Below are 104,312 nucleotides of genomic sequence, written 5' to 3' on the forward strand. Positions count from 1 at the left end.
GGCCAGCGTAGTTAATATGTTCTTTTTAATTTCTGACACAGTATTGATGCTTGGTTGATTAAAAACGGACCTGATCTGCATTATTTATAGTATTAAGTCTTAAGTTCTGAGTCTTGAGTTCTGAATTTTATCTCGCCGTTGTTGTAGGCTTGTAACTTAGGACTTTCTACTAAGAACTATCTACCATTTTATAGGCGGCACAACATTAGTATGACGTAAGTGCTAAACTGTTGGTTGCCACTTCATCTAAATATTCCGGGCTTTTATTTTTGACGATTTCTTCAGGCTTCACTTCGCCGCCGGAAAACAACAGCAAGGCAAAAAACAAGCTGTAAAACATAACACCCTTATCGGCATCCAGCACATTTTCTGAAAGCGAAACAATGGCAATCAGTAGCATAAAGCTGATAAATACCACGTCCTTTTTTAGGATAGCGGTTTTAAAACCGTATGCCAGCGTTATCAAATAAACAAGCAGCCCCCAAATGCCCGATTTTACCAGGAAGCTGAGGTATTGGTTGTGCGAATTCAAGTTGGCTAAAAATGAGTCGTACATTTTAGCCTTAAAAAATTCATCGTGTAACAATTTCTGCTCAGAACCGGAGCCATGACCAATTAAAGGCTTCTGCTTAATAAGTTGGGCTACCACGTGCCAGCGGGCCAGGCGCGAGTCGGTACTCTCGCCGGGTTTAAATGCCGAAAAATCATCTGTCAAACTGGTTAAGTAACGTTCTTTGAATGAGGACACATTTAAAATTGTTGCAAAAGCCAACGCCGATATTGCTGCGCCGGCCATTATAAACTTCAGCCTGCTTTTACCCTTAAGCAGGCAATACGGGAGTACCAGGTTAATAATTATAAATAAAATCGCCAGAATTGATTTTGAACTTAGCTGGATAAGTCCGCATAACAATATGAAGCTGCAAATACCGCAAATTAATTTTACAGGCAATGTTAGCGGTTTAAACAATAGCGTTAACAGGTATACCAATGCTACCACCAACTGTAATGAAAAAAAAGTGGCATGTATATCAAGCGGCTCCGAGAAATTATGATTGGTAAATGCCGGCGAAAAAATGGTTTTAAGCGGCAGATGATAATATTTAATGGTGATAAGGGCATCAATATATAGGTAGATGATGGTTGCCGTACACACAATGGCAAAAGCAAATAAAAAATTAGCCCGATATTTTTTTAAGTCGAGGCCGTTTAATAAAAATACTGGCGGCAAAATCAGAATGGGTAAGCGCAATACCCATTCGTTAAACGCTTCGGAACGGTAAAGGGAGTAAATCGTGGCAACAAGCGTAACAAAAAAAACAGATTGCAGTACTACAGTTTTTAATGTGAGCATAATCCTTAGCTTTTCCTTTTGCAAATGGATAAACGTATGCACAATAAAACTAATGAGTATAATATGGCTGTAAAACCTGTCAAACGGCAGGCTTGCCATAAGTAACATGATGTGGTAATAACTTACCTTATTAGCGTTATTATCATTTATCAGCAATAATTGCTTCATGGTTTTTGTGTTTATAGCTTTCGATAATAAACTCCTCGTATTGGTCAATTACCCGCTCCCAATTAAACTGGTACTGAATTTTATGCAGGTTATTCATTACCATATTTTTTTCGGGCGCTTTACGCTGCACATTCTCTACCAGGTGGGTTACTTCGGTCGCATTTGAAAAATAAAAAGCATCCGTATTTAATACCGACTTATTAAAGGGGTTATTATGCGCCGCTATCAGGGCCTCGCTGGCCATCGCTTCTAACAAGGATGGATTGGTGCCTCCAACGCTATGCCCATGAAAATACAGGTAAGAGTTATTTTGCAACGAACGTACCTTGGGCGTATCAAAAATGGCGCCTTTAAATTGAATGCGTTGGTCGTTGGCAAATTTATTGGTGATGAACTTGCCAAAACGATTGCTGGTATCGCCCAAAACTTTAAACTTTTTGCCCGAATTACTCCTGTTAAAACCTTCCAGGATGGCTTCGATGTTATTTTCGGGTTCCATGCGTGCCATCAGCAAAAAATAATCCTCCTTTAGCGCTTCGCTTACATCATATTGCTCGCGCTCAAAATCGGTAAAAATATCTGCACCATAGGGGATGTATTTACTGTTGATGTTATACTTATCCTTCAGATACGACTTTATCACCCTTGAATCGGCAACATAATAGTCGCTGTGTTTAACTGCCAGCTTTTCGGCATATTTTAAAAACTGCTGTACTGGTTTGGAGTATTTAGTCCGTTTCCACTCCATGCCGTCCATATTGGTAATAATGGTGCTGTGTTTAGGATAAAGCTGTCCCCAAACCGAACTGCTGGTATAGCCCATAAGCATTACCACATCAAAATTTCGTTTACGGGCATCTAACAGGCAGTTCATGTCATAAACAAATTGCCCTGCGGTACCAACCAGGTACTCAGGATCATAACAATGCCTTATTTCGACACCGTTCCAGCTATCCTGCTGATATGGATGATTGTGTGAGTTATAAACCGTTACCGAGTGGCCGCGCTTTACAAGGCCGGCCGATACATATTCCGAAATATGTTCAAACCCACCGTAGTAATTTGGTACACCCCTGGTCCCTAATATGGCTATGCGTAGTTTCATGTTATAATACAGATTGGTATGCTTTTAAAGTTTCAGTAGCAGCCTGTTTCCAGGTATATTTTTGTAAAATCTTATCGCGTAAATCTTCGTTAACGGGGGCCTGGCTGGCTTTTTCAATGGCAGCCAAAATGCTTTTAGGCATTGCCGGATCGCAATAAAATGCATCGTCGGCAAAATATTCCCTTACATCGCCTTTGTCGCTGATAACCAGGCTGCAGCCCATTAAGGCGGCTTCTATCGAACTAAGGCCGGTGGTTTCAAACCAACTTGGTAATACATGTACTTTGGCCTGTGCATAGTACTTTACCAGTTCATATTGCGGTATCTGCTCAATGAAGGTGATGTTATCTGCCGCTGTTTTGCGGCATTCCTGGTAATAAGCTGCCTGGTTGGGAGAATGGGTTCCGATAAGCAGCAAACGGTAAGGCGTGTTATTTAATGCTTTTATCAGGTTCAGCTGGTTTTTAATGCCTTCTATCCTGGCAACACAAAGCACCAGTTTATCATCTTTTGTTACCGAGGCATCGTATTTAAACAAATGCTGATCGGTGCCGTTCGGTACCACCATGTGCCTTACTTCGCCCGGGTAATTGTTTAATACCCGGTGATACTCCGAGCGGGAGTTGGGCAATATCATAGCCGCCCGGCTTAAAATATCCAATATACTTTTGCGCTGTCCCTTCCAGGTATAAGCCAAACTGGCCAGTTTATCGCGGCCAAGCAGGTAACGGGCTATGGTTTTAACATATTCCACACCATCTGCCGGCAAATACTTGAAAATTCTGCCCAAACCTTTACGATGCTGCTGATCATACTCGCTGTAATTACATAGTATGGTTGATATCACGAATGGCTTTTCGGCCTTATGGCTATGGTATAAAATATCGGCAGGACGGCTGAGGTTAAAAAAATGCAGCAGGTCGTAATTGTTGTAATTAATGTGCTCGTTTGCCAGTTTTATATCGGTGGTAATGCCCATAAAAGTAAGATGGCGCGCGGTTTGCACCACCTGCACGGTATCGCCGCCGGGCACGGTATACAAGGTTGACCGGGTGATGAATGCTACTTTCATATCGCAGCACCTCCTGATACTAATTTATGCAGCCAAATAATTACTCGTTCCGGAAGGTAGCTAACAGTATACAGCAGGTAGTTATCTAACCTTAAGGGCGAGATGCTGATAGCCCTGGCCACATGAACGCGGGCCTTTTGTGGCTGAAAGTTATTAAGCAGTAGTTTTTTACCGCAAAGCGCATAATAAGAGCCTTGTTTTATTTTAGCCGAATATTGTTTTTCGCCTATTTCTGCCAGTAAACTGCCTTCCCGTTTACTTATAGCGCGGTTTTTAAGCGTAGCATATTTGATATCCCTGAACTTACGGGGCCTCCATTTTTCATCAATGGTGATTGATTCGGGGTTTAGCCTTACTTTAATTAAGGGTAGGGCAAGGTTGCAGGCCTTTTGATCTTTTAAAATATTAACCCATAAAAAATGATCTTCAAAGCTATAGGCATGCTCATTATACCCCCCCTTGCTAATTACCATATCTTTTTTGTAAAAAACACAGGAGTGAATGAAAGGGCAAACCGAATATTTTAACTGCTGAATCTCGTCGTTATCAAAAGCCGGGGGCTTATGGGTAAACAAAAAGTGCCCCTCCATGTCAATATAGTCAGCAGCAGATCCAATTACGCTGTACTCTGGATTCGCTACCATAAAATCATACTGCAGTTGCAGGCGTTCGGGGTAGCAAATATCATCGGCATCAAAGCGCGCTATATATGGCGCACGGGCATACTTCAGTCCGTTGTTAAGCGCACCGGCAATACCTTTGTTATCCTGGTAAATTACTACAATGCGCTGGTCGTCAAATGAACGGACAACGTCGATCGTATTGTCTGTCGATCCGTCATTTATTATAAGTAATTCAAAATCCGCAAAAGTTTGTTCCAGTACCGATGTTATGGCATCGCCAATATATTTACCGGCGTTGTAGGCAGGCATCAATACCGTTATTTGTGGGATGCTAAAGTTCATGTGCCAACAGTTTAGGGGATTTGGTTTCTTTGATGTTTAGCAACAGCAACAGTTCGAAAAATACGATAACCGAAAGCTGTTCAAACCAGTACTCGATAAAAAATGCTGCCAGCATTAACAGCAAAAGGGGCAGGCCATAAGTTAAAGCTTTATAATGCCTGGCAAAAAAGCCAAGGTAGTAAACGGCAAATACGAGTAAACCAATAATGCCATATTCGGCTAATAACTGGTCATAAACCGAAAACGGACTATTGGTTAACGAATGAAAGCCCGCCCTTTTGCTGAAATAATTGAGGTACAGGTCGAGATGATTTACCATAAAATCATGCCCGATGTAGGTGAATTTATGCGGATAGCCTCCGGCAAACCCCAGGCCGGTAGCCCTAAAAGCCAGCTTCGACGAAAAATTGCCCATACCTGCGCCGGTTATTATTTTATTAATATGGTGACGCAAAAAATTGGTTGTTTGTAAAAAGCCAATCAGCTTGCCGGGCCTATCCAGCCTGGGCACTACAATTTCCTGCCCGGCAACCGGCAACGCCGTCTTGTGTGCATCAATAAACTGCACCAGTTGTTTTTGCTCGGGAGGGGTTTGGGTACTGCTTTGATAAGGCGCCGAATTAATATCGGGCCCCTTAATGGCTATCCGGCCGCCTTCGGTTTCGTAGGGCTTGTCCTGTGGCTTTATAATCTCCGTTCTTTTGGGATGGGCTGCCTTATAAACGCTATCCCTGAAAATGATGGCCTGTTTTTGCCTGTGTTCATCAAAGCTTAATACACTATCCGGTCTCGCTTCTACAGGTACATTTGCCCACACCGGGGGGGTGGGCGGGCTTGGATCTTTATGCAGCAGGATCGAAATTGCGTTAGTTGTATATTGATTATTTTGAGGCGAGATTTTCGCCATAAAAACGCCTAAAAAAACCAGGCAAACTACAATCAGGCTTTTTTGATAACGATCTGTTTTGAAAATAAATAACATTAAAAAAACGAGAACTATAACAATATTGATAAAATTGCTGCCCGTAAACAATAAGGTAGCCATACACACAAAAAGCATGGGGGCGTTTTTGCGCGTTAAAAAGTAGATTACGCCAAAAGCATTTAGCATAGCGTTGGTTGTGGAGGTATCAAAAGTTACACCCCTTATATAATCGCCGGTGTTTAAAAAATACTTTTGCAGCTGACCCTGGTAGGTATAAGGGTTAATGGCATGGGTCTCTAAAAATATGGCAGCCAGGTTGCCGGCCGAGAATAATGCATTGATAATAAAAAAAACCAGAATGGTTTGATGTATTACGACAGGCTGGTTTTGCTCAACAGCCAGCTTTACCTGGTGAATGGCAAGGATGCATAATATCCAAAACCCTATACCAGCCGATAACATAATGTTATAATTAAGTTGCGTATAATTTTTGCCTATAAACCAGTTAATAACCGCTATAGCTATTACTAATGGATAAAACAGGGGCAACCGGGAGTTTTTGAAACTAAAACCGAACTTGAAATTAAATTGAAGGAGTGTGAACAGGATGATAACCGGGATCTTGATGCCGATTTTTACGTTCAAAAATAAAAGCAAAAAGGCCAGTAGCTTCCAATCCACCTTTTGCTTTAATTTATCAATGTAAAAAACTGCTTTGTTAACCAACATTATCCTTGGGCATTTAAAGTCATTACGACCTGAAAACCGTATTGGTTGCCTGCGTAAAGCAGGAAGATGCCTTATTTTACCAGTTTAACAGCCCGATTAGGCCAGCTCTGTCATCCCGCTTTAATTGCATCGTGATCAATAACGAAACACCGTAAAATACAACCGCCATTATCGCGGCCAGCCATAGGTTTGGGAATAGGGCTTTGGCTGCCAATCCGCTAAAAAAGGCACATGCGGTACAAATGGCGAGTGTATAAAAAGAACCCTTAAGCCCCGATTTGTCATTGGCGAGGTAGAAAACACCCTGCACCAGGCAGGCCAATAAAAACGCGAGGGCAGCCCCTTCGTTTTTGTAAAAAGGGATTAATACAAGGTCGCCAACTACATTTACGGCAAAAGTGAGCAAAAACGAATTGAAGATCATTTTTAACCTGTTTTGCGCAAAAAAAATCGTCCACAAAAAATTATTTAAATACAGCAGGGGTAAACAAAGCGAGAGGATAAATATGGTTGTTGTATTAACCGCGCCATACCTGCCATGGGTTATGTTGTCAACCACAGGGTTCCAACACATATTTAAAATCAAAGCAGTAAATGCTGCTATTATAAGTTCTATCCGGATGAGCAATTTAAGATCGGCCCGGCGATGGTTATCAGTTTTAAATAATTTGGTAAAACGGGGAAGAATTAAGGGGGCGATAGCTAATAAGGGGAGGGTAGAGATCTCAAATATCTTGTATGCGAAACTATACTCTGCCAAACTAACTGCCGATACCATAAACCCGATGAACAACCAATCGAACCGGGCCAGGGCCGAAGTAATTAAGACCACTCCAACCTGTGGCAATGATTGGCGCAGTAAGGCAAAGTAAGGTGATTTTCTCCAGGCGGGAAGTACGGGCACCCGTACATAGCGCCTGAAAAGATAAAAGGACGCCGTTAATTCAAGTACATCGCCACCAATAAATACCCATATTATGGTGCCTATGCTTACCTGGTGCAAAACGGCCAAAATGAGCAGGCTGATGCCCCTTACCATATTGGATATGACCAGCATGCATGCCAGTAATTTAAAACGCTCCATGCCGCTAGAAACCTGCTTTAATGGTGTGGAAAAGAAGATCATAAGCTTGCCCAGGCCCAACAGCAGCATCAGGCGGTATACTTCATTGTCATGTATGAAAAACGTGCGGCCCAATAACAGGATGCCATAAAATAGCCCTCCGGCAAACAACACATGGAAAGCATAAAGCGACAAAACTGTTTGAACATCATCGCCATGCGCTACTTTTTTAATAATTACCTGGTCGATACCAAAAGAAAGGATGTTGAATGCAGATAGCAGTACCGCTAAGGCCAGATTAACCTGGCCAAAGCTGTTTTTATCAAGATTTACAGATAATACATAAAAAATAATCACCCCAAACAGCTGGTTGATGACAAGCTGCAATGTATTTGCCGAAAGATCAATTACCAGCTTTTTTTTCATGAACAATGCTGTGGTTTATTCAACACGCGCATGGGTATTAAGTTTATATGCCACGGTAGGTACGTCATGCTGGTAAATCGGCTTATTCTTTAGGCTTTGTGTAGCTTTACTAAGGTAATGATATTTTAGCCATGTATTTTTAAATGCCATCCGCGAAATGATGAAGCCTTCTCTGCCATCTAAAAACCCCAATAAAAACAAGTAGGTCTTCACAAAATGAAATACCGGCGCCAAATACTGCTTTACAAGGCCCGCCTTTTTTCCGGCTTTCAGGTACTTTATGGCGCTTAATTGCGAATAGTGAATTGTTTTCTTCTCATACTCGGCCTGGTTTTCCACAGAATAATGGTGCAGGTTACCGTCCAGTTTTTTTACAACAACGTTTTGCGGCAGTTGCAATGTTTCGTGTACCGGCGTTTCGTTCCATTTAACATGCTGCCTGTTGAACAGGCGGATATGGTGATCGCGACCCCAGTTACCAAAGCGGATGAGCTTTTTGCCAAAATAAGTTTTAAAGGCTATATCGTAAACGGTTTTATCATCGCCCGGAGCCGTTGCCTTTATAGAGTTGATCAGGGCCTGGTCGGGTATCTCATCACCATCAACGCTTAGTATCCAGTTATATCGCGCCAGCTGAATGCCTTTATTTTTGTTGGCGCCGTAGCCAATCCATGCCTTTTGATATACTTTGCAGCCATATGCCGTGGCTATAGTTACGGTTTGATCGGTACTGTTATTGTCAATCACAATAATGTCGTCGCTGATCTGTTTCAGCAGCGGGATACTTTTAACAAGGGTACCGGCCTCGTTTTTGGTAATGATCACAACAGAAATTGGATTCATGTTATATTAATGTTAATCGGTGTCTGTTGCTTTAAGTAATACAAAAAGCAAAGGGCATCTATTAACTATATCGTTATTTTAGGCGGGAGGGTTGCCCGCGCACCAAAAACTTATTTCAAAAAGCGCGTGCGGCCTCATGTTAAAGCATTAATTTTATGCAAATACATTTTACCATATGAAAGCAGGAATAAAAGCCATTGTTACCGGCGCAACCGGAATGGTAGGCGAGGGGCTTATGCACCAATGTTTACAAAACCCGGATGTTGAGCAGGTATTAGTGATTAACCGGAAGCCGTCGGGGGTATCGCATCCCAAATTAAAAGAGATTATTCATGCCGATTTTTTTGATCTCTCGCCAATCAGTGATCAGCTTACCGGTTATAATGCGTGCTTTTTTTGCCTGGGTGTTACTTCGGTAGGTAAAAAGGCCGATGAATATTATAGGCTTACTTATACACTCACCATGCACATGGCTCAAATATTGGCAAAACAGGATCCGGAGATGACCTTTTGCTATGTATCGGGCGCTGGCACCGATAGTAATGAAAAAGGCAACGGGTGGGCCGCGGTAAAAGGTAAAACAGAAAACGACCTGATGAAACTGCCCTTTAAACAAGTTTACGCCTTTAGGCCCGGTTTTATAAAACCAATAAAGGGTTTAAAAAATGCCCATAACTTTTACAAGTATATCAACTGGCTGTTCCCGGTTGGCCGTGCGCTTTACCCGGCGGGTTTTTGCACCCTGGAGGAATTGGCTACCGCCATGATAAAGGTGGTTAACCAACCGTATCCCAAAAAAGTGATAGAAGGAAAGGATATCATAGCATTGGCAAGGTAATACTGCTGCCAGATCGATTAAAAAGGGTATCTTTAACAACATGCCTGCATTTGCCGGATAACATGCTAACTCACCTTTATTGGAAGATTCATTCAATTGCCTTATCGATAGTTACCTTGCCGATAAGGTTGGCATAGCCGATCATTTTTTAAGTGACACGCTTGCTGCCGATCTTAAGCTAAACCTACTGGCACTTGTTCAATCGAGCTTGCTGTTATCTGCCGGAACCGGTAACGATAGAGCCGTGAACCATGACACTAAAGTTAGGGGCGACCACATCTACTGGCTCGACCGCAAGCATGACACCCCTTGCGAAAATGATTTTCTCGACCTGATGGATAGCTTTGTTGCCTATCTTAATAAAACCTGTTATACTGGTATCACCGGCTATGAATTTCATTATACGTTGTATGAAAAGGGCGCTTTCTACAAAAAACATCTTGATCAGTTCAGGAATAACGATAGCCGTAAATATTCAATGATCATGTATTTAAATACCGGGTGGTTAGCTGCCGATGGTGGCGAATTGCGTATACACCATTTAACTCGTGAACAAAACATCGGCCCTGAAAACGGGCGCACGGTATTCTTTAAAAGTAATGAGCTTGTTCACGAGGTTTTATGTACTCAAAAACCAAGAATGAGTATTACTGGCTGGTTAAAGGTAGATCATTAAATAAGTCTGAAGTCGAAAGTACTAAGCCCTAAGTCAAAAAATCGAAATCCATTTTACGACTTAAAGTGCTCTACTTAGTACTTCAGACTTCGGCCTATCATGGCTTAAACCCTGAACCAATGTTCCAGTTTATACCAAGGGCAACGCCGGTTGATTTGAGGTCGACCTTGCCATTGCCAATACCGGTAATCGGTAGTTTCATGTAGGGTTGTAAAACGGCGCTAAACTTTGAATTTATTCTTCGCTGGTAATTAACATTAACGTTCAACACGCCAAACAGGTGTGTATTTTTATTTCGTATTTCCAGGTTATAGGGTTTCCAGCCGCTTTCGGCCGAGTAATCAAACCTGTAATTTTCTTTAAGCATAAAGTACGATGATAACCCCGTACCAACACCAATAGCGTTGCTCCCTTTTGAATACAATTGGTAACTGAGGTTCAAAGGAACATCAAGCACCTTACAATTTGCCTGGATATTGGTAGGCGTTATTGATGGATTGTAAGACGCAGACGAATAACTGGTAGGTGTTGATGAATAAGGCTTAATAGCGTATGCTGCACCCGTGCTTATAGTTAACTTTTTTGTAATCCGTAATGAAAGCTGCAATCCATAATTAGTACCTGTTTGGCTATGCCCAAATGAATTTACCGCATTAGCGTCAGATGCGGCCAACACGCTGATAGAAAACTGTGGCCTGTTTTTTATTGCTGATGCCTTAACAATAGCCATTTGTTTTTTTGCCTCCCGCTCTGCTTTCTTATTCGCTGTCGTATCTGCATTTTGATTTGCTGCCATGTTGTTTTTAACCTGGTTGCCTGCCGGGGCTATTTTACCGTCATTATCAGGTGTATCAATACCGGCTGTTTGGCCATCAGGTGCTTTATTTGCACTTGGTGTTTTATTATCGGCCAGTTGGGCTGCATTGCTGCCTGGTATGGCTTTATTAATTGTTTCCGTTTTTTGCGCGTTATTTTTAGGCCGCACATCGTTGGCAGCCATGTTAGTAGCTTTATCGTTAAGATTATTTCCCGTGCTTACTTTAACTTTTGATGCCCGGTTGTTATTGGCTGAATTGTTTACGGCCATGTTTTCGGCTTTATTGTTAATCGTATCTTTTTTTGCAGATTTAACGCTATTGGATTGCCCGCCCGGCGCGGTTACCGCGAGATCATCAGTTTTATTGTTGAGGCTGTTGCCGGTATCGCGATCAGGTGAACCTGAATGTTTTTGACTGTAGCCTGTTTTATTAACCTTTCCGTGTAATTTAGCTGGATCTGTAGTATCGTTTTTGCTGTAAAAATATAAACCTAAGGCCAGCAGCAATAAAGCTGCAATGCCGGATGCATAATACATAATACGGAAGAAGCCTGCTTTTTTATTGGATTTTTTATCCAGCAGCTGCTCCATAGACTCCCAATCCTCCTCACGAAAAGCAAAGTGGTCTCCAGGGCCGGATAACCCGTCCCTGAATAATTGATCCAGCTTATTTTCGTCTTTCTCTTTCATTTCATTATTAATTCTATCAATACCGACATACTGATGCTTATAGTGCCAATAGCCACAATGGTATGTTGCCCGCTGCCGGAATTACTATCCGGCAGCCTGCCGGAGTTGATTACCATATTTTTCAATTTTTCACGCGCTTTAAACAAATTTGATTTTGATGTACCTGTACTTATATTTAGTTTCGACGCTATCTCCTCGTGCGAAAATCCCTCAATAGCAAAAAGGTTAAACACTGTCCGGTAGGCGTTTGGCAGTTGTTGCACCATGCCAATAAGATCATCGTAATTTAACTTCCGATCGGGGAGTTCATTATGTCCTATGTCCTCGGCGGCGTCAAGGTCATCGGTAAGTGAGAGCTTTAGGTTACTTCTGTAATAATCAACGGAGGTGTTCATCATAATCCTGCCAACCCATGCAATAAAGGGGCGGCTGGTATCATATTTTTGCAAGTTGGTAAACACTTTTAAAAAGCCCTGGTTCATAATCTCAGCAGCTTCGTACCTATTGCCGGCGTATCGCAGGCATATACTCATAGCAAAGCCATAAAATGCTTTGTAAAGCATCTTCTGGTCTTTTCGGCTATGCTGTAAACAGCCTGCAATCAATTGTTGTAGTTCTGCTTCTCCCATATATACGGGCTACCTGTTTAATTAATTCCTGTTTGCAACTAACACGTATTTATAGTTGAAAGGGTTGCCTTTGGTTTTACTTTTTTTTCAGAAAGCTTATTTATGATAAATCCAGTTCGCTTTTAAAAGTAAAAGAACCGTAAAGCAGGTATTATTAATGTGTTTTGCAGATCGCAAATTACCCTGAATAATGATGCATTACTCCGTTACTTCATTCACATCAATCATCGTCCAGTTATCCTGTACTGCCTTGGGGCCTCCGTTGTATTTTAATGTGATCTGAAAATTGGTTTTTACTTTTTCTCCTTTTTTATCAATTGAAGTTACGTATGATTTAATGACAAACACCGAATCTGATTTTTTTGCAAACTGATAGTGATCTTCGGCAAAAGTTAAATTGCCCGATTTGATGGTAGGTGCAATGTACTGCTTGGCTGCCTGGTATGCATCATCGCTGTTTGGGAACATGGTAAACGTAAGCATATCAGATGATCCTCCCGATGTGGCAAACTTTACAACTATCATCATAAAAATAATTCCAAAAATCGCCAGCATCCATGCACCTATCATGGCTGTTTTCTTTTTATGTCGTTTGTCTTTAAGATAAGACTGGTCGGGTCTTGCTTTGTGATAGATTCTCTCCATCGTAATTCAGGATATATAACTTGATAAAGGTATATAAAATTCTTAATAAAAATCATAACAGCGCCTTGCCCCTTCAAATTTATGATAGGTATCCACACGGGAGGGCAAGGTGGTTTCATAACCGATACTTCCTTCGGTTGTGCCGCTGGTATTACTATAATTAAGGCCCGAAATTGGTGCATCATGGCTTACACCCATCCGGAGTTTCTCTCCACTTTCTTTGTTTAAAAACAAGTCGAATATCAACGAGAACGTGATAGCAGATGGCCCGCCCGATCCGGCAGTACGCACCCATAAACCAGCATTAAGGTTATGTCTTTTATACTGTAGCCCTATATTTATTGATTGCGCCGTTGATTGTTTATAAAAAACAACTGATGGAATAAAAAAAGATTTCTCGTCCTCATCAAGATTTTCATCCTTGTTAAGGTCCCATCTATAGCTTATATGTGCCGTGCCGCGCATAGGCAATTTTGCGGGCGTACCGGTAAATGATTCATTGGGGCGGTTAATATGCTGCAATGCACCGCCAATATTAAAATCGCTTAAAGCAAGGTTTATACCCGCGCCTGAATCAAAGTAGAACCGGCTGTCGAATCTTGGCGACTCGGCATTTGTTGGCGATCCGGGGATGTACCCTAAACGCGGGTCAATCTGGTCGCTGAAAATCAGTTTACCATAATCAACCGAGCGGTTGGTTACCCCTGCCTGCACGCCAAACGATAATACAAAATCATCGGAACCAACACTATAGGAATAAATGCCGGCTATATTGTTTTTTGTAAGCCCGGCGGTACCCTCATTGCCCCGGGTAAATATTAAACCAACCCCGCCGCCAAATTGCGGAATATTATAATCTACCGATGCTGTAAGATAGTTAAACCCGCCAGGCACCGATGTAAATTGATTGCGATAAATAAGGTTCATCCGCAAATCGCCCTGGAATTGCCCGTTTAATGCAGGGTTAAGATACACGGGCGAATTAAAAAACTGAGAGTACATATGATCCTGGGCAACCGCCACGCTAACAAACAACAGCATTAACAACCCTAAAACATATCCTTTAAGCAAAACGCGCATTATTTATCTTATTAAATGAACAACACCCGTTCGTTTGGGTAATGAATTATTGTACGACATTCCTTTCCACTCGCTGCCGTTTATAAATGTTGCCGAAGCCTGCCACACGTAAACGCCCTGCTCTACGGGTACTCCTTTAAAAGTACCGTCCCAGCCATCGCCATCAACTGGGGTGCCTTTAGGGGCCGATAGTTTCGTGGTTTCCCAAATCAGCTGGCCAAAGCCATTAAATATTTGCAGGTGCCATTGCTTAATACCCGATCCTTTGGCCGCAAACTTTCTTAGTTCGGTTGTACCGCTGGTAGGCATAAAGGCGTTAGGCAAATACAGTTCGCCGGGAATACCTGTTATACGTACATAGTGTGTTACCGCGCTATCGCAAAAATCTTTGGTGCTGGTTACCAGCGTCACCTTATATTTTCCGGTATCCGCATAAGTATGGGGCGGGTTGCGAAGAACACTTACAGTTCCGTCTCCAAAATCCCACATCCAATTGGCCGGCGTTCCGGTAGTTTGATCAACAAACTGAAACTGGTAATTTGGTATGCTGGTGATAGTATCTGGATTGGCTGTAAAAGCAGTGCCCGGTGGCGACGTAACTTTTATATAATCTTTTTTTACCAAACTGTCTGTACAGCCTGTTAATGGGTTAAGGGCCACAAGTTTAACGGTGTAAGGCGAATTTTTATAATTGTAGGTATGTGGTGGTGGCGTAAATCCGGTGGCTGTAGCCCCATCTCCGTAATACCAGGTATAGGATAGGGCTACCGGCTGTGTGTTAGGATCGGCGTAGGTAGTATTTGTAAACGACGCGGTAACATTTCGGCAACCCGTGGTATCTGATGCTGCAAAGCCGGCTTTGGGTATATCATATACCATAACCCGGTTTGTTGATTTGGATGATTCATTGCCCGACGAACATGTACTTGAAGCGGTGATGGTTACGTAATACAGGCCTGGTTTGGTAAACACATAAGGCAGGTTACCAGTACCGGCTGCTACATTGGTTACTACTGCGTATTTATTATCATAAATGGTGTAATAAAAGGTATCGCCGCCGGATGAATTATTTACAAACGTTAAATTTAAAGGCGCACACCCGCTGTTTTTATTATTCAGAAAAAACATATCCGGCGTAATAGTTGGGGCCGATACCGTGATGGTGCGTTTGAGCGTGGTATCGGTATTGCCACAGTAATTTTGGGCAACCATAAATATGGTGTACTGCTTTGTACGGGTGGTATTTAATGGCGTATCAAACTTAAAATCGCTTTTATCGGTATATACTTTTGATTCCAGCATCAGCGGCCCATCATACAGATAGTAGGTGTACTGTAAGTTTTTACCGGGCGATGAGTTTTTGCCTGTTACAATAAAAGGCGAGCAACCTTCAACTCTATCAGGAATTAGCCTTGCAATTGGTTTTTGTGGGCTTATTCTTACCGAATCGAGGTAAGGAGGGGCTATATTACAATTGCTTACAATGCTTAAACTGATGTGATAAACAGTATCCCGACCGTCTGTTTTTGCCAAAAATGTGTGTTGGGGATTGGTCCCTGTATCTGTTGAGCCGTCGCCAAAATCCCATAAAAAAACACTGTTTATTGGCTTAGATGTATTAGTGAACTGAACCAGCAGATTACCGCAGGCCGTGCTGTTATCCTTGGTAAACGAAGGGGTAGCAATAGCCGGGGGGATAGTTACCGTAAGCACAAATACATCGCTAACACAATCCTGGCTGGTTGATATAATATTATACGTTACAGTTGCATTGCCGTTTAAATCGCTGTTGGTTAAAACATCGTTTATAAAGCTACCGCTGCCACTTACCGTATAACCACCAGCAGTTGCGCTGGTTTTTGATGCATCAACTGCCCACGTAAACGTTGTTGCAGGTTTCGTTGCTGTGATAGTATAACCAAGCGATTTTCCTGCACAGGACGTTACTGTATTTTTACTTGTAATTGAATCGGCTTTATTGATAATGATTGTTGCTGGGTCGGTTATGGTATCGCAGGGTGCGGCCAGGGTTGTTATCCCCTGAAAAAGGAGGGTAACCTTGCCCGCCTTTATTTCGGCGGCTGAAGGCGTATAAACTGTCTGCGCCAAATTTCGGTCGGTAAAGGTGCCGGTACCGCCAGCCCAACGCATTTTTATTGAAGGATTATTTGATGTGCCATTCAAATTAACAGGTGTTCCGGCGCAAACGGCAGGGTAGGTGCCTGCGGTAACTGTTGGCGCAGCAATAAATTGTAAATGCTGGCTGCTGGTGGCCGGGGCTCCGCAAGCGTTGGTATTTGTTACGGTAACGGTATACTTAGCAAAATCGTTAAATTTTATGACCGGATATTGTGAAACGTCGGTAGTATTATTAATAAAAGAAAATGCCCCGCCGGTTACCGTCCATTTGTAGGTTGCACCGGTGTTTTGTGCCGATCCGGAAAATGTTACTTTAGTTGCGCTGTTATTGGTATTATCAAATTTAAGTGTGGTATTTGTTCCGCAAAACACGGTATCTTTTGATAATGTGGCTGTGGGCGCATCATCAACCACAACCGTTTGTGTAGTAGCATCGGTTATCAGTCCGCAACTTATCGTCGAGATTGCCAGTTTAATATTATAAACACCTGTTTTGTTAAATAAAAACTGTGGCGTTTGGCTGTTTGCATCAGTTCCGCTTGCATAAGCTACGGGTGCTGGGCCGGTAACCGTCCACACATATTTATTTGTATTATTACAGTTTGCGTCAATTTTTGATGTGTTTACGGGAGTAACCGTAAGGGGGATGCAACCCGAATTAACAGGCAGCGAAAAGACAGGCACAGGAGCTTCCTGGATACAAATATCCTGCGTAACATCGGCAACAGCGCATGAGCCTGTGTTGTTTTGCAGTTGCAAGGTTACTGTATGTGTACCGGTGGTTGTAAAAGTATAAATGAAAGCATCAGATAGTTTGTAATTAACTTGTTTGGTTACGCCGTCAACAAGCCACGTATACCGGGCTTTGCTGTTTGTACAACTTGCCGACGTACTGTTGGGGTCGTCGCCCGGAAAAGAATTGTTTACAAATTTAACCGCAGTATTTACACAGGCGGCCACCGGCACAACCGGCAGGTTAATTGGCGGCGCTATAACTTTTGCGTAACTGGCAACGGGGGTGCCTACATTGCCGCAAAACGGGCTTACTAATTGCAGTTTTACTTCAAATGAATTGTTTTGGCCTTTAACTATGTTTCCGCATGATGCCTTAACATATTGGTGAGAAACTTTTCCGCCGGCAGCAAGTATCTGGCAATAGGTATAAGATACCGATGGCGTACCATCGCCCCAGGAAACATTATAAAGCAACCCGGGATAGTTGCTTTTTATAACATTAGGGTCGATGTTGTACGTTAAATTAGTAGCCCCACTGCCAAGGCAGGCTGTTGTGCTACCCTCAACACCGAAACTATTGTTAACCAGGTTATTGACCAGGGTATAAGTATAAGTACCTATAATACCTCCTAAAACAGCTTTTACGCTAACTGTATAATTGGCAGTTTTGGCAGCAAAATTACCATTATTGGTAAAATTAACATTGGATGCTTCAGTCACCTGCGAAAGCTCGTTGTAAAAGCTCGCGGTGACTGTGGCACCCGCAGTTGATGTATTTATAAAATTATAAGAAGAATTGCCAGAACCCGAACAAGTGCCAAACACTTCGGGATAATTGGCATCTATCGATTGCGAATTTAACGCCGCAACAGTGCCTGCGCCGGCAACAATTGATATGGCAGCTGATGACCCGCTTGTAACCGATGGTGTGGTTGCAGTCACCCTAATCAAATAACCGGTGCCGGGAGTAGTGCCGGCTGGTATAATGCCATTTACAAAAGTAGCATAGTTGCCCGTGAACTTGCCAATTAGTTTTTGCGACGCGAAACTACCGCTGGCATTTGAAAGGTAAAGATTGTAGGTATTAGCAGGATCGATGCATGCCCCCGTTACCTGGATGGGAACGCTTATTGTCGACCCTGGCGCATAGGGGCCGGCATCTACATTGCCAATAGTTATAGTTTGCGCTAAGGCCGAAAAAGCAACTAAATTAAATAAAGTAAAAAAAAATAAATTTGTAGTAAATATTTTATTCATTCACTTGCTTTTACTGTAGATAATTGCTTAAAATTCAATAGATTGGTCGAAAATAATAATAATTTTCAAATAATAATTGAATTTATTGCAAAAAGTAAAATTTTAGGGCCGAAGATTTTTCGCCAAAAACGAACAAAATAATTGCCGGTAACAGCAATAAAAAAGATTGCTAAATAATGAATGATGGCGGTACTAAGCTTACTTTAAATTTCCAAAAAATAAATAAGAGATGAATATTGCAGCTATGATACCGGCTGCATCGGCAAATAAACCGGCGGGTATGGCGTACCGTGATTTTTTTATCCCCACGGTACCAAAATATAAGGCAACTATATAAAATGTAGTATCGGCCGAACCGTTGAATACACTACCCAGTCGACCTGCAAAACTATCGGGGCCAAAGGTTTTCATTACATCTATCATCATTGCTTTTGAACCAGATCCGCTGAGTGGTTTCATGTAGGCTACGGGCATAGCATCTACAAACCTGGTATCAAGGTTGGCCTTTATACAAACCCAACGCAAACCCTCGTTCATATAATCCAGTGCACCGCAACTACGGAACACGCTAATACCTACTAACATTGCCACCAGGTAAGGGATTATCTTTACCGACGTTTCAAATCCACTTTTTGCTCCTTCTACAAAAACATCAAATACATTTATTTTTTTTATCAATCCGCCTACGATAAATACTACCGGGATAAAAAACAATAAAAAGTTACTAACTACTTTAGATACTACGCTTATTTCTTCGTTAGTTAAGTACTTTGTAAAATACCATACCACTATCGTAATAAAAGCGGTTACCCCGCCCAGCCAGGCAATGATAACCTTATCCCAAAGGTTTATCTTTTGTTTTATAGCTACAATTAATAAACCAACAACCGTTGCTACGTAGGTTGCTATAACGCATGGTAAAAATATATCTGCAGGATCTTTGGCATTTAAAATGGCACGTTGCGCTATGATAGTAACCGGCAACATTTGCAGGCCCGAAGTATGCAGCACCAGGAACATGATCTGCGCGTTTGAAGCCGATTCCTTATCTTTATTTAACTCCTGCAGGCTCCCCATAGCTTTTAAACCCAGCGGGGTGGCCGCATTATCAAGCCCAAGTAAATTGGCCGAGAAGTTCATGAGCATTTGACCAACGGCCGGGTGCTTTTTAGGTACATCAGGAAACAGGCGGCTAAAAAACGGACCTACCAGGCGCGATAGAAAATTTATGGCGCCTGCCTTTTCGCCCACATTTAATATACCCAGCCAAAAAGCCATAGCGCCAATCAATGGTAAAGCAATATCCATTACCGATGATTTTGACGAATTGAAAATACCGTCGACAAGCAATTTAAAAGCCTCTACGTCGCCAAAAAAAATAAGCTTGATGAGTGCTACAACAAAAGCGATCAAAAAAAATGCTATCCAGATATAATTAAGAGCCATACGTGTCTTTAAGGCTTTGAAGTTAATGGTTTTGTATTTCAATATGAAATAATACTTAACTTGGACAGTGGGAAGATAGAGTCAAGAGTCAAGAATTAAGATAGCGCGAATTGGCTAAGAATAGGATCGAAGCTGTTTCTTCATTAAAATTAATCCTAAATTAGCCTTTATAGTTTTTGTCTTGATTCTTGACTCTTGATTCTCTCCCCATGTATTAAAAAAACAACACCATGACCACTACTTCGGCCATTTTAAACACCGCTATAACCGATTTTTTGCAAACCAGGTCACCCGATGATAATTGGGATTTAAAACCCGCACCCGGTAAATGGTCAAAAAAAGAGGTCATTGGCCACCTGATTGACAGTGCCCAGATAAACCTGCAGCGCTTTGTACGCTGCACTTACGAGGAGAACTTTAAACTGGTTTATGAGCAGGATATTTATGTTGCTGTACAACATTACCAGGATGTTGATACTAAAGAACTGCTTGATCTATGGATTTTGCTTAACAGGCAAATAATAAGGGTTTGGGAAAATTACCCGGCAGATAGGCTGACCGCCCGTTGCGATAACAGCAAAGGCGAACCCAACCTTCAAACTGTTGAATGGCTGGCTAATGATTATGTTGAACATTTAATGCATCATTTAAAAACTATTTAATTATATGGCAGGATACTCCGGTACACCGTTGGCAAAAAAGCTGGGCATAAAGGCTTCGGCAACAGTAATGCTGATTAACGCCCCCGATTATTATTTGCAGTTATTTACCGACATGCCGGCCGAAGTTTACTTTGTGGATGATGCCGGTGTTAAAAAAGATCTTATCCATTTTTTCACAAAAAGCCAGGACGAGTTTTTAATTAATTTGCCGCAATTGATGAAGCAAATAAAACCCGATGGCATGATCTGGGTGTCGTGGCCCAAAAAAGCATCAAAAGTGGTTACCGATATTACTGAAGACGTAATCCGCAATTTCGCACTTAAAATAGGGCTGGTTGATATAAAAGTTTGTGCCGTGGACGAGATTTGGTCTGGTTTAAAATTGGTTATTCCGGTAAAGGACAGGAAATCATTGGCTTAAAACTTTTTTGGTAATAACAGCGTAAACAATCATCAGCTATTATTTGCAAACGCCAACAATTACCTAACTTAGCATCATCATAAATTTAATACTATGGCCACAATAGAACTTAAACGTGTGCATGGCGATTTCGGCTTTGAGGCCGTGGATTCCATTGGTCACACAGTAAAAATGGATAGCAGCCCCGAAAGTGGTGGCGAAGATTTTGGGATACGCCCGATGCAAATGCTGTTAATGGGCCTTGCAGGCTGCTCGGCAATTGATGTTATCAGCATTTTAAAAAAACAACGCCAGGAAGTAAAGGACTATAAAATGGTAGTTAACGGCGAACGCGAAGCCGGCAAAGAACCTTCGTTATGGCAGGATATCGAAGTTGAATTTCACTTGTATGGCGATATTGATGAAGATAAAGCAGCCCGCGCGGTTGAATTATCATTAAACAAATATTGCTCTGTAGCTGCTACGCTTGGTAAAGCCGGTGCCGATATTAAATCGAAGGTGTTTGTTCACCCGGCGGTAGAGATATAACGACAACAAAATCTATTAAAGTTCCGGGGAAATTAAAGGGACTTATTTAAAACGTAAAAAGCGATGGCTATAAACCATCGCTTTTTACGTTTTAACCTCAGGCTCTCACTCGCCTTCAAAAAAATCTATTAATCCGCCAAAGTAGCTATGGGTCCAGCCATCGGTTATATCGTCAAAATCCTCATCGGGAATGTTGGTGTGCTCAATTTCGGCAAATGTGACTTGTTTATCGGGGCGTATTTTATGGTAACTACAAAATCATCTGATTTACCTTCAGGATACCATTGCCGTACAATTTTTTCGGGATGATAAATGGTTGGCAGCCGATTAGGTTTAAAACAGTGTTTGCTGCCGGCATTTTTCAATGGTGTACCAGCCCGTACCAGGGTGCGACAGGGTGTTTCATTATCAGGTGGTACACACACTTTATTGGTTATGCATAGTACCTAAAATAAGTAAAAAACAACCCGTTTTTCAATTAGTATCCATTTGGTGAGCCACGTGGTCAGTTTTATTATAGATCCTTGATTGACGGTTATTTAAGTAATCCCAATTAAATTAAACAGCTATTTAATAAAGGCAGTTAGCCGGATAATTTTTTGGATAAAGAAAAATAAAAGCTACCTTTCAACCTGTAGTCTCAAATACTTTAACCAATAAATGCTTAAAATAAAACATGAAAAATTTATTAATAATGGGTAATAGTCCACTTTGCCGTTTCCTTCGGCTACAAGTAATGCTAATGTTATTTGCGTTCCCGGTCTTAAAAGTATCAGCCGGAGAAATCGGGCCATCGAAAGACCCTGATGTGATAGGCAGATGGGATATCACCATCACCAAAGGCGGTAAAAGCCTGCCATCATGGCTGGAGGTGCAAAAATCCGGTACCCATACTTTAATCGGTCGCTTTGTGTATGCCTTTGGAAGCGCGCGCCCGATTTCGGAAGTTAAACCGGATAATGGAAAATACAGCTTTTCTATTCCCCCGCAATGGGAAGAAGGAACCCGGAATATGGATTTTCAATTTGAAGTTAGCGGCGATAAACTGACAGGTACCATGGTTTACACCGACGGTGCTTCTTATGAGTTTACTGGTGTACGTGCCCCATTGCTTGTGAGAACTAAAAGCCCGGTTTGGGGTGCGCCTGTGAAATTGTTTAACGGAAAAAGCGTTAAGGGCTGGCATACAGATGGCAAGAATCAATGGATAGCGGAGGGTGGAATTTTGAGAAGCCCGCATTCGGGAGCTAACCTGATAACTGATAAAACTTTTACCGATTTTAAACTCCATATTGAATTCAGGTATCCGCAGGGAAGCAACAGTGGCGTTTACCTGAGGGGCCGGTATGAATTGCAGGTGATTGATACCAAAAGCGGCGACCCTGAGCCTATTAACAACCAGTTCAGCTCGATCTATGGTTTTCTGCCGCCAAATAAAATGATGGCGAAAAACCCCGGTGACTGGCAATCGTATGACGTTACGCTGGTTGGCAGAATGGTAACTATCGTAGCTAATGGGAAAACGGTAATATGCGACCAGATAATCCCCGGGATAACCGGCGGCGCTATAAATAGCCAGGAAGGCGAACCTGGCCCGATATTGATCCAGGGGGATCACGGACCGATTGATTACAGGAATATTATTATAACTCCTGCCAAATAAAGGATACTAACAAGTAAGAAAGCCTTCCTGAATAATCAGGAGGGCTTTCTTGCAATACGCCGGGAATGTTTTCGGCGTTGGGGCCCCTTTTATATCTATCTTATTTTGTGTTTAATTATGGTAGTTCATCTGTTAAAAGCAACCAATGGTCGGTAGTCTTCAGCTGATCGTCGATTCACCTGCCGCCTTTGCAGAAAGCCCGGTTTGAGTTCTGTATATTTGTTTTCGGGAAGATCATTTCTAATGATTGACTTTGATGCCAGCGTATAAACAAAATTTATTACAGTTTCTTTTAATTCATCGTCATATATGAACAAGTTCCTGTGTAACTCAATTTTTAAAGCCACAAAGTTTAATCTGGCCAAATTAGTTGTTATAAACGTTTTATGTACATTGTTGATTTTTGCGGCAACAGGATGCGCCGCGCAGACTACGCCGGCGCGTTTCCTGCTTGCGCTTTCAAAAACCGATCATATTCTGGCGATCATTGACCCCGTTACACTAAAGATTATCGCCCGTGTACCTGTGGGCTCCGATCCTCATGAGGTTATTGCATCAACTGATGGAAAGGTCGCTTATGTTTCTATTTACGGCGGCGGCAGTTTGCACGAGCTTAGTGTGGTTGACCTGGTAGCACAAAAGCCTTTACCTGCAATTGATACCAGGCCACTAATGGGGCCACACGGACTAACGTTCGCCAACGATAAGGTGTGGTTCACAGCGGAGGGATCAAAGGCAGTTGGTCGATATGATCCGGCGATAACCAAACTCGACTGGGTCATGGGAACAGGCCAGGACCGGACACATATGATTTATGTAACCAGCGACGGAAAAAAGGTTTACACAACAAACGTGTCGGCAGGGACGGTAAGCATTTTGGTAGATAGTCTGCTCAAACCCGTCGCCTCCCCAACAGGATTTGCACCTCCGGCACGCCAGGATTGGGTGCAAACTGTTATTCCTGTTGCGGTAGGGTCTGAAGGTTTTGATGTCTCGCCCGATGGCCGTGAATTGTGGACGGCAGGTGCTAATGATGGTGCCATTTCCATTATCGACATCGCCGCCAAAAAGGTAACCGGCAACATCGACGCAAAGGTTGTCGGCGCCAATCGGCTCAAGTTTACACCAGATGGTAAGCGGGTATTAATTACAAGCCTCAGGACCGGCGATCTGTTTATTTATGATGTGGCATCGCACAAAGAGTTGAAACGCATCAGTACCGGCCATGGAGCAGCCGGCATCCTGGTAGACGATGACGGATCACGGGCATTTATCGGTTGTACGGGCGACAATTACGTGGCGGTGGTCGATCTCACAGCGCTAAAAGTGACAGGTTATATTGATATTCCGGGGGCAGACGGCCTGGCCTGGGCAGTTAGGCCTTAGTATTACGATGGGAGAGGATCAGGGTGATAAAGTAAAAGAAATTCATTGCCAAAGATTTATGGAGATAATTGGTTGCCATTGATCAAGCTGAATTATATAGAATGATAAAAATATCCATAGCAGGCATTTTCACTGTGCATTTTTTTGTTGTAAATGCTTGCTATGGATGTTGTAAATTGGACTAATTAACTAAGCTTTTTCCTCATCATTTTCCAAATGTGGAGGTATTAATTTATACATTACCGGAGTCACTATCCGTGAGAGGATGGTAGAACTAATCAGTCCACCAATCAAAACAATCGCCAACGGGGCTATGAGCGGGTTAGGGTTCAAAGCGATTGGAAGTAAACCACAGATTGCTGTTATCGAAGTCAATACAACGGGCAGAAAGCGCGTTTCGCCGGCCATGTTGATGGCTTCATCTATGCTGTGTCCTTCCAGGCGCAAGTGGTTAGTAAAATCAACCAATAACAATGAGTTTTTAACCTGTATCCCTGATAAACCGATGAATCCGATGATAGACACAAGCGACATCGGGTTGCCTGTCATCAGTAACAGAACCACCCCGCCAAGTATGCCTAATGGTATGATCGAAAGCACGATAATAATTCCTTTAAAGGTTTTGAATTGAAGGAGTAGCACACCAATGAAAAGGAATGTGCTGAGTATGATCACAGACAGAAAGTTACCGCCCAGCGCATCACCTTCAGACTCCGCTTCTCCGGAAAGTTTGTAATAATAACCCGGCGGCATTTTTAGCTTGTTCAGCTGCGGAACGATATCCTTCAGGACGTCGTTCGCCAGGACGTGCTCTTTGGTCAGGGAAGTCACCTTCGCAAAGCGTGATTTATTAAAATGGTTGATGGCCGTGGGCGACATTTCAAACGAAATAGTGGCGATCTGATCAACCAGTACCGGCGTGCCCTGCACATTGTTGACATACAGGTTTTTTAAAGCATCGAGGTTAGAGAACTTGTCTCTTGGAAGCGTGATCACCACGTTGCGCGAATCACCCCGGTCATCGATATAGTCCCCGACAGTTAGTCCCGCCACCGCCATACGGATCACTTTGTCCACATCACTGGTCAGCACGCCTAAGGTACGGGCCTTCTCTTTATCGATCTTTATTTTGACATCTGATTTATAAACATTCAGCTCATTATTGACATAAAATGTACCGGGATGCTTTTTCAGAATTTCTTCGACTTTAAAAGAAAGGGATCGTATGGTATCCTGGTTTTCTCCAAATACCCTTACTACGATATTCGCTTCGATCGGCGTTCCCTGTTCAAAGTCTTTCACTTCGATCCTTGCATAGGGAAAGTCGTTGAACTTCATTCTCAGTTGCTTGATCAGTTCGGTCTTTTCACCGGGGCTGGCCTCTTCATCCAGTTGAACAAATACTTGGACAAAATCAGGCTTTACATCCTGCTGGTGCACGTTGTAGTAAATTTGCGGATTACCTTTGCCCACATTCGATGTATAAAAAACAATCTCTTTGTGTTTCTTAAGTTCACCTTCTACCAGTTTTGTCACCCGGTCGCTTTCCGGGATATCTGCCTGGAGGGGTAATTTAATATTGATCAGGAACATCGGTTTTTCCGAAGTTGGGAAAAGCTTGAACCCGGTAATAGTGAACAGAAAAAAAGCAAGTCCGCTCAGGGCTAACGATATCCCGATAGTAACTTTAGGCCATTTCAAGGCAAGCGGCATCACCCGGGCATAAGAGCGGGTCAAAAACCTTTGCAAATGCTTCAAGAAGAAATTACCTTCGCCATGGGTATGCGTTTTTAACATACGGCTGCCCAAAAAAGGTACAAGTGTTAAAGCTACGATCATAGACGACAGCACACTGGTCATAACAGCCACCGGCAGGCTGCGGATAAATTCACCGGCCGCATCAGGTAAAAAGGCAAGCGGTAAAAATGCGATAACCAGGGTAGCTGTACAACCTACAACTGCCACACCAATCTGTTTTGTCCCTTTCAGGACAGCATCCATGCGGGAGTGCCCTTCCCTGAGCCAGCGCTCAATATTCTCTACTACAACAATACTGTCGTCTACCAGCAGCCCTAATGCTACCACAAGCCCAACAATACTGAGTTGATTTAAAGAATACCCTAAGAAATTCAAGGCGATAAGCCCCAGGCCCAAAGAAAGCGGGATGGAGATCATCACGATCAGCGATGCCCTGAACCCCAATGGCAGCAGAGTGACGACGACCAGAACGATGGCTAACCCAAAGTCAAAACCAAGGTGGCCCAAACGCCTGGATACCATATCGGCCTGATCGAAGTTTTTGACCATGCGAATGTTTTCAGGCAGGCTTTTGTTAAACTCATCCAGAGTCGGTAAAAACTCTTTCTGAACGCTGGCAATATTTACATTGCCTTTCATTGCCGCCGTAACCAGTACACAACGGTGCCCGTTTAAACGGGTAATATGGTCTATCGTGCCGTCCTTATAACCTACGTCGGCCACATCTTTCAGGTAAATGATTTTGCCATTAGCATTATAGATAACCGTATTGGCAACATCATCGACACTCTTGAACTTGCCGCTGGTTTTAACATTAAATACCTTGCTGTCCAGGTTGATACTTCCCCCGGGGATATCCGCGGCTTCGCTTTGCAAACTGCCGATGACCACATTAAGCGGTATTTTCAATTGCGCCAGTTTATTGAGTTGCATATCGATCCGGATCTCCTGTTCGGGCATACCGAAATACTTTACCTCCTTTAAATTGGTGATCTTTTCTAATTGTGTTTTCAGGATGTCTGCTTTATCCCGCAGCAATTTACCGGAAGCGTTATCTGACACGAGCGCAACCTGCAAAATTTTTACGTCTGATGAGGATACTTTTTCTGTTTTGATCAGATAGATATCTTTAGGAAGTTCACTGTTCTTTAGCGCATTGATCTCCGTGGAGATTTCCTGGTATTTGTTGTCCACATCTACGCCATATTTAAACTTGGGCTGGATAACCGCTACACCGTCCTCTACGGTTGTCAGGATCTTTTCAATGTTTTCAAGTCCATAGATCTTGTTTTCGATGGGTTTTACTACCTGCTCTTCCATATCCTTTGGACTGGTTCCAGGGTAAATCACCGTGATGATGTATTGCGGCGGATGGTTTGTCGGATCTTCCGAACGGGGCATGGTAAACAGCGTGAGTAAGCCTACAACTGCCACCAAAAGGAATATGATCAGGGTGAACTGATAGTTCTTAACGGCAAAATTTGTGATCTTCATGGCCTTACTTGATGATTTTAATGAAAGATTGTTCGTTGAGATAAGCGCTGTTGGAGACCACGATCTGGTCTATACCTTCCAGTTTATCCTTCAGATAAACATTTTCGTTGTCAAACTTCAGAATGGTAACCGGTACTCTTTTTACCCTGGTTGCGCCTATGGTGGTAAATACGAAACCTTTATTGCCGTCAGCTTCTACCAGTGATCCGTATGGGATAATCATCACGCTTTTATCCTGGTGGGTGGCTATCTCCGCTTTACCAAACATACCAACCGCGGGTTTTACGCCGTTTAATTGCAGTTTCAGTTCTATCTGGAACGAACCCAGCTCCCGATCGGCCGCCTGCGACTTGCGGAACACGGTAGCATCAAAGGTTTGACCGGCATAGCCGTCGAGCGTTACTTTAGCGGTTTGTCCGGGCCTGATGATGGCCCATTCGCGGTCAGTCACGCCAATTTTAAGTGAATAACTGTTTTGCTGTTCGGTAGAGTTGGTCAGCAGTACCGGTATACCCCCGGCGATAACCTCGCCTTCATTGGCTGTTTTCTTGCTTACAAAACCATCAGATGCGGCATATATTTTAGAGTAGCGCTCGTTGAAGGCTGTTGCTTCCCTGGCTTTTTTTGCAACATCCAAAGCGGTTTTAGTATTCTGCAATTGTTCCAAAGTGTAAACACTGTCTTTGTAAAGATTTAGTGCCCGGCTATAGTCACGCTGCGCTTTTTCTACACCTAAGCTGGACTGGGCTAATCCAGCTGAAATTTCGGTAGAATTGAGCGTGGCCAGCAATTGCCCCTGTTTAAAGAACTGGCCTTCCTGTACCAGGATACGGTTGATTACGCCGCCTATTTTAAAGGCATATTTGGCTTCATCCTCCGTACTGACCAGGCCTGTAGCGGTGATCTGGTCGGGTACGCCTAATGTAGATACTGATGCGGTTTTAACGGGTATGATATCCGGTTCTCCAATTGGATTACCTTCCCTGTGTTTTGCTTTGCAGGAAGCCATTGAGATTAACGCTGCTATGATAATGCTGAATAATTGTAAGTTTTTCATCGTTTTAATTTGTTTTTTAATGGAGATGAATCGATCATGAGCTTATTTATATTGTCTTTTAAGGGTTGCTCATAATGGTTTCATGATCTTATTTTTATTGAATGGTGAAACTGGCATTGGCGCGTTCTATAGCGGCGTCTGCAATCCAGGTGTCGTAAAGGGCAATATTGGCGTGAAGCTGGGCATCGATCCATTGGTTCTGGGCATCCAGCAGTTCGATATAAATGGCTGTTCCCTGTTTGTATAACTTCAGCATATCCCCGTAATAGGTCTGGCTGGTTTTTAATTGGGATTGTGCGGCCTGGTATTGCGCAATGGCGCTTTGCATACCAGCCTGGCGAACTTTAAGTTCGGTAAGCAATTGCTGCTGCACGTAATCGGTCTGTGATGCCAGGGCCTCGCGGTCGGCAAGCGCCTGCTTGACCCGGTAATTGTTTTTGCCGGAAGAGAACAGGTTCCATTCCAGGGAAACCCCGAACAGATAGTAACGGCTGTTACTGTTAAACTTCCAGTCAAAAGCTTGCGAACCCAGATCGATAAAGGTTCCTAACTTGGGGACGATATAGGATCTGGCCAGCCCAGTCAGGTTGCCATTGATATCTTTTGCTATCCTTAGTTTGGATAATTCCTCCCTGCCATCAACATTGTTACCCGGGCTTTGTTCCCTTGCAGGCAGTGTTTTAATATCGTCTGAAAGTATGCTGTCTGTCAGCGGCCGGTTAAGCAGGAAGTTAAAATAGTAGCCGGCTGATTCCGCTGTTTTCTGTGCCTCAATAAGCGAAGCATTGATTCTGGATACTTCATTCTGACTCCTGAGCACAACGGTACGGTTAACCTTACTGTTGTCATACAGCTTCGTATTGATCCTTTGACCTTCTTCAACCAACCGGAGTGAAGATTCATAGATGCCGGTAGCATAAACGGCTTTCTGGTAATTGTAATAGGCTGTTTTGATTTCTTTGACCAGTTCGCGTTTATAGAGCAATATCTCGGCCTTTTGCAGATCTACCTGCTGCCTTTTGATCCGCTTATTATAAATCAGTTCCGCATTCAGAATAGGGAGTGTGGTGCGAAACTTAGCATCATAAAAATTATCCGGATTAAGCTGTATCCGCTGATTTTGCAACTGCGGAAAGGCATTGCTACCGGTCAATTTATTCAGCGTGGAATAAACTCCGTTAAAAAGGTCGCCGGTAGGGAAATCTATCGTACGGCCGCCATCAGCCTTTGTGTAGGTAGTCGAAAAAGTAACATCGGGCAGAAACATGCTTTTCGCTTCCTTAAGCGCGTAAATATTTTTTTCGAGCACGAAGTTCTGCTGCCTGATGCTTTCATTTGAGGCAAGGCCCTGCCGGATATACTCATCCAGCTTGCCCTGCGCTTTTGCAAAGGGTGCAGCCAGTAAGGCTGACGACAAAAGCAAAAGTTGGTAAAATGTTTGACTTTTGAATTTCATTTTAAATCATCGTTTTAATTTTAAACACTGTTCAATAGTATATTAAAAAAAAGGGCTAACTTTTTTCAAGCAACGCCACAAAAGACTCGTACCCGTTTTGCATGAGTTGTTCATTTGTTTTGCCAACAAAGCTTGTATTGCGGTGTTTGCAAAAAAGCGCACAGATGCCGTGTACTACAGAGATGATCAGGAAAGTAAAATATTCTGTGTCCATATTTACGAACTTGCCTTTCTGCTGACATTCCTGTACCATTCCCTGCATATACCTGATCGCTTCTTCGGCGATCTGGAATCCCTCGGACAGGGAATCTTTAACCGGTTCGTCAACAATGAACATCAGGTTATAATAATCTTTATTATCCTGGGCAAATTGAATAAACACGCGCCCGGATGCTTTTAACCGCTCAAAAGGGTCGCCAACTTTGTCCAGCACTTTCAACTGGTTCAACAACAGGCGAAAGCCCTCCTTATGTAATTCGTGGAAGATCTCACTCTTGTCTTTGAAATAGAAATAAAGCGAGCCCTGGCTGTAACTAATCTCAGCGGCGATATTGCGCATGCTGGTTTTTTCATAGCCCTTTTCTAAAAATATCTTACGTGCACCGTTAAGGATGCGTTTGTGCATTTCCTGTTTCTCTTTTAATTTTCTTTCTGCTATGCCCATTTTTAGATAATGATAAGATACAAATATAAGATCGCCGTCCGTGTAGCCAAATTTCGGATGGGTGTTTTTGCTTAATTCTGCATGCCGGGGCTGATCTTGCTCATAATGTTCACCGCAGCAACTCTGGGTAAAAACCTGAAACCGAATAGCATCAAACGATTTTTCCAACCTTGCATCACTCTTGGCTTCTGTCTTTTTTGTAGCGCTTTCACGAGTTCCCTGGCAACATCCTCAACAGAAGACATTACAAACTTTGGGAAATCACTGGTATGCCCACCTGCGTTTGCATGGAAATCGGAGTTTGCGGCGCCAGGATTAAAGCCCGTCACATAAATACCTTTAGGCTTGAATTCGCACCACAATGATTCTGAGAAATTAGCGACAAAACTCTTGGTGCCTGCATACACCGCACCGCCCGGTAGAGAAGAATGGGCCAGCAGCGAACCGATATTGACGAGCGCATCTCCTTTGACAGCTTTCTGTAAAAAGCTATAAGACAAAGTTACCAAAGCTTGCATATTGAGCTGCATCGTGGCCAGCTGGTCTTCCAGCGGGATATCAGTAAATTTTCCGTAAGTACCGTTACCCGCGTTGTTGATGAGCACGTCGTACTTTTCAGCGCTGAGATGTGCCGCCAGCTTTTGCAGGTCTTCTTTGTTGTTCAGATCAGCAACCAGGATGGTATGGCCGCTGCCGCTTAAACCGCTTAATGCCTTTTCGAGGCGGTCCCTGTTACGGGCTACCAGGGTAACCTGGTAATTCTGTTGAGCCAGCTGCCGGGCTGTTTCGAGCCCGATGCCTCCGCTGGCACCTGTGATCAATGCTTTTTTCATAATTGCCTGGATTAATTTAAAACCGGTACAAACTTATTGAACACTGTTCAGTAAAACAAAAAACATTATGCATCATTTTAAAAACTGACATTTAAAACAGAAAAGGGTGGGCGTTGAAGTTCACACGTTGCTGATCGTCACCACAAGAAGGGATGATTTAATCAACTATTATTCCCGTTCCGTCACTTTCTTCTGGTGTTTTTAATCCCCGGTCTTTAAGGGAATAGATAAGGGGCGCCAGGGTATCGGCATATTCACTCAATTGATAGGTAACCTTCACCGGGCAGCCATCGATCACGGTCCCGGTAATCACACGTTGCTGTTCCAGGTCTTTCAGTTCTTTGGCTAAAACTTTTGGGGTGATACGGCGAATGCTTTCTTGTATATCGGTGAACCGGTTGTTTCCAACAAGCGCATCTATCGCGTACTTTAAACGGAAAGCCGTTACTGTTGAACGTATATCAATCGTAAGATCTTGAAACGAGCGCTGCTTATAAATATTCAATAATTACTTTTCCACTATTGAAAAACGAAAAGACTCAACTCTGTGCAGGTTCGTCTCAGGTTTGCTAAAATAAAATTGACCCGTATAGCTAATCTTGTAATTAATACATCGGTCTTTAGGCGCTTCTGATTTGCCTGATTAAGATTTTGAAAAAAAACTCACCTATTATTTCCAAAAAGGGAGGGTAATAATGCAAGCCTAAAAACAACAAAGCCCCGATACCATGGTATCGAGGCTTTGTACCCAGCGCCGGAGTCGAACCGGCACGGTTTCCCACAGGTGTTTGAGACCAGCGCGTCTACCAATTCCGCCAGCTGGGCATGCTCTGTTATATTGATCTGTGATCTTTTACAGGCGGGCTGCAAATGTATCTAAACTCTCTTTAATTCGCAACAGATATTTTTGTCTATAGTAAATATTTGCAATTTTTATGCGGCGTTGTTCCTGCGCGGTATGGTCAAGTTGGGTATAATCGGCTGTTAGCTTATTTAGGCTTTCATTAATATCGGCCTCAAAAGCAAGCACTTCCGCTGTTATGGAAGCTAATTCTGTGGCATTGTCAACTTCCATCAGGCGTTCGTTAATATCCATCATTTCCATTAAAAAATCTGCAGGTAATTGTGGTTTTGCCCCCTCAGATACCAGGTCATGCAGCTTTAAAATGTACTCCATCCTGCGTGCCGGATCATTTAATACCTGGTAAGCTTTGTTATTTAGGGTAGATAGTTCCAGTATTTCCTGCTGTTTTGCCTCATCTTCGCCCGCATAAAAATCGGGGTGATATAGTTTGCTTAGTTCGTAAAACTTCTTTTTAAGCTTTGCCGGTTCAACGTTAAATGATTCGGGTATGCCATAAAATTCAAAATAATCCATATAACCACGAATTTCACCAATTATGTCGAATTTCACGAATGTTAATTGATACTAATTTCACAACAGGACACCGGACAGGTTCAAGATTATAAACAAATGATATATTCCTGCCTGTATATTCGTGCCTATTAGTTTCATTCGTGAAGTTCGCGCTTATCATTATCTTTGCCGTATAACCTACATAATATGTTATTTGAGCAGATGCGGCAGAAGCCGTTTTTTATATTAGGCCCATGTGTAATGGAAAACCAGGAGCTGTTATACACTGTTGCTGAAAAGGTTGCCGAAGTTGGCCAAAAGTATAACGTCCCTGTGATTTTCAAATCATCTTTTGATAAAGCTAACCGGACATCCATTCACTCGTACCGCGGCCCGGGCATAGGGAAGGGGATGGAAATGCTTCAGAATGTTAAAGAAAAATTTGGTTTGCCCGTTATTACCGATATTCACGAACCCTTTCAGGCGGCTGTAGCTGCTGAGGTGGTTGACGTGTTACAAATTCCGGCGTTTTTATGCCGTCAAACCGATCTTTTGGTAGCAGCAGCCGAGACCGGTAAAATAGTAAATGTAAAAAAAGCGCAGTTCCTGTCGGGAGCTGATATGTTTTATCCTGCGCAAAAGGTGTTGGAGGCTGGTAATACCAAAGTCATACTAACTGAGCGTGGTAATATGTATGGTTACAATAACCTTGCTGTTGATTTCAGGAACATATATGACATGAAGGCTTTTGGGCACCCGGTTTGCATGGATTGTACCCATTCGGTACAACGACCAGGGGGAGCAGGTGGCAAAACCGGCGGCGACCGTACTTTTGTGCCTATGATGGCCTTAGCGGCAAAGGCTTTTGGCGCCGATGGCTATTTTATTGAAACCCATCCCGATCCGGATAACGCACTTAGCGATGGCCCTAACATGCTGAAGTTACATGATTTGGATGCGTTGATAGGTTCGCTTGTATAGTGTTGGTGTTTTACGTATTACGTTGTAAGTAGTACGTGAACTACCATTAAAAACGTAAAACGTATAATATTAATGAAGGATATTGCCAAAAGAGTTTTTGACATCGAAATAGAATCGCTGAAGCACGTGGCGGGGTTAATTGATGACGAATTTACTAAAACCGTTGAGGCCGTATTAAATTGTACCGGTAAGGTAGTAGTTATTGGTATCGGTAAATCCGGCCTTATAGGAAAAAAAATTGCTGCCACGCTTGCCAGCACTGGTACACCAAGCTTTTTTTTACATCCGGGCGAGGCTTTTCACGGCGATCTTGGGATGGTTGGCCCCAACGATACTGTTATGCTGATTTCCTATTCGGGTGAAACCGATGAAGTACTACGCATAATCCCTTTCTTAAAATGGAACAATAATCTGGTTATTGGAGTAACGGGTAATGTAAATTCTACTGTTGCTAAAAACAGCCATCATCATTTAAATATAAAAATCGCGCGCGAGGCTTGTCCGCTTGAATTGGCGCCAACATCATCAACTACTGCGGCCTTGGTAATGGGCGATGCGCTTGCCATTGCTTTGATGGAGTCGCGCGGATTTAAGCAGCATGATTTTGCCCGATTCCACCCCGGCGGTAGCCTTGGCCGAAAATTGTTAGTTAAGGTAAAAGATATAATGCGTACCGATAAATTGCCTTTTATACATGAAGGTGCGTCGTTCACAGAGTTATTACTCAACATGTCGGCCGGGCGGCTGGGGATGGTGATAGTTGGCGAGGCGAATAATATTAAAGGTGTTATTACCGATGGTGATTTGCGGCGCGCTTTATTGAAACACCCGGACCCATCGACCCTAAGTGTTTTGGAAATAATGACGGCCAATCCGCTTATTATTGATGGTGAGGAGTTTGCAGGTTATGCCGAGCAATTGATGATCGACAAGAAAATTACCACCTTGCTTGTGGGGTCGGCGGCTAACAGGTCTGTCGCGGGCGTATATCAGATCTACAGTCAATAATATGGTTTATCAACACAAAAAATAATATATATTTGCAAATATCTACCCTCGTTTAAACATGTTTGATCATCTGTCAAATCAAATCCAGCAACAATTTAACGCCCCGGAAACTACCCGCATTGCAATAATAGGACTGGGATATGTGGGATTGCCCCTGGCCGTTGAGTTTGCAAAAAAATTCCCGGTAAAAGGATTTGATATAAAAAAAAGTAGGGTTGATGAGTTAAATAATGCTTTTGACCGTACGCTGGAAACTGATGCCGAAGTATTGGGATCGGTTTTATCAGGCGGCGCTGGCAACGGGCTCGTATTTACTTCGGATATTCAGGATATAGCAGATTGTAATGTATATATAATTTCAGTACCTACACCCACAGATCAGCATAACCGGCCCGATCTTGACCTGATAAAAAAAGCAAGTGAATCAGTTGCCTCTGTACTTAAAGTGGGCGACGTAGTGATCTATGAATCGACAGTTTACCCTGGAGTTACTGAGGATATATGTGTACCCATACTTGAACGGATATCGGAGCTTAAGTTCAACGTTGATTTTTACGCAGGGTATTCGCCTGAGCGGATCAATCCAGGGGATAAAGTGCATACCCTTACTAATATTTTGAAGGTCACATCCGGCTCAACGCCCCAGGCCGCTAATTTTATTGATAACCTTTATCAGGCAATTGTTACGGCGGGGACTCACAAAGCCCCGAGTATTAAAGTTGCCGAAGCCTGTAAAGTAATTGAAAACTCGCAACGCGATATTAATATTGCATTTGTAAATGAACTGGCCAAAATATTTCAGATAATGGGTATTGATACCCATGCTGTTTTGGAAGCAGCCGGTACCAAATGGAATTTCCTGAATTTTAAACCCGGTCTTGTTGGTGGTCATTGTACCGGAGTTGATCCGTATTATCTTGCCCAAAAAGCACAGGAGGTAGGTTATCATCCCGAGATTATACTGGCCGGCCGCCGGCTTAACGATGGCATGGGCACATACGTAGCCCTCGAAGTTATCAAGCTGATGGTGAAAAAGGAAATCCCGGTTAAAAACTCAAATGTGCTGGTGCTTGGGTTCACTTTTAAAGAAAACTGCCCCGACGTACGCAATACCCGTGTAATTGATATTGTAAAGGTTTTAAGTGAGTTTGAAGCATGTTATGAGATTTACGATCCATGGGCAGATCCATCCGAGGTTGAATTAGAGTACCGGGTTAAAACTATTAAAACTTTTGACGAGCTGAAGGGTGGATACGATGCTATAATAGTAGCGGTATCACATAAGGAATTTTTCGGTCTGGATTATAACCGGTTGAAAAAAGAAGCCTCATCAGTTATTTATGATATAAAGGGAATACTGGATAAAGGTATAGTTGATGGCCGGTTATAGTTTAGCCAAAGTTGTTTTTGCTATGTGATAGTTGTAAAATGTTACGGTAAACACATATTTGATTTGATATAAATTTCTTAATTTTTAATTTTGCCACACATGCAATAACATATTTGTAACTGATTGTACTTCCAATTATCACATTGTTATTTATAAATAAATATGCTAATTTTAGCAGGTGTTAAATACTTCAACAAGCTCTAATACATGATTCACAGATACGCTACTTTTATTAAAGCAGTGAACCTTACCATTGATTATATTATACTTAATATGAGCATGGTAATCTCTTACTTTATCGAGGATAGGTCATACATTTTTTGGATAAATAACAGGAAATATTTACCCGTTGTTTTAGTGTTTAATTTAATATGGCTGTTGTCGGCCAATATTACCGGGTTGTATGAACATGTTTTAAATAAAGATTCAATCAAAACTTATCGTGGTGTTATAAAAACATACATGCTGTTTGTAAGTTTTATTTGCTTTACCATAATTATACTGATAGGTACCAAGGCATATTTTATTACGCGTGAGTACCTGTTTTACTCACTTGCGTTATTTGGGTTTTTGCTTGGCTTGTGGAAGCTTATATTCCTTACAATACGCAAAAGCGACAGGGCATCATTGATAGATACCCGTGCGGTGATTATTATTGGCGGAGGTAGGATTGGTACTGATTTATATGGCTTTTTTAAACAGAATCCGGAGCGCGGGTATAATCTGATAGGTTTTTTTGATGATAATCCTGAAACGGTAAATGATAAACACCTTTATTTGGGTGGTACTGATGATTGTATCAGTTACGTGCTGAATAACAAGGTAGACGAAATTTTTTGTACGTTGCCTAACTCGGAGGCGGCAACAATTGAAAGATTAATGCTCGATGCCGACAAAAATCTCATCAGGTTTAAGTTCATCCCAGAGTATTATGACTATGCAAAAAAGCCAACTTTTATTCAAAGCTTTGGGCATATTCCGGTTATATCGGTAAGGCCCGAGCCGTTGGAGAATATGCTTAACCGGTTTATTAAGCGGTTGTTTGATGTTTTGTTTTCGCTATTTATCATCTTTTTTGTATTCAGCTGGCTTTTTCCTATCCTGGCTATTCTCATCAAACTTGAATCCAGGGGCCCTGTGTTTTTTGTGCAGGAGCGCTCGGGAAGGGATAATAAACCATTTAAGTGTTATAAGTTTCGCAGTATGCGGGTAAACAAGGATTCTGACAAGAAACAAGCAACCCGCGGCGATGCCCGTATTACCAAAACGGGTGCTTTCATCCGCAAAACAAGCCTTGACGAACTGCCTCAGTTTTTTAACGTGATATTGGGTAATATGTCTGTAGTAGGGCCGAGGCCGCACATGATTAGCCATACACAACAATATTCGCAGCTTATAGACACCTTTATGGTAAGGCACTTTTTAAAGCCTGGAATTACAGGTTGGGCACAAATAAATGGCTTACGGGGCGAAACTCAAACAACCCAGGCAATGCTTGAACGTGTTGAAGCCGATGTTTGGTACCTTGAAAACTGGTCATTCCTGTTAGATATGAAGATCGTTTTCCTAACGTTCTGGAATGCTTTAAGAGGCGAGAAGAACGCGTTTTAAGATGGCCGGGTTTTGCGACCAGTTAAACCGCATAATTAATCTGCCTGCCATACCAAAGCGCATAGTTTCGGTAGTGCCCTCGCAAACCGAGCTGCTTTTTTATTTAGGTTTAGACACCGAAATTGTAGGCATTACTAAATTCTGTATCCATCCAAAGCAGAAAGTGAAGGCGGTTACAAAGGTAGGGGGGACTAAGCAACTGGATATCGGGCTTATTAAATCCCTGCAACCGGAACTGATCATAGCCAACAAAGAGGAGAACGAACGGAGCCAAATTGAGGCACTGATGTATATTTGCCCTGTTTGGATCAGTGATATTCATGACCTAGAAACGGCTTTCAGCATGATTCAAAGTGTTGGTCAACTTGTTGGCAAAAAGCAGGAGGCAGACGCTTTAAACAGCGAAATCCGGCATCGTTTTAATACACTTGTTTTTCACCCGTTAAACATCAAAGCAGCTTATTTTATATGGAGGAAACCATACATGGTCGCAGGCAGGCAAACTTATATTGATAGCCTGATGCAAATGTGTGCCCTGAATAACGTTTTTGAAGCGGAGCGATACCCGGAAGTATCAGCCAATGATTTGGTTACCGCAAACCCCGACGTGGTGTTTTTATCATCCGAACCATATCCGTTCAGACAAAAGCATATTGATGAATTTAAACAGTTGTTGCCAAAAGCCAAAGTTGTTTTAGTTGATGGCGAAATGTTTTCATGGTATGGCAGCCGGCTGCCGGAAGTTCCTGGCTATTTTAATAAATTGCTGAATGAACTTGGTTTGCTCTTTAAGTAATCACTTTTATTAAAGCGGCAAAAATATAATTATGGAAATAATCACCATTTTCCTATTTTAAATATATATCCTTCAACATATTACAATGGTGAACATTGTGCCCAACAACCATCCAGCCCACACTTCTTGCGGTATAAACCGGCAGTTTGTCAAATTTGAAATCCAGCATGGCATCGGTCATGTGTTTATAAAGGCTGATGGTAGCTTCCCTTATGGTTATCAGTTCTTCGGCTATATCTGTTAAGGTGCGGTTTTGCGCGTTAAAATCTTTGTTATAATCATTGCCCTGCGGCACTTCTAATAATGCGTCAACCTGCCGCGAGCAGCAAAAAGCTTTGTAGGCATAATAACGCTCGTCATCAGCGAGATGAATTAACACTTGCTTTATAGTCCATTTACCCCCGGCATAGCTGTAATTTTCCGCTGATGATGAGATCGACCTGATCAAGTCAATTGTTCGCTGTTTGTTAACCTCCAATGCTTCAATGAGGTCATCGCCTTTGGCTAAATCGAAAAAATAGGGGTACCAGGAGGGTGCATCCTCAATATATGGGCGGGCAATCTTTATCATCGCTTATCAATAGCTTTTTTCTTTATGGTAAAGTTACGGTATGTAATTTGATTCGATGACCTGTGTAACCGACCGATTAAGGGCGATATACGACAGGCTGCTAATCTGACACATACTCCCAGGCGCTTTGGTAGCCGCCCAGCTTTTCGGTATATTCCACAAAATCAGCATAAAACCGTAAACGGGTTAGGGTAGCGCTATCGCCTATAACTACCAGTTTTTTACGGGCGCGGGTCATGGCTACGTTCATGCGGCGGATATCTGCGAGGAACCCTATTTCGCCATTGGCATTGCTGCGCACCAAGCTGATGTAAACCATATCGCGTTCCTGCCCCTGGAAACTGTCGATGGTATTAACGGAGATATTATCGATATAAGGCAACAGCTCCGGGTTGGCCTGCAATTGTTCATTCAGCACCCTGATCTGTTCTTTATAAGGCGATATAATGGCTACCGATGGGAATTTTTCGGTAGGGTCAATCTCCGTTACCAGGCGGTTTAGATGTTTGAAGAGCAGTGCTGCTTCATCCGGGTTATAGGTACTGGTGCCTGCTACTTGCTCTTCAAACCCGGCCCCGGCGGTATCGATAAAAGTAACCGGCGTATCGCCATTGAACAATAATCGTGTTGCTACGGAAGCATGAGCCTTTAACTGATTGCCATAAAACTCCCGGGACGAAAAGCCCATGATGGACTCGTTCATCCGGTATTGCTCATCCAACAAAACAACAGCTTCGGGGTGCAGGGCAACGCATTTCTCTAACAAAGTAGTGCTTAAGCCTGCACGGGCAGCATCGTTTGATTTAATGGTAGGGGGCAGCTGCAAATGATCGCCGGCCAAAATTATTTTCTGTGCTTTCAGGATAGGAATCCAGCAGGCAGGTTCAAGGGCCTGGCCGGCTTCGTCAATAACCGCAGTTTCAAATTTTACTTCGCGGATGGTGTAGTGGTTGGAACCAACAAGAGTGGCGGTTATTACCTGCGCTTTGCTCACCAGGTCGTCAATAATGTGTTGCTCCGTTAGGGCCACATCTTTCATGATCTTGTGCGCCTCGTTAAACAGGGCTTTGCGCTGGTCGCGTTCCGATTTGCCGAAGCTGCGCTTGTACTTGTGCGCCATGTCTTTATAGGCACTGGCCTGTTTTTTTAGCGTACGGATGAGTTTATTATCAGCGTGTTCGGCCATTTTGCTATCCAGCGTAAGCGAAACCAGTTTTTCGGACACCCGGTTTGGGTTGCCTATTCTTAATACGTTTAAACCTTCGTCGGCCAGTTTTTCGCTCAGCAGGTCAACAGCGGTATTGCTTGGGGCCACCACCAAAATTTGTTTGTGGGTTTGTTTAGCTAACAAACAAATAGCCTGTACCAGTGTGGTGGTTTTCCCGGTGCCCGGTGGCCCATGAATTATGGCCAGATCCTGCGCGGTTACTATTTTGTTTACTGCCGCCAGTTGGGATGTATTCAAACGGGAAATATTTAATGGCTGGGCAGCATCAGCAAAAACAGGGGAGGTTTTGCCACTGAGGATATTTACCAAACGGCCTTCCGGTTTTTCGCCCAAGGCCGATGCTTGTTTAATGGCCTTGAACATTTCGTCATAACTGTTATTATCAAATAGCAGGTCGATGCCCAGTTTGCCGTCGCGGGCCCAATCGGGCAGTTCGTCGGTATATAAGGTAATTTTGAGCCTGTTACCGCCCTGGTAGGTAATAGTGCCATCCACACGATCTTTTTGAGGATCGTGATTGCTGAATAAGGCGGCGGGTACACCAAAGCGTAACTGGTGCGAAATATCCTGGTGGGTGGTACGTTCCACCTCTACATTGATGTAATCGCCCCGGCCGGGTTCGGTATTCCTGATGGCGATAGGGTACCAGGTGAGGCCCTGCGCACGACGATCTGCAGCAGATGTGTTTTCGGTAAGCTTGAGGTAGGCGCTGCGGTCTTCTTCTTTTTCTTTGTTCAGCAGATCGAGCAGCTTCTTAAAATAATCCATCGGCGCAAAGGTAGTAATAAAGCTAAATGCTTAAGGCGGAAGGCAGAAAGCTATCAGGACAAACACATCTAATTGGGTTAACATAACTTAACATATTTCGGATTTTAAATTTATAAATATCTGATAATAAATATTTTATATTTTTTACATGGTTAACATTAAACTGATGTATTGGCGTAATTTAGCCTCCTCCAAATATTTGTGCTTGTGTTGCCCAATACAGGAGCCGAAGAACAGCCATCGTCAAGGTAAGAGAAACAGAAGGGTAATTAATATCGAACACTGAATTTCGAATGCCCAACTCTGAAGTTTTTCCTTCATATTCAATATTGGACATTCGGTCTTCGATATTAAATCGACCTTAATTCCTTACCTTTAATGGCATTCATTAAGCGCGACCCTTACAAAGCCGATAAAGCCACGCGCACTATATCTTCCAATACATTGCTGCCGACCCCACTACGGGCCGATACCCTTAAACCACTTATAGTACTAAAAATAAACCTTGCCAGTGCCCGGGCGGGCAGGGCGGTTTTAAACTGCCCCTGGTGCTGGCCTTTCTCTATAGCGCTGGTTAGCGCATCTTCCACACTTTGGTTGTTTTGAGAAACCAGTTCTGCAATCTCTTTATCGTGGCTGGATAATTCGATGGCTGTATTTACCATAAAACAGCCTTTGGTAAATTTGTCTTCTTCGCTTTCGCGGATCACACCATACAGAACCTGTTTAATGGCTTCTGCCGGGTTTTCGGTATTGTTGAGTAATGTAAGTACAGCGCCGGTATTTTTGCCCTGGTACTGCCGTAAGGCCTTTGAAAACAGCGTTTTTTTATCAGTATAGGTATTGTATAAACTTGAGCGGCTAATACCCAATTCATCTACCAAATCCTGGGCAGATGTTGCATGATACCCTTTATCCCAAAACAACTCAACGGCTTTGCCAAGCAGTTCATCTTCGTCAAAATCTTTATTCCTGGCCATAGTTTAAATTGTAATAATACAAAAACCTATTTGGAATATTCATTCCAAATAGGTGTAAATTTTTGATTTTTTTTTTAATAAATAAGTGCATTAACAGTTAAGCCACCATCAACAACAAGCTCGGTACCGGTTATAAATGAGGCATCGTCGGAAGCAAGGAACCTTACCGCATTTGCAATTTCTTCTGATTTGCCAAAACGGTTAAGCAAAACCCTTTGGCTTAAAACAGATCCAAAGCCGCTAACCTGTTCTTCAGTTAAGCCAAGTTTACCATAAAGCGGGGTTTCAACCGGGCCTGGTGATACGGAGTTAACACGGATTTTACGGGAGGCTAATTCGCGGGCAAATACTTTAGTGAATGATAGCAGGGCTGCCTTGCTTGCTGCATATACACTGCTATCGGGGGCGCCTAATGATGCGTTAACTGATGCGTTGAATATGATAGAACCGCCATCATTTAAAATAGGTAGAAATTTTTGAACGGTGAAATACACGCCTTTTACATTTAGATTCATCATGGTATCATAATGCTCTTCGGTTGCAACTTCCATCGGGCTGAACAAGGCTACACCGGCATTAAGAAATAGTATATCTATTTTGCCAAATTGTGCTTTCACCTGGGCAATCAGGGTGTCTATCTGGTTTAACTTAGCCTGATCGGATACTATACCGGTTACACCCAGTTCTTCGGCTGCTTTACTTACTGTGGCGGCATTACGCCCGGTAATAATTACCTGTGCACCTTTGGCTGCCAACTCTTTTGCGGTGGCGTATCCTATGCCGCTGTTACCACCTGTAACTACGGCTACTTTGTTTGTTAAATTGCTCATTGTTTTATTTTTTAATAACTGTTTTTTGTTTGATGACTCAAAGATAATAAAACTGGAATGATCATTCCAAAATAAAAATAATGTTTTTACTGATGATTACATTTGGATTACAAAGCGGGGCTGCAACTGATTTTTTGGGGTGCAGATCAATGCTAAATGACGCCGGATGTTGTGTTATTGTTGCTTTGCCCGGGAGATATTTTTTAACTTCATTTGTCATTCCATAAAATAGCGTTCAAAGGCGATTTGGCTAAAAGTAACATATCACATAGAATACATAAACTATTTATTATAAAGTGATTAACATTATTTGACTTTGTTTAAAAGCTCGTTGTGTTTTAATATTTCCGTCAAGCTTACTTGTAAATCCGGAGTACAGATAAGGACGAAGCCGCTTAACTTTCTGTTGGTAAGGCTGGCTGCGCTATATCATGCAAAATTTACTATCGCCTAAACGTTATACCAGATGATGGCTTAGTTGAGCGTGGCCCGAGGTTGGGATTTTACCCATGCCACTTCTTTTATTTCAATGCAGCAAGGACGCATTTGGGCGAATTTGAGAAACTATAATTTATAAGCTGCCGGAATTAATGTTTTTATAATGAAAGATAATTGCAGAAAATATTACATTTATCGCCGTAACGATATGGGGAATTTTAAACCAGCAGATTTTTTTGATCGTGATTTAAACACACATTTTATTACCATATTTGTTACAACCACTGGTTAACCCAATCATCTTTTAAATACTATACCAATGCAGGACTTAGACCCATCCATCCTAAAAAAAGTAAACACCTGGCTCGAAGGAAATTACGATGCCGATGTTAAACAGGAAATTCAAACCTTATTAGACAATAAAGCATATACCGAGTTAACAGACTCGTTTTACCGCGACCTGGAATTTGGTACCGGTGGTTTGCGTGGTACCATGGGCCCAGGCTCAAACCGTATTAATAAGTACACTATTGGTGCAGCTACCCAGGGTCTGGCAAACTACCTTAAAAAAACCTACCCAGGCCAAAAAATTAAAGTAGCTATAGCGCACGATAGCCGCAACAACGCCGACTTATTTTCGAACATTACCGCCGAGGTATTTTCGGCCAATGATATCCATGTTTATTTTTTTAAGGCGTTGCGCCCAACACCCGAGCTTTCGTTTGCCGTACGCCACTTTGGTTGCAAAAGCGGGGTGATGCTGACTGCATCGCATAACCCTAAAGAGTACAACGGTTACAAAGCATATGGCGCCGATGGCGGCCAGTTTGTATCGCCGCATGATAAAGCGGTTATGGACGAAGTTGCTAAAATAGCCAGTATCGACGATATTAAATTCAGCCGCGTTGATGCAAACATTGAGGAGATAGGTGAGGAGGTTGACGAGCTTTATTTAGAAGGGATCACTAAATTATCCATCTCGACAGAGGCTATCGATCGCCAAAAAGATTTAAAAATTGTTTATTCGCCAATCCACGGTACAGGCATTACCCTGGTGCCACAGGCGTTGGAGCGCTTTGGTTTTGAGAATGTGATCCTGGTAGATGAACAAACCACGCCCGACGGAAACTTCCCAACAGTAGTATATCCAAACCCCGAGGAAAAAGAAGCTTTAACACTGGCACTAAAAAAAGCACGGGAAGTTGACGCAGATTTGGTGTTAGCAACTGACCCCGATGCCGACCGTGTGGGGATAGCTGTAAAAAATACCAGTAACGAATTTATATTGCTTAACGGTAACCAAACCGGCAGTATGCTTATTAATTACCTGCTTAGCGCATGGGAAGATAAAGGCAAACTTACAGGTAAAGAATATATTGTTAAAACCATTGTAACATCAAACCTGATTGATGCGATAGCTAAAGCCAAAAATGTAACGTGTTACAATACATTAACCGGCTTTAAGTACATAGGCGAACTGATGACCCACTTTGAAGGCAAACGAACCTTTATTGGTGGAGGCGAGGAAAGCTACGGTTATTTGATAGGTGAACTGGTGCGCGATAAGGATGCTGTTGTTTCAAGTGCCTTTATAGCCGAAATGACAGCTTATTACAAAGACAAAGGCAGTAGTTTATTTGAAGCCCTGATTGATACCTACGTGCAGTATGGTTTCTACAAAGAGAAGCTGATATCGATAACCAAAAAAGGTAAAACCGGTGCCGAAGAAATAAAAGCCATGATGGAAACATTCAGGAAAAACCCGCCTGCCACTTTAGGCGGATCGAAAGTGGTTACCTTAAAGGATTATGAATTCCAGGTAGAAACCGACCTGAATACCAACACTACCAAAGCAATAGAGTTGCCTACATCAGATGTGTTACAGTTTATTACCGAAGATGGCAGCATAATATCTGCCCGTCCATCAGGTACCGAGCCGAAGATTAAATTTTATTGCAGCGTTAACGGTAAACTGGCAAGTAAAGAAGCTTATGCCGACACCGACAAGCAATTGGATGCTAAGATTGACGCCATTATGCAGGACCTGGGCGTGTAATCCAGAAACGATATAAAGCGGGGTTTATCCTCTTTGAGGCTGTCTCATAAGTATGGGAACAGCCTCTTTTTGTTTAATTTATTAGGGTAGAGGTGGTGGAAATCGTTTTCGTATAAGCAATTCTCAAAGTCTCCTTTTCATAGTCATAGGATTCCCCACTCATTATTCACCATATCTGGATAAATAATTCTATTTGCTTTAAAATAAGGCGTTTAAATTAAATAGTATCATTTTTAATTTGTAACATTATATTTTTAATTACCTAAATTTTAACCCTATGAAATCCGATAACCTTGTACTTGTGTTTGTTCACGGCTGGAGTGTTACCAACCTTAACACCTACGGCGAATTACCCCTGCGTTTAAGGAATGAAGCTGCCGGCATTGCCCCATCAGTAACAGTTAAGGATATTTACCTTGGGCAATATGTCAGCTTTCATGATGAAGTACAGGTACATGATATTTCCAGGGCGTTTGAACATGCCGTTCGGGAGCAGTTATCGGCCGAGATACTTGCAAATAATCGTTTTGTTTGTATAACCCATTCTACAGGCGGCCCTGTGGTAAGGGAATGGTTTGATTTTTATTATAATAAACCAGGTGCGCCTGTTTGCCCTATGAGCCATTTGATTATGCTGGCGCCAGCCAACTTTGGCTCGGCTTTGGCACAATTAGGAAAAAGTAAAATAAGCAGGTTAAAATCATGGTTTGAGAAAGTGGAGCCGGGACAAGGCGTGCTTAACTGGCTCGAACTTGGCAGCGATAAATCATGGGACTTGAATGAGAAATGGATAAAAGGAAAAGGAGGGGAGATTGGCGAAAACGGTATTTTTCCGTTTAGCATCATAGGACAGTCTATCGACCGCGCGTTTTATGATAACCTTAATTCGTACACCGGCGAACTGGGTTCCGATGGGGTGGTAAGATCGGCCGCGGCTAATTTAAATGCTACTTATGTGAGTGTAAAGCAAGGGCCAGTTGTTAATACCGATGGTAAAGATACGCCAGAGGCGATGACAGTCGAGTTTGATACTGCCCCTAAAACAGCCTTCAGGGTGGTTAAATGGAAAGCTCACTCGGGCACCACCATGGGAGTTATGGCCAGCCCCAAAGAAGACTGGAAAGATGATTCCGCAGAAAGCGCTGCATTAATTGAAGCGATATTGGATTGCATTAAGGTTAATAATATAAATGATTATGATACCCTTATTGATGCATTTGCTGCCCAAACAGATGAGGTTCAGGCAGTGGAACAGGTGGAGAAAGTATCTGAGGGCTTTTTCCTGCACGACAGGTATTTTATTCACGATAGGTTTTCGATGGTAATTTTCAGGATTCATGATTCGGAGGATTACCCGGTAACAGATTATGACCTTATTTTTACCGCCGGCGACAATGCAGATCCCAATCATCTGCCCGAGGGCTTTTTTGCCGACAGACAGCGAAATAGTATATCGCCGCAAACAGTAACCTACTTTGTTAATCATGATGTGATGAATGGTTGTGCAGGTATTAAATATGATGGGAAAGAATTACGGCCGGCATTACCGGGAGCAAAAAAGTTGGGCCTCATTGTAAATCCGCGGCCGGATAATGGATTTATTAAATATGTGCCATTTGAAATAAACGCCGCGGATGAATTTTTGAAAAAAGTTATACAACCCAATTCAACTACTCTTATAGACATTTGCCTGCAGCGCGTGGTTAGCCAGCAAGTGTTCGGGTTGATCCAATATGATGGGCCAATGCCTTATAATCATGATTTTAGCGACCTGGATGCGGGTACGGACTATGTAAATTGATTAGGCGGCTGCCTTTAAGATTAACCAAATATTATGAAAATGATAAAAAAAGCATAGGATTTAATTAAATTTTGCCCTTTTGTTACTTTTTATCCCCTTAAAACTATCGTTTTAATATACTTTGCTTATATAACTGAACAAAATGTTAATATTCAACTATTAATAGTAACATTTCTTATCAAAAACAAAGAAATTTTATAACTTCGAGGCCCAAATAAAAGCTCATGGATTTAAAAAATTATAAAGGTGTTCTGCACGGCGATCAGGTGCAGGAACTGTTTGAAGCAGCTAAAAAGCATCAGTTTGCTTTGCCGGCGGTAAACGTTATAGGTACCAATACTATTAACGCAGTTATGGAAACAGCTAAGCTGGTAAATTCCCCGGTTATTATTCAGCTTTCAAATGGCGGTGCGCAATTTTACGCCGGCAAATCATTAGATAATTCAAAACTGCAAGCCTGTATTTTAGGTGGTGTATCAGCTGCAAAGCATGTTCACTTGCTGGCCGAACATTACGGCGTTGCCGTAATTTTGCATACCGACCATGCCGCAAAAAAATTATTACCATGGATTGACGGCCTGTTAGATTATGGCGAGAAGTTTTTTGCCGAAACAGGCAAGCCACTTTTTTCATCGCACATGCTTGATCTTTCTGAAGAACCTATCGAAGAAAATATCGAGATATCTGCTAAATACCTGGAGCGTATGGCCAAAATGGGCATGACTCTTGAAATTGAATTAGGTGTTACCGGTGGCGAAGAAGACGGCGTTGACAACTCTGATGTTGACAGTTCGCGTTTATACACCCAGCCAGAAGAGGTTTCTTACTCATATGAGCATTTATTAAAAGTGAGCCCACGTTTTACAGTGGCAGCTGCTTTTGGTAACGTACATGGTGTGTACAAACCAGGCAACGTTAAATTGCAGCCGGTTATTTTGCATAACTCACAAGAGTATGTAAAACAAAAATTCAACTTAACCGAAGAAAAACCTATCAACTTTGTATTCCACGGCGGTTCTGGTTCAAGCCAGGAAGAAATCCGCGAGGCTATTTCATATGGTGCTGTTAAAATGAATATTGATACCGATATGCAATGGGCATACTGGGAAGGTATTAAAGATTACTATAAATCAAAAGAAGGATATCTGCAATCGCAAATTGGCAGCCCTGATGGCGAAGATTCTCCAAACAAAAAATATTATGATCCGCGCGTATGGTTACGTAAAGGCGAAGAAAATTTTGTTAAAAGACTTGCGGCGGCTTTCGAAGATCTTAATTGTATCGATGCCACAAGCAAACTATAAATAACCAATTTAAAACTATTAAAGCGCCGGTGCAACAAATGTACCGGCGCTTTGTTGTTTAGCCAAAATGATCACTAAGTAACATCTACAAAATGGCTAAGGCAAAAAAAAAGAAAAAAAATCTGTTTGAAAGGTTTGCCAACTGGGCAACTATCGCTACCGGAAGTTCCGCTGCCTTTATAGGCGCGGTATCTATCATCATCATATGGGGAGTAACTGGGCCCATTTTTCAGTACTCCAATACCTGGCAGCTTATTATTAATACCGGTACAACAATAGTTACTTTTTTAATGGTTTTTTTGATCCAAAAATCACAAAATAAAGATTCAAAAGCCATACATTTAAAACTGAATGAATTGCTGGCCTCGCACCAGGGTGCAAGTAACCGGATGGTTGATATCGAAGACTTGAATGAGCTGGAGCTTGATCAGTTGCATAAGTTTTATGTACAGTTATCTGAACTTGCAGAATTGGAAGATGATATCACCTGCACGCATTCGATTGACGCGGCCGCCGCAAACCATAACAGCAAATTAGAGCACCTTAAAGCAAGCCCACATTACATCAATGCCATCAAAAATCGAAGTAAAAAAAGTAATTGAACAAACAGAACTGGATAAGGCATCGGCCATCAGATATGAAGTATTTGTTATTGGCCAGGATTGCCCCCCCGAGCTTGAGGCTGAATTTGATGAGGAATCCACACATTTTTTGGCAACAGTGAATGGAGAACCGGCCGGTGCCTGCCGCTTTAGGAAAACCGAAAAAGGCTATAAATTGGAACGATTTGCTGTACTACAAAAATTCCGGGGGCTGGGTATTGGCCAGACCCTTGTAACAGCGGCGCTGGAGGCCTTGCCGGCCGACGCAGATTACATTTACCTGCACGCGCAGGTACAGGCAGTATCACTATATACCAGGTTTGGTTTTGTGCAGTCGGGGTCAGAGTTTGAAGAAGCTGGGATGAGGCATTATAAAATGGTTAAAAAATAATGCAATTTGTTCATAAGCAATATTGAACTATACAAGTAGACAACATAGGCCGCGATTCTGTATACAGCCCGCAAGCTACTCAAATAACTCCTGCTCATCTGTATAATAAGTTTTCCTTGAGCCTTCTTTTACCTTGATTTCTGCGCCTTTTGGGCTGTGGGTTTTCTTTGAGTTATGGATCAGCATAAAATCGCGAACCTCACCGTTAATGATGTCCGGATTTGATTTAAGGATCGCCTTTTCAGCATCTTTTAAAACACGATGAATTGAATCAGTAAGATCATTAAGCCTCGCTTCGGGTATTTTGTTACTTACCGAAAAAGGGGAGATGCCCGCATGCCACAATATTTCGTCGGCGTAGGCATTGCCTATACCCCGGATGATCTTTTGATCTAATAGAACAGTTTTTATGTTGGTTTTGGTTTTAACTAACCGTGTTTTCAAAAAATCGGCATTAATTGCCATGGCATCCGGCGATTCTTTTTCTTCAGGGTTTAAGGTTGGATTGGCGATTCCCTGGAAGTCAGTTAGCACCAGGCCGGTACCATCGGTAAAATGTAATTCGATGATGGGATATTTATTTTCGTTTTTTCCATCAAACAAAAACAACTTGCCGTGCAGCATCAGGTGCAGGGCAAGTATATCACCTTTGCCGAATTTTAAATAAAGCTCTTTGCCCTCGCGGTACACCTTATCCAGCTTTTGGCCTTCAAGGGTGTCTTTTAACTGTTTATGGGTTACATTAAGCTTTTTGGCATTAACTATAACAACATTCTTAACGGTTTTACCACTAAGTTTTTTATCAAGGTTGTGGCTGAAAGCCTGCAGATCGGGTAGCTCGGGCATGGTAGTTGATGTTTTAAAAATCAAACCAAATATAAATGGATTAGTTTTTAATTTACCAGCTGATTGTCACTTGCCCTGCCAAATCCTACTGTATCCCGGTACATTTGCGGCGATACATCGGCATTGGTTTTAAAAAACCGGCTGAAATAATATTCGTCTTCATATCCCAGTTCCCATGCTATTTCTTTTACGGGCTTATTGGTTAAATACAACTCGCGTTTGGCCTCGATGATAATGCGTTCGGCAATCAGGTTACTGATGGTTTTATTAAAATGGCTTTTGGTGATGCGGGCCAGCGCTTTTGCCGAAATGTTGAGCATATCGGCATAATCGCTCGCGCTGTGCTTGGTTTTGTAATGCATTTCGATGGCATCTTGAAGGCTTTGCAAAACAAACGGTTCTTTATTTATTTTGTCGGGATCCCTGTCCAACACCTGCTGTTCGGATTTTAGGCGGGAAGCAGTGATCAAGAAAATTTTCAGATACGATACCAGGATATCAAATTGGGCTATGCCCTTGTTTTGCATTTCGGCTTTTACCTGGTTTATCACCATATCAAAGGTAGCGGCACTGGTGGCGTCGATTTTTATATATGGCGGATGGTAAATATTGTCAAACAAAATACCACTGCACGATACCTCTTTATGATGCTTATGGATACAAAAAAAATCGGGGTGAAACTGAATAGCTACGCCGTTAATAGCCTGCGCTGTAGAAAGCATAAAGGGCTGATAGGGCGTAAACGCAAGCAGGTTGTCCTTTTCAAAGCTATATTCCGAAAAATCAGATTTTAACCTGCCCGATCCCTCTTTTACCCAGATAACCGAAAAATAATTATTACGCTGTAAATGGTCGAAATAGCTGTTATCCTCAAATAAAAAAAGTTTAAAGGCAAGGTTCCCGGTTAAAGGATCAACCAGGGTAAAAGTATTTTGGTTGTCGGTCATTTATTTTGATGCTAACTGTGCTTTAAGAGCGTGGTTTTCGGCTCTCAATTTATTGATGTATTCGTGTTGGGCCGCAAACTCATGTTGAATCTCCTCAAGGGTATACCGTGGGGTAATATGTTGCGGGCAGTTCCAATCGTAAGCTGTTACCTTTAATATAATGATCCTTTCGGGCTTAAATTTATAATCCGGCAGGTTTAGCTTATCATACAATTCGGCGTTATTATCGATATCTAAAATACTTGCTTCTGCAAAAATCTTAAGCCGGGCTTTTGCGGCCTGGTCCAACAAGAACAAGGCTACTTTATTGTGGGTAGCCAAATTACCTGCGGATATGTATTGCTTATTGCCTCCAAAATCAATAAAGCCCAGTGTTTCATGATCCAACACCTTTAAAAAGCCTTTTGGTCCGCCGCGAAACTGTATATAAGGATAACCACTTTCGCTAATAGTTGACATGTAAAAATTATCCTGCCGGCTTATAAAATCCTCTTCGGCTTCGGTAAAACCATCAGTGTATTTAAATTCCTGCTGCCGTGCATAACCGGCCCGGCTGCCGTAGCGTTCCTGGAAACCCTTTACGGCATCGGTAAAAGCAATTTGCGCGTAATTCATAACCCTGGTTTTAAAACAGTTTCCTGTCGGTTTCGGCAATAGGCATATCGTTAATGCTGGCAAAACGTTTTTGCATATAGCCGTTCTCGTCAAATTCCCAAAGTTCGTTGCCATAGCTGCGGTACCACTGGCCGGTGTGGTCGTGCCATTCGTACTCAAACCTTACAGCCATACGGTTTTCGCGGAAACCCCAAAGTTCTTTCTTTAATTTATAATCCAGTTCTTTCTCCCATTTCCGGGTTAAAAACTGTTTAACTTCTTCGCGGCCATTTATAAAATCGGTGCGGTTGCGCCATTCAGTATCAATGGTATAGGCAAGGCTCACCTTTTCAGGATCGCGGGTATTCCAGGCATCCTCGGCAGCCTGCACTTTCTGCTGTGCTGTTTCCATGTTAAAAGGAGGGAGGGGATAGCGTTTGTTTTCCATGATGTCGTTGTTTTAAACTTGATAAAAGTAGTGAAAGAGAGGCGAGAATCAAGAGTCAAGAATCAAGATGAAAAAACTGCACCTGTCTAATTATTGATCGCCGGCACTTAATTCTTTTTAATTATGCTGAAAAAATACCTGGAGCTGTCTTAATTCTTGATTCTTGATTCTTTTTACAAGGCTTCAACAGAGTTATAAGCGTTTACCACCGGGAAATCAATGTCGGTTTTGGCGGTATTATTAAAATAGTTGGTCAGAACATTTAGTGCAACGTGACCAACAATTTCGCCTATCTCACCATCGGTGAAGCCTGCGGCTTTTACCGCTTCAACGTCGGCATCATTTACAAGGCCTTGTTTAGCTGTTAAAATAGTTGCAAATTGCAAAGCCACTGCTGTTTTAGCATCATGGTTATTCGAGTTACGGGCATCGGTTAAAGTTGCAGCGTCAATATGTGCCAGCTTTTCGCCTATATAGGTATGTGCAGATAAACAGTAATCACAATTGTTTTTTTCGGATACGGCCATAGCCAGCAGCTCACCGGTTTTTGCTCCAAGCTTGCCATGTGCCAGTGCCCCGCTAAAGTTCAGGTAACCTTCTAACAAGGCCGATGAATTGCCCATGGTGCTCATCATGTTGGGTACAACACCCAATTTACTTTGTATTGCAGAAAATAATTCTTTTGTTTTGCCTGTAGCTTCGTCAGGATTTAATGCTTTTAAACGTGCCATTGTAGTATGTTTTTGTTTGTCGTTATTGACAATACAAAAGTGCACACAGCAGCAAAGCTGTAACATGGATGAATTTCGTTAGTACATGGACAATTTTCCCAACCGCGTTTTTTTTGCGCAAATGGGGGAGTCACAATGATTTTATCCCCCCTTAAACAACGCATTTATAATAAAAAATTCTTGTACTTTTTTGCGGCAGCCTCTAATGCTTTACCCTGTGTCTTATTGAAATCGCCAAATAGGTTATAATTAATATCAACGGTATTTGTTTTAATTGTCCGCTTCCAGTTGCCAACAACCTGGTTATCTATCACTATTACCGGATCGAAAATTACATACCTGGCCTGCTCCCTGTATTTGGGCGCAACCAACGCGTCGCGATCTTTATAGGCTATGGCAAATTCATCAAACGCGGGCAGCAGGTACGCTTTATTTTTAGTTGAAGTAGTTGCTGTATGATGGGGCATCCAATATGTCTTTCCGTCAATCACTTCGCTTATTAGGTGCTCTTTTATATTTTCAAGACCGGTACCGGCGTCTGCAATAGTAAGCCCCGACCAGTTGGCAAAATCGTGTACGGTAGCTGGCCCCCGCGTATTAAAAAAGCCCGTTGCCAGTTTAGTTAGCGCTTCGTCGTGGGTTAGCAATGGGGTTGCCGGTGCTCGGTCATCAAGCAGCGCGTATGTAAATTGTTTACCAATGCGGCCACCACTGCAAATAACGCCGTCAAGTTCGGCATGCATCAGTAAAAGGGTAAAGCGTAACTCGTCGGTTGGGATATGATTTCTGGTTAGCGCATCGGTTAATTCTGCTCGGGTGAGTTGTTTATTGCCTTGCATGGCTTGTATAAATACCCCGTTAGCTTTGTTAAATACAATACTATCCAGTTCGAATTTTTTATACATCCCTGCGTTAATGGCATGTATACGGGGTGCAGTAAGCGCCAGTATCCAACGGATATCGTCGGGCGCAACAAAGTGCCAGGTAGGCCTTAGCAGATGGGTGCGCAATATGCGGCCATCAGTGATAGCTTGTTCAACAATACTTTCTTTTGCCGAGGTCATACGTATCCCAATGGCCCATTTGGCCCCTGCGTAATCCTGGGCCTGCATAGCCAGCATGTTTTTAACAACATCCTCCGGCTTGCTAAAAACAGGGCTGCTAATGTACTGGTTATGAATTCGCAACCGGGCTAAAGGATTATCTTTCATTGATAGTATTTTAGTTATATTACAAATTTATCAGGCCTTAATGACAAAGGCATGTCAGCATGAAAAATTTGTTATAAGTAAATTAAAAACATTAACTCATCGCATTTAGCAATGGGTATTGCGATAGGCCTGGCACTCCACAACGTAGCTATAGGTATATCTTTGGGCATTGCGGTTGGTTTGGCATTTAGCGCACAAAAAAGAGAACAATAACTTTAATAGGCACAAAAAAACGCGATACAATTAAGCATCGCGTTTTTATAATATCAAAATATCAATTTTGTAAAATCTCTGGGTTATGATTTAAAAATCATGATACAAATTCCTGAATGAGCTTCTTAACCCAAAAGTAACCATCGTTGTTTTATTATCAGCTTTCGCGCTTTTTTCCTGGCGGTACAAGCCGCTTAATTCAAAACGGAGATTATATTTAGGGTTAATTAAAAATGAAATTGTGCCTTCGGCATAGTAAAGCTGGGTGCTCAATCCCTGGCCAACATTGGTAGTAGTAGTTGCCGTTGGTACAAATGGTTTGTTCACTATTTTGCCGTTGTTTATGCTTTTTAATGTATCTGTACCATATTTGGCATAGTTTATTTGTCCTTGCAGGTCAATCCTTCCAAAAGAGTAGTTCAGAATGCCCAAAGCCTCCCTGAAATTTGCGCCATATGGATGTGCTAATGGATCGCCGTAAAAATTGTAGCTGCTTATGGTATTGGCATTTTGGTAAGTATACGGTTTAACGGTATTAAACTCAAAAAGGTAGTTAAAGCGCTTTACAGCAAAAAGATCGGCGCCGCGGATACCGACTTGTACGCCATTAGTATTATCGGCATTATTGCCTGAGAAAAAATTACTGGCCTTAAACCTGTCAATCAATAACTGGGCATACAGCGCGGTTTTATCCGAAATTTTATATTTACCTGTAAAACCAACCAACGTATTGTCTTTAGGTTGTTGAGATGGCCCCAACGAACTGGAGAAGAAAATCGGGTTTATCATGTTGGCATCAAAACCGCGCCTGTTGCCGTTTGCATCGGCTTCGGGCGAAATAAGCGCGTTAAAGAAACCGAAGGATACCCGGTTGCTCACGTTCCAGTCGATATAATGAAAAAATGCCCATTTGCGGCGGTTGCTGCCAAAGGTGTCGAATTTTGTTTCTTTCAGGTCTTCTATATAAGCCCAGGTTGCCATATACTGCACATGCTTACCCAGGTTGGCGGTCACCCTTAACAGGGGCATATTGGCTGCATAATCTGACAACAATAGAGATCGGTAACCATCGCCTATAAACATTTTATCCTCGCCCAGGGTAACATTGATATTTTTTGTTACGTTATAAGATAGGATTGCTGTGACATACGACCAATCTGCCAGGCCTTTAGTTATGCCATAATAGCGCTGATAAGCCAGCCCCGGTATAAAGCCGTTGGCATTAACAACCGTATTATAATAGGTAGGGAATTTTGCCTCGTTTTCATAACCACTGGTGTAAAATGAAAAGTTTTTACCAATGGTACCACCAAATTGATACCCGCGGGTATTTAAATAAATACTTGAGTTTACCGTAAGGCTGGCTAACTGCCCCTGGGACGAAAACGTTTGGGCAGGACCGCCTGTTTTTGCGCTAAAATCTTTACTTACATCCAAATCCAGGAGGATATCGCCGTAAAAAGTGTAATTGGGCCTTTTAACTTCAAAAAGGTGTTCATTCAATAATTTGCGTGTAGCCCAGCTTTTACTGTTGGGGTTCACCCCAACATTCATAACCGAATCATAGCTGTGCTGGATAATGCTATCTATCAAAAATGGGCGCATGGAACTATGAAACGCTGTTTTTGTTGAATAAATATCGGCATTGAACTTTTGGTACAGCTGGTAGGAGTTTGGCAGATAGGTTGATTGTGCCTTAACCCCTTGAACCGAAACCAGGAGGATGCCGGCTAACAAAAATGATTTTATGGACAGAAATGGGTAGATTTTTTGCATCGCAACAAAATAAGTATTATTTATGGTAAGATAAAAATTTTCATTGGTAATAGATTTTGCAGGACATTTTTGAGTCCGAATATCTTGTTCTAAAAAAGTTAATAAATGTTAAATTTGGCACAGGCAAACTGTTTTTTTTAATTACCATTTAAAAATAGTGATATTTGCCCGCGCGATAAAACCCTTACTATTTAATATAAATGCAGTACAAAAAAATCAATAATCTTTTAGGCTGGCTTTGCTTTGTTATAGCTTCAATTACCTACATCTTAACATTAGAACCGTCAGTTAGTTTTTGGGACTGCGGTGAATTTATTTCATGCGCCTATAGGCTACAGGTTGCTCACCAACCGGGGTACCCTGTTTTTGCCATGTTGGGCAAGTTGTTTTCATTACTTTCATTCGGCAATAATGCTAAGGTGCCTTATTATACCAATATGGGGTCGGCTATCGCCAGCGGGGCTACCATTATGTTTTTATTTTGGACAATTACTGCATTAGCCAAAAAATTATTACTCAATAAACGTGATGAAGAAGTTAGCCAAACAAACCTGATCATGATTATGGGTGCAGGCCTTGTTGGCGCGTTAGCATTTACTTATACGGATACTTTCTGGTTTTCGGCCGTTGAAACCATTGTATTTGCTTTATCATCATTATGTACCGCTATTGTATTTTGGGCCATTTTAAAATGGGATGCACACGCCGATGAAAAAGGCGCCGATAAATGGCTGGTTTTTATAGCCTATGTAATTGGTTTATCAATAGGTATTCACCTGCTTAATTTATTAACCATACCGGCTTTGGCCATTGTTTATTTCTTCCGCAGGAGTAAAAATGTAAATGTAGGTAACGGAATATTGGCGTTTTTGGCCGGTATAGTTATCCTTGGCCTGGTACAGTACGGTGTTAGGGGATACACCATTAAATTTGCCGCCTACTTTGACCTTTTCTTTGTAAATACCTTGGGGCTGGGCTTTGGCAGCGGTGCATTCTTTTTTATGCTAATCATCGTGGCTGCCCTTGTGTCGGGTATTATATATAGTATCCGTGCAAAAAAACCAACGCTTAACCTTGCTTTGTTGTGCCTCGCTTTCATTTATTTTGGATATGGCTCGTTTGCTTACATCCCCATCAGAGCTACGGCAAATCCCGATTTAAATAACTCGCACCCCGATAATGCATTTACCCTTTATGGTTACTTAAACCGTATCCAGTACGGCGAAAACCCTTTACTTTTTGGGCAGTATTATGATGCGCAGGTTACCGAACAAAAGGAGGGAAGCATCATTTATCGTAAAGGAAATACCAAATATGAAAATGCTGGCAAAAAAATTGAAACGGTATATGATCATACCACAATTTTGCCGCGTATGTACAGTACCGATCCGCAGGATGTTCAATTTTACAAAGAGTGGTTGCGCATTCCTGAGGGGCAGGCGCCAAATTTTGCCAACAACTTAAGCTGGATGTTTACCTGGCAAATGTACCAGATGTACTGGCGTTATTTTTTATGGAACTTTGTGGGCCGATACAATGACGCCGATGGCCAGCAAAGCATGGTAGCCATTGATGGTAATTGGACAACCGGAATATTTGATGGCGGCAGGCATTTGCCAAAATCAGTTACAGGAGCAGTAACCTATACGCCATTATATGCATTACCGCTCATTATCGGTTTAATAGGTGCTGCTTACCATTTTAACCGTAAAAAGAAAGATGCGCTGGTGGTATTGTTACTTTTCTTCTTTACCGGCCTTGCTATTGTATTATATGTTAATCAAGCCAATGTGCAGCCGCGCGAGCGTGATTACTCCTATGTTGGCTCCTTTTATGCCTTTGCTATTTGGATAGGTTTAGGCGTTATAGCCATTGCCGAAAGCGCCCGTAAATTTATTGATGGCAAAACTGCTGCTTTAGCTTCAACTGCCGTGTGTTTATTGGCTGCACCCGTGTTGCTGGCAAGTAAGGAGTGGGGTGATCACGACCGCTCTACAAAAATGACACCGCATGATATGGCTTATAACTACCTGATATCGTGCCCTAAAGATGCCATATTATTTACCTATGGCGATAATGATACCTACTCGTTATGGTACGATCAGGAAGTTGAAGGCATCAGGCCCGACGTACGCATCGTGAATCTGAGTTTATTTACCGGCGATTGGTACATACGCCAGATGCAGAAAAAGATGAATGAATCGGATCCTTTGCCTATTACCATGCCTTATGATAAATATAAAGAGGGTGTGCGCGATGCCATTTATTTTAACGACAAAAAATTAGACGGTCCGCAGGAAGTAAAAGAGGTTTTTGACTTTATAACATCTGATGATAAAGCCGCCCAGGTTGAATACCAAAGCGGCGATTTTGGAAATTACCTGCCTACCAAAAATTTAAAACTAACCATAAACCCGGACCAGGTAGTAAAAATGGGAGTAGTAACGCCCGATCAAAAAAGCAGGCTTGCAAGCGTAATGGATTGGAAATTTCCGCCAAATTATGTAACCAAAGAGAACCTGGCGATATTGGATATACTTGCGCATAATAACTGGAAAAGGCCTATTTGTTTTACTACAACCATTGGCAACGAAAACCTGATTGGTTTACAGCCATACCTGTATAAAGAAGGTTTTACTTACCATTTAATACCTTTCCAGAAAGACACCACCGTGCATGACCAGTTAAGTAAAACAAACACAATCGTGATGTACAATAATGTGATGAACAAGTTTAAATTCGGGAACTTTAAAACCGCTAAATATCTTGATCACGAGTCAACGTCGATGTTTTACCCGGTAATGACTACCACTTTTACCGATTTGATCCAGAATCTGATGAAGGAGGGGCATAACGACCTTGCTTTAAAAGTACTGCATAAATATGATCAGGAAATGCCCGACATTAACCCTTACATTGACATTGCCGGCCGTAAAATATTTTTGATACAAATGGCATTTCAATTAAATGATGTAGTTTTAGGTACCAAAATGGCAAACCATCTTGATGAGTACGTAACCGATCAGCTTGATTATAATTACCATTTGCTAACATCAAACGATAATACTTTGAGCACCCGCGATGTTCAAATAGGGTTACAAATATTAAATGGCATGACAGATTTTGTTAAAGAAAATAATCAGCCTGCATTATTTAAGAAATTCGATGGCCAATTAAAGGATTACGTTAAAAAGTTTGCCCCATTGTTGGGCAATCAACAACAATAGGTTCGCCCAATCCTCTCTAAAGGGGGGCTTTTGATTTGCCTGATAAAAGGAAGTTTTTCAAAAAAAACTTCCTTTTATGGTTTTATAGAACTGTTTTCTTAACTACCTATCCGTGATCTAAACTCAAGGCTCTCCACTGGCAGATATTAAAGGATTGGGGCGGGGCCAATAATTAAATAAATAATTATAAATCCGGTTCTTTTTTTTATTTTAATAGCCGGTATGCAAAATTGTTTTAAACTATACTTAAACCTTATTACTGGTGCTTTGCTGTTGTTAATTAATAAACAGTGTGTTATGGCGGCGGGTACACCCGTAGTGCACGTAACACCCAAACCCGGCTGGTTAAGTGTCTGTAAGCCTTATAACCAAAGACCGTCGGCACGTACCATAGAAAAAGGTTATTTTTTTGCTCTTTTTGAACAGCAGGTGCATGTTGAGTTGCAGGCCAATTACCACCATGTAATTAAAGAGATAGTATCTGAAACAGGCATTCAAAATGCATCACAGGTTAATGTGAGTTTCGATCCCAGTTTCCAGCGTCTTGATTTTCATAACATCATTGTTTGGCGCAACAACAAGCCTATTAATCGCTTAAATGTATCTGCCTTTAAAGTAATTGCCGACGAACAGGATTTATCCAACTTTATTTACCAGGGTAGTTACTCGGCTTTGCTGATCCTTGACGACATTCGTAAAGGCGACAGGATTGAATATTCATATACACTAACCGGCCGCAACTCTATTTTTAATGGCAGGTTTTGCGATGATATCGCTTTTCAGTGGTACCAGCCTATAGCACATCAGTATACGGTGCTCATAGCGTCGGCACAAAGAAAATTGAATTTTAAGGCGATTAATGCCATACCTAAAGTGGCTATCAGCCAAACTGCTGGCTTAAAGCGGTACGAATATGAGGGTTTCCAGGTACCACCCGCGCGTGACGACGAAAACCAGCCTGCCTGGTACGAAAGCAGGCCCCGCGTACAGATCAGTGAATTTAATGGCTGGGCTGGCGTAGTAAATTGGGCATTAAGTATTAACCCGGCGGCAATCAATATTAAAGGCGAATTGGCACAGCGCATTGCCGAGATTAAGGCAAAAACAGGTAACGACCAGGTAAAATATTTTCGCGAGGCGGTTAAAACCGTGCAAAATGAGGTGCGGTATATGGGCATCGAAATGGGCCAATACTCGCATAAGGCAAATAATCCCGAAAAGGTATTTAAACAACGCTACGGTGATTGTAAAGATAAATCGTTATTACTGGTATCAATGCTGAAAGCCGATGGTATAGATGCAGCGATGGTGCTGGTAAATTCGAGCGTTAGGGCGCATATTGAAGATTACCTGCCAACTTACTATGCATTTGACCATGCTGTGGTTACTGCCAACGTAAAGGGCAAACAGGTTTGGGTTGATGCCACTATTGACTACCAGGGCGGCTCGGGTACCGATATTTATTTCCCTAATTATGGTAAAGGTTTGGTATTAAGAGCGGGTGATACTTCGCTTACTACCATACCACAATCCAAAACAGGTAAAGTGATTTTTAATGATATCTATAAAGTGAAAAACGACCACGCGCCGGTGATGTTCACTGTAAAAACCACTTACACTTTAAACGAGGCTGATGATATCCGCAGCAGGCTTGCCTCGACAGGCATGGCCGAAACGGAGAAAAATTACCTGGATTATTATGCAAAAACATATACAAAAATCGAACAAAAAGACTCGATTACAGTGGATGACGATCTGGATAAAAATGTACTTACAACTACCGAAACCTATACTATAAAAGACTTTTTCCGGGTAGATACCGAGACCAATAAAAAATCGGCTGACTTATATGCCAACTACATTTCGCAGCAACTGCCATCGTTAAACGGAAGAATAAAAACGCCTGTGTCATTGAGTTACCCACTTGATTATGATTATACCATAAGCGTTATATTAAAAGGAGGCTGGGACATAACTGACAAAACCAATGCAATTACAAGGGACTATTATAAATTTTCGTCTGATTACACATCTTCGGGCGATACGCTACAGCTTAATTACAAGCTTGCTTACTTAAAGGACAATGTTCCTGTAGATAAACTGGACGAATTTAAAGAAGATATTAAAAAGCTTAACAGCGACGGACTTAGCTATAGTTTTAGTTACGGAGCCATCAGCGAACCCGGATCGAACATTAACAACCCGATGGTTATTTTTGCAGGCTTTTTGGTGGTTGGCCTGATTTTTTTAGGCGTATGGTTTTACCAGCGCGAAACACCGGCTATTGTTGTTAGCTATGGATCAACGTTTATGCCTATTGGTGGCTGGCTCATATTGATAGCCATTGGCCTCGGGGCAACAGTCCTTAGCGTTGCCCGGAATCTTTACACCGGCAATTTTTTTGATATGGCTACCTGGAATTCCTTTGCTACCAGTAAATATGGCTTTAACCACAAACTTTTGTTGGTTGTTGGGGCCGGTGGCAATATTATACTCATGATGCTGGCTGTTTTTTGCCTTATCCTTTTATTAAATAAACGCGATATATTCCCTAAAGTTATTACCGGTTATTTTTTATATGTCTTGGGGTTTGGCGCTGTTTTTTACATCATATCATTAACCGTGCATGATGAAAAAGTTGTTTCGCAGTCTTTGTACTTTTTAATAAGGGCATGCCTTGTTTCTGCTATCTGGATCCCATATTTCAAAAGGTCTACCCGGGTAGAGGATACTTTTATTGTGCCTTATCCGCCTTACAATTACAGCTACGAAGGTCCCGATTCAAAATATCCAGCAACTAAAGACTAAATTATATTACAACTTAGTAACGTAATTTCGTGATTTAGCGATATATCAAGACTTCAGGAAAGAAAACTTTAATTAAGTATTTGAAAATTAGATATTTAATCAATGGTATAGGTTTAGCAAAGTAATTTAGGTTGTAAATCAATTTAGTCGTCATCAATTAATTATCAGCAATAAATTAGCTTATAACATTAAATCGACAGCAAATAGGGATTTTTAGAATAAATTTGATTAATAATTACATTCAGGCCAATGAAATTTCAACAGTTATTAGAAGACGTCAAAAAATACGTGATATCTTATTTTGATGCCTACCAGGACCCCAACTTAATTTATCACGATCTTCAGCATACCAAAGATGTTGTAGCTGCCGCTACAAAAATTGCCAACCACTACCAGCTTAGCGATGAGGACTTTTTTGTTGTTGTAGCTGCCTCATGGTTTCACGATACCGGATATTTTACTGATAAAGCCGAACACGAGGCAAAGAGTATCAGCATAGCCGAGCATGAGCTTAAGCAGCTAAAAGTTACCGATGCGGTAATTGAAAAAGTAAAAGGCTGTATTATGGCTACCGAAATGCCACAGAAGCCCGTTGGCTTGTTACAGGAAATTATATGTGATGCCGATCTTTTTCATTTAGGAACCGATGATTTTAACGAACGCAGCAAACTGGTGCGTAAAGAAATAGAAAAGGTAAAAAACATTGTACTTGATAAAAACGTGTGGCGTCAAAAGAGTATCGAACTACTGCAATCGCACCGGTATTTTACCGATTATTGCCGTCTGCTGCTTGGCGATCAGCAGCAAAAAAATCTGGATAAACTGATAGGCAAACAGGCGCTGGTAAAAGACAAAGCGCCTGCAATTGCTTTGGCCGAAGAAAGCGTTGTGACTGACACAGACGATGATAAGGCTGATACCGAAAAGCATGGTAAAAAACATAAAACGGATAAGCCTGAACGCGGTATCGAGACGATGTTTCGCATTAGCTCAAGCAATCACCAGCGGTTGAGCGATATGGCCGACAATAAGGCACATATCATGATCACCGTGAACTCTATCATTTTATCGGCCATTATTAGTTTGGTACTGCGGAAAATTGATGAACACTCCAACCTGCTGGTGCCAACCTTTATGCTGCTTGGGGTAAGTTTGCTCACCATCACCTTTTCTATACTGGCAACCCGGCCATCGATACCTAATGGGGTATTTACTCATGAGGATATCGAGAATAAAACCGTTAACCTTTTGTTTTTTGGTAATTTTTACCGTATGTCGCTCGAAAAATACAGCGAGGGCATGGTTAAAATGATGGACGACAGCGATTTCTTATACGGAAGCCTTATCCGCGATAATTATTCGCAAGGCGTGGTATTGGGAAAAAAATACCGCTTGTTGCGTGCCTCGTACAATGTATTCATGTTTGGCCTTATTATTTCGGTAGTTGCGTTCATTATTTCGACACTGATCTAAAACGGTAAGTACTATACCGTTACAAATATATCTACTTATGGATCATTACTCATTTTTTGACAGGGATTTAAGCTGGCTGCTTTTCAATGAACGGATTTTGATAGAGGCCGGAAAAGATACTTTGCCATTGATGGAAAGGGTAAATTTTCTCTCCATATTTTCGTCCAATTTAGACGAGTTTTACCGGGTACGGATGCCTGTATTATTGGCCTTACATAACCTGGCCAAACACGGCAACAGCGAAAAAGAGGATGTATTGCTGGAAGCCCAGGAATTGATAGGCCATCAACAACAGAAATTCGGACATGTTTTTACCGGTGAGATTATACCTTTATTAAAAGCCAAAAAAATCACCCTGCTTTTTAACGAACCTATACCCAATGCAATTGCAGACAAGGTAAGCGACTACTTTTATAGCCAGGTTATGGCGTTTTTGCAACCTATAGACCTGGCTGATACCAAAAAGAATTTCTTCCCGGAAAATAACCGATTGTACTTTTTAGTGACCCTGCAAGCTGAGCACAAAACCGAACGCAACGTAATCCTTAATATTCCGTCAAACCAGCTGCCCCGGTTTTATAGCGTGAATACAGATGATGGTCAATACATTGTTTTTTTGGATGATATCATCAGGCACAACCTGGATAAGTTATTTAAAAACGAGGTGCTTACGGGCTGCTACAGCATAAAAATAACCCGTGACGCCGAACTTGACCTGGACGACGAGTACCAGGGCGACCTATCTGAACAGGTTGAAAAACAATTACTAAAACGCGATCTGGGTATTGCCACCCGCTTTTTGCACCAACCGGGGATGCCTTTACGCACCCTGCATTTTATGACAGATAAATTTAATCTGCAAAGCTCGAGTGTAGTGGAAGGAGGAATGTACCACAACCTAAAAGATTTGTCGGGTTTACCTGTGAATAATTCTTCGTTGCGTAACACGCGATGGACTCCAATAACAGGCTATCATGTAAATGATATGGGATCGTTGTTTGATCATATCGAAAAACAGGATTACATTTTTCATGCCCCATACCAATCTTACGATACCATCCTTCGTTTTTTTAACGAAGCCGCTACCGATGGTTCGGTTAAAGAAGTGTCTGTTACCCTGTACCGGGTGGCCAGCGAGTCGCGCATTGTAAATGCCCTTATAAGTGCCGCTAAAAATGGGAAAAAGGTGCGGGTTATGGTCGAACTGAAAGCCAGGTTTGATGAAGCCAACAACATTAAATGGGCAAAAAAAATGAAAGCCGCCGGTGTAGATATTATTTACAGCAATACTGCCTTAAAGGTTCATGCTAAAATTGCCTTGGTAAAAAGACATGTCGATGGCCGCGATAAATACTCCGGATTATTGGCAACGGGGAATTTTAACGAAAGCACCGCGGCCTTTTATACCGATCATATCATGATGACGGCAAATTCATCATTACTGCGCGAAATGGAGTTGCTGTTCATGTTTTTAGCAAAGGGTAAAAAATCGGCAGATGGCTATCCAATTGATTTTAAGCACCTGCTGGTAGCCCAGTTTAATTTGCAGGGCCGTTTTTTAGAGTTGATTGAGCAGGAAATTGCCAACGCAAAACAAGGCCTGCCGGCATTTATCACTATAAAGTTAAACAACCTGGAGGAGCGTACGCTGATATCCAAACTGTATGAAGCTTCGCAGGCGGGCGTTAAAATTTCGCTGATAGTACGCAGTATTTGCTGCCTTATCCCTGGGGTAAAAGGAATGAGTGAAAATATCACCATAAGACGCATTGTAGATCGTTACCTGGAGCATGGCCGCATTTTTATTTTTCACAACAACGGCGATAAAAAAGTTTTTCTTGGTTCGGCCGATTGGATGAACCGTAATATTTACCGGCGGATAGAAGTTTGTTTTCCGGTTTATAATGATAACATAAAGGCCGAGGTTTTGCAGTTGATTGATTTTCAGCTTAAGGATAATACACAGGCTGTTGCACTCGATGATGAGCTACGGAATATAAAAATAAAGCCGGTGCCGCCTATGGTGCAATCGCAAAAGGCGATTTATGAATTTTTAAAATCGAAGCTCAATGATTAAGGATATGCGCAACACATTGATGGCGGTTATTGTAGCGGGTATATTGTTAAGTATCTCTTGTGCCAGCAAAACAGGTACACAAGGCTACGATAGCCCCACCGGATACAACCTCAATAAACCTGTAAAATATTACATGCCCGATGGCTTGCTCGAAATTTCGGGCATAGCCTTTAACAATGGCAAAAGTGACTCGGTTTATGCCGAACAGGACGAAGATGGGAACATTTATTACCTGAAACTGGGCGATAAGCAGGTTAACTACAGCAAATTTGGTAAAAAAGGCGATTATGAAGATATAGCTATTTGCCATAACCAGGTAATTATGCTGCGTAGCGATGGGGTGCTGTTCACATTTCCTTTTGGCCAGGTACGGAATAAAGAAATTCCTGGCGTTCAAAAATTAGAGGGGCTATTGCCCGAAGGTGAATATGAAGGTATGTATGCTGATGAAAAAAATGGCCTGGTATACCTGTTATGTAAACATTGCACCGACGACAAAACTACCAAAAGCAGCAGCGGCTATATTTTGGCTTTACAGGCAGATGGCGCACTTAAACAGAGCGGAAGTTTCAACGTAGATGTAAAAACAATAGAAAAGCTAACCGGGAAAAAGAAGATTAGTTTCCATCCGTCAGCCTTAACTAAAAACAGCAAAACCAACGAATGGTATATTTTATCATCGTTTAATAAATTATTGGTGGTTGCCGATAACAACTGGAATGTAAAAGCAGTTTACAGTTTAGATCCTGTTATTTTCAACCAGCCTGAAGGAATTACATTTGATAATAAATACAACCTTTATATCTCAAACGAGGGCAGCAAAACGGCTGCGGGTAATATCTTAAAATTTAATTATAGTAAATAAACACATGCCAAAAAAGATCAAGCTGGTAGCTATACTATTAACCATTTTTAGCATTACCTGTTATCAAACCTGTTTTGCTCAAAACCTTGATGTTGATATCTTAAAAAGCATCAACCCGCAAAGTCCAACGTCTTCTTACTGGCATAATACAAGTACATCAGCTTATTACGTAGCAGGGGCCGCTTCGTTCGGTACTTTAATATACGGATTGGCAAGCGGCGATAAAGCAGCTAAACAAAATGGATTAGAAGCCGTTATTAATTTAGGTGCAACCGAGCTTTTTACTTACGCTATTAAAACTTCGGTAAACCGTACCCGCCCGGCAGATAGGTATCCAAACGATGTATTTGTTAATTCGCCAACACACGGTCAGTCATTTCCGTCGGGACACAGCAGCCTTGCTTTTGCTACCGCCGCTACCATATCCATACAATACCATAAGTGGTATGTAACCGTACCGGCTTATTTATGGGCTTCGTCTGTTGGATACTCCCGTATGTACCTGGGCAAGCATTATCCATCAGATGTACTTGCCGGCGCGGCCGTGGGCATTGGCACAGCATACGCGGGGCACTGGCTTAATCAAAAACTATTTAAAAAGCATACTGTAATTCATGAGGGCCATGATTAAAAAATTACTTCTGCTATATATATGTTTAACTGGCGGCCTTAATCTGCTGGCACAGGACCCGGTAAAATACCGGGTGATACTTATAGGCGACGCCGGCGAAATGGACATGCAGCAAAAGGCGGTTTTAAAACACGCGGCGGCCAACATCATCAAAAATAAAACAATTGTGATGTACCTTGGCGATAATATTTACCCCAGGGGAATGGGCCTGCCCGGCAGCCCCGAAGAGAAGCAAACCCAGAAGATCCTTCAATCGCAATACCAGCCTATGCGGGCCAATGGCGCACCGGTTTACTTTTTACCCGGCAACCACGATTGGGATAAAATGGGGCCGCAGGGCCTGGCCAAAATAAAAAGGGAATGGGCGTTTTTAGAAGAGCAGCAGGATAGCCTGTTAAAAATGGTGCCCCGCAATGGCTGCCCGGACCCTGTGGAAATAAACCTGGGGGATAACCTGACAGTTATAGCCTTTGACAGCGAATGGTGGCTGTATCAATTCAGCAAAGCAAATGATGCCGCCGAATGTGATTGTAAAACCAAAGAAGATATTATAGATAAATTTGAACAGATCCTGAGCCGGAACCGCAATAAAGTTATCCTGCTGGCATCACATCATCCGTTTCAAAGCTATGGCACCCATGGCGGCTATTTTTCGTTAAAAGATCACGTTTTCCCGCTGACGGCGGTAAACAGTAACCTGCTTATTCCGTTGCCTGTGTTAGGGTCGTTGTATCCATTTTTGCGATCATCATTCCCAAACCCCGAGGATTTAAACCATCCTTTATACAAGGACATGGTGAAACGAATAGATGGAGTGTTTAAAGGTTTTCCCAACGTCGTCCACGTGGCGGGGCATGAGCATGGCCTGCAGTTTATAAAAGACGATCAGCTGCAGGTTGTAAGTGGCGCGGGCGCCAAGCATACTTATGCTATAAAAGGCAAAAACTCCCTGTTTGCCGATGCTACCCAGGGATATGTGATAGCCGATATTCTTGCCGATAACAGCATGCGTTTTACCTACTTTATTGACGGAGAATCCGGCGTAAAACAGGCTTTTGTTTATACCCAGCCTTACATACCGGTTAAACCATTACCGGCAACCCCGTTTAAAGTAATTACAGCAGATAGTTTGGTAATTAAAGTACATCCATCATATGATAGTGTAAGTAAATTTCACCGTTTGTTATTTGGCGAAAACTATCGTAAAGAATGGGCTGCCGATACCAAATTGCCGGTTATCAATATAGCTACCTTTCAGGGAGGGCTGACACCCGAGAAACTGGGTGGTGGTTTTCAAACACATTCGCTGCGTTTAATTGACAAAACCGGTAAAGAGTGGGTTATCCGCAGCGTTGAAAAAAGCCCGGAAAAATTGTTACCCCCGGAGTTTCAGGAAACTTTCGCCAGAGATTGGGTAAACGATGCCATGAGCGCCCAGCATCCATTTTCGGCATTGATTGTGCCTCCATTGGCCGACGCGGTACATGTGCCGCATACCAACCCGCAAATCGGCGTAATGTCGCCCGATGAAAAGCTGGGAAAGTTTAACAAAGTATTTGATAACAAGGCAGTGCTTATTGAAGAGCGGGAGCCTACCGGCAAATCAGATAATTCGGAAAAAATGAACGCCACCATGTTAAAGGATAACGATAACAGGATAGATGCCGAAACATTTTTACGCGGCCGCCTGCTTGATTTGCTGATTGGCGATTGGGACCGCCGGGGCGATCAGTGGCGCTGGCAGGGTACCAAAACCGACAAGGGTATTTATTATACCGGTGTCCCACGCGACCGCGACCAGGCACTTTACACCAACCAAGGCATCATTCCATACATCGCCTCAAGGGAATGGGCAGAGCCCGACCTGCAGGGCTTTGGCGGAAAAATTAAGAATATATATTACTCATTGTGGAGCAGCATGTTTGCCGATTTGTTTCCGGAGATGAAATATAATCACGAAGATTGGACGAGGATTGTTAATGAATTTGTGGCTGCCGAAACCGACGAGGTTTTAGAAGCCGGCTTACGCCGGTTGCCCGCATCGGCTTATAAATTAAGGCATGACGTGTTATTGAAACAACTAAAAGAGCGCCGTGCGAACATACCGGCCGCCATGGAAGAGTTTTATAAGATCAGTAATAAAATTGTCGAGATCCACACTTCAAAGAAAAATGAATTCTTTAACATTAAAGATATCCCCGGTAATGGATTAAATATCATCATCAACAAAATCAGCAGCGGCGGTAAAGTGCGGGATACCTTGATGAACATCAATTTTATGCCCGATATTACCAAAGAGATCAGGATTTACCTGGGTGCCGGTGCCGATAAAGTTGTTTTAAATAATGCCACGTCGCCCATAAAACTCAGGTTTGTTGATAGTGTTGATGTAAAAGACTATAACATTGTCCGTTCAAAAAACAAAGTGCAGATTTATGACCCTGGTACACTGAAATTAACAGGCGATAGTAGCAGGGTGCGCAAGTATTTATCGGCCGATAGCGCCAATATCTCGTATATGGCTGTAAACCTGTCAAACGTTACCATGCCCATGGCCAATATCGAGATAAACCCCGATGAAGGTTTTTTATTGGGGCTTGGGTTTAAGTATACGCACCAGGATAGTTTTCGTAAATTTCCGTATAACGATGTGCAGCAGGTATTTTTGAGTCACTCGTTTTCAACAAAAGCTTTCAGGGCCAGTTACAGCGGCGAGTGGATTAAAGCCATTGGCAACGCTAACCTGTTATTACAATTCCAGGCCAATTCGCCGGAGAATATCAACTTTTTTGGCCGCGGTAACGAAACTGTATTCGATAAAACCGGTAATTACAAAAAGTTTTATCGTACCCGGTTCACAACCGTTCAGTTCGATCCGGCTTTAACCTTGCATAGTGCGGGCGGTACTACGATAACCGTTGGGCCGTCATTACAGTACTATAATTTAAATGCAGCTGACAATACAGGCCGTTTAATTACAAATCCCTTACTCACCAATAGTACAGATAGTTATACCTTTGATCAGCGAAAACTTTTTGCGGGTGCAATTTTTAACTTCACCAGCGATTTGCGTAACAACAAGATACTACCCGCATGGGGAAGCTACGTAAATGTTAAATTGCAGGGGTACACGGGTTTAAATAGTAACTCAAACTCGTTTATACAACTGATACCGCAGGCTGCTTTATATAAAAGCTTAAACGCCAACAGCACCATAGTGCTGGCCGAGCGGGTAGGCGGCGGTATCACCATTGGTAAGACCGCTTTTTATCAATCGTTGTTTTTAGGCGGACAGGATAACCTGTTAGGTTACAGGCTTTATCGCTTTGCAGGGCAATATAGTTTTTATAACAATTTGGAACTGCGCTTAAAATTGTTTGATTTTGCAAGTTATATTGTACCCGGGCAGGCTGGTTTAGTAGGTTTTTATGACATTGGCCGCGTTTGGGAAAATGGCGAACATTCTGACAAATGGCATAATGGTACCGGCGCCGGCTTATATATTGCTCCTGCCAAATTAGCGGTTATAAAAATTGTGGCGGGGCATTCCGAAGAAGGTTGGTATCCTTATTTATCAACGGCCTTCAGATTTTAACTAAGGTAATTTATAAAAAATGCACACCGAAGTACTCAACATAAGTAAAAATGATTGCAATGTTTGCCAGGTAGAAACCTGCCTTACGTTTGATCCTTTTGTAGCGCATTTACAGGAGCGTGTAAAAACAGAAAAGACCCTTAAATCTGAGTTTTATAAATATGTACTCCATAAGTTTGAAACAGACTTATGTATTGATCTGGAGGTGAACCCCGATTATGCAGAAATGTACAGGGGTACATTGGAGTTGATTTACAGTATACTTACACCACCTATTTTAAATGAAAAAGAGTTTTTTTGGGCGCTGAGCACCCCGGTACCCGAAAAGATATTTTTCAGCACCGAGGCTTTTTTTGAATTTCATTCCAGTCACCATTCCGGCCTGTATGCGGTCAACATGGCCGATCAGGATTTATTTGCACAGCGCCAAAAACGTTTTATTTACAACCTGATCCTGGAGCGCATGTATGGCTTCAGTACAATTCTAAGGAACGAGTTGTTGTACAGCTATGTAGATCCCGATACCAAACTTACACGTTACTATAACATTTTTACCAACCCGCAGTTTGTTAATGTTATATCAAAAGGAGAATTGCCTGTATTAAGCTTTGAGGCCATTGAGCCTTATCTTAATGATTTTGAGGGTATAGATGTGCTTGAAAGCATTTTACCACTCTCAAATTTTAAGTTCGAAGGTTTCTCGGTAATAACATTAACTGATGTTACCTTGCCCCATGCGATGGAAAATATCCGGAACGAACTGGTTAACCACTCCAGTAACGAAACCGAACAATATGAGCATATCATCAATTCGTTAAAAACCCTATCCGAAGACCCGGCCATTGAATTTGGCCTTATGCCTTTTTTAACAGTAAATAACCGGCCGATATTCGATACTGATGAGTGCTCGCAAAGTGTACTTATGTCATCTGCAAAAAAATATAGTATGGCCGAAGAAACCTTTGTGGCGATTGCCAATGATTATAACAAAAATCCCAAGCCTATATTCTTTAACGTTATTAACGACGAAAAGACCATAAAGTATCCCTTTTTAAAGGTATTAAAACAATCGGGTGTTAAATCATACGGTATTTTTCCTGTTTACTACAATAAAAAAAATGTGGGTATCCTTGAGGTATATGCTTACAAGGAAATAGCATTTTACGAAAAGCTACTATCAAAGCTGCAAACCGCTATGCCCCTGATAGCGCAGTTACTCCAAAACAGCATCGATCAGTTTAACGACCGCATTGAACGGGTAATTAAAGACAAATTTACCTCGCTTCAGCCATCTGTTCAATGGAAATTTAACGAGGTGGCTTGGGAGTACCTTAAAAGTGGTAATAGAAGGCGTAAAAATCAGGAAATAGAAACGGTTGTATTTGATAACGTGTACCCACTGTTTGGCGCAATAGATATCCGCAATTCCACCATTGAGCGTAACACTGCCCTGCAGGATGATTTAAAGGCATTCCTTACGCTGGTTATGGATACCCTTACCTCGCTAAAAAAACACATTCACCTGCGTCTTATTGATAACCTGGTATTTAAATGTGATGAGTGGCTGCAAAGGGTAAGTGGTTTTATTACCACGAACGACGAGCTTACGCTGGATGGCTTTGTTAGGGACGAACTAAACCCATTCCTGGAACATTTCAGGCAAAACTATCCCGATGAAAAACCGGTGATTGATAAATACTTTGCAGCACTGTCTGAAGATACAGGTCTTTCTTTTGCCAATAGGCGTAACCTGGAAAATTCCATGCAGCTTATTAATAACAGCATCAATCATTACCTGGAGGTAGCACAGGACGAAGTGCAGGAATCATATCCATGTTATTTTGAAAAATTCAGGACAGATGGTGTCGAATATGATATTTACATCGGCCAATCCATAGCCCCCAGCCGGGTTTTTGATTTGCTCTATTTAAAAAATATCCGTTTGTGGCAATTAAGGTCGATGGCTGAGATAGCAAGGATCACCAACTCTTTAATCGACCAGATTTCGCATCCGCTGCAAACAACACAGCTGATTTTTATCCACTCAAACCCAATACAAATCAGTTTCAGGAATGACGAACGTCGTTTTGACGTGGAAGGCGCCTATAACATCAGGTACGAAGTAGTTAAAAAACGTATCGATAAAGTATTGATAGCTGGCACTGTTGAGCGCCTTACCCAGCCGGGCAAAATTGCTATGGTATATTTTAACGCCAACGAGGCAACCGAATACCAGGAATATATTAAATACCTGCAGGATTCGCATATATTGAATAATGATCTTGAATACCTTGACCTGGAGGAATTGCAGGGTGTTACCGGGCTAAAAGCCTTGAGGGTTGGGGTAAATTATGATTTTAAATCATAAAACAAAACGGTGTATTAAACTATTGTGTACTATGCGTTATTAGCTTATCACCTTGAAAAATACGTACCTAAAAAAAAAGATGGTTAAAAGCTTATTGCTGCTGATATTAGCCGCAATAGGTACAATGCGCGCTTATGCGCAAGCTACTGCCGATAGCATTAAGCTGGCTATTGAGCCCGGATACAATAATGTGAGCGGCACCCATCGTTTTTTTCTTGGTGAAAACTACCGTAAACTTTGGGCAGCGCCGGTGACACTGCGCATTTTCCATATCCAAACAGAAAAAGGCGGTTTAAAAATTCTGCAAAAAGGCGGCGGTCAGCAAACCAAATCATTACGCCTGCAAGACCCAACCGGGCAGCAATGGGTATTAAGAACTATCCAAAAATATCCCGAAAAAGGATTACCGCCAAGTTTACGGCCAACAGTAGCTAAGGATATCCTGCAAGATCAGGTTTCTGCCGCACATCCATTTTCGGCTTTAACCGTGCCGCCATTGGCTGCGGCGTTGGGCATACCTCACTCCAATCCCGAAATTGTTTACGTGCCCGATGATGCTGCATTAGGCGATTATCGCCAGGATTTTGCCAACCAGATTTTCTTGTTCGAAGAGCGTGAACCGCTGGATGTCGAAAAAACCGACAACACCGATAAAGTGCAGCGAAAATTACAGGCCGACAATGATAACCAGGTTGATGAAAAAACCGTGCTGCGCGCCCGCCTGCTGGATATGCTGCTGGGCGATTGGGATAGGCACGAAGACCAATGGCGCTGGGAAAAACTCGACGGCGAAAAGGGAGCCACCTATGAACCTGTGCCACGTGATCGCGACCAGGTTTATTACAAAACTTCGGGGCTATTTCCGTGGATAGTAGCGCACCAGTGGCTCAAATCAAAATTTCAGGGCTATAGTGACGAAATAAGGGACATCAACGGCTGGAATTTTAACGCACGCTATTTTGATCGCTATTTCCTGAATCAATTAGGCGAAGAGGATTGGAAAGAACAGATAGCCTTTGTGCAAAATAAACTAACCGATAACCTGATAAAAAGTGCAGTTAAACGAATGCCCGATACCATTTTTAAACTTTCGGGTGCCGAAATCATCGGCAAAATGATTGCCCGCAGGAACATACTGGATAAGCAGGCAATGGAGTATTACCGTTTTATAGCCAAACAGGTAGAGATACCTGCAAGCGATAAAACAGATAAGTTTGCCATTAACACTGAAGCGGGAGGCAACCTTACTGTTACCGTTAACAAGATCAAGAAAGACGGCAGCATTGATAAAATAACCTACAAACGCACCTTTAAACCAGATTTAACCAAAGAGGTAAGGTTATATGGCTTTGCCGGAGACGATCAGTTTGTAGTTACAGGCAGCAACCCATCGCCTATAAAGGTGCGGATGGTTGGTGGTGATGGCGTAGATAGTTTTTACGTAGATAAAAACCTGCACAATAAAAGCAGCCTGTACGTGTACGACAGGTCGGATCAGCAGAATAAGTTACCATCGTCTGCCGACGCGAAGATTCGTACGTCAACAGATACGGCGGTAAATCAGTATGATAAAAAGAGTTTTAAATTCGACCGGTTTGAGCCTATTGTACTGGCCAATTATAGCCCTGACTTAGGGATCTCATTAATAGCCGGGTTATCCTGGGAAAAGCACGGATTCAGGAAAGAGCCTTATGCCTTCCGTGATGAATTCCTTGTTAATTATAACCTGGGCAGACAATCATTCATGCTGACGTATAACGCCGATTGGAAAAAGGCCATAGGTAATAATGACCTGGGTATTAACATCAGGTCATTAGGGCCACATAACCTCAGTAATTTTTTTGGCATAGGCAACAATACCGTTTTTGAAAACGAGGGTGATAAGGAGATCAGCTATTATCGCAACCGTTACGATTTTGTTACCGCCAACGTATCTCTTAGTCAAACCAGCAATAACTGGCAGTTTAGCGAGGGCATAGCAGGTCAATATTATAACAGTAGTGCTTCAAACAATGCCAATCGCTTTTTAAACGACTATAATCAGGCTAATACCGATCAAAATGTTTTTGGCACAAAATTCTACACGGGCGTTGTGGCCAGCGCCCGGCTGGATACCCGCAATAAGGCAACCATCCCCACTAAAGGTATTTTATGGAATACTACCATTGGCGGCTACACCGGTTTAAGCAAAAACAGCCATAGCACCTATGGGCAAATCCTATCGGAGTTTAGCTTTTATCTCAATCCTGATAAGGATTCGGTATTGGTGATAGCCAACAGAACGGGCCTTGGTACTACGGTTGGCGACGCTACATATTTTCAGTTGATGAAACTTGGCGGTGCGCAAAATTTCCGTGGTTTCCACACAAACCGGTTTACGGGCAAGTCTATCGCCTATAACAATCTCGAATTACGCCTCAAAGTATTGGATTTTACATCATACCTGCTGCCAGGTTCCATAGGTATTATCGGCTTTAACGATGTAGGCCGCGTTTGGGTACCCGGCGAAAAGTCAGATCAGTGGCATGATGGCTACGGCGGTGGGTTTTATATTATCCCTGCCCAGCTGGTATTAATTGAGGCCGTGATGGGCTTTTCCAAAGAGGGATCGTTGCCTTATATTACTATTGGGTTAAGGTTTTAGAAAAGCCCCTCCCAAACCCTCCCTGGTAGGGAGGGCTATAAAAGATAAACTGGAAATCAAAACCTGCCAGCAAAATCAAAAGTCTCCCCTCCCGGGGGAGATTTAGAGGGGGCTGGGGCTCGTGCCTTACAGCAACAATATATCAATCTGGTGGGCATGAACCATATTTACCACCGGCGACCATGCAAAAACTGTAAACCTGCCATCCTGCGAAGCCACCAACGCTATGGCATCCTTTTGATCGAACACAAACTGGGCTGCCGATAAATGCCTGGTGCCGCCGTTTTGGGCCGGGTGGATCACCCTGGTGGAGCAACCAACAACAGGCTCGGTTACCACAATTTCTTCTACACGGGTGCTTTTTGACGAACGGCCTATTTTGGCCCCAAAGGCCAGCAATTCATGTTTATCGTTAATTACAGTAGCACCATCTATTGATGTTAAGCCTCCGATGGTGTCGACAGCACGGCGCAATTTTTCCTGCCATGGCGTATGGTATTTTTCAATCCCCTCGTGTATCATCAAATCGGTAAGGCCGGAGAATGCCGGGGAAACCGGGTAGGAGATAGGCTGGATGATAGATTCCAGCCAGTCGTCGCTGCCGGATGGAACAACCAGCAAAATACCGCCCCGTTTATGGGCCTGCATAGATGCCGCCAGTTGCACGAGCACATTCACCGGATCGTTCCATGATGATGGCAGCGTAAAATCAAGCATCGACGTAAGTATGTTGGGGCAGTCGGACAGGGTCGATCCATTTTCATCAACAACCTTTATTTCGTCGCCTTTTAAAATGGCAATATTCACAAACTTGCCAAAGCCGTCAACCCGGCGATGTTTTATTACCAATAGCCCTGGCTCAATTACTTCCAAAACAAAACAATAAGCAGGTATGGCAAGGGTGGTTCCCCAAACATACAGTTCACCATCCTCTAAACAAACACCAAGGTGGATGCCCGGCTGTTGTACTGCCGAAGCAAATTTAGTAAGTATATTAGGCGCCAGCTTAATTTTATGGCCAAACAATAAAGGCTGCCCGGCACTTTCGGGTGGTAAAAAAGCAAGCGTAAACTTGGGCGAATAACCTTCTTCGCGGCGTAAACTTGCCCAAAAGGCTAAATCTATCAGAGTTTCAATAGTTTGTATATCAGGCGTAAGGCCAAGCTCGGCAGGGTTATCTGCCGCCAATGAATGAAAATGTTTAAAATGCCGTTCAATTGCGGGGGCAATTTTTCGGGCTGCTTTATATGTTGGTTCAGAGGTAATTGTCCTTGATTCCATGCTGTTTTTAAGATGATGCCTGCCGGTATGGCCGGTTAAAAAGATTGTCTACCAAAAATAAGCCATAAAAGCTGCCAACACAAACAAATGCCTCAAAATTGCAATTAACCGATAATTGAGATATATACGCCTTACAGATTCCGCCCAAGGGCAAGCGTTTCTAATAGGGTTAACATAACTTAACATATTTCAGATAAAATATTTGTAAATATCTTATAATCAATATTTTATGTTTTATCATGGTTAACACCAAACTGATAGCTCAATTTTGGGCGCATCCAAATATTTGTGCCTGTTGTTGACCAATACAAGTCCCTTCGGTACCTCGATCATTTAACCAGGATCAGGCAATAAAAACAGTGTGTCATTTGATGCTTATATCTTCCTTACGCCATAGGCTTATTCCTTCAGTTATTAAATAACAGCTTATCGCCGTTAATTATTTAGACGCGGTTGCCCTGGATACCGCCCTTACTTTTTTTGCAGCGCTTCCCGTAAAATAGGATAGTTTCAAACCTGGCCCTCCCGCCAGAAACTTTAAGCCGCATCCGTAAACAGCTGGCAGGCAAATAATTTATTTTTACTTTTGCCGCATGGACAACACCAGTGTTGCTAACAGGGCTAAACTACGTACCGGCATCAGTATTTTTTTCTTTATTTCGGGGTTTGGGTACTCATCATGGGCATCGCGCATCCCATCACTGCAACAGCAGTTACATTTAAACGAAGCAGAATTAGGTGCGGTTTTATTTGCCCTGCCAATCGGCCTGATGCTTACCATGCCTATCACCTCTAAAATGCTCAGGCATTTTAGCAGCCGCAGTATCATGTTTGGCGGGGTAACAGCGTTTACGTTATTGCTTTGCCTGCCTGGCTTTACTGCTTATATGTGGGAGCTTATTTTGGTGTTGTTTTTTATAGGCTCCACACGTAACGTAATTGCCATAACCGTGAATGCGCAGGCGGTAGGGGTGCAAGCTATGTATGATAAACCTATCATGGTTACTTTTCATGGCATCTGGAGCCTGGCGGGTTTTGCCGGGGCGGCAGTAGGCTATATTATGGTTTATTTTAATGTTGCGCCAACCTATCACCTTATTGGTGTAAGTGTTGTACTGTTTATACTAACACTCTGGTTTTATCCCAGCTCCCTTGAGCAAGCTCCTTACGGCCAAAGCAACACTACCGTTTTTTCATTCCCCGATAAAGATCTGCTCAAATTCGCGCTCATTGCATTTGCCTGTATGGCCTGCGAAAACACGATGTATGACTGGAGCAGCATTTATTTTCAAAAAGCGCTGCATGCACCAAAGGCCACCTCAACGGCTGCCTTTGTAGTTTACATGTTTTTTATGACACTTGGGCGCTTTACCGGTGATAGGATAGTAGCTGCCACCAGTATTAAAAAAGTATTGAACTTTAGCGGCGTATTTATTTTACTCGGTTTTTTAATGGCTGTGCTTTTACCTTACATATATACCGCCTTTATTGGCTATGCCATGGTTGGCATGGGTATTTCCTGTGTAGTGCCATTGGTATTCAGTATGGCCGGCCGGTCAAAAACCTTAAAAAGCGGGCAGGCCCTGGCGGCTATATCTACCGTAAGCTATCTTGGCTTTTTAATTATCCCGCCGTTTGTTGGCTTTGTAGCCCAGGCTGCTGGTTTACGCTGGGCATTTGGCATAGTATCGGGCTTTGGCGCACTTATTATCATGATGGTTGCCCGTATTAAAGAAGAATCGGAAGCCGACGAAGTTTTGGCATAATTCATTTTAATCCTGCAAAATCCTTAAATCGTGTCAAAACATTATTGGCGCAATTTTATTGGTTATATTGAACAATCAAAACTGTTAGCATGAACCAAACTCCATCGTTAAAAGATCAATCGGCCCTGGTAACAGGCGCCGATAGCGGTATAGGTAAAGGCGTTGCCCTGGCGCTGGCGGCCGCGGGTGCCAAAGTAGTAATCAATTATGCGCATAACCAGGCGGCTGCCGAGGAGGTTGTTGCACAAATAACAGCCTCTGGCGGCGAGGCCTTCGCAGTGCAGGCCGACGTAAGCCACGAAGACGAAGTAAAAGCCATGTTTGCGCAAATGTTTGCGCGCTACCATACAATAGACATATTGGTTAATAATGCCGGGCTGCAAAAAGATTCCAAATTTGTAGATATGACGCTGGCGGATTGGAACACGGTAATCAGCATCAACCTTACCGGCCAGTTTTTATGCTCGCGCGAGGCCGCCAAAGAATTTATCCGCAGGGGAGTAGTCGAAGAAAGAAGCGTGGCCGCCGGCAAAATCATTTGTATGAGCAGCGTACATGAAGTAATTCCCTGGGCCGGGCATGTAAACTATGCCGCCAGTAAAGGCGGCATCAGTATGTTTATGAAGAGTATAGCCCAGGAGCTTGCACCGCATAAAATCAGGGTTGTTGGCATCGGGCCGGGTGCTATTCAAACCCCCATCAACAAATCGGCCTGGGATACACCCGAAGCGCTGGATAAATTACTAACCCTGATACCTTATAACCGGATAGGCAAACCTAACGATATAGGGCAACTGGCAGCATGGCTGGCATCAGACCAGGCCGACTATATAACCGGTACAACCATATTTATGGATGGAGGCATGACTTTATACCCCGGATTTGCCGACAACGGTTAACTCAATGTAAATTAATCGTAAATATATCGGTTTAGCATCTTGCTAAATCGATATTAGTCTATTTTTATGGTGAAGATATTGTAATATGTACACTAAGTAAATTGCGAAAAATTAAATTTTATACGTCAATTTGACTGTTATTATAAAATATTCATAAAAATTGAATTTTATTTGCCAAATTTACAACATTAGCCTATTTTTGTTGTGGATTTAAAATTTAACATAACATGAAAAAGATATTTATTACTACCGCAATAGCCGCTTTATTAAGCGTTAATGTATTCGCTGCCGATGGCGGTAAAAAAGCTGACGGAGGTGCAAACGTATCATACGTAGCATTACATGGTTTTACTGTTGACTTTGCTGATGCAACAGATGTAAACTGGACAGTAACTAAAAATTGCCAAAAAGCATCGTTCACTGTTGATGGCGTAAGGAAAACTGCTTTTTACAACCTTAGCGGCGAGTACCTTGGTGTAACTCAACGCGTTGACGTTAAGGCTATCCCAGCTAAAACGATGAAACAAATCAACAAAGATTACGCTGGTTACGAAGTTGGCGAAGTAATTGTTTACCAGGCTAACACCGAAGTAAATTCAAACATCGATGCTACTTCATACTTTGTTGATCTTAAAAACGACAAACACGAAGTGCTTGTAAGGATAACCCAACAAGCAAACCTTGAGTTTTTTCAACAAGTAAAGTAATTCTTTAAAAAAATCACAACTATTGCAAGCCATCCTGGTATCCGGGGTGGCTTTTTTGCTTGAATCGATTTAGCAAGGGGGAATCAAATAAATAAAAGCATGCACTTGATGTGTTTCAGTTCAAATAATCATTCGGCTTTTGAACGCTGGCTACGACTCACCCGGTCGAGGCTACGCCCGACCACCCTCTCTCCGGCTGCGCCGCAAAGAGGGTGAAGCTCATTTTTGTTTTTCCTTTTTAGCCCCTATATGCGATGCAGTCGGAGAGAGAGACAGACAAGCGGAGCCTCATCGGGGTGAGTCGACTCGCCGACATGCGATATACGTCATTCCTCCTTCAGAATTTCACGAAATTTTACCACTTATAATGACATCATTGTAAATTATTGATTATCAATATTGTTTTTTTGTAGAGACGCATAATTGCGTCTCCCGCATGCAAATCACACATGCAAATCGGCCTTGCAATCGCACCTTGCAAGTCCTGAATGTCCTGCGGGAGACGCAATTATGCGTCTCTACAAAAGCCTCATTTGCAGCAATGTCATTTCTGTTTTTTTCAGCCAAACTGGTGATTACTCACAATGACAGACCTTTTTATAATCTCTTTTTCCCTTCAACATTTCGCAGAATTTTCCATTCGGGCTAAAGGCATCATTTTGTCGCTGGAAATTTACTGGAGAATTACATATTTGAAGCCAAAAGTTAGCTGTTTAATGCATTTAGATTTAGCTAAACCGATTTATTTGCGTTTCAATTCTTTAAGATATTGTAAAATATACACTAAGTGTATTGCTAAAAATTAAATTTTACACTATAAATCATCTAAAATTATAAAATATTCATAAAAATTAAATTATAGTTGCCAAATTTATAATATTATTCTATTTTTGTTATGGATTTAAAATTTAAAACAACATGAAAAAGATATTTTTAACAACCGCAATTGCCGCTTTATTAAGTGTTAATGTATTTGCTGCCGATGGCGGTAAAAAGAATGATGGAGGTACTAACGTATCATACATAGCCTTACATGGTTTCACCGTTGACTTTGCTGATGCAAAAGATGTGAACTGGACTGTAACTAAAAATACCCAGAAAGCAACATTTACTGTTGATGGCGTAAGGAAAACTGCTTTTTACAACCTTAACGGCGAGTACCTTGGTGTAACTCAACGCGTTGACGCTAAAGCCATCCCCGCTAAAACAATGAAACAAATCAGCAAAGATTACGCTGGTTACGACGTTAATGAAGTAATTGTTTACCAGGCTAACACCGATATCAATTCAAACATTGATGCTACTTCATATTTTGTTGATCTTAAGAACGACAAACACGAAGTACTTGTAAGGATAACTCAACAAGCAAACCTTGAGTTTTTTCAACAAGTGAAATAATTCTTCAAAAAGTACGCTCATACAAGCCATTCCAATTATCGGGATGGCTTTTTTATTTTATGATAATTGCAATAATTATATTTTATCAAACAACTTGGCTGTTTATGACTTTATAAAGTATTAGTTAATATATTTTATAATTATTATGCCAAAGACCATTATCGTATCTAACCGGTTGCCTGTAAAAATCTCTAAAACCGATAGCGACTATAATTTATCATCAAGCGAGGGAGGCTTAGCTACCGGCTTAGGTTCAATTTACAAACAAGGTGATAACGTATGGATAGGCTGGCCCGGCGTTGAAATTACAGAACAAGAGGATAAAGATACCGTAACCCAACAGTTAAAAGAGTTAAGCCTGGTGCCCGTTTTTCTTGACCAGGAAGAGATTAACCAATATTATGAGGGTTTCTCGAACGAGGTTTTATGGCCCGTTTTTCATTACTACGCATCTACTTATGCCACCTACAAACAATCAAACTGGGATTATTATCAGGCAGTTAACAAAAAATTCAGAGATGTAATACTGACTATCGCCGAGCCCGGCGATGTTATATGGATACATGACTATCAATTGCTGCTGCTGCCGGGCCTGGTTAGGCACGAAATCCCCGATGTTTCTATCGGATTTTTCCTGCATATCCCTTTCCCATCGCATGAGATGTTTAGATTGATTCCCTGGCGATCGGAATTATTGGAAGGAATGCTTGGAGCCGATCTGATCGGCCTGCATACCTTTGATGATGTAAGGCATTTTTTAGGTGCCACAACCCGTATTTTGCCGGTAACATCTTCGGCAAATATCATCGCGACCGGCGAAAGATCAATAGTAGTCGAATCATTTCCCATGGGGATTGACGAGCAAAAATATGCATCGTTACCATTGCAGGACGATGTAAAACACCAGGTAGAACTGATCAAGAATAACTTTAAAGATGGTAAACTGATACTATCTGTTGACAGGCTTGATTACAGCAAAGGCATATTACAACGGCTTGCGGCATTTGAATTATTGCTGCAATTGTGCCCCGAATGTATTGAAAATATAGCCCTTTATATGATAGTGGTACCATCGCGCGATACAGTGCCGCAGTATGCACACCTGCGCGATGAGATTGATAAAAAAGTGGGCAATATCAACTCCATTTACCGTACTATGGATTGGAGTCCTATTCACTATTATTACAGATCGTTCCCCCTCGAAACGCTCGCAGCCTTATATGCCACTGCCGATGTTTGCCTGGTTACGCCAATGCGCGATGGGATGAATTTGGTGAGTAAAGAATATGTAGCCAGTCGCGTAAATAATGATGGAGTATTGATTATGAGTGAGATGGCTGGCGCATCTAAAGAATTAATAGATGCGATAATTGTAAACCCCAATAATACCGGCGAGGTATGCAGGGCGATATTACAGGCAATTAACATGCCGCTTGATGAGCAAAAAAAACGCATGATTCCAATGCGCCAGTTAGTGGCTAAATTTAACATCAGGCATTGGGTTAAAATTTTTATGGACAGGCTAAAGGAGGTAAAACTCATGCAGCGTTCATTGCAAACCAGGCACGTGAGTAACACTACCGAGCAATCCATCATTAACCGCTACAGTAAAACCAAAAAACGCATTATCTTTTTAGATTATGATGGTACTTTGGTTGGGTTCAGATCGGCCATTGAGCAGGCCAGCCCCGATAAGGAGCTTTATAACATTATTCAAAAACTTACTGAAGACCCTGCCAACCAGGTAGTGCTCATCAGCGGCCGGAAACATGAAAACCTCGACGAGTGGTTTCAGCACACAGATATGTATCTGATAGCCGAGCACGGTTCCTGGTTTAAACAGCCGGGTACTACCTGGCATAAAATAGCCGGACTATCTGACCAATGGAAGCACGATATATACCCATTATTGGAAACCTATGTAGATCGCACACCAGGATCGTTTATCGAAGAGAAAACATACTCACTGGTATGGCATTATCGCAAAGCCCAGGCCGGCCTGGGAGAGCTAAGGGCAGGGGAGTTGATGAATAACCTCAAGTACCTGGCCAGCGATAAAGGCTTACAGCTATTGGCAGGGGATAAGGTACTGGAAGTGAAGAATATGGATATCAACAAAGGCAAAGCAGCTTTAACCTTGACAGAGGGCAAAGATTATGATTTTGTGATAGCCTTTGGCGACGACTATACCGACGAGGATATTTTTAAAGCCCTGCCAGAAAGCGCCATTACCATTAAGGTGGGCAGTAATCTGTCGGCGGCTAAATTTTACCTGCGCAATCCGCAAGAGGTACGAAAACTGCTCACCAGTTTTACCAAACAATACGTAGGACAAAATTCAGGGATTTTGCAAGATTAATGCAGATGTGCAGATTTCAAATGTGCAGATTTCAGATTTCAAAGCTTGGTAAAACTTCGTTAATGACGAACTTTTACCAGGCGTTAATCAAAAAAAAACTGTCAATCCTGCAAAATCCTTAAATCGTGTTAAGGGTGAGAACCTGTCTAAATTTGATTTAGATTATTTATGTATCCTATAAAAATCATTGCCGTTGACTTTAGTCAACGGAATAATGACTAAAAGGCGAATGGCTTTAGCCAAATTCCACTGAATATTTTGGCTAAAGCCAGCAACGATACCTTCTTTTACCGTTGACTAAAGTCAACGGCAATAAATAAATCTCGTTTTTAGACAGCTTCTTAGAGGAATATAGGCCTATCCAACTTAATAGCTATCCTGTAAGCCGCGTTCATTAATCCCACATGGCTGTATGCCTGTGGAAAATTCCCCCATTGGCTGCCGTCATTTTCATCCACGTCCTCGCTGAAAAGTAGCAGGTGATTGGAGTATTTGAGCAGGTTACCAAACTCGCGCTGGGCATCATCAATGCGGCCAACACTGGCCAGCGCTTCAACGTACCAAAATGCGCAGATAAGGAAAGTGGTTTTAGGTTTGCCAAAATCATCCTTGTATAAGTACCTGTAAAATAATCCATTAGTTGCTTTTAGCTCATTTTCAAGTGCAATTAAATGATCCTTTGCCCGCTGCGATGTTGGGTCGAGGTAATTCATCATGATAAGCTGTAAGGTACTGGCATCCAGGTTTGAACTGCCTGCCGAGTTGGTGTATACTTTCCTAATAGGGTCATAACAGCTTTCAATATGCGCGGCTGCGCGTTCTTTTAAAGCTATTGCCTTATCAATCAGTTCCTGATTATCAATCGTACGCGCCATTTTTTCGGCTGCTGAAGCTCCTGCCCATTGAAACAAATTACTGTAACAGTGGATATTGGCCATGTTACGGAACTCCCAGATGCCGGCATCTTTCTCGTCAATTGTAAACTCAATCTTATTCAGCAAAAACTCAATCCATCGTACCGAGTCTTTCCTTTCTGAGAAAACAAAGCGATGATCGGTGTAAAGTGGTAACATAGAGATCATTACCTGCCCGTAAATATCGTTCTGAATATGTTCGGATGCCTGGTTGCCAACGCGTACCGGCTGGTTGCCCAGGTAGCCTTCCAAATCGGTTAAAACAATTTCTACCAGATCTTTTTTACCGGTAATGCTATACAGTGGCTGGTAGCGCTCATTTGTTGAAAAAGAGATATCGGTAACGTAACTAAAATACCGCTCCATTTCTTCAAAATGGCCAATGTGGTTAAGTGCGGTTATCACATAGTAGGTATCGCGCAGCCAGCAGTACCTATAATCCCAATTACGGCCACTTCCCGGCGATTCCGGCAAACTGGTAGTGCTGGCCGCAATAATGGCTCCTGTGTCCTCAAACTGGTGTATTTTCAAAGCCAGCCCGGACCGGATTACATAGGGTTGAAAATAAGTGGCGATAGAGGAGTGTTTGATCCACGTGCGCCAGTATTGGATAGTTTCGGATAAAAAACGTTCGGCAGTTGTAATCAGCGGCGCCTCCAATGGTTCGCCATAAGTGAGCGCCAGGTATTTGATTTCGTTAAGCACAAAGGGCTGCCCGTCAAAAACATAGCTGATGGGAATATTGGTGGTTAGCCTGATGTTCTCTTCGCCGCCCAGGTATTGAATGTGATTACTGCCGCGGTTTACCCTAAGTTTCACAGCGCCGTATTCAGACACCGGCTCACATTTTACTTTAACCCTCGGCGACCCTTCAATAGCTTCAATTTTCCTGAACAGCATCAAAGGTTTATAATAGCGCTGGTGCTGGTAAAAACGGGGAGCAAAATCGGTTACCCGATACATGCCGCCTGAAGCCGGACTAATTTCGGTTATTAGCACATTGGTATTCTCGAGGTAATACTGATGGGACGTAAATTCTCCTTCAGGTAAAATGGAAAACTCGCCACCTTTTTTCTTGTCCAGTAAACCACCAAAAATAAAAGTACTGTCAAATCGCGGCCAGCAAAGCCATTCTATATTTGTGTTTTTGTGTATGTGCGCCAAAAAAGCGCAGTTTCCAATTATCCCGGTATCGTATGTATGTCGTGCCATTAATGTTAGTTTTTAGCCTGGTTCAATTGTTCAACAACATACCTTGTGTAATGTTGGCGTAAAAAGTGGTATAATTTCTGATTAATTTGGATTTGTCAATTAATGTATATTAACTTAGTAGACTTTAATCTACTTAAATTATAATTTAGTCATGAGTTTACGATTAGGCGATAAAGCCCCCAATTTTCAAGCAAAAACCTCGGCAGGAGAAATAGACTTTTACGAATACCTTGGCGATAGCTGGGGAGTATTATTCTCGCACCCAGGCGATTATACACCTGTTTGTACTACCGAACTTGGTAAAACAGCGGCATTAAAAGATGAATTTGCTAAACGCAATGCTAAAGTTTTAGCACTAAGTGTTGATTCGGTTGAATCACATACCGGGTGGATAAACGATATTAATGAGACGCAAGGAGTAGAGGTAAACTTCCCGATTATTGCCGATGAAGACCGTAAAATTTCTGAAGCTTACGATATGATCCACCCCAACGCGTCTGTAAACGCAACGGTGCGCTCGTTGTTTATTATCGGGCCCGATAAAGCCGTAAAGTTAATTATTACTTATCCTGCATCAACCGGGCGTAATTTCCAGGAAATTTTAAGGGTTATTGATTCGTTGCAGTTAACGGCCAATTACGGTGTTGCTACACCAGCCGATTGGAAAGACGGAGAAGACGTTGTTGTGGTACCTGCTACCAAGACAGAAGACATTCCGGCCAAATTTCCAAAGGGTTTCACACTCATAAAACCCTACTTACGCACTACTCCGCAACCAAATAAATAATTTTATTTGGTTTATTAATTATTTTATATATTTGAAAAAGATAGGGTTATCTATTCCGTCTGAACATTAAAACCATTTTATTTTCAGTTTGGCTTTAGTTTTTAATCTCACAACAATTTTTTAATACGATAATTATAATTATGAAAACTGGAAAAGTAAAATGGTTTAACACACAAAAGGGTTACGGCTTTATTGTTACCGAAGATGGTAAAGATCTTTTTGTACACTTTAAGGATGTGCAAGGTGGCGTAAATGCCATTAAAGATAACGATAGCGTTACTTATGAAGTGGAAGAAGGCAGAAAAGGATTACAGGCAGTAAATGTTAAAAAAGCATAAATAACCAAAGTTCTTGATAAAAGACCTCTGCATACACAGGGGTTTTTTTTGTGCTGTTTTTTTGAAACTATATGTATAATTCTGCTACTTTAGCCATCCAATTATTATAATTATGACTGATGTTACCGCCGCTAAGGCCACCAGGAACATGATATTCCTTGTACTTGTTGCTTCCCTGGGTTATTTTGTTGATATCTATGATCTGCTGGTTTTTTCGATAGTACGTATTTCAAGCCTTAAAGATCTTGGGTTGAATGAACAGCAAATCACCGATAAAGGTCAATTTATCATCAGCGTGCAAATGTTTGGCTTGTTACTTGGCGGAATCATGTGGGGCATTATAGGTGATAAACTTGGGCGAATAAAGGTACTTTTCGGTTCTATATTACTTTATTCAATAGCCAATTTTGCCAATGGCCTTGTTCATGATGTAAATACATATGCTATTGTCCGTTTTATAGCGGGAATTGGCCTTGCCGGTGAATTAGGAGCAGGTATTACACTGGTAAGCGAAACTTTAAGTAAAGAAAACAGGGGATATGGCACCATGATGGTAGCTGTAATAGGCCTTTTTGGCGCAACTGCTGCTTACGCTGTAGCAAAGTTTGGATGGCGTAATGCTTATTTTGTTGGGGGCGGCCTGGGTATTTTACTTTTGCTATTGCGGATAGGCACCTTTGAATCGGGCATGTTTAAAAACGAAAAAAACAGCGGTGCAGCTAAAGGCAACATCCGGATTTTATTGACAAACTGGACGCGGTTTAAAAAGTATCTGTTTTGTATACTTATAGGCGCGCCGTTGTGGTATGTTATAGGGGTGCTTATTAGTTTTTCGGATAAATTTGGCATTGCTTTAGGTGCTAAAACACTTATTAAGCCCGGCGATGGTATTTTTTATAGCTATATAGGTATTGCAGTGGGCGATGTTGTTGCGGGCCTGCTTGCGCAGTTTACAAAATCGAGAAAACTTACCATGGCAACTTTTTTACTGCTGTCGTTAGTGAGTGTTCACTTTTACCTGAGCAGTAAGGGAATTACTCCGGAGAAATTTGCGATGCTAAGCTTTTTTATGGGATGCACAGTAGGGTATTGGGCCACTTTTGTTACAATAGCCTCAGAGCAATTCGGAACAAATATCCGCTCGACAGTTACTACTACTGTACCAAATTTCGTTCGCGGGTTGCTAATTCCGATCATAATGGTGTTTAACCTTTTTAAAGCACATTACGGAGATATCACAGCTGGTTATATCATGATGGGATTACTTACTATTATTTCGTTATTTTCGTTAAGTCAGCTAAAGGAAACTTTTGGTAAGGACTTGGATTATGTGGAGATAAGTTAATTTGAAGATTTGAGAATTTGAAGATTTGAAAATTGATGTACCATTGTCCCTTTTTACATTTTCAAATTCTCAAATCTTCAAATTCTCAAATCAATTAGGTTCTCAAATTAAATTACATTTGCATTAATGATTAGCAAAGAACAAATAGCTGCAGACTACCAACAGATACAGGACGAGATATGTGCGGCGCTTGAATTGACAGATGGCTTGGCCACGTTTGAAGAGGAAAAATGGGAGCGGGAGGGCGGCGGCGGCGGCCGTACGCGTGTTATCCAAAATGGCAATATTTTTGAAAAGGGAGGCGTAAACTTTTCGGCCGTGCATGGCCAGCTACCCGATAGCATGAAAAGAGCGTTACAGGTAGAATCTGACGATTTTTTCGCGACGGGCGTTTCTATAGTGATCCATCCAAACCATCCGATGGTGCCTATCATCCACATGAACATCCGTTACTTTGAAATGCCTTCATCTATGAATGGTAATAACCAACCTATCCGGTGGTTTGGTGGCGGCATCGATCTTACACCACATTATGTGATTGATGACGACGCTAAATTTTTTCATACCAGCTTAAAAGCTGTCTGCGATAATTACTATCATGATTTTTATCACCGGTTTAAACTTTGGGCCGATGATTATTTTTACATCAAACACCGAAACGAAACCAGGGGTATAGGTGGTATTTTTTATGACAGGCTGACTGCCAATGACGAATTATCATGGGAAAATATTTTTGATTTTTCGAAAGCGTTAGGTCGTTCTTTCATCCCAACTTATACCGAATTGGTAAACCGTAACCGTAGTAAATCTTTTACCGAGGAAGAGCAGTTGTGGCAATACCAGCGCCGCAGCCGCTATGCCGAGTTTAACCTGGTTTATGACGCCGGCACCAAATTTGGCCTGGAAACAAATGGCCGTATCGAATCAATATTAATGAGCCTGCCGCCAACCGCCAAATGGGTGTATAACTACCAGGCAACGCCGGGTAGCGAGGAAGAAAAAACACTATCTTTATTAAAAAAAGGAATTAACTGGGCTTAATATCATTACCTATGAAAAAGCTTGTGCTGCCAATTTTAACAATTTGCTTTTTATGCTCATTTGCCGCAATAGATTACCCGCTTAAAGGCGTATGGGAATATAGGGGAGGTGTTGTTAACGGCAAAACGGATAGCGCTTCAGCCGCTTATTCGCTACAACGCACCTATGATAAATTACATTATAAAGCCGTTTTAAAAGAAAAGGGCGAGAAGGATGTGGTTTACGAAAAAGGAGATTACCAATTGCAGGCCGATACTTGTTTTGAAACGCAAACCTACAGCCTGCAATCCTCAGAATTGCTCAATAAAGTAGTGAAATATACTTATACAATTAGTAATGATACACTTAAATTATTCACCGTTTTACCCAACGGTAATAAGATTGAAGATCACTGGGTAAAAATCAAATAAACCAAACCTGCAACGTTAATAAATTAGCTTGTGTGTATAAATTATGCATGCATATTGTTGCCAAAATTGGCACATTAGTCAACTATTTTCTTAACTTCGCAGGTCGTTTAAAAATCAATTTTTAACACGAAAAACAGAGAGAAGGTTCTACAAATAAATAAAAATGGCTGACGATAATTCAAGCAAAGAAGACAGAATAATTTCGATAAATATTGATGAGGAAATGCGATCGGCATACATTGATTATTCAATGTCGGTGATTGTTTCCAGGGCGCTGCCCGATGTCCGCGACGGACTGAAACCCGTACACAGGCGTGTTTTATTTGGCATGCTTGATTTGGGCTTAAATAATAACAAGCCCTACAAAAAATCGGCCCGTATAGTGGGCGAGGTGATGGGTAAATATCACCCACATGGTGATAAATCTGTTTACGATACCATGGTACGTATGGCCCAGGAGTGGAGCCTGCGTTACTTATTGGTAGAAGGACAAGGTAACTACGGCTCGATAGATGGGGATGAGCCTGCAGCCATGCGTTATACCGAGGCCCGCTTACAAAAGCTTGCCGAAGAGATGTTGGCCGATATCAACAAGGACACCATTGATTTTCAGTTAAACTTCGACGACTCGTTACAGGAACCAACCGTTTTACCTGCTAAATTCCCTAACCTTTTGGTTAACGGCGCTTCGGGTATTGCGGTGGGTATGGCCACCAATATGGCGCCCCACAATTTATCGGAGGTTATTGATGCCACAATCGCATTAATTGATAACCGCCAGATAGAGGTTATCGAGCTGATGAAATATGTAAAAGGCCCGGATTTTCCGACGGGCGGTATCATTTACGGTTTTGAAGGCCCGCGTGAGGCATTGGAGACAGGCAGGGGCAGGATTGTTATCCGCTCAAGGGCCGAGATTGAAACTCACGGGAACGACAGGGAGCGCATTATTGTTACCGAAGTACCTTACCAGGTGAACAAGGCGCTGATGATTGAACGCACTGCCGAACTGGTGAACGATAAAAAGCTGGAAGGCATCTCTGCCATCCGCGATGAATCGAGCAGGGAGGGTATCCGCATAGTTTATGAGATAAAACGCGAAGCTAATGCAGCTATCGTACTAAATAACCTGTTCAAATACACCGCGTTACAAACATCATTTAGCGTAAACAACATCGCGCTTGTTAATGGCCGCCCGATGATGCTGAACCTGAAAGACCTGATTCACCACTTTGTGGAGCACAGGCACGAGGTTGTTATCCGCCGTACCAAATTTGAACTTGCAGAAGCCGAAAAACGCGCCCATATTTTAGAGGGCTTATTAATCGCCTTAGATCATTTGGATGAAGTTATCCGACTGATCCGCGCATCACAAACACCTGATGAAGCAAGGGAAGGCTTAATGGCCCAGTTTGGATTAAGTGATATCCAGGCGCGTGCCATATTGGATATGACACTTCGCCGATTAACCGGACTTGAGCGTGACAAAATTAAGGATGAATACGCAGCCTTAATGAAACTGATTGAACACTTGAAATCTATCCTGGCCGACGAAGGCTTAAGGATGCAGATCATTAAAGATGAACTGTTAGAGATCAAAGAGAAATACGGTGACGAGCGCCGTACCGAAATGGTGCACTCATCTGCCGAGATGCAGACTGAAGACTTTATTGAGGATGAAGATGTGGTTATCACCATATCGCGCGAAGGTTACATTAAACGTACGCCTTTAACCGAGTATCGCCGCCAGGGCAGGGGTGGTAAAGGTTCTATCGGAAGTAACAGCCGCGATGCTGATTTTATCGAGCATCTGCTTGTTGCATCCAATCACAACTACATGCTGTTCTTTACCGAATCGGGCCAGTGTTACTGGTTACGTGTATTTGAAATCCCCGAAGGAACGCGTACTTCAAAAGGACGTGCTATACAAAATATCATCAATATCCCTAAGGAGGAAAACATTAAAGCATACATCAAGCTGATTAGCCTTAAGGATAAAGAATACCTGGAAAACAATTTTATTATCATGTGTACCAAGAAAGGTACCATCAAGAAAACTTCTTTAGAGGCTTATTCCCGTCCGCGTGCTAATGGTATCAATGCTATTAACATTAACGAGGGCGATTCCTTATTAGAAGCAACCTTAACTACAGGCAGCAGCGAAATTGTTATGGCGCTTAAATCGGGCAGGGCTATTCGCTTCAACGAATCTACCGTGAGGCCAATGGGACGTACCGCAACGGGTGTTCGTGGTATTACTTTGGATGACGAAACAGATGAGGTTGTTGGCATGATCAGTATCAACGACAGTGAAACAACGGTGTTGGTAGTGTCAGAGAAGGGCTACGGTAAACGTACCGATATTGACGACTACAGGGTAACCAACCGCGGTGGTAAAGGTGTAAAAACTTTAAATATTACCGAAAAAACCGGAAACCTTGTTGCTATAAAAGGTGTTACTGATAAAGAGGATTTGATGATCATCAACAAATCGGGAATTATTATCCGTATAGCCGTAAGTGAACTGCGCACAATGGGCAGGGCTACACAAGGTGTACGTTTGATAACCCTGAAAGGTAACGATGAGATTGCTTCGGTTGCTAAAATTGAGCACGACGAGGATGAAGAGAAGGAAATTGATGAAAATGCAGAAGCAGGTGCAGCCGATGAAAACGAGGCAACCGAAAGCAGCGAAGAATCAAAAACTGACGAACCACCAACTGAATAACAAATATGCAGTGCCGTAAAATTGTTTTATCGGTTTTAATACCATTCATGACTACAACATTTGCCTTCGCACAATCCGAAGCGCTTAAAGTTGTAGTTAATAACCTGGCTTTCTATAAGCAAAATAAAGATTTGAAATACCTGCGGGCAGCCAAAAAATCGGCCGACAGCCTGGTGGTTACCAAATCAGATTCAGCAGATTTAGCCAGGAATACTTACCGGGCATTAATCAACGCAAGTATTTTATTTATCGATTCTGCAAATACGCTTGGGCAGCCTGCCACGTTATTGGCACAGACGTCAGATCTTACAGACAAGCTTTCGGCCAAAAGCAAGATATACAATTATCAGCCCGAAATGGATTATGTAAAACGTTGCCTGGCTAATGTTTACATCAGGAAAGGATTTGAATTTGTAAATAATTCTGACTTCGCTAACGGGCGGCAATCATTTGAAAATGCCAAAAAATATGCGCCCAATTTTAAGCAAATCAATGATTACATCGCCTATGCAAATAACAAGATGGGGAATTTGGTAGATGCTGCTAAGTATTACAGTAATTTATTAGCGGTAGACAGCACCCGTACCGAGTATATTGAAACGGCGTCAAGTATTTATAAATCATTGGGCGATACAGCAAAAGCGCTTCAAATACTCAAAAAAGGTCGAAAACTTGTACCTAATGACAGGTTTTTATTGCTGGATGAAGCCAATATCTACAACAATTTAAAGGATTATAAATCATTAGAGCCATTAATTGCGCAACTACTTGATATTAATTCAAATAACGCCGATATTGCATTTGTAGCCGCTAATTGCTACGATCATCTGAACAAATACGACCAGGCCGAATCGCTTTATTTACATACTATTGAGTTAAATGGCTCGGCTTATGATCCGGCACTTAACCTGGGGTTATTGTACTTAAAGGAAAGCGCTTTGGCAAAGCAGGAGGGGGAAAGTGACAGAAATATTGGTATGGCTATCCAATGGCTCGAAAAAGCGAATGAAATATCGCCGGGCAATGTGAAAGGTCTACAGGCTTTGCAAATTGTATATGCCAAAACCAATAACAAAGATCAACTTGAAAAAATAAACAATAAATTAAAACAGCTAACTAACTAATAAAACATGAAAATCAAACTTTTGATGGCGGGCCTGCTGGGCTTAGTTTCGGCAACAACGTTTGCACAAAAAGGCGAATTGAACACTGCCAAATCAGAATATGAAAAGTATGAAGGTTTAAGGGGCACACCCTTAGCTAAAGCAAGTTTAACTACTGCACGCACTTCTATCGACAAAGCAGCCGCTAATGAAAAAACAGCGACATTGCCGCTTACTTACGCATTAAAAGGTGTAATTTACTCCACCTATGCTAACCTGGATTCAGTAGCAACTACTTCGTTACCGTTGTTTACAACTGCCGAAGAAGCGTTAAAAAAAGCTAAAGAGTTGGATACTAAAGGCGAAAATAAACAACTTATTGACGCTGGTAACTTAAATCTGGCCCAATACCAGCTTACAAAAGGCGTTGCCGAATATGGAAGCGGCAAATATGATCTTGCTTATAAATCATTTGATTATTATCGTACTATATTGCCCGAAGATACCAATGCTATTTATTACACTGGTTTATCGGCAGCAAATTCAAAAAATTATCCTGCAGCCATATCAAACTACACTAAACTTGTAACTACCAAGTTTTCAAAAGTACAAGGTGTATATCTTGATCTGTCGTCTGTTTACCTGTTAAATGCGGATACAGCTAATGCACTAAAAACGGTTAGCGAAGGCGTAGCTAAATATCCTAATAATGCCGAACTACGCAAAAGAGAAATTGAGATAAGCCTGCAAACTGGCAAAGAGAAAGAAGTTTTGGATAAAATACAAAGCGCGTTAACAGCCGATCCTAAAAACAAAACTTTATATTATTATGCTGGTTTAACATATTCACAGACCGCAGAAGCAACTACAAAAGAACAAGCCAAAGCAAAAGACGCTGCTACAAAAGCCAAATTACAGGCAAGCAAAGTTGAAAACTATAATAAAGCGGCAGAAATGTACAAAAAGGCATTAGAGATAGATCCTAACTACTTTGAAGCCAATCTGAATTTAGGTTACGTTATCATTAATCCTGCTATCGATGATTATAATGCTGCCAATAAATTGCCGGCCAACAAACAAAAAGAATACGATGTAGCTATAGCGAAAGCAAAAGCTCAGTTTGAAGCGGCAAAACCATACTTGTTAAAAGCTGCAGATTTAAATCCAAAATCTATTGATGCATTAACAAACTTGCGTACTTATTACCTGGGAGTAAAAGACGAAGCAAATGCAGCCAAACTAAAGGCACAGATAGAGGCATTACCAAAGCAATAAAATATATTGAAAAGGAGAGGCTTTCATTGCAAAGCCTTTCTCTTTAATATATTTATTTAACATAATGTTAATTATGTAATATAATATCGCCTTGATGACCGATAAATAAAGTTCCATTTTCTACGTTGAATCGCAGCACTTGATTCTCTTTACTATTTTGTTCAACTTTACAACGCATGACAGTTACCACCTACGGACTACAGCATATTAAGAAAGAGATTCAGCATTTGCCACATGAGCAGTTATCTGAATTATTGCTTCGCCTGTCGCGTTATAAAAAAGAGAATAAAGAATTATTGGCTTATTTATTGTTTGAAGCCTATGACGAGGCTGCGTTTATAGAAAAAGTCAAAGCCGAGGCGGGGTTTATGTTTAGCCAATTGCCGGCATTAAGTTATAATGCCGCCAAAGGCATGCGCAAAATACTGCGGCTCCTAAACAAGTACACTAAGTTTACAGGATCAAAAACAGCAGAAATAGAGTTTTTGCTAAATTTCTGCAACAATTACCTGGAGTATGCCGACAGGCGGACCTCCTACAAACCAATCCGCCTAATATTAACCCGGCAGGTTGAAAAGGTAAAAACGCTAATAACTAAACTACATGAAGACCTTCAATATGATTTTGCCGATAACTACAATGCATTAATTGCCGATGCTGAAAAAAAATTAAACTGGTTTAAAAAGAGTGATTACCTGTTGTAACATATGTACACTAAGATAATCTAACGTATATAAATTCTATTAACAGTGGCCAACAAAGAAGCAGCATTCAAGGAAATTTATGCAGCTAATTCTAAAAAGATTTTCCATTTGTGCTATGGTTATACCGGCGACGATGACGCCGCGAACGACCTGCTACAGGAAACTTTTTTAAAAGTATGGCAAAACCTGGATAAATTTCGTAACCAGGCCATGATCTCTACCTGGATCTATCGTATTGCAGTAAACACCTGCTTAACCTACCTGCGATCAGAGAAGCGACAGGCAAAAGACGAACTTACCGAACAAATAGCCGAAACAAAACGAGAGGAATTTTCTGAAAAGAATGAGCAGGTTGCTTTACTGTATAAATGCATATCAAAACTGGAAGAATCGGAAAGAATTATTATAACACTGGTGCTTGATGAAGTGCCGTACCCCGAAATAGCAGATGTTTCGGGAATATCAGAGGGGAATTTGAGGGTGAAAATTTATCGTATTAAACAGAAGTTAACAGAATTATATAACCAGTATGAAAGACTTTGATCATTTGATGTCGGTTTGGCAGGGACAGCCAAAGCAAGATCAGCTTTCAGTGGATGATGTGCTGAAGCAGGTAAAGAAGGGAATTCGCGGCATAACCAACAAGTTGTATTGGACAATTGTGGCCATGGTGGCCGTTACTGTATTCGCGGCCATTGTTACATTTTTCCTGGCGTTCAAGTCAGGGGTTACAACGGCGGGTATTTTAATAGTATTGCTTACCATGCTGATGTATTTGGCGCTTACCGTAAGGCACTATCACATTTTAAGCAAGCGCGACGCAACCATTAACCCGGCCGAATATTTGGATAGCCTAAAAGAGTATCAAAAAACACGATCGAAAATTACAGGTTGGTTTTATTACATCTACATACTGTTAATCAGCGCCGGGCTGGCACTCTACTTTATTGAGGTGCTGGAAAACTCTTCCCTGGCATTTAAAATTGGCACTTACAGCTCTATCACCATCTGGTTTCTGTTTACCACTTTTTATTTAAAGCCGAGGATGTTTAAAAATGAGGAAGAAAAACTTAACCTGATGATAGATAGACTGGTTCGGTTAAAAGAACAGTTTAATTAAATATCGTTGAACGGGTTTCGTAACATTATTTATTCCCTTTGTTAATTAACAGTTGTATTACCCGTTCCCGTAGCTGTCTGCTAATAGGCACATGGTTTGTTCCTACATCCAGCATATTGCCATCAATTGAGTTTACCTTATCATATGCCACAAAGTACGATTTATGAGTTTGTAAAAACTTACGCTGCGGTAATCTTTCGCCAAAGGCTTTTAGTGTGCTGTGGGTGATAATCTTTTTGTTGACGGTTTGTATTACCACATAGTTCTCCATGCCCTGCACAAACAACACCTCATCAAATACAATTTTTTCAAGCTTGCCTTCGCTTTTTACAAACATATACCCCATTTCGAAGTCACTACTCCCCTTTTGATCAAAATAATCTTTAGCCTTAAAGGCAGCTTTCATAAATCGCTCAAACGAGATGGGTTTTAATAGATAATCCAGCACATCAAGGTCAAAACCATCGGTGGCATATTCCTTAAAGGCGGTGGTAAATATTACTTTTGGCGGGTTTTGCAACGACTTAATAAATTCAACCCCTGTTAAATGCGGCATCTGGATGTCTAAAAACAACAGATCGACAGGCTGTTGTTTCAGCACTTCGCTCAGTTCCATGGCATCCTCGCATTTCGCTTTTAAATCAAAAAAGTTGATCTTTTCCACATAACCTTGCAGGCCCTTGCGCGCAAAAGGTTCATCATCGGTTATTATACAAGTTATCAAGTTCATCAATTAAATTCTATCACCAACTCTGCCGAAAAACGATTTCCTGCACAACCAACAACTAACCTGTGTTTATCCGGATACAACAACTGTAAACGGCGACGTAAATTCTCTAACCCAATACCTGTATAGTTTTCGTTAGGCTGCATTTGTGCCGGTACATCGTTAAATGTAGCAAAAATAAAGTCGCCGTCGTTAATATTTGCACTAATGCTGATTTCAAAGTTGCCACCCGCGTATTTGAAAGCATTTTCGACCAATGGTAGTAGTAGTAATGGGTAAATTGGCTGGTCTGTTAACCTTTCATCAAAACAAACGTTCAGCTTCAATTTACTGCTGGCCCTTATTTGCTGAAAGCGGATGTAGTTTTGCAGGTATTCCAATTCGTGGCTTATAGGTACCTGTTGCTGCTGATCGTAAAGTTGATATCTTAACAAACTGGAAAGCAATTCTGTACTTTGCTTGGCCGCCGGCACATCCTCATCCATCTGAAAATAAATGGTGTTTAAAGCATTAAACAAAAAGTGCGGATGATATTGGGCTTTCAAAAACTTAAGTTCGGTTTCTAACTGATCGTTAGTCAACTTTTCCAGCTGTACCTTGTTGGCAATGTAGGCCTTTAACCATGTACTGCTACGGGCTATGCCATAATAAATAATGGCGTATAAGGTTGGTATCATGGTGAGGTCTGCCAGATCACCCCAGGATAGGCCGTCGTCAGTCAATGCAGCCATTGGAGTAAATACCAGGTTCACCAAAACCAGGTTAGCAGACACCAGTATAATTAATTCTCTTACTATTCCCCTATAATTAAGTTGCAATGGCCAGCGCCTGTCATAAAACCGAAAGAGCCAGTCAAATATATATATGCCTGCATAGCCCACCAATACACTGCAGCTCATTTCAAGGACATTTAAACCCCAGTCTCTTTTCCAAAACATTTCATCATGTTCAGTGTCGTGCAGCAGCCTTACGGTAAAATATACCAGCAGGCCATACAACGCGGGGGAAATATATTTCTTAAAAAAATTCATTTGGAAAGTCAGGAGTTAATACAAATGCCCTATTTCGACGTTCGTTAAGTTATGCATAATTGTTTTAATTATGCATAACACATTGGCCGATAAACATCCAACATCATATTATTATAGAGCCGATTCAATAATCCGATCCTGAATAATCGGTAATTCTTGCTTTTCGTCTTGAATCTTAATTCCTGGTTTTTGACTCTTCTTCTCCAAGGGTTTCATTCCAAATAAAAACCGTGTTAAAGCATAAGGGCGTACCAGTAAATGATAAATAAGCACTGTTACAAAAAAGGTAATACCAACCGTATAAATATATTTAGACAGGATACTTTCATTACGTGTTTGTACAATATAATAAACAACTAAAACTATTACAGTTTGATGCAGGACATAAAACGGGTAAACAGCTTGGTTAAGATAATTTAGCGCTTTGTGTGTACCATTAAGATACTGCTTGCCGTAGCCAACCAACGCCAATACCCATCCCCAGGCAATAATGGGCCTTAGGGCCGTAAAAGCGTAGCTAAATAGTATATTTTGAAAAGGCCACCGTGCTTCACGGGGTTCAATACCGTTCCAACGCATGCATTCCCACAACATTAGGCTTAAAAAACCGATGGTTAAGGCAAAGCGGCGGTTGCGCTCCAGGCTATCCATCAGTTTGGGTTGTACGATGCATATAATGCCGGCCAGTACAAAAAACAGCCAGTAAACAAAGTAACAGCCATCATGTACAAGGTCATTGGTTTCGGGCAATTGCCAGCTTAACAGGGTAAACCAAATAACGCCTGGCAGCATTAACATATATACCCATTTCCCTTTAGCCAGCAGTGTAAGTTTCTGTTTGAAGCCATCGCTTTTGGACGATACCATCCAGGCGAATATTGGCGCAAATATTAAATCATAGATGAGCAGGTAAGCAATAAACCACAAGTGGTGCCAGCTGAAGCTGCCTTTGGGATAAGGTACAAAATTAAATACACTTGTATAAAACTGCCCAAAACTGCCACGATAGCCATTTGCAAGCCGTTCCATATAAATTTGCGGCGGCACTATAATAAACATGCCAACCAGCAACGGGATAAACAGCCTGCGGAAACGTAAGCCGATGAAGTTTAAAGCAGATCGCCGCTGCATCATGTAGTAACTCACGGTACCAGAAATAAAAAAGAGCAGCGGCATGCGAAAAAGGTGCAAAAAGTGATTTGATTCCATCATCAGGTTGCTGGTTTGTGCGTTTTTGATGTGCCAGCCATCCTCGGCCACATAAGGCATAGCCGAATGAAAAAATAATACCCCTAAAATTGATATAATCCTTAACCAATCGAGGTAGGTTTGACGTTGTGTGGTTTCCATAGTCGTTTTGTTTTTTTATCAAAAGAAACAAAACCGGCATAATCAATATAAATACTTTGACCAACGGTTAAAAACCTTTGACCAACGGCAACCGAGAGCAAGTTTGAGATGTAAGATATGAGATATCAGACGCCTGGCTTATGTTGTTTCGAACGTTACTGCAACACCAAAAAACGAAAACTGCCCGAGTCGACTAACATTTTTATTGGTGCTCCCTTGCTAAACTCGGCCCTTATAATTGCGGTTTTACGAGGACCAACACGGGTATTGCTGTTGTGTGTATGAAATACATAGTATAAATTGCCCTTTGCATCCTGCAGAAAATCACCATGGCCGGTACCGTTGGCGCCCGTATTTTTCCGGCTGATGAGCGGGCTATCCTGCATTTTTGTCCACGGCCCATAAGGCGACGTTGATGCTGCGTAGCCCACCGCATAATCTTTACTACGAAAATCATTAGCGGTATAAAATAGGTAGTACAGACCGGCATGTTTTAATACGGTAGGCCCTTCTGACACAGGCCATTTGGATAAGTCGGTGTTTTCCCATGGCAGCTCTGCATGCAGGCATTCTTTTACAGTTGCTAAATCAATGTCAGAAAGATCGGGTTTTAAACGGGCAACAAAAATACGGTTACCATCTTGCAAACGCACGTAGTACAGGTACAGGTTTCCATCGGTATCCTCGAAAACAAAGGGGTCTATTTGTTTACCACTACCAGAAACCTTTTTTTTGTTCTTTTGCACAAATGGACCAAGCGGACTATCACTCGTGGCAATGGCTATCTGCTCATCAGCTGTGTAAGCCATATAATATTTACCCCGATATTTAAAAATCTGCGGCGCCCAAAATCCCTGTGTTCCAAAACTATCTCCTTTCAGTAATGCATGCCCACCTCTATTCCCTATCGGCCCTATCCAATGATGTAAATCAGTTGAGCGGTATACCAAAAATCCATCTTTGCTACCTGTACCGTATAAATAATAAACGCCTTTTTCCATAAAGATGGTCGGATCGGCCATTAAAACGGTATCGCCAGGCACGGACATCACTGGTAATGCCGATACCGGTATAGCTATGGCGAAGGAAAAAACACATAATACTACGCTAAAAAAAACTTTCATATTAAAAATCTACAGGTGTAAATATCGAAAATTTCGTCGGTGTGATTCTTGGCATACCTGGCCGTCAAATATCTTTGTATTACTTATTGGCTGTATTATCTGCACCAAACCATTGTTTAAATACTTTTGTCATCGCCCCTGCGATAACGGCGTTTCCCCAATCCGAAGGATGTAAGCCATCGTAAGTTAACCCGATGGCCTCCTTAGGATAAGGATATTCGTCGGTAACAGCATCAAAAGATATTTTCGTAAATTCCGGGTAAACGTAATTTTCGTAAGCACCAGATGCTGGGTTTTTAAGGCGTTTAAATTTAACCAGGTCCTCTATTGCCAGCCGGCGGTCGTGGTAAAGGTCAACCACAGGGATTTGTTCCCAATGGCCAATGGAATCTATAGCATTCACAACCATTTCCAACGACTGACCGTTCTTAGTGCGATAGCTGCCAAAGGCATTATTTCGCTGATTATTAATATACACAAAGTCGACTCTTTGCATCGGAGTTATCAGCAGAATTTTGGCAACAGGATTTAAGCTGCGCAGCTTATTGATAATAATGCGGAACGAGCCATAAACGGTAGTATTGCCATTACCGGCTTTATAATCGCTCATGCTGCCAACAGGCCTCCCCTGCCACCAGTCGTTAGTTCCCAAAAAAACAGTGTAAATATCCGCGACCGGGATTCCAAGGCTATCTATGTTTTTTGCGATACCGCCCGATGTCCAGCCATTAAACCCCTTATTAATATAATGCAAACCATTGCACTGCTTCGTTACACGGGTTAGATATCCCATAGTAACCCGGTTACCCGTTTCGTCAAGGTGATCGTTTAGGTAAGTGATTGAATCACCTATGGCCACCCAGGTCAATTCCTTAGATTTGTAAGCGCTCAGGGCCACGAATATGGGTACCAACAATAGCAGTAGTCTTATTTGTTTCATCATGGTGGAAATAATTACAGGTTTACCGGAAGTACGAACGCTAAATTAACCGGATTTTTTTACAAACTGTCCTTAACTGTATCTTCTCTCTCTTAGTAACCTACCCTTTCAAAAACGGATTAAAATTCCTCGTGCCAATATCCATTCCTGCAGCGCGGCAAACGGTTTTATCGCCAAATTTAAAGTTGATATTATCCATAGCCTGGTATAAGCGAATACGTTCCTCGTTATCCTCAAACAGGTTAATCTGGTAGCGGCCGCTGGCCAGGTTACTCAACCTTACTCCTATCAACCTGATGGGGCGGTGCTGGTTCCAGGCTTTTTTTAGCAGGTTTTTAACTCCTGGCAGCAAAATGTGTTCGGCAGCCGTAAGGGCTATCTTTTGCTGCTGCGTGTGGGTTTCAAAGTTGGCATACCTGATTTTGATAGCCAGGCATGATGCCAGTTTATTTTCCCGCCGCAGTTTTGACGATAGTTCTTCAGTCATCGAAATAAGGATGGTTTCAATGGTGCGCTGATCGTTTACATTGATATCGAAGGTGTGCTCCGTCGATATAGATTTACGGTCGGAATGCGGGATGATTTCGCTACGATCTATTCCATGCGCCCTCTCCCAAAGAAAAATCCCAGCCTTGCCGAAAACGGTTTCCAGAAACCTAAGATTGGTACGTTGCAGGTCGCCAATTTTCTCTATTCCATATTGATAAAGCTTTTGGGCAGTACTTTCGCCAAGGCCGGGAATTCTGCTGATTGATAAAGGTGCCAGGAATTGGAGTTCTTCGCCGTGTTTAATAAACAGCTGGCCGTTAGGCTTAGCCGCATTGGTAGCCATTTTAGCCACCGTTTTGCCCGATGCCATCCCAAATGAAATAGGTAAGCCCGTTTCTTTAATAACCCGTTGCCTAAGGTTTGATGCAACCGGGTAGCAATCATAAAATCTATCCATACCGGTAAGATCGATATAAAACTCATCAACCGACGATTTCTGGAATAGCGGTACCGAGTCCTGGATGATATCCGTAACCTCCCTGGATGCTTCAGAATAGCGGCCATGGGAACCCCGAACTATTGTAGCATGAGGGCAAAGCTTCATGGCCTGTTTCATCGGCATGGCCGAGTGGATTCCAAATTTACGGGCCTCATAACTACAGGAGGCCACTACCCCCCTATCTGCCGAGCCACCAATAAGTACCGGAATACCAATAAGCGCCGGGTTAAACTTACGCTCAACCGAAACAAAAAAGGAATCGAGATCGATGTGTACGATATATCGTTTTTGATCCATGAAACAAATTTGCTAATTAATTTGGTATTTTGCTAATTATATTAGTATTTTTGATTGAGAGAAATTTAAAATATGAGGATGTACGAAGATCACTTAATGCTGCTTTCGCCGCCGGAAATAATCAGAACCGAAATTGCCCGCTATAAAAAGGCATCGGCAAAGCTTATTGGAGATTATCAAAGCATGAACTCGCCTGCTCATATTTCTATCCAGCATAAGGAACGCCAGAAACCGTTCATGACGGATAGAAATGTTGACCTTTTAGAAACAGAATTGAGAAGCTTGCCGCCCTGAACAAGAGGGCACTGAAAAAGTGGCTATTTAAGAGCGGCATTTATAAGCGATTTAATAAAGGATCATCTTTTATTGAATCGCTTT

The 104,312-nt window shown here is 42.0% G+C and carries 83 protein-coding genes and 1 tRNA gene (1 of these 84 running past the window's edge); 43 read left to right on the top strand and 41 right to left on the bottom strand.

All coding sequences use genetic code 11. The features are described from left to right. The 8 genes from BMX56_RS16335 to BMX56_RS16370 all read right to left on the bottom strand — a co-directional run. Positions 1-81 carry the 5' end (the start) of a hypothetical protein gene (locus tag BMX56_RS16335; protein ID WP_090650197.1) on the bottom strand. Its footprint begins 882 nt before the window's first position, so 81 of the gene's 963 nt are visible here — the first part of the coding sequence; its start codon is at positions 79-81; the stop codon falls past the left edge of the window. Positions 82-205: 124 nt separating this feature from the next. Continuing rightward, positions 206-1,522, bottom strand: coding sequence for an O-antigen ligase family protein (locus tag BMX56_RS16340; RefSeq protein ID WP_090650200.1), 1,317 nt, complete (start codon positions 1,520-1,522; stop codon positions 206-208). Further along, positions 1,497-2,627, bottom strand: coding sequence for a DUF1972 domain-containing protein (locus BMX56_RS16345; RefSeq protein WP_090650202.1), 1,131 nt, complete (start codon positions 2,625-2,627; stop codon positions 1,497-1,499). The genes BMX56_RS16340 and BMX56_RS16345 overlap by 26 nt, the downstream gene beginning before the upstream one ends. Position 2,628: 1 nt before the next feature. Further along, positions 2,629-3,699 (bottom strand): glycosyltransferase family 4 protein, encoded by a 1,071-nt coding sequence (locus tag BMX56_RS16350; protein ID WP_090650205.1) that lies wholly within the window; start codon positions 3,697-3,699, stop codon positions 2,629-2,631. Then, on the bottom strand, positions 3,696-4,664 hold the full coding sequence (locus BMX56_RS16355; protein ID WP_090650207.1) for a glycosyltransferase family 2 protein: 969 nt from the start codon (positions 4,662-4,664) through the stop codon (positions 3,696-3,698). Before BMX56_RS16355 ends, BMX56_RS16350 begins: the two co-directional genes overlap by 4 nt. Further along, positions 4,654-6,318: a hypothetical protein gene (locus BMX56_RS16360; protein WP_090650210.1), complete on the bottom strand. Its 1,665-nt coding sequence runs from the start codon at positions 6,316-6,318 to the stop codon at positions 4,654-4,656. The genes BMX56_RS16355 and BMX56_RS16360 overlap by 11 nt, the downstream gene beginning before the upstream one ends. Before the next feature lie 76 nt (positions 6,319-6,394). Then, complete coding sequence (locus tag BMX56_RS16365; RefSeq protein ID WP_090650213.1) at positions 6,395-7,807, bottom strand: oligosaccharide flippase family protein; 1,413 nt, start codon at positions 7,805-7,807, stop codon at positions 6,395-6,397. A gap of 15 nt (positions 7,808-7,822) precedes the next feature. Then, complete coding sequence (locus BMX56_RS16370) at positions 7,823-8,650, bottom strand: glycosyltransferase family 2 protein (RefSeq protein WP_090650216.1); 828 nt, start codon at positions 8,648-8,650, stop codon at positions 7,823-7,825. A gap of 175 nt (positions 8,651-8,825) precedes the next feature. On the opposite strand from BMX56_RS16370, the gene BMX56_RS16375 reads away from it, so the two are divergent. Both BMX56_RS16375 and BMX56_RS16380 read left to right on the top strand, forming a co-directional pair. After that, positions 8,826-9,488: an NAD-dependent epimerase/dehydratase family protein gene (locus BMX56_RS16375; protein WP_090650218.1), complete on the top strand. Its 663-nt coding sequence runs from the start codon at positions 8,826-8,828 to the stop codon at positions 9,486-9,488. 79 nt (positions 9,489-9,567) lie between these two features. Beyond that, positions 9,568-10,164, top strand: coding sequence for a 2OG-Fe(II) oxygenase (locus BMX56_RS16380; RefSeq protein ID WP_090650221.1), 597 nt, complete (start codon positions 9,568-9,570; stop codon positions 10,162-10,164). A 97-nt stretch (positions 10,165-10,261) separates the two neighbouring features. On the opposite strand, the gene BMX56_RS16385 is transcribed toward BMX56_RS16380, so the two are convergent. From BMX56_RS16385 to BMX56_RS16410, 6 genes are all read right to left on the bottom strand, one after another. Beyond that, positions 10,262-11,671: a hypothetical protein gene (locus tag BMX56_RS16385; RefSeq protein ID WP_090650224.1), complete on the bottom strand. Its 1,410-nt coding sequence runs from the start codon at positions 11,669-11,671 to the stop codon at positions 10,262-10,264. Further along, a complete protein-coding gene (locus BMX56_RS16390; RefSeq protein ID WP_090650227.1) occupies positions 11,668-12,300 on the bottom strand; it encodes an RNA polymerase sigma factor in 633 nt (210 codons plus the stop codon). The genes BMX56_RS16385 and BMX56_RS16390 overlap by 4 nt, the downstream gene beginning before the upstream one ends. Positions 12,301-12,498: 198 nt before the next feature. Further along, positions 12,499-12,945, bottom strand: a complete 447-nt coding sequence (locus BMX56_RS16395; RefSeq protein WP_143065459.1) for a hypothetical protein — start codon at positions 12,943-12,945, stop codon at positions 12,499-12,501. 42 nt (positions 12,946-12,987) lie between these two features. Then, on the bottom strand, positions 12,988-14,025 hold the full coding sequence (locus BMX56_RS16400) for a PorP/SprF family type IX secretion system membrane protein (protein ID WP_090650233.1): 1,038 nt from the start codon (positions 14,023-14,025) through the stop codon (positions 12,988-12,990). A 3-nt stretch (positions 14,026-14,028) separates the two neighbouring features. Beyond that, on the bottom strand, positions 14,029-18,156 hold the full coding sequence (locus BMX56_RS16405) for a PKD domain-containing protein (RefSeq protein WP_090650236.1): 4,128 nt from the start codon (positions 18,154-18,156) through the stop codon (positions 14,029-14,031). A 198-nt stretch (positions 18,157-18,354) separates the two neighbouring features. Further along, positions 18,355-19,602, bottom strand: a complete 1,248-nt coding sequence (locus BMX56_RS16410; RefSeq protein ID WP_090650238.1) for a nucleoside recognition domain-containing protein — start codon at positions 19,600-19,602, stop codon at positions 18,355-18,357. Positions 19,603-19,832: 230 nt separating this feature from the next. On the opposite strand from BMX56_RS16410, the gene BMX56_RS16415 reads away from it, so the two are divergent. The 5 genes from BMX56_RS16415 to BMX56_RS16435 all read left to right on the top strand — a co-directional run bounded on the left by BMX56_RS16415 (position 19,833) and on the right by BMX56_RS16435 (position 24,262). Continuing rightward, on the top strand, positions 19,833-20,264 hold the full coding sequence (locus BMX56_RS16415; protein WP_090650241.1) for a DinB family protein: 432 nt from the start codon (positions 19,833-19,835) through the stop codon (positions 20,262-20,264). A 4-nt stretch (positions 20,265-20,268) separates the two neighbouring features. Then, positions 20,269-20,685: a DUF3052 family protein gene (locus BMX56_RS16420; protein WP_090650243.1), complete on the top strand. Its 417-nt coding sequence runs from the start codon at positions 20,269-20,271 to the stop codon at positions 20,683-20,685. Between the two features lie 93 nt (positions 20,686-20,778). Continuing rightward, positions 20,779-21,213 (top strand): OsmC family protein, encoded by a 435-nt coding sequence (locus BMX56_RS16425; RefSeq protein WP_090650246.1) that lies wholly within the window; start codon positions 20,779-20,781, stop codon positions 21,211-21,213. Positions 21,214-21,889: 676 nt separating this feature from the next. Beyond that, positions 21,890-22,876 carry a 3-keto-disaccharide hydrolase gene (locus BMX56_RS16430; RefSeq protein ID WP_255369857.1) on the top strand — a complete coding sequence of 329 codons (987 nt, stop codon included), beginning with the start codon at positions 21,890-21,892 and terminating at the stop codon, positions 22,874-22,876. Positions 22,877-23,185: 309 nt separating this feature from the next. Continuing rightward, positions 23,186-24,262 (top strand): YncE family protein, encoded by a 1,077-nt coding sequence (locus BMX56_RS16435; protein ID WP_218152435.1) that lies wholly within the window; start codon positions 23,186-23,188, stop codon positions 24,260-24,262. 189 nt (positions 24,263-24,451) lie between these two features. Here the strand turns inward: BMX56_RS16435 and BMX56_RS16440 are convergent, their stop codons facing one another. From BMX56_RS16440 to hscB, 8 genes are all read right to left on the bottom strand, one after another. After that, on the bottom strand, positions 24,452-27,514 hold the full coding sequence (locus tag BMX56_RS16440; RefSeq protein WP_090650248.1) for an efflux RND transporter permease subunit: 3,063 nt from the start codon (positions 27,512-27,514) through the stop codon (positions 24,452-24,454). Between the two features lie 4 nt (positions 27,515-27,518). After that, positions 27,519-28,571 carry an efflux RND transporter periplasmic adaptor subunit gene (locus BMX56_RS16445; RefSeq protein WP_090650251.1) on the bottom strand — a complete coding sequence of 351 codons (1,053 nt, stop codon included), beginning with the start codon at positions 28,569-28,571 and terminating at the stop codon, positions 27,519-27,521. 94 nt (positions 28,572-28,665) lie between these two features. After that, positions 28,666-30,027, bottom strand: coding sequence for a TolC family protein (locus BMX56_RS16450; RefSeq protein WP_090650253.1), 1,362 nt, complete (start codon positions 30,025-30,027; stop codon positions 28,666-28,668). A gap of 55 nt (positions 30,028-30,082) precedes the next feature. Then, positions 30,083-30,691 (bottom strand): TetR/AcrR family transcriptional regulator, encoded by a 609-nt coding sequence (locus BMX56_RS16455; protein ID WP_090650255.1) that lies wholly within the window; start codon positions 30,689-30,691, stop codon positions 30,083-30,085. 71 nt (positions 30,692-30,762) lie between these two features. Continuing rightward, complete coding sequence (locus BMX56_RS16460; protein ID WP_090650257.1) at positions 30,763-31,524, bottom strand: SDR family NAD(P)-dependent oxidoreductase; 762 nt, start codon at positions 31,522-31,524, stop codon at positions 30,763-30,765. Positions 31,525-31,681: 157 nt separating this feature from the next. Then, positions 31,682-32,029 carry a winged helix-turn-helix transcriptional regulator gene (locus BMX56_RS16465; protein ID WP_218152436.1) on the bottom strand — a complete coding sequence of 116 codons (348 nt, stop codon included), beginning with the start codon at positions 32,027-32,029 and terminating at the stop codon, positions 31,682-31,684. Between the two features lie 240 nt (positions 32,030-32,269). Continuing rightward, positions 32,270-32,349 (bottom strand) — tRNA-Leu (locus BMX56_RS16470). 28 nt (positions 32,350-32,377) lie between these two features. Further along, positions 32,378-32,938, bottom strand: coding sequence for a Fe-S protein assembly co-chaperone HscB (gene hscB / locus BMX56_RS16475; RefSeq protein WP_255369858.1), 561 nt, complete (start codon positions 32,936-32,938; stop codon positions 32,378-32,380). 150 nt (positions 32,939-33,088) lie between these two features. On the opposite strand from hscB, the gene kdsA reads away from it, so the two are divergent. From kdsA to BMX56_RS16500, 5 genes are all read left to right on the top strand, one after another. Then, positions 33,089-33,862, top strand: coding sequence for a 3-deoxy-8-phosphooctulonate synthase (gene kdsA / locus BMX56_RS16480; protein WP_090650264.1), 774 nt, complete (start codon positions 33,089-33,091; stop codon positions 33,860-33,862). Positions 33,863-33,934: 72 nt separating this feature from the next. Continuing rightward, positions 33,935-34,870, top strand: a complete 936-nt coding sequence (locus tag BMX56_RS16485) for a KpsF/GutQ family sugar-phosphate isomerase (protein WP_090650266.1) — start codon at positions 33,935-33,937, stop codon at positions 34,868-34,870. A gap of 58 nt (positions 34,871-34,928) precedes the next feature. Further along, entirely contained in the window at positions 34,929-36,260 is a 1,332-nt protein-coding gene (locus BMX56_RS16490) for a nucleotide sugar dehydrogenase (protein WP_090650268.1), read from the top strand. Positions 36,261-36,467: 207 nt separating this feature from the next. After that, positions 36,468-37,871 carry an undecaprenyl-phosphate glucose phosphotransferase gene (locus BMX56_RS16495; RefSeq protein WP_090650270.1) on the top strand — a complete coding sequence of 468 codons (1,404 nt, stop codon included), beginning with the start codon at positions 36,468-36,470 and terminating at the stop codon, positions 37,869-37,871. A gap of 1 nt (position 37,872) precedes the next feature. Continuing rightward, positions 37,873-38,667, top strand: a complete 795-nt coding sequence (locus tag BMX56_RS16500) for a helical backbone metal receptor (RefSeq protein WP_090650273.1) — start codon at positions 37,873-37,875, stop codon at positions 38,665-38,667. Positions 38,668-38,719: 52 nt separating this feature from the next. On the opposite strand, the gene BMX56_RS16505 is transcribed toward BMX56_RS16500, so the two are convergent. The 4 genes from BMX56_RS16505 to BMX56_RS16520 form a co-directional block, all read right to left on the bottom strand. Then, positions 38,720-39,238 (bottom strand): DinB family protein, encoded by a 519-nt coding sequence (locus BMX56_RS16505; RefSeq protein ID WP_090650275.1) that lies wholly within the window; start codon positions 39,236-39,238, stop codon positions 38,720-38,722. A gap of 100 nt (positions 39,239-39,338) precedes the next feature. Next, complete coding sequence (locus tag BMX56_RS16510) at positions 39,339-41,234, bottom strand: AAA domain-containing protein (RefSeq protein WP_090650278.1); 1,896 nt, start codon at positions 41,232-41,234, stop codon at positions 39,339-39,341. Positions 41,235-41,635: 401 nt separating this feature from the next. After that, entirely contained in the window at positions 41,636-42,214 is a 579-nt protein-coding gene (locus tag BMX56_RS16515; protein ID WP_090650284.1) for a TetR/AcrR family transcriptional regulator, read from the bottom strand. A gap of 74 nt (positions 42,215-42,288) precedes the next feature. Beyond that, on the bottom strand, positions 42,289-43,044 hold the full coding sequence (locus BMX56_RS16520) for an SDR family oxidoreductase (RefSeq protein ID WP_090650287.1): 756 nt from the start codon (positions 43,042-43,044) through the stop codon (positions 42,289-42,291). Between the two features lie 757 nt (positions 43,045-43,801). On the opposite strand from BMX56_RS16520, the gene BMX56_RS16525 reads away from it, so the two are divergent. The 5 genes from BMX56_RS16525 (at position 43,802) to BMX56_RS16545 (ending at position 49,636) form a co-directional block, all read left to right on the top strand. Further along, entirely contained in the window at positions 43,802-45,538 is a 1,737-nt protein-coding gene (locus tag BMX56_RS16525) for a phospho-sugar mutase (RefSeq protein WP_090650289.1), read from the top strand. A gap of 277 nt (positions 45,539-45,815) precedes the next feature. After that, the gene (locus BMX56_RS16530) at positions 45,816-47,339 is read left to right on the top strand and encodes a lipase family protein (protein WP_090650292.1); all 1,524 of its coding nucleotides are present in this window, start codon (positions 45,816-45,818) and stop codon (positions 47,337-47,339) included. A gap of 224 nt (positions 47,340-47,563) precedes the next feature. After that, complete coding sequence (gene fbaA, locus BMX56_RS16535) at positions 47,564-48,643, top strand: class II fructose-bisphosphate aldolase (RefSeq protein WP_090650295.1); 1,080 nt, start codon at positions 47,564-47,566, stop codon at positions 48,641-48,643. Between the two features lie 92 nt (positions 48,644-48,735). Next, positions 48,736-49,245: a low affinity iron permease family protein gene (locus BMX56_RS16540; RefSeq protein WP_090650297.1), complete on the top strand. Its 510-nt coding sequence runs from the start codon at positions 48,736-48,738 to the stop codon at positions 49,243-49,245. After that, positions 49,211-49,636, top strand: coding sequence for a GNAT family N-acetyltransferase (locus tag BMX56_RS16545; protein WP_090650300.1), 426 nt, complete (start codon positions 49,211-49,213; stop codon positions 49,634-49,636). The genes BMX56_RS16540 and BMX56_RS16545 overlap by 35 nt, the downstream gene beginning before the upstream one ends. A 75-nt stretch (positions 49,637-49,711) precedes the next feature. Here BMX56_RS16545 and BMX56_RS16550 read toward each other — a convergent pair whose 3' ends face one another. The 7 genes from BMX56_RS16550 to BMX56_RS16580 form a co-directional block, all read right to left on the bottom strand. Next, positions 49,712-50,482, bottom strand: a complete 771-nt coding sequence (locus BMX56_RS16550) for a DNA-formamidopyrimidine glycosylase family protein (RefSeq protein ID WP_090650474.1) — start codon at positions 50,480-50,482, stop codon at positions 49,712-49,714. A 47-nt stretch (positions 50,483-50,529) separates the two neighbouring features. Continuing rightward, positions 50,530-51,429: a helix-turn-helix domain-containing protein gene (locus BMX56_RS16555; protein ID WP_090650302.1), complete on the bottom strand. Its 900-nt coding sequence runs from the start codon at positions 51,427-51,429 to the stop codon at positions 50,530-50,532. Beyond that, on the bottom strand, positions 51,430-52,044 hold the full coding sequence (locus BMX56_RS16560; RefSeq protein ID WP_090650305.1) for a pyridoxamine 5'-phosphate oxidase family protein: 615 nt from the start codon (positions 52,042-52,044) through the stop codon (positions 51,430-51,432). It abuts the gene before it with no gap. A gap of 10 nt (positions 52,045-52,054) precedes the next feature. Continuing rightward, complete coding sequence (locus tag BMX56_RS16565) at positions 52,055-52,471, bottom strand: nuclear transport factor 2 family protein (protein ID WP_090650307.1); 417 nt, start codon at positions 52,469-52,471, stop codon at positions 52,055-52,057. A 173-nt stretch (positions 52,472-52,644) separates the two neighbouring features. Beyond that, positions 52,645-53,202 carry a carboxymuconolactone decarboxylase family protein gene (locus BMX56_RS16570; protein WP_090650310.1) on the bottom strand — a complete coding sequence of 186 codons (558 nt, stop codon included), beginning with the start codon at positions 53,200-53,202 and terminating at the stop codon, positions 52,645-52,647. Positions 53,203-53,366: 164 nt separating this feature from the next. Next, complete coding sequence (locus BMX56_RS16575; protein ID WP_090650312.1) at positions 53,367-54,413, bottom strand: winged helix DNA-binding domain-containing protein; 1,047 nt, start codon at positions 54,411-54,413, stop codon at positions 53,367-53,369. A 303-nt stretch (positions 54,414-54,716) separates the two neighbouring features. Next, positions 54,717-56,402, bottom strand: coding sequence for a capsule assembly Wzi family protein (locus BMX56_RS16580; protein WP_255369859.1), 1,686 nt, complete (start codon positions 56,400-56,402; stop codon positions 54,717-54,719). A 200-nt stretch (positions 56,403-56,602) separates the two neighbouring features. Between BMX56_RS16580 and BMX56_RS16585 the strand changes: the two genes are divergently transcribed. The 9 genes from BMX56_RS16585 to BMX56_RS16625 all read left to right on the top strand — a co-directional run bounded on the left by BMX56_RS16585 (position 56,603) and on the right by BMX56_RS16625 (position 76,090). After that, on the top strand, positions 56,603-59,629 hold the full coding sequence (locus BMX56_RS16585; RefSeq protein ID WP_090650315.1) for a glycosyltransferase family 117 protein: 3,027 nt from the start codon (positions 56,603-56,605) through the stop codon (positions 59,627-59,629). 297 nt (positions 59,630-59,926) lie between these two features. Beyond that, a complete protein-coding gene (locus BMX56_RS16590) occupies positions 59,927-62,437 on the top strand; it encodes a DUF3857 domain-containing protein (RefSeq protein WP_177183838.1) in 2,511 nt (836 codons plus the stop codon). A gap of 249 nt (positions 62,438-62,686) precedes the next feature. Continuing rightward, on the top strand, positions 62,687-63,910 hold the full coding sequence (locus tag BMX56_RS16595) for a Pycsar system effector family protein (protein ID WP_090650322.1): 1,224 nt from the start codon (positions 62,687-62,689) through the stop codon (positions 63,908-63,910). Positions 63,911-63,947: 37 nt separating this feature from the next. Beyond that, positions 63,948-65,987 carry a polyphosphate kinase 1 gene (gene ppk1, locus BMX56_RS16600; protein ID WP_090650325.1) on the top strand — a complete coding sequence of 680 codons (2,040 nt, stop codon included), beginning with the start codon at positions 63,948-63,950 and terminating at the stop codon, positions 65,985-65,987. Further along, positions 65,980-66,852, top strand: coding sequence for an SdiA-regulated domain-containing protein (locus BMX56_RS16605; protein WP_090650328.1), 873 nt, complete (start codon positions 65,980-65,982; stop codon positions 66,850-66,852). The genes ppk1 and BMX56_RS16605 overlap by 8 nt, the downstream gene beginning before the upstream one ends. Before the next feature lie 4 nt (positions 66,853-66,856). Beyond that, on the top strand, positions 66,857-67,483 hold the full coding sequence (locus BMX56_RS16610; RefSeq protein WP_090650330.1) for a phosphatase PAP2 family protein: 627 nt from the start codon (positions 66,857-66,859) through the stop codon (positions 67,481-67,483). Next, entirely contained in the window at positions 67,476-71,078 is a 3,603-nt protein-coding gene (locus BMX56_RS16615) for a BamA/TamA family outer membrane protein (protein ID WP_090650333.1), read from the top strand. Before BMX56_RS16610 ends, BMX56_RS16615 begins: the two co-directional genes overlap by 8 nt. A 19-nt stretch (positions 71,079-71,097) precedes the next feature. Further along, positions 71,098-73,446 (top strand): GAF domain-containing protein, encoded by a 2,349-nt coding sequence (locus tag BMX56_RS16620; protein ID WP_090650336.1) that lies wholly within the window; start codon positions 71,098-71,100, stop codon positions 73,444-73,446. Between the two features lie 79 nt (positions 73,447-73,525). Beyond that, a complete protein-coding gene (locus BMX56_RS16625; RefSeq protein WP_090650481.1) occupies positions 73,526-76,090 on the top strand; it encodes a BamA/TamA family outer membrane protein in 2,565 nt (854 codons plus the stop codon). Positions 76,091-76,216: 126 nt separating this feature from the next. Here the strand turns inward: BMX56_RS16625 and BMX56_RS16630 are convergent, their stop codons facing one another. Beyond that, positions 76,217-77,371, bottom strand: coding sequence for a putative sensor domain DACNV-containing protein (locus tag BMX56_RS16630; protein WP_090650339.1), 1,155 nt, complete (start codon positions 77,369-77,371; stop codon positions 76,217-76,219). A gap of 593 nt (positions 77,372-77,964) precedes the next feature. Between BMX56_RS16630 and BMX56_RS16635 the strand changes: the two genes are divergently transcribed. The 5 genes from BMX56_RS16635 to BMX56_RS16655 all read left to right on the top strand — a co-directional run bounded on the left by BMX56_RS16635 (position 77,965) and on the right by BMX56_RS16655 (position 84,500). Beyond that, the gene (locus tag BMX56_RS16635; RefSeq protein ID WP_090650342.1) at positions 77,965-79,137 is read left to right on the top strand and encodes an MFS transporter; all 1,173 of its coding nucleotides are present in this window, start codon (positions 77,965-77,967) and stop codon (positions 79,135-79,137) included. Between the two features lie 89 nt (positions 79,138-79,226). Continuing rightward, on the top strand, positions 79,227-80,036 hold the full coding sequence (locus BMX56_RS16640) for an SDR family oxidoreductase (protein WP_090650344.1): 810 nt from the start codon (positions 79,227-79,229) through the stop codon (positions 80,034-80,036). A 227-nt stretch (positions 80,037-80,263) separates the two neighbouring features. Beyond that, positions 80,264-80,743: a hypothetical protein gene (locus BMX56_RS16645; protein WP_090650346.1), complete on the top strand. Its 480-nt coding sequence runs from the start codon at positions 80,264-80,266 to the stop codon at positions 80,741-80,743. A gap of 918 nt (positions 80,744-81,661) precedes the next feature. Then, on the top strand, positions 81,662-82,141 hold the full coding sequence (locus BMX56_RS16650) for a hypothetical protein (protein ID WP_090650348.1): 480 nt from the start codon (positions 81,662-81,664) through the stop codon (positions 82,139-82,141). A 145-nt stretch (positions 82,142-82,286) separates the two neighbouring features. After that, entirely contained in the window at positions 82,287-84,500 is a 2,214-nt protein-coding gene (locus tag BMX56_RS16655; protein ID WP_090650351.1) for a bifunctional alpha,alpha-trehalose-phosphate synthase (UDP-forming)/trehalose-phosphatase, read from the top strand. Positions 84,501-84,841: 341 nt separating this feature from the next. On the opposite strand, the gene BMX56_RS16660 is transcribed toward BMX56_RS16655, so the two are convergent. Further along, entirely contained in the window at positions 84,842-86,626 is a 1,785-nt protein-coding gene (locus BMX56_RS16660) for a glycoside hydrolase family 15 protein (protein ID WP_090650356.1), read from the bottom strand. A gap of 151 nt (positions 86,627-86,777) precedes the next feature. Here BMX56_RS16660 and BMX56_RS16665 point away from each other — a divergent pair, with 151 nt between their 5' ends. From BMX56_RS16665 to BMX56_RS16715, 11 genes are all read left to right on the top strand, one after another. Then, the gene (locus BMX56_RS16665) at positions 86,778-87,413 is read left to right on the top strand and encodes a peroxiredoxin (protein WP_090650359.1); all 636 of its coding nucleotides are present in this window, start codon (positions 86,778-86,780) and stop codon (positions 87,411-87,413) included. A 140-nt stretch (positions 87,414-87,553) separates the two neighbouring features. Next, the gene (locus tag BMX56_RS16670; protein ID WP_090650362.1) at positions 87,554-87,751 is read left to right on the top strand and encodes a cold-shock protein; all 198 of its coding nucleotides are present in this window, start codon (positions 87,554-87,556) and stop codon (positions 87,749-87,751) included. 112 nt (positions 87,752-87,863) lie between these two features. Continuing rightward, the gene (locus tag BMX56_RS16675; protein ID WP_090650364.1) at positions 87,864-89,096 is read left to right on the top strand and encodes an MFS transporter; all 1,233 of its coding nucleotides are present in this window, start codon (positions 87,864-87,866) and stop codon (positions 89,094-89,096) included. Positions 89,097-89,222: 126 nt separating this feature from the next. Next, complete coding sequence (gene hemF / locus BMX56_RS16680; protein ID WP_090650367.1) at positions 89,223-90,137, top strand: oxygen-dependent coproporphyrinogen oxidase; 915 nt, start codon at positions 89,223-89,225, stop codon at positions 90,135-90,137. Between the two features lie 11 nt (positions 90,138-90,148). Then, positions 90,149-90,547, top strand: a complete 399-nt coding sequence (locus BMX56_RS16685) for a hypothetical protein (RefSeq protein ID WP_090650369.1) — start codon at positions 90,149-90,151, stop codon at positions 90,545-90,547. Positions 90,548-90,710: 163 nt separating this feature from the next. Then, complete coding sequence (gene gyrA / locus BMX56_RS16690; RefSeq protein WP_090650371.1) at positions 90,711-93,275, top strand: DNA gyrase subunit A; 2,565 nt, start codon at positions 90,711-90,713, stop codon at positions 93,273-93,275. A 47-nt stretch (positions 93,276-93,322) separates the two neighbouring features. Then, positions 93,323-94,399 carry a tetratricopeptide repeat protein gene (locus BMX56_RS16695; protein WP_090650374.1) on the top strand — a complete coding sequence of 359 codons (1,077 nt, stop codon included), beginning with the start codon at positions 93,323-93,325 and terminating at the stop codon, positions 94,397-94,399. 6 nt (positions 94,400-94,405) lie between these two features. Further along, positions 94,406-95,653 (top strand): tetratricopeptide repeat protein, encoded by a 1,248-nt coding sequence (locus BMX56_RS16700; protein ID WP_090650375.1) that lies wholly within the window; start codon positions 94,406-94,408, stop codon positions 95,651-95,653. Positions 95,654-95,829: 176 nt separating this feature from the next. After that, positions 95,830-96,357, top strand: coding sequence for a hypothetical protein (locus BMX56_RS16705; RefSeq protein ID WP_090650377.1), 528 nt, complete (start codon positions 95,830-95,832; stop codon positions 96,355-96,357). Between the two features lie 45 nt (positions 96,358-96,402). Then, a complete protein-coding gene (locus tag BMX56_RS16710; protein WP_090650380.1) occupies positions 96,403-96,900 on the top strand; it encodes an RNA polymerase sigma factor in 498 nt (165 codons plus the stop codon). Further along, positions 96,887-97,477 (top strand): hypothetical protein, encoded by a 591-nt coding sequence (locus BMX56_RS16715; RefSeq protein WP_090650382.1) that lies wholly within the window; start codon positions 96,887-96,889, stop codon positions 97,475-97,477. The genes BMX56_RS16710 and BMX56_RS16715 overlap by 14 nt, the downstream gene beginning before the upstream one ends. A 25-nt stretch (positions 97,478-97,502) precedes the next feature. On the opposite strand, the gene BMX56_RS16720 is transcribed toward BMX56_RS16715, so the two are convergent. The 6 genes from BMX56_RS16720 to dinB all read right to left on the bottom strand — a co-directional run bounded on the left by BMX56_RS16720 (position 97,503) and on the right by dinB (position 103,934). Further along, positions 97,503-98,207, bottom strand: a complete 705-nt coding sequence (locus BMX56_RS16720) for a LytR/AlgR family response regulator transcription factor (RefSeq protein ID WP_090650398.1) — start codon at positions 98,205-98,207, stop codon at positions 97,503-97,505. Beyond that, positions 98,207-99,235: a sensor histidine kinase gene (locus BMX56_RS16725; RefSeq protein ID WP_090650401.1), complete on the bottom strand. Its 1,029-nt coding sequence runs from the start codon at positions 99,233-99,235 to the stop codon at positions 98,207-98,209. Before BMX56_RS16725 ends, BMX56_RS16720 begins: the two co-directional genes overlap by 1 nt. 111 nt (positions 99,236-99,346) lie before the next feature. Beyond that, a complete protein-coding gene (locus BMX56_RS16730; protein WP_090650404.1) occupies positions 99,347-100,585 on the bottom strand; it encodes an acyltransferase family protein in 1,239 nt (412 codons plus the stop codon). A gap of 155 nt (positions 100,586-100,740) precedes the next feature. After that, positions 100,741-101,709: a glycoside hydrolase family 43 protein gene (locus BMX56_RS16735; protein ID WP_090650406.1), complete on the bottom strand. Its 969-nt coding sequence runs from the start codon at positions 101,707-101,709 to the stop codon at positions 100,741-100,743. Between the two features lie 79 nt (positions 101,710-101,788). Next, on the bottom strand, positions 101,789-102,652 hold the full coding sequence (locus BMX56_RS16740; RefSeq protein ID WP_218152437.1) for an SGNH/GDSL hydrolase family protein: 864 nt from the start codon (positions 102,650-102,652) through the stop codon (positions 101,789-101,791). 97 nt (positions 102,653-102,749) lie between these two features. Continuing rightward, entirely contained in the window at positions 102,750-103,934 is a 1,185-nt protein-coding gene (gene dinB, locus BMX56_RS16745; RefSeq protein ID WP_090650412.1) for a DNA polymerase IV, read from the bottom strand. 72 nt (positions 103,935-104,006) lie between these two features. Between dinB and BMX56_RS16750 the strand changes: the two genes are divergently transcribed. Next, positions 104,007-104,228 (top strand): hypothetical protein, encoded by a 222-nt coding sequence (locus tag BMX56_RS16750; RefSeq protein WP_143065460.1) that lies wholly within the window; start codon positions 104,007-104,009, stop codon positions 104,226-104,228. Positions 104,229-104,312: the final 84 nt, after the last annotated feature.

The organism is Mucilaginibacter sp. OK283 (assembly GCF_900110415.1).
In the GTDB taxonomy this organism is placed as follows: Bacteria; Bacteroidota; Bacteroidia; order Sphingobacteriales; family Sphingobacteriaceae; genus Mucilaginibacter.

Excerpts from the sequence above, each read along its gene's own strand:
- BMX56_RS16660 (WP_090650356.1), bottom strand. The coding sequence starts at position 86,626 with ATGGCACGACATACATACGATACCGGGATAATTGGAAACTGCGCTTTT.
- BMX56_RS16520 (WP_090650287.1), bottom strand. The coding sequence starts at position 43,044 with ATGAGCAATTTAACAAACAAAGTAGCCGTAGTTACAGGTGGTAACAGC.
- BMX56_RS16605 (WP_090650328.1), top strand. The coding sequence starts at position 65,980 with ATGATTAAGGATATGCGCAACACATTGATGGCGGTTATTGTAGCGGGT.
- BMX56_RS16730 (WP_090650404.1), bottom strand. The coding sequence starts at position 100,585 with ATGGAAACCACACAACGTCAAACCTACCTCGATTGGTTAAGGATTATA.
- BMX56_RS16715 (WP_090650382.1), top strand. The coding sequence starts at position 96,887 with ATGAAAGACTTTGATCATTTGATGTCGGTTTGGCAGGGACAGCCAAAG.
- BMX56_RS16450 (WP_090650253.1), bottom strand. The coding sequence starts at position 30,027 with ATGAAATTCAAAAGTCAAACATTTTACCAACTTTTGCTTTTGTCGTCA.
- ppk1 (WP_090650325.1), top strand. The coding sequence starts at position 63,948 with ATGGATCATTACTCATTTTTTGACAGGGATTTAAGCTGGCTGCTTTTC.
- BMX56_RS16525 (WP_090650289.1), top strand. The coding sequence starts at position 43,802 with ATGCAGGACTTAGACCCATCCATCCTAAAAAAAGTAAACACCTGGCTC.
- BMX56_RS16545 (WP_090650300.1), top strand. The coding sequence starts at position 49,211 with ATGCCATCAAAAATCGAAGTAAAAAAAGTAATTGAACAAACAGAACTG.
- BMX56_RS16360 (WP_090650210.1), bottom strand. The coding sequence starts at position 6,318 with ATGTTGGTTAACAAAGCAGTTTTTTACATTGATAAATTAAAGCAAAAG.
- BMX56_RS16495 (WP_090650270.1), top strand. The coding sequence starts at position 36,468 with ATGATTCACAGATACGCTACTTTTATTAAAGCAGTGAACCTTACCATT.
- BMX56_RS16740 (WP_218152437.1), bottom strand. The coding sequence starts at position 102,652 with ATGATGAAACAAATAAGACTACTGCTATTGTTGGTACCCATATTCGTG.
- BMX56_RS16640 (WP_090650344.1), top strand. The coding sequence starts at position 79,227 with ATGAACCAAACTCCATCGTTAAAAGATCAATCGGCCCTGGTAACAGGC.
- BMX56_RS16635 (WP_090650342.1), top strand. The coding sequence starts at position 77,965 with ATGGACAACACCAGTGTTGCTAACAGGGCTAAACTACGTACCGGCATC.
- BMX56_RS16735 (WP_090650406.1), bottom strand. The coding sequence starts at position 101,709 with ATGAAAGTTTTTTTTAGCGTAGTATTATGTGTTTTTTCCTTCGCCATA.
- BMX56_RS16720 (WP_090650398.1), bottom strand. The coding sequence starts at position 98,207 with ATGAACTTGATAACTTGTATAATAACCGATGATGAACCTTTTGCGCGC.
- BMX56_RS16580 (WP_255369859.1), bottom strand. The coding sequence starts at position 56,402 with ATGCAAAAAATCTACCCATTTCTGTCCATAAAATCATTTTTGTTAGCC.
- BMX56_RS16540 (WP_090650297.1), top strand. The coding sequence starts at position 48,736 with ATGGCTAAGGCAAAAAAAAAGAAAAAAAATCTGTTTGAAAGGTTTGCC.
- BMX56_RS16390 (WP_090650227.1), bottom strand. The coding sequence starts at position 12,300 with ATGGGAGAAGCAGAACTACAACAATTGATTGCAGGCTGTTTACAGCAT.
- BMX56_RS16425 (WP_090650246.1), top strand. The coding sequence starts at position 20,779 with ATGGCCACAATAGAACTTAAACGTGTGCATGGCGATTTCGGCTTTGAG.
- BMX56_RS16560 (WP_090650305.1), bottom strand. The coding sequence starts at position 52,044 with ATGAATTACGCGCAAATTGCTTTTACCGATGCCGTAAAGGGTTTCCAG.
- BMX56_RS16590 (WP_177183838.1), top strand. The coding sequence starts at position 59,927 with ATGGCGGCGGGTACACCCGTAGTGCACGTAACACCCAAACCCGGCTGG.
- BMX56_RS16595 (WP_090650322.1), top strand. The coding sequence starts at position 62,687 with ATGAAATTTCAACAGTTATTAGAAGACGTCAAAAAATACGTGATATCT.
- BMX56_RS16445 (WP_090650251.1), bottom strand. The coding sequence starts at position 28,571 with ATGAAAAACTTACAATTATTCAGCATTATCATAGCAGCGTTAATCTCA.
- BMX56_RS16460 (WP_090650257.1), bottom strand. The coding sequence starts at position 31,524 with ATGAAAAAAGCATTGATCACAGGTGCCAGCGGAGGCATCGGGCTCGAA.
- BMX56_RS16345 (WP_090650202.1), bottom strand. The coding sequence starts at position 2,627 with ATGAAACTACGCATAGCCATATTAGGGACCAGGGGTGTACCAAATTAC.
- BMX56_RS16625 (WP_090650481.1), top strand. The coding sequence starts at position 73,526 with ATGGTTAAAAGCTTATTGCTGCTGATATTAGCCGCAATAGGTACAATG.
- BMX56_RS16550 (WP_090650474.1), bottom strand. The coding sequence starts at position 50,482 with ATGCCCGAGCTACCCGATCTGCAGGCTTTCAGCCACAACCTTGATAAA.
- BMX56_RS16610 (WP_090650330.1), top strand. The coding sequence starts at position 66,857 with ATGCCAAAAAAGATCAAGCTGGTAGCTATACTATTAACCATTTTTAGC.
- BMX56_RS16645 (WP_090650346.1), top strand. The coding sequence starts at position 80,264 with ATGAAAAAGATATTTATTACTACCGCAATAGCCGCTTTATTAAGCGTT.
- BMX56_RS16365 (WP_090650213.1), bottom strand. The coding sequence starts at position 7,807 with ATGAAAAAAAAGCTGGTAATTGATCTTTCGGCAAATACATTGCAGCTT.
- BMX56_RS16410 (WP_090650238.1), bottom strand. The coding sequence starts at position 19,602 with ATGGCTCTTAATTATATCTGGATAGCATTTTTTTTGATCGCTTTTGTT.
- BMX56_RS16490 (WP_090650268.1), top strand. The coding sequence starts at position 34,929 with ATGTTTGATCATCTGTCAAATCAAATCCAGCAACAATTTAACGCCCCG.
- BMX56_RS16500 (WP_090650273.1), top strand. The coding sequence starts at position 37,873 with ATGGCCGGGTTTTGCGACCAGTTAAACCGCATAATTAATCTGCCTGCC.
- BMX56_RS16370 (WP_090650216.1), bottom strand. The coding sequence starts at position 8,650 with ATGAATCCAATTTCTGTTGTGATCATTACCAAAAACGAGGCCGGTACC.
- BMX56_RS16510 (WP_090650278.1), bottom strand. The coding sequence starts at position 41,234 with ATGGATTATTTTAAGAAGCTGCTCGATCTGCTGAACAAAGAAAAAGAA.
- BMX56_RS16705 (WP_090650377.1), top strand. The coding sequence starts at position 95,830 with ATGACAGTTACCACCTACGGACTACAGCATATTAAGAAAGAGATTCAG.
- BMX56_RS16405 (WP_090650236.1), bottom strand. The coding sequence starts at position 18,156 with ATGAATAAAATATTTACTACAAATTTATTTTTTTTTACTTTATTTAAT.
- BMX56_RS16440 (WP_090650248.1), bottom strand. The coding sequence starts at position 27,514 with ATGAAGATCACAAATTTTGCCGTTAAGAACTATCAGTTCACCCTGATC.
- BMX56_RS16375 (WP_090650218.1), top strand. The coding sequence starts at position 8,826 with ATGAAAGCAGGAATAAAAGCCATTGTTACCGGCGCAACCGGAATGGTA.
- BMX56_RS16650 (WP_090650348.1), top strand. The coding sequence starts at position 81,662 with ATGAAAAAGATATTTTTAACAACCGCAATTGCCGCTTTATTAAGTGTT.
- BMX56_RS16615 (WP_090650333.1), top strand. The coding sequence starts at position 67,476 with ATGATTAAAAAATTACTTCTGCTATATATATGTTTAACTGGCGGCCTT.
- BMX56_RS16415 (WP_090650241.1), top strand. The coding sequence starts at position 19,833 with ATGACCACTACTTCGGCCATTTTAAACACCGCTATAACCGATTTTTTG.
- BMX56_RS16585 (WP_090650315.1), top strand. The coding sequence starts at position 56,603 with ATGCAGTACAAAAAAATCAATAATCTTTTAGGCTGGCTTTGCTTTGTT.
- BMX56_RS16665 (WP_090650359.1), top strand. The coding sequence starts at position 86,778 with ATGAGTTTACGATTAGGCGATAAAGCCCCCAATTTTCAAGCAAAAACC.
- BMX56_RS16400 (WP_090650233.1), bottom strand. The coding sequence starts at position 14,025 with ATGCGCGTTTTGCTTAAAGGATATGTTTTAGGGTTGTTAATGCTGTTG.
- hemF (WP_090650367.1), top strand. The coding sequence starts at position 89,223 with ATGATTAGCAAAGAACAAATAGCTGCAGACTACCAACAGATACAGGAC.
- BMX56_RS16515 (WP_090650284.1), bottom strand. The coding sequence starts at position 42,214 with ATGGCCAGGAATAAAGATTTTGACGAAGATGAACTGCTTGGCAAAGCC.
- BMX56_RS16700 (WP_090650375.1), top strand. The coding sequence starts at position 94,406 with ATGAAAATCAAACTTTTGATGGCGGGCCTGCTGGGCTTAGTTTCGGCA.
- BMX56_RS16655 (WP_090650351.1), top strand. The coding sequence starts at position 82,287 with ATGCCAAAGACCATTATCGTATCTAACCGGTTGCCTGTAAAAATCTCT.
- BMX56_RS16630 (WP_090650339.1), bottom strand. The coding sequence starts at position 77,371 with ATGGAATCAAGGACAATTACCTCTGAACCAACATATAAAGCAGCCCGA.
- BMX56_RS16455 (WP_090650255.1), bottom strand. The coding sequence starts at position 30,691 with ATGGGCATAGCAGAAAGAAAATTAAAAGAGAAACAGGAAATGCACAAA.
- BMX56_RS16695 (WP_090650374.1), top strand. The coding sequence starts at position 93,323 with ATGACTACAACATTTGCCTTCGCACAATCCGAAGCGCTTAAAGTTGTA.
- BMX56_RS16505 (WP_090650275.1), bottom strand. The coding sequence starts at position 39,238 with ATGATAAAGATTGCCCGCCCATATATTGAGGATGCACCCTCCTGGTAC.
- BMX56_RS16435 (WP_218152435.1), top strand. The coding sequence starts at position 23,186 with ATGAACAAGTTCCTGTGTAACTCAATTTTTAAAGCCACAAAGTTTAAT.
- BMX56_RS16570 (WP_090650310.1), bottom strand. The coding sequence starts at position 53,202 with ATGGCACGTTTAAAAGCATTAAATCCTGACGAAGCTACAGGCAAAACA.
- BMX56_RS16725 (WP_090650401.1), bottom strand. The coding sequence starts at position 99,235 with ATGAATTTTTTTAAGAAATATATTTCCCCCGCGTTGTATGGCCTGCTG.
- kdsA (WP_090650264.1), top strand. The coding sequence starts at position 33,089 with ATGTTATTTGAGCAGATGCGGCAGAAGCCGTTTTTTATATTAGGCCCA.
- BMX56_RS16565 (WP_090650307.1), bottom strand. The coding sequence starts at position 52,471 with ATGGAAAACAAACGCTATCCCCTCCCTCCTTTTAACATGGAAACAGCA.
- BMX56_RS16620 (WP_090650336.1), top strand. The coding sequence starts at position 71,098 with ATGCACACCGAAGTACTCAACATAAGTAAAAATGATTGCAATGTTTGC.
- BMX56_RS16530 (WP_090650292.1), top strand. The coding sequence starts at position 45,816 with ATGAAATCCGATAACCTTGTACTTGTGTTTGTTCACGGCTGGAGTGTT.
- BMX56_RS16395 (WP_143065459.1), bottom strand. The coding sequence starts at position 12,945 with ATGGAGAGAATCTATCACAAAGCAAGACCCGACCAGTCTTATCTTAAA.
- BMX56_RS16685 (WP_090650369.1), top strand. The coding sequence starts at position 90,149 with ATGAAAAAGCTTGTGCTGCCAATTTTAACAATTTGCTTTTTATGCTCA.
- BMX56_RS16340 (WP_090650200.1), bottom strand. The coding sequence starts at position 1,522 with ATGAAGCAATTATTGCTGATAAATGATAATAACGCTAATAAGGTAAGT.
- BMX56_RS16485 (WP_090650266.1), top strand. The coding sequence starts at position 33,935 with ATGAAGGATATTGCCAAAAGAGTTTTTGACATCGAAATAGAATCGCTG.
- BMX56_RS16385 (WP_090650224.1), bottom strand. The coding sequence starts at position 11,671 with ATGAAAGAGAAAGACGAAAATAAGCTGGATCAATTATTCAGGGACGGG.
- BMX56_RS16555 (WP_090650302.1), bottom strand. The coding sequence starts at position 51,429 with ATGACCGACAACCAAAATACTTTTACCCTGGTTGATCCTTTAACCGGG.
- fbaA (WP_090650295.1), top strand. The coding sequence starts at position 47,564 with ATGGATTTAAAAAATTATAAAGGTGTTCTGCACGGCGATCAGGTGCAG.
- BMX56_RS16675 (WP_090650364.1), top strand. The coding sequence starts at position 87,864 with ATGACTGATGTTACCGCCGCTAAGGCCACCAGGAACATGATATTCCTT.
- BMX56_RS16430 (WP_255369857.1), top strand. The coding sequence starts at position 21,890 with ATGAAAAATTTATTAATAATGGGTAATAGTCCACTTTGCCGTTTCCTT.
- BMX56_RS16420 (WP_090650243.1), top strand. The coding sequence starts at position 20,269 with ATGGCAGGATACTCCGGTACACCGTTGGCAAAAAAGCTGGGCATAAAG.
- BMX56_RS16355 (WP_090650207.1), bottom strand. The coding sequence starts at position 4,664 with ATGAACTTTAGCATCCCACAAATAACGGTATTGATGCCTGCCTACAAC.
- BMX56_RS16750 (WP_143065460.1), top strand. The coding sequence starts at position 104,007 with ATGAGGATGTACGAAGATCACTTAATGCTGCTTTCGCCGCCGGAAATA.
- BMX56_RS16575 (WP_090650312.1), bottom strand. The coding sequence starts at position 54,413 with ATGAAAGATAATCCTTTAGCCCGGTTGCGAATTCATAACCAGTACATT.
- BMX56_RS16670 (WP_090650362.1), top strand. The coding sequence starts at position 87,554 with ATGAAAACTGGAAAAGTAAAATGGTTTAACACACAAAAGGGTTACGGC.
- dinB (WP_090650412.1), bottom strand. The coding sequence starts at position 103,934 with ATGGATCAAAAACGATATATCGTACACATCGATCTCGATTCCTTTTTT.
- gyrA (WP_090650371.1), top strand. The coding sequence starts at position 90,711 with ATGGCTGACGATAATTCAAGCAAAGAAGACAGAATAATTTCGATAAAT.
- BMX56_RS16350 (WP_090650205.1), bottom strand. The coding sequence starts at position 3,699 with ATGAAAGTAGCATTCATCACCCGGTCAACCTTGTATACCGTGCCCGGC.